The sequence below is a fragment of the Streptomyces guryensis genome, assembly GCF_021261325.1.
Lineage (GTDB): Bacteria > Actinomycetota > Actinomycetes > Streptomycetales > Streptomycetaceae > Streptomyces > Streptomyces guryensis.
Window position 1 is genome coordinate 279,347 of the sequence record NZ_JAJSBI010000006.1, and the last position, 115,343, is coordinate 394,689.

94 protein-coding genes and 4 pseudogenes (1 of these 98 cut by a window edge) are annotated in these 115,343 nt (G+C 70.0%); 40 read left to right on the forward strand and 58 right to left on the reverse strand.

Features of this window, described 5'->3' with window-relative positions; all coding sequences use genetic code 11:
* The 10 genes from LJ657_RS15220 to LJ657_RS15260 all read right to left on the reverse strand — a co-directional run.
* A protein-coding gene (locus LJ657_RS15220; RefSeq protein WP_232649125.1) for an SGNH/GDSL hydrolase family protein crosses the window boundary here: on the reverse strand, positions 1-645 show its 5' portion. It extends 1,311 nt beyond the left edge of the window; 645 of the gene's 1,956 nt are visible here — the first part of the coding sequence; it begins with the start codon at positions 643-645; its stop codon lies off the left edge, out of view.
* Between the two features lie 62 nt (positions 646-707).
* On the reverse strand, positions 708-1,430 hold the full coding sequence (gene pcp / locus LJ657_RS15225) for a pyroglutamyl-peptidase I (protein ID WP_232649126.1): 723 nt from the start codon (positions 1,428-1,430) through the stop codon (positions 708-710).
* A gap of 85 nt (positions 1,431-1,515) precedes the next feature.
* The gene (locus tag LJ657_RS15230) at positions 1,516-2,763 is read right to left on the reverse strand and encodes an MFS transporter (protein ID WP_232649127.1); all 1,248 of its coding nucleotides are present in this window, start codon (positions 2,761-2,763) and stop codon (positions 1,516-1,518) included.
* 406 nt (positions 2,764-3,169) lie between these two features.
* Positions 3,170-4,354 (reverse strand): cytochrome P450, encoded by a 1,185-nt coding sequence (locus LJ657_RS15235; protein WP_232649128.1) that lies wholly within the window; start codon positions 4,352-4,354, stop codon positions 3,170-3,172.
* Positions 4,351-5,586, reverse strand: coding sequence for an ATP-grasp domain-containing protein (locus LJ657_RS15240; RefSeq protein ID WP_232649129.1), 1,236 nt, complete (start codon positions 5,584-5,586; stop codon positions 4,351-4,353). The genes LJ657_RS15235 and LJ657_RS15240 overlap by 4 nt, the downstream gene beginning before the upstream one ends.
* Positions 5,587-5,613: 27 nt before the next feature.
* Positions 5,614-7,425 carry a hypothetical protein gene (locus LJ657_RS15245; RefSeq protein WP_232649130.1) on the reverse strand — a complete coding sequence of 604 codons (1,812 nt, stop codon included), beginning with the start codon at positions 7,423-7,425 and terminating at the stop codon, positions 5,614-5,616.
* Positions 7,426-7,461: 36 nt separating this feature from the next.
* Complete coding sequence (locus tag LJ657_RS48100; protein ID WP_269786476.1) at positions 7,462-7,593, reverse strand: hypothetical protein; 132 nt, start codon at positions 7,591-7,593, stop codon at positions 7,462-7,464.
* Between the two features lie 38 nt (positions 7,594-7,631).
* Positions 7,632-9,467, reverse strand: a complete 1,836-nt coding sequence (locus LJ657_RS15250; protein WP_232649239.1) for a carbamoyltransferase family protein — start codon at positions 9,465-9,467, stop codon at positions 7,632-7,634.
* A 305-nt stretch (positions 9,468-9,772) separates the two neighbouring features.
* Complete coding sequence (locus tag LJ657_RS15255; RefSeq protein WP_232649131.1) at positions 9,773-10,732, reverse strand: ParB/RepB/Spo0J family partition protein; 960 nt, start codon at positions 10,730-10,732, stop codon at positions 9,773-9,775.
* Positions 10,733-11,279: 547 nt separating this feature from the next.
* The gene (locus LJ657_RS15260) at positions 11,280-12,290 is read right to left on the reverse strand and encodes a hypothetical protein (RefSeq protein WP_232649132.1); all 1,011 of its coding nucleotides are present in this window, start codon (positions 12,288-12,290) and stop codon (positions 11,280-11,282) included.
* A 363-nt stretch (positions 12,291-12,653) separates the two neighbouring features.
* Here LJ657_RS15260 and LJ657_RS15265 point away from each other — a divergent pair, with 363 nt between their 5' ends.
* The 4 genes from LJ657_RS15265 (at position 12,654) to LJ657_RS15280 (ending at position 16,489) form a co-directional block, all read left to right on the forward strand.
* Positions 12,654-13,154, forward strand: a complete 501-nt coding sequence (locus LJ657_RS15265) for a hypothetical protein (RefSeq protein ID WP_232649133.1) — start codon at positions 12,654-12,656, stop codon at positions 13,152-13,154.
* A 63-nt stretch (positions 13,155-13,217) separates the two neighbouring features.
* Entirely contained in the window at positions 13,218-13,742 is a 525-nt protein-coding gene (locus LJ657_RS15270; protein WP_232649134.1) for a zinc metalloprotease, read from the forward strand.
* Positions 13,739-14,899 carry an MAB_1171c family putative transporter gene (locus LJ657_RS15275; protein ID WP_232649135.1) on the forward strand — a complete coding sequence of 387 codons (1,161 nt, stop codon included), beginning with the start codon at positions 13,739-13,741 and terminating at the stop codon, positions 14,897-14,899. The genes LJ657_RS15270 and LJ657_RS15275 overlap by 4 nt, the downstream gene beginning before the upstream one ends.
* A gap of 204 nt (positions 14,900-15,103) precedes the next feature.
* Positions 15,104-16,489, forward strand: coding sequence for an MFS transporter (locus LJ657_RS15280; RefSeq protein ID WP_232649136.1), 1,386 nt, complete (start codon positions 15,104-15,106; stop codon positions 16,487-16,489).
* A gap of 40 nt (positions 16,490-16,529) precedes the next feature.
* On the opposite strand, the gene LJ657_RS15285 is transcribed toward LJ657_RS15280, so the two are convergent.
* The 4 genes from LJ657_RS15285 to lnt all read right to left on the reverse strand — a co-directional run bounded on the left by LJ657_RS15285 (position 16,530) and on the right by lnt (position 21,569).
* Positions 16,530-18,479: a helix-turn-helix domain-containing protein gene (locus LJ657_RS15285; RefSeq protein WP_232649137.1), complete on the reverse strand. Its 1,950-nt coding sequence runs from the start codon at positions 18,477-18,479 to the stop codon at positions 16,530-16,532.
* Positions 18,480-18,555: 76 nt separating this feature from the next.
* A complete protein-coding gene (locus tag LJ657_RS15290; RefSeq protein WP_232649138.1) occupies positions 18,556-19,356 on the reverse strand; it encodes a 3-hydroxybutyrate dehydrogenase in 801 nt (266 codons plus the stop codon).
* Between the two features lie 54 nt (positions 19,357-19,410).
* A complete protein-coding gene (locus LJ657_RS15295) occupies positions 19,411-19,890 on the reverse strand; it encodes an NUDIX hydrolase (RefSeq protein WP_232649139.1) in 480 nt (159 codons plus the stop codon).
* A 68-nt stretch (positions 19,891-19,958) separates the two neighbouring features.
* Positions 19,959-21,569, reverse strand: coding sequence for an apolipoprotein N-acyltransferase (gene lnt / locus LJ657_RS15300; RefSeq protein ID WP_232649140.1), 1,611 nt, complete (start codon positions 21,567-21,569; stop codon positions 19,959-19,961).
* Positions 21,570-21,814: 245 nt separating this feature from the next.
* Between lnt and LJ657_RS15305 the strand changes: the two genes are divergently transcribed.
* Complete coding sequence (locus LJ657_RS15305) at positions 21,815-22,882, forward strand: O-antigen ligase family protein (RefSeq protein ID WP_232649141.1); 1,068 nt, start codon at positions 21,815-21,817, stop codon at positions 22,880-22,882.
* Between the two features lie 9 nt (positions 22,883-22,891).
* Here the strand turns inward: LJ657_RS15305 and LJ657_RS15310 are convergent, their stop codons facing one another.
* Together LJ657_RS15310 and LJ657_RS15315 are read right to left on the reverse strand one after the other, a co-directional pair.
* The gene (locus tag LJ657_RS15310) at positions 22,892-23,437 is read right to left on the reverse strand and encodes a hypothetical protein (protein ID WP_232649142.1); all 546 of its coding nucleotides are present in this window, start codon (positions 23,435-23,437) and stop codon (positions 22,892-22,894) included.
* Between the two features lie 89 nt (positions 23,438-23,526).
* Entirely contained in the window at positions 23,527-24,312 is a 786-nt protein-coding gene (locus LJ657_RS15315) for a glutamate racemase (protein ID WP_232649143.1), read from the reverse strand.
* 39 nt (positions 24,313-24,351) lie between these two features.
* On the opposite strand from LJ657_RS15315, the gene LJ657_RS15320 reads away from it, so the two are divergent.
* Positions 24,352-25,551 (forward strand): glycosyltransferase, encoded by a 1,200-nt coding sequence (locus LJ657_RS15320; RefSeq protein WP_232649144.1) that lies wholly within the window; start codon positions 24,352-24,354, stop codon positions 25,549-25,551.
* A 5-nt stretch (positions 25,552-25,556) separates the two neighbouring features.
* Here LJ657_RS15320 and LJ657_RS15325 read toward each other — a convergent pair whose 3' ends face one another.
* Positions 25,557-26,876, reverse strand: coding sequence for a TerD family protein (locus LJ657_RS15325; RefSeq protein ID WP_232649240.1), 1,320 nt, complete (start codon positions 26,874-26,876; stop codon positions 25,557-25,559).
* A gap of 299 nt (positions 26,877-27,175) precedes the next feature.
* Here LJ657_RS15325 and LJ657_RS15330 point away from each other — a divergent pair, with 299 nt between their 5' ends.
* The 4 genes from LJ657_RS15330 to LJ657_RS15345 all read left to right on the forward strand — a co-directional run bounded on the left by LJ657_RS15330 (position 27,176) and on the right by LJ657_RS15345 (position 31,891).
* A complete protein-coding gene (locus LJ657_RS15330; RefSeq protein WP_232649145.1) occupies positions 27,176-27,607 on the forward strand; it encodes a DUF6643 family protein in 432 nt (143 codons plus the stop codon).
* Positions 27,608-27,649: 42 nt separating this feature from the next.
* The gene (locus LJ657_RS15335; protein ID WP_232649146.1) at positions 27,650-28,477 is read left to right on the forward strand and encodes an MOSC domain-containing protein; all 828 of its coding nucleotides are present in this window, start codon (positions 27,650-27,652) and stop codon (positions 28,475-28,477) included.
* 255 nt (positions 28,478-28,732) lie between these two features.
* Complete coding sequence (locus LJ657_RS15340; protein WP_232649147.1) at positions 28,733-29,338, forward strand: Rv1733c family protein; 606 nt, start codon at positions 28,733-28,735, stop codon at positions 29,336-29,338.
* Between the two features lie 108 nt (positions 29,339-29,446).
* Positions 29,447-31,891 carry a right-handed parallel beta-helix repeat-containing protein gene (locus LJ657_RS15345; protein ID WP_232649148.1) on the forward strand — a complete coding sequence of 815 codons (2,445 nt, stop codon included), beginning with the start codon at positions 29,447-29,449 and terminating at the stop codon, positions 31,889-31,891.
* On the opposite strand, the gene LJ657_RS15350 is transcribed toward LJ657_RS15345, so the two are convergent.
* Positions 31,861-34,215: a lipase family protein gene (locus LJ657_RS15350; protein WP_232649149.1), complete on the reverse strand. Its 2,355-nt coding sequence runs from the start codon at positions 34,213-34,215 to the stop codon at positions 31,861-31,863. The genes LJ657_RS15345 and LJ657_RS15350 overlap by 31 nt on opposite strands.
* Positions 34,216-34,501: 286 nt before the next feature.
* On the opposite strand from LJ657_RS15350, the gene LJ657_RS15355 reads away from it, so the two are divergent.
* Both LJ657_RS15355 and LJ657_RS15360 read left to right on the forward strand, forming a co-directional pair.
* Positions 34,502-35,320: a DeoR/GlpR family DNA-binding transcription regulator gene (locus LJ657_RS15355; RefSeq protein WP_232649150.1), complete on the forward strand. Its 819-nt coding sequence runs from the start codon at positions 34,502-34,504 to the stop codon at positions 35,318-35,320.
* 94 nt (positions 35,321-35,414) lie between these two features.
* Positions 35,415-35,885: an SRPBCC family protein gene (locus LJ657_RS15360; RefSeq protein ID WP_232649151.1), complete on the forward strand. Its 471-nt coding sequence runs from the start codon at positions 35,415-35,417 to the stop codon at positions 35,883-35,885.
* A gap of 122 nt (positions 35,886-36,007) precedes the next feature.
* Here the strand turns inward: LJ657_RS15360 and cds1 are convergent, their stop codons facing one another.
* On the reverse strand, positions 36,008-37,132 hold the full coding sequence (cds1, locus tag LJ657_RS15365; protein WP_232649152.1) for an L-cysteine desulfhydrase Cds1: 1,125 nt from the start codon (positions 37,130-37,132) through the stop codon (positions 36,008-36,010).
* 329 nt (positions 37,133-37,461) lie between these two features.
* On the opposite strand from cds1, the gene LJ657_RS15370 reads away from it, so the two are divergent.
* Together LJ657_RS15370 and LJ657_RS15375 are read left to right on the forward strand one after the other, a co-directional pair.
* Positions 37,462-37,785 (forward strand): hypothetical protein, encoded by a 324-nt coding sequence (locus LJ657_RS15370; RefSeq protein WP_232649153.1) that lies wholly within the window; start codon positions 37,462-37,464, stop codon positions 37,783-37,785.
* Positions 37,786-38,018: 233 nt separating this feature from the next.
* Positions 38,019-38,549 carry an ATP-binding protein gene (locus LJ657_RS15375; protein ID WP_232649154.1) on the forward strand — a complete coding sequence of 177 codons (531 nt, stop codon included), beginning with the start codon at positions 38,019-38,021 and terminating at the stop codon, positions 38,547-38,549.
* Between the two features lie 193 nt (positions 38,550-38,742).
* On the opposite strand, the gene LJ657_RS15380 is transcribed toward LJ657_RS15375, so the two are convergent.
* The 3 genes from LJ657_RS15380 to LJ657_RS15390 are packed head-to-tail and all read right to left on the reverse strand — an operon-like array spanning position 38,743 to position 42,334.
* Complete coding sequence (locus tag LJ657_RS15380; RefSeq protein WP_232649155.1) at positions 38,743-41,304, reverse strand: ABC transporter permease; 2,562 nt, start codon at positions 41,302-41,304, stop codon at positions 38,743-38,745.
* A complete protein-coding gene (locus tag LJ657_RS15385) occupies positions 41,301-42,050 on the reverse strand; it encodes an ABC transporter ATP-binding protein (protein WP_232649156.1) in 750 nt (249 codons plus the stop codon). Before LJ657_RS15385 ends, LJ657_RS15380 begins: the two co-directional genes overlap by 4 nt.
* Entirely contained in the window at positions 42,047-42,334 is a 288-nt protein-coding gene (locus tag LJ657_RS15390; RefSeq protein WP_232649157.1) for an SHOCT domain-containing protein, read from the reverse strand. Before LJ657_RS15390 ends, LJ657_RS15385 begins: the two co-directional genes overlap by 4 nt.
* 172 nt (positions 42,335-42,506) lie before the next feature.
* On the opposite strand from LJ657_RS15390, the gene LJ657_RS15395 reads away from it, so the two are divergent.
* From LJ657_RS15395 to LJ657_RS15415, 5 genes are read left to right on the forward strand one after another with little or no spacing between them, the layout of a single operon-like run.
* Positions 42,507-43,091, forward strand: a complete 585-nt coding sequence (locus LJ657_RS15395) for a TetR/AcrR family transcriptional regulator (RefSeq protein ID WP_232649158.1) — start codon at positions 42,507-42,509, stop codon at positions 43,089-43,091.
* A 12-nt stretch (positions 43,092-43,103) separates the two neighbouring features.
* Positions 43,104-43,499 (forward strand): (R)-mandelonitrile lyase, encoded by a 396-nt coding sequence (locus tag LJ657_RS15400; RefSeq protein WP_232649159.1) that lies wholly within the window; start codon positions 43,104-43,106, stop codon positions 43,497-43,499.
* A gap of 11 nt (positions 43,500-43,510) precedes the next feature.
* Positions 43,511-44,095, forward strand: a complete 585-nt coding sequence (locus LJ657_RS15405; protein WP_232649160.1) for a DUF4865 family protein — start codon at positions 43,511-43,513, stop codon at positions 44,093-44,095.
* On the forward strand, positions 44,089-45,000 hold the full coding sequence (locus tag LJ657_RS15410) for a phosphotriesterase family protein (protein ID WP_232649161.1): 912 nt from the start codon (positions 44,089-44,091) through the stop codon (positions 44,998-45,000). Before LJ657_RS15405 ends, LJ657_RS15410 begins: the two co-directional genes overlap by 7 nt.
* Positions 45,001-45,022: 22 nt before the next feature.
* Complete coding sequence (locus tag LJ657_RS15415; RefSeq protein ID WP_232649162.1) at positions 45,023-45,418, forward strand: tautomerase family protein; 396 nt, start codon at positions 45,023-45,025, stop codon at positions 45,416-45,418.
* A gap of 9 nt (positions 45,419-45,427) precedes the next feature.
* Here LJ657_RS15415 and LJ657_RS15420 read toward each other — a convergent pair whose 3' ends face one another.
* Positions 45,428-45,955, reverse strand: coding sequence for an SMI1/KNR4 family protein (locus LJ657_RS15420; protein WP_232649163.1), 528 nt, complete (start codon positions 45,953-45,955; stop codon positions 45,428-45,430).
* Between the two features lie 34 nt (positions 45,956-45,989).
* Positions 45,990-47,459: a ketol-acid reductoisomerase gene (locus tag LJ657_RS15425; RefSeq protein WP_232649164.1), complete on the reverse strand. Its 1,470-nt coding sequence runs from the start codon at positions 47,457-47,459 to the stop codon at positions 45,990-45,992.
* 88 nt (positions 47,460-47,547) lie between these two features.
* Here LJ657_RS15425 and ilvY point away from each other — a divergent pair, with 88 nt between their 5' ends.
* Positions 47,548-48,390 (forward strand): HTH-type transcriptional activator IlvY, encoded by an 843-nt coding sequence (gene ilvY / locus LJ657_RS15430; protein ID WP_232649165.1) that lies wholly within the window; start codon positions 47,548-47,550, stop codon positions 48,388-48,390.
* A 14-nt stretch (positions 48,391-48,404) separates the two neighbouring features.
* Here the strand turns inward: ilvY and LJ657_RS15435 are convergent, their stop codons facing one another.
* The 3 genes from LJ657_RS15435 to LJ657_RS15445 all read right to left on the reverse strand — a co-directional run bounded on the left by LJ657_RS15435 (position 48,405) and on the right by LJ657_RS15445 (position 51,040).
* Positions 48,405-49,361 (reverse strand): pseudouridine-5'-phosphate glycosidase, encoded by a 957-nt coding sequence (locus LJ657_RS15435; RefSeq protein ID WP_232649166.1) that lies wholly within the window; start codon positions 49,359-49,361, stop codon positions 48,405-48,407.
* On the reverse strand, positions 49,358-50,509 hold the full coding sequence (locus LJ657_RS15440) for a carbohydrate kinase (RefSeq protein WP_232649167.1): 1,152 nt from the start codon (positions 50,507-50,509) through the stop codon (positions 49,358-49,360). The genes LJ657_RS15435 and LJ657_RS15440 overlap by 4 nt, the downstream gene beginning before the upstream one ends.
* Before the next feature lie 75 nt (positions 50,510-50,584).
* Positions 50,585-51,040 carry an RpiB/LacA/LacB family sugar-phosphate isomerase gene (locus tag LJ657_RS15445; RefSeq protein ID WP_232649168.1) on the reverse strand — a complete coding sequence of 152 codons (456 nt, stop codon included), beginning with the start codon at positions 51,038-51,040 and terminating at the stop codon, positions 50,585-50,587.
* Positions 51,041-51,531: 491 nt separating this feature from the next.
* On the opposite strand from LJ657_RS15445, the pseudogene LJ657_RS15450 reads away from it, so the two are divergent.
* A pseudogene (locus LJ657_RS15450) lies at positions 51,532-52,090 on the forward strand (class II aldolase/adducin family protein); the annotation flags it as partial.
* A 64-nt stretch (positions 52,091-52,154) separates the two neighbouring features.
* Here the strand turns inward: LJ657_RS15450 and LJ657_RS15455 are convergent.
* From LJ657_RS15455 to LJ657_RS15465, 3 genes are all read right to left on the reverse strand, one after another.
* On the reverse strand, positions 52,155-52,775 hold the full coding sequence (locus tag LJ657_RS15455) for an HAD family hydrolase (protein WP_232649169.1): 621 nt from the start codon (positions 52,773-52,775) through the stop codon (positions 52,155-52,157).
* A gap of 31 nt (positions 52,776-52,806) precedes the next feature.
* Positions 52,807-53,799 carry an LLM class flavin-dependent oxidoreductase gene (locus LJ657_RS15460; protein WP_232649170.1) on the reverse strand — a complete coding sequence of 331 codons (993 nt, stop codon included), beginning with the start codon at positions 53,797-53,799 and terminating at the stop codon, positions 52,807-52,809.
* Positions 53,800-53,973: 174 nt separating this feature from the next.
* Positions 53,974-55,200 carry an MFS transporter gene (locus LJ657_RS15465; RefSeq protein ID WP_232649171.1) on the reverse strand — a complete coding sequence of 409 codons (1,227 nt, stop codon included), beginning with the start codon at positions 55,198-55,200 and terminating at the stop codon, positions 53,974-53,976.
* A gap of 90 nt (positions 55,201-55,290) precedes the next feature.
* Here LJ657_RS15465 and LJ657_RS15470 point away from each other — a divergent pair, with 90 nt between their 5' ends.
* Positions 55,291-56,052, forward strand: a complete 762-nt coding sequence (locus LJ657_RS15470) for a DeoR/GlpR family DNA-binding transcription regulator (protein ID WP_232649172.1) — start codon at positions 55,291-55,293, stop codon at positions 56,050-56,052.
* Between the two features lie 16 nt (positions 56,053-56,068).
* On the opposite strand, the gene LJ657_RS15475 is transcribed toward LJ657_RS15470, so the two are convergent.
* Positions 56,069-57,649, reverse strand: coding sequence for a GMC family oxidoreductase (locus tag LJ657_RS15475; protein ID WP_232649173.1), 1,581 nt, complete (start codon positions 57,647-57,649; stop codon positions 56,069-56,071).
* A gap of 172 nt (positions 57,650-57,821) precedes the next feature.
* Between LJ657_RS15475 and LJ657_RS15480 the strand changes: the two genes are divergently transcribed.
* The gene (locus tag LJ657_RS15480; RefSeq protein ID WP_232649174.1) at positions 57,822-59,408 is read left to right on the forward strand and encodes a GMC oxidoreductase; all 1,587 of its coding nucleotides are present in this window, start codon (positions 57,822-57,824) and stop codon (positions 59,406-59,408) included.
* A 3-nt stretch (positions 59,409-59,411) separates the two neighbouring features.
* On the opposite strand, the gene LJ657_RS15485 is transcribed toward LJ657_RS15480, so the two are convergent.
* Entirely contained in the window at positions 59,412-61,019 is a 1,608-nt protein-coding gene (locus tag LJ657_RS15485; protein ID WP_232649175.1) for a PucR family transcriptional regulator, read from the reverse strand.
* Between the two features lie 126 nt (positions 61,020-61,145).
* On the opposite strand from LJ657_RS15485, the gene hisD reads away from it, so the two are divergent.
* From hisD to LJ657_RS15525, 8 genes and pseudogenes are all read left to right on the forward strand, one after another.
* Positions 61,146-62,471: a histidinol dehydrogenase gene (gene hisD, locus LJ657_RS15490; RefSeq protein ID WP_232649176.1), complete on the forward strand. Its 1,326-nt coding sequence runs from the start codon at positions 61,146-61,148 to the stop codon at positions 62,469-62,471.
* Positions 62,472-62,575: 104 nt separating this feature from the next.
* Complete coding sequence (locus LJ657_RS15495) at positions 62,576-64,186, forward strand: APC family permease (protein ID WP_232649177.1); 1,611 nt, start codon at positions 62,576-62,578, stop codon at positions 64,184-64,186.
* Positions 64,183-64,851, forward strand: coding sequence for a ThuA domain-containing protein (locus LJ657_RS15500; protein ID WP_232649178.1), 669 nt, complete (start codon positions 64,183-64,185; stop codon positions 64,849-64,851). The genes LJ657_RS15495 and LJ657_RS15500 overlap by 4 nt, the downstream gene beginning before the upstream one ends.
* Positions 64,852-64,888: 37 nt before the next feature.
* Positions 64,889-66,676 carry a thiamine pyrophosphate-binding protein gene (locus LJ657_RS15505; protein ID WP_232649179.1) on the forward strand — a complete coding sequence of 596 codons (1,788 nt, stop codon included), beginning with the start codon at positions 64,889-64,891 and terminating at the stop codon, positions 66,674-66,676.
* 88 nt (positions 66,677-66,764) lie between these two features.
* Positions 66,765-66,920 carry a hypothetical protein gene (locus LJ657_RS15510; protein ID WP_232649180.1) on the forward strand — a complete coding sequence of 52 codons (156 nt, stop codon included), beginning with the start codon at positions 66,765-66,767 and terminating at the stop codon, positions 66,918-66,920.
* Between the two features lie 50 nt (positions 66,921-66,970).
* On the forward strand, positions 66,971-67,363 hold the full coding sequence (locus LJ657_RS15515; protein ID WP_232649181.1) for a hypothetical protein: 393 nt from the start codon (positions 66,971-66,973) through the stop codon (positions 67,361-67,363).
* Between the two features lie 211 nt (positions 67,364-67,574).
* Positions 67,575-68,236 (forward strand): annotated as a pseudogene (locus tag LJ657_RS15520) (FAD-dependent oxidoreductase); the annotation flags it as partial.
* Between the two features lie 12 nt (positions 68,237-68,248).
* Positions 68,249-68,963: pseudogene (locus LJ657_RS15525) on the forward strand (DUF1365 domain-containing protein); the annotation flags it as partial.
* Positions 68,964-69,174: 211 nt separating this feature from the next.
* On the opposite strand, the gene LJ657_RS15530 reads toward LJ657_RS15525, so the two are convergent.
* The 4 genes from LJ657_RS15530 to LJ657_RS15545 form a co-directional block, all read right to left on the reverse strand.
* Positions 69,175-70,599 carry a cellulose binding domain-containing protein gene (locus LJ657_RS15530; protein ID WP_232649182.1) on the reverse strand — a complete coding sequence of 475 codons (1,425 nt, stop codon included), beginning with the start codon at positions 70,597-70,599 and terminating at the stop codon, positions 69,175-69,177.
* A gap of 139 nt (positions 70,600-70,738) precedes the next feature.
* On the reverse strand, positions 70,739-71,638 hold the full coding sequence (locus LJ657_RS15535) for a glycoside hydrolase family 16 protein (protein ID WP_372487918.1): 900 nt from the start codon (positions 71,636-71,638) through the stop codon (positions 70,739-70,741).
* A 503-nt stretch (positions 71,639-72,141) separates the two neighbouring features.
* Positions 72,142-72,909, reverse strand: a complete 768-nt coding sequence (locus LJ657_RS15540) for an RNA polymerase sigma factor (RefSeq protein ID WP_232649183.1) — start codon at positions 72,907-72,909, stop codon at positions 72,142-72,144.
* Positions 72,910-73,147: 238 nt separating this feature from the next.
* The gene (locus LJ657_RS15545; protein WP_308117037.1) at positions 73,148-74,155 is read right to left on the reverse strand and encodes a glycoside hydrolase family 16 protein; all 1,008 of its coding nucleotides are present in this window, start codon (positions 74,153-74,155) and stop codon (positions 73,148-73,150) included.
* Positions 74,156-74,544: 389 nt separating this feature from the next.
* Between LJ657_RS15545 and LJ657_RS15550 the strand changes: the two genes are divergently transcribed.
* Positions 74,545-75,975, forward strand: a complete 1,431-nt coding sequence (locus LJ657_RS15550) for a Tat pathway signal sequence domain protein (protein ID WP_232649184.1) — start codon at positions 74,545-74,547, stop codon at positions 75,973-75,975.
* Between the two features lie 110 nt (positions 75,976-76,085).
* Positions 76,086-76,346: a hypothetical protein gene (locus LJ657_RS15555; protein ID WP_232649185.1), complete on the forward strand. Its 261-nt coding sequence runs from the start codon at positions 76,086-76,088 to the stop codon at positions 76,344-76,346.
* Positions 76,347-76,485: 139 nt separating this feature from the next.
* Here LJ657_RS15555 and LJ657_RS15560 read toward each other — a convergent pair whose 3' ends face one another.
* From LJ657_RS15560 to LJ657_RS15585, 6 genes are all read right to left on the reverse strand, one after another.
* Positions 76,486-77,535, reverse strand: a complete 1,050-nt coding sequence (locus LJ657_RS15560) for a LacI family DNA-binding transcriptional regulator (RefSeq protein ID WP_232649186.1) — start codon at positions 77,533-77,535, stop codon at positions 76,486-76,488.
* 156 nt (positions 77,536-77,691) lie between these two features.
* Positions 77,692-79,095, reverse strand: coding sequence for a GH1 family beta-glucosidase (locus tag LJ657_RS15565; RefSeq protein WP_232649187.1), 1,404 nt, complete (start codon positions 79,093-79,095; stop codon positions 77,692-77,694).
* Positions 79,096-79,366: 271 nt separating this feature from the next.
* On the reverse strand, positions 79,367-80,272 hold the full coding sequence (locus tag LJ657_RS15570) for a carbohydrate ABC transporter permease (protein WP_232649188.1): 906 nt from the start codon (positions 80,270-80,272) through the stop codon (positions 79,367-79,369).
* The gene (locus tag LJ657_RS15575; RefSeq protein ID WP_232649189.1) at positions 80,269-81,216 is read right to left on the reverse strand and encodes a carbohydrate ABC transporter permease; all 948 of its coding nucleotides are present in this window, start codon (positions 81,214-81,216) and stop codon (positions 80,269-80,271) included. Before LJ657_RS15575 ends, LJ657_RS15570 begins: the two co-directional genes overlap by 4 nt.
* Positions 81,217-81,379: 163 nt before the next feature.
* Positions 81,380-82,684 (reverse strand): ABC transporter substrate-binding protein, encoded by a 1,305-nt coding sequence (locus LJ657_RS15580; RefSeq protein WP_232649190.1) that lies wholly within the window; start codon positions 82,682-82,684, stop codon positions 81,380-81,382.
* 918 nt (positions 82,685-83,602) lie between these two features.
* On the reverse strand, positions 83,603-83,773 hold the full coding sequence (locus LJ657_RS15585; RefSeq protein WP_232649191.1) for a hypothetical protein: 171 nt from the start codon (positions 83,771-83,773) through the stop codon (positions 83,603-83,605).
* 2 nt (positions 83,774-83,775) lie between these two features.
* Between LJ657_RS15585 and LJ657_RS15590 the strand changes: the two genes are divergently transcribed.
* A complete protein-coding gene (locus LJ657_RS15590; protein WP_232649192.1) occupies positions 83,776-84,186 on the forward strand; it encodes a hypothetical protein in 411 nt (136 codons plus the stop codon).
* A gap of 224 nt (positions 84,187-84,410) precedes the next feature.
* Here the strand turns inward: LJ657_RS15590 and LJ657_RS15595 are convergent, their stop codons facing one another.
* The 14 genes and pseudogenes from LJ657_RS15595 to LJ657_RS15660 all read right to left on the reverse strand — a co-directional run bounded on the left by LJ657_RS15595 (position 84,411) and on the right by LJ657_RS15660 (position 107,038).
* Positions 84,411-84,890, reverse strand: a complete 480-nt coding sequence (locus LJ657_RS15595; RefSeq protein WP_232649193.1) for a transposase family protein — start codon at positions 84,888-84,890, stop codon at positions 84,411-84,413.
* 27 nt (positions 84,891-84,917) lie between these two features.
* The gene (locus LJ657_RS15600) at positions 84,918-85,103 is read right to left on the reverse strand and encodes a hypothetical protein (protein ID WP_232649194.1); all 186 of its coding nucleotides are present in this window, start codon (positions 85,101-85,103) and stop codon (positions 84,918-84,920) included.
* A gap of 162 nt (positions 85,104-85,265) precedes the next feature.
* A complete protein-coding gene (locus LJ657_RS15605; RefSeq protein ID WP_232649195.1) occupies positions 85,266-86,603 on the reverse strand; it encodes an RICIN domain-containing protein in 1,338 nt (445 codons plus the stop codon).
* Between the two features lie 57 nt (positions 86,604-86,660).
* The gene (locus tag LJ657_RS15610; RefSeq protein WP_232649196.1) at positions 86,661-88,643 is read right to left on the reverse strand and encodes an alpha-L-fucosidase; all 1,983 of its coding nucleotides are present in this window, start codon (positions 88,641-88,643) and stop codon (positions 86,661-86,663) included.
* Between the two features lie 52 nt (positions 88,644-88,695).
* Positions 88,696-91,104 carry a ricin-type beta-trefoil lectin domain protein gene (locus LJ657_RS15615; protein ID WP_232649197.1) on the reverse strand — a complete coding sequence of 803 codons (2,409 nt, stop codon included), beginning with the start codon at positions 91,102-91,104 and terminating at the stop codon, positions 88,696-88,698.
* A 46-nt stretch (positions 91,105-91,150) separates the two neighbouring features.
* On the reverse strand, positions 91,151-92,989 hold the full coding sequence (locus tag LJ657_RS15620; protein ID WP_232649198.1) for an RICIN domain-containing protein: 1,839 nt from the start codon (positions 92,987-92,989) through the stop codon (positions 91,151-91,153).
* Between the two features lie 101 nt (positions 92,990-93,090).
* Positions 93,091-94,581 carry an arabinofuranosidase catalytic domain-containing protein gene (locus LJ657_RS15625; protein ID WP_232649199.1) on the reverse strand — a complete coding sequence of 497 codons (1,491 nt, stop codon included), beginning with the start codon at positions 94,579-94,581 and terminating at the stop codon, positions 93,091-93,093.
* 116 nt (positions 94,582-94,697) lie between these two features.
* Entirely contained in the window at positions 94,698-96,350 is a 1,653-nt protein-coding gene (locus LJ657_RS15630; RefSeq protein WP_232649200.1) for a glycoside hydrolase family 27 protein, read from the reverse strand.
* A 43-nt stretch (positions 96,351-96,393) separates the two neighbouring features.
* On the reverse strand, positions 96,394-97,824 hold the full coding sequence (locus LJ657_RS15635) for an arabinofuranosidase catalytic domain-containing protein (protein ID WP_232649201.1): 1,431 nt from the start codon (positions 97,822-97,824) through the stop codon (positions 96,394-96,396).
* Positions 97,825-98,226: 402 nt separating this feature from the next.
* Positions 98,227-99,696, reverse strand: a pseudogene (locus LJ657_RS15640) (glycoside hydrolase family 10 protein); the annotation flags it as partial.
* A gap of 70 nt (positions 99,697-99,766) precedes the next feature.
* A complete protein-coding gene (locus LJ657_RS15645) occupies positions 99,767-100,912 on the reverse strand; it encodes an SGNH/GDSL hydrolase family protein (RefSeq protein WP_232649202.1) in 1,146 nt (381 codons plus the stop codon).
* 57 nt (positions 100,913-100,969) lie between these two features.
* Entirely contained in the window at positions 100,970-103,426 is a 2,457-nt protein-coding gene (locus tag LJ657_RS15650) for an RICIN domain-containing protein (protein ID WP_232649203.1), read from the reverse strand.
* 75 nt (positions 103,427-103,501) lie between these two features.
* Complete coding sequence (locus LJ657_RS15655) at positions 103,502-105,094, reverse strand: arabinofuranosidase catalytic domain-containing protein (protein ID WP_372487919.1); 1,593 nt, start codon at positions 105,092-105,094, stop codon at positions 103,502-103,504.
* Between the two features lie 702 nt (positions 105,095-105,796).
* Entirely contained in the window at positions 105,797-107,038 is a 1,242-nt protein-coding gene (locus LJ657_RS15660; RefSeq protein ID WP_232649204.1) for an ROK family protein, read from the reverse strand.
* A 208-nt stretch (positions 107,039-107,246) separates the two neighbouring features.
* Between LJ657_RS15660 and LJ657_RS15665 the strand changes: the two genes are divergently transcribed.
* Entirely contained in the window at positions 107,247-108,380 is a 1,134-nt protein-coding gene (locus tag LJ657_RS15665; protein WP_232649205.1) for a methyltransferase, read from the forward strand.
* Here LJ657_RS15665 and LJ657_RS15670 read toward each other — a convergent pair whose 3' ends face one another.
* Both LJ657_RS15670 and LJ657_RS15675 read right to left on the reverse strand, forming a co-directional pair.
* Positions 108,381-109,241, reverse strand: a complete 861-nt coding sequence (locus LJ657_RS15670; protein ID WP_232649206.1) for a class II fructose-bisphosphate aldolase — start codon at positions 109,239-109,241, stop codon at positions 108,381-108,383.
* 30 nt (positions 109,242-109,271) lie between these two features.
* The gene (locus tag LJ657_RS15675) at positions 109,272-110,153 is read right to left on the reverse strand and encodes an SIS domain-containing protein (RefSeq protein WP_232649207.1); all 882 of its coding nucleotides are present in this window, start codon (positions 110,151-110,153) and stop codon (positions 109,272-109,274) included.
* A gap of 158 nt (positions 110,154-110,311) precedes the next feature.
* On the opposite strand from LJ657_RS15675, the gene LJ657_RS15680 reads away from it, so the two are divergent.
* The 5 genes from LJ657_RS15680 to LJ657_RS15700 all read left to right on the forward strand — a co-directional run bounded on the left by LJ657_RS15680 (position 110,312) and on the right by LJ657_RS15700 (position 115,305).
* Positions 110,312-111,091 (forward strand): DeoR/GlpR family DNA-binding transcription regulator, encoded by a 780-nt coding sequence (locus tag LJ657_RS15680; protein ID WP_232649208.1) that lies wholly within the window; start codon positions 110,312-110,314, stop codon positions 111,089-111,091.
* A 99-nt stretch (positions 111,092-111,190) separates the two neighbouring features.
* Positions 111,191-113,032 (forward strand): glycoside hydrolase family 15 protein, encoded by a 1,842-nt coding sequence (locus LJ657_RS15685; protein WP_232649209.1) that lies wholly within the window; start codon positions 111,191-111,193, stop codon positions 113,030-113,032.
* Positions 113,033-113,161: 129 nt separating this feature from the next.
* Entirely contained in the window at positions 113,162-113,815 is a 654-nt protein-coding gene (locus LJ657_RS15690) for a hypothetical protein (RefSeq protein ID WP_232649210.1), read from the forward strand.
* Between the two features lie 225 nt (positions 113,816-114,040).
* Entirely contained in the window at positions 114,041-114,595 is a 555-nt protein-coding gene (locus LJ657_RS15695) for an amidohydrolase family protein (protein ID WP_372487920.1), read from the forward strand.
* A 113-nt stretch (positions 114,596-114,708) separates the two neighbouring features.
* On the forward strand, positions 114,709-115,305 hold the full coding sequence (locus tag LJ657_RS15700) for an AMIN-like domain-containing (lipo)protein (protein ID WP_443735557.1): 597 nt from the start codon (positions 114,709-114,711) through the stop codon (positions 115,303-115,305).
* The last annotated feature ends 38 nt before the right edge of the window (positions 115,306-115,343 follow it).

Here is a 115,343-nt window from a genome sequence, read left to right on the forward strand (position 1 = left end):
GGCCAGCTGCCGGTACAGTGCGGCGGCCTTCTCCGAGTCTCCCTCCTCATGCCGGCGCACCGCATCGATCAGAGTGCGGGCCGAGGCGGAGCGCGCGGTCAATTCGTCGGCAAGCCGGGCCGGCAGTCCCACGATCTTGTAGTAGGGGGCATGGGGCCCCATCATGGCCGCCGGGAAACGCGTATTGGCAATCGGGTTGATGAGGACGACACGGCTACCACGACGGTGCGCCTCCCTCGCGATCGACTCCAGGTTCCGCCGGAAGTCCTGCGGCGTGGTCGCCACTGTGCGGCGCTCGTCACGCTCGTCGAACTCTCCGGTGTTCTTCTGGCGGATGCGGACGACCGGCCGGCTGCTCGGAGAGTGCGACACCAACCGGTCCCGATCGCGCCAAGCCTGGTAGGCCCCCTTGTAGCGCGACTGGGCACCATCGGAATTGCCGAGGTAGACGATGACCAGATCCCAGCCCCGCCGTGACACTTTCCGCCGGAAGTACCGTGCCGCGTCAGCGCTCGTGAAGCCCGGAACGGCGTGGTTCTCGATCCGGTGGGCTTCATCGAGCCGCGCGTGCAGGACGGACGGATACACCGCCTGCGGAGCACCGATACCTGCACTGCACGAATCACCGAGGACAAGAATGCGCACGGGAATCTCCCTCCAGCTCACGAAGGTGAGGACGGGCGTCGGGCGAGGGCCGCACAGCCGGACTACTTCCGCGACCGCCGGGAGAACCAGCGCACAGGGCCTGATCGCGTGGCACGGGAGGCCCGGGAGTGGTCCTCGGAGGTACTCAGGGCAGTGGCGATCACGACGCGCAGGGCGTCGGCTGCGGTGGTACTGGCCATGGACGGGCGCCGCTGCCGGTCGGCTGCCTGCGCCGGAGTGAACGGTATGTGCACGAACCCGCCCCGGATATCAGGGAACTCGGTGGCGATGAGGTGGGCCAGCCCGAAGGCGATGTGGTTGCAGAGGAACGTGCCGGCCGTGTGGGAGACAGATGCGGGTATTCCGGCTTTCAGCAACGCTTCGGTGCAGGTCTTGACCGGTATCGAGGAGAAGTATGCTGCGGGCCCGTCGGCGACGATGGGTTCATCGATGGGCTGATTGCCGTTGTTGTCCGCACCCTCGGCATCGTTGAGGTTGATCGCCACACGCTCGATGGTGATGTCGGGGCGGCTGCCGCCCTGCCCCGTGGAGATGACCAACTCCGGCTCCACCCGCAGGATTTGCTTACGGAGTTCTTCTATGGAATCCCCGAATGCGCACGGCAGTAGGGCAACCTCCAACTGCGTGTTCTCCGGCGGGGATTCGGCTACGAGCCGGCATGCCTCCCAAGCGGAGTTCAGATAGTTTCGTCCGAAAGGTTCGACGCCGGTCAGCAGGACGCGTGAAACGGTGGCCTCCGAGGGTGAGGACAGCGAATTCGTCACACGCTGTCGGCCTGTTGAGGGGAACGGACAGGATTGCACTGTGCGGGAGCGGCCGACCGGAACGGAACCCGTCCGGATGCTTCTCTCAAGTCGCGTGACGAAGTCCCCGCACCGAAGGAACGGCGAGCGGACTCAGCGTGAGAGCAATCCACAGAAATCCGCCGATGAGTGCGACGCGAGGCGCCCCGAAAGCACTCGCCAAGGGGGCGGCTGACAACTGCCCCGCCGGAACGCCGATGAAGGACCCCAGATTGTCGTACGACGAGATCCGAGACAGCATGTTCTGGGGAATATTTTCCTGCAGCGTGGTCTCCCAGGCAATGCTGTAAAGTCCGAAACTCAGCCCGGCCAGGAACGCGGTGGCTGCCAGCCAGTACGCGTTCGCGACAAGTCCCAGGGCGATCAGCGGGAGACCCACCAGGCTCGCGCACAGCTGCGCCACGGGCAGGAGCCGCCTGAGGGTGATGCGGTACATCACCACCGCGATGAGCAGGATGCCGATTGCCCTGACACTGAGCACCATGCCCCAGGAGGTCTCGCCGATCCGCTCTTTCGCGATCAGCGGTCCCAGCACCGTCCAGATGCCCACCTGAATGTAGTTGGCCACGCCGAACGAGGCGACGATCGTCCAGACCCAGGTCCGGGACCGGAATTCCGTCCAGCCTTCGCGGAGTGCGACGAAGGTGCTGGCCTTCCGGGGCGGTGTCTTGCCCGTCATCTTGAGCCGGAACATGCAGACCGCGGCGACGAAGTACGTGGCGGCGTCGACGGAGATCGCCCAGCCGCCGTTCGTGGTCGCCACGAGGGTGGCCGCAACGGTGGGGCCCAGTACCTTCGCGGCGTTCTTGGCCGATCCCAGCACTGAATTCGCGCGCTGGATCTGCGGCTTGGGCACGATGTCCGGGACGATGCCTCGCAGCGCCGGGTTGGTGAAGGCCGCCAGAGTTCCGTTGAGGGCTTCCAGCAGAATCAGCGCACCGAGATGGTAGTTCCCGGTGATCAGGATGAAAGCGACAACAGCCTGCGTCAGACCTGCGCCGAGATTCGACAACAGAAGTACGAGTCGCCGCGAGAACCGGTCGCCGACCACTCCGCCGGCCAGCGTGAAGACAATGAGAGGAATGGTGTTGGCGGTGAGCACCGCCCCCATGTCGCCTGCGCTGTTCGACGCGTTCAGAACCGCGAGGGAAAGCGCCACCGGGGTCATTGAGCTGCCGAGCAGCGAGACGAGTCGTCCCGTGAAGAACCACCGGAATGCCGGCAGATGGAAGGGGCTGGTGACAACCACCCCCTGGTCTGGATCGTCTGCTGTGGCTTCGGTTTTCAGACTCATTCTCACACCCTGCTTTGACACGTAAGGAGCCCAGCGAATCGACGTCAGAGACTACAACATCAATACCCCGTGCCTGCCGTGCAGTTGATGGTCCCGGCCACCCATGACCAGGAGCTCCTTGCCTCCTGGCTTTCCTGAACATTCGTCCGGCCTGGGTTGCGCGCCCGACGTGCATTCGATTTGCCGCCCTTGATTCCCCGGCGTGGACGGGCCCGGCTGCTGCCGGGCCCGTCGACCGACTCATTCTCAGTGGTCGTAGCTCATGGGACACCTCCTCCCGGGTCGGTGAGCGGATTCATCACGGACACGACGTCCCTCCCGCGGCTCGACCGGGCTGAGGGAAGGCCGCGACGCGCACACGGCAGGGTCTGCGGGGCCGCGCCCATGAAGACTGAGTGGCGTGCCATCAATGACGGAAGGTGACTGGCAGGTTGTCCAGGCTCCGCACCGTTGCCGTGCGCCGACGCTCGGGAGTGCCGGCCAGCCGCAGCGGTGTACCGGCGTCCAGGAGCCCGATCACCAACTGCTTCACCGCCAGCTGGCCAAATATCGTTCCCAGGCAGGCGTGCGGCCCCCAGCCGAAGCCCAGATGCGGGTTGGGAGACCGGTCCAGAACCAGTTCGTCCGGGCGCGGAAACTGTTCCGGGTCCCGGTTTGCGGCCGCCATCAGGGTCAGCACCGTCTGGCCGGGCTCGATGACCGTGCCCCGGATGGTGGTCCGCCTGGTCGCCACGCGGCTGGTGCCCTGCGCCGGTCCGTCGAAGCGGATCAGTTCGTCCACACCGGTGTCGAGCAGACGCTCGTCGCGCAACCGGGACAGCGCTTCGGGATGTTGCAGAAGGGTGAGTGCCACATTGCCCGCAGTGGCGTACACGGTGCCGAAGCTCGCGTTGAACGTGACACTGGTGGTGTTCCGGATGTAGTGCTCCGGGACCCGCGCCTTCGCCGCGTTCTTCCGGACGTCGTGCAGGGTTCCCGGCCGGTCGTTGGTCTCGAACCAGGAGTCGACCAGCGCGTTGAACTTCTTCCGGGCCCGGTCCCCGGTCTCGACGACCCCGGGCAGCAGTCCGTAGTCCATCCGGCGCGCGAGCGCGTCCGATATCTGCACATATGGCTCCAACTCCGGCTCCTCGACACCCAGAAGCTCCGCGGTGATCGACAGCGAGACAGGAGCGGCAACCTCCGTCATCCAGTTGAACTCCGCCCGGCTGGACATGCGGTCAAAGATGTCCGCAACCTGCCGGCGCGCACGTCGGCCGATGCCGTCGAGGTCCTGTGCCCGCAGGGAGTTGATGAACAGGCCCCGCAACGAGGTCTGGTCCGGCGGGTCCAGGGACTGCACGCTCTGCCGGAATTCCGGTACGTCCTCCCCCACCCGGCGGCGGTCCCTGGCGAAGAGTCCGTGGTCACGCAGGACGTCGCGGCAATCGCGGTAGCGGGTCAGCACCCATGACGCCAACTGCTCATGCCAGAAAACGGGAGTCTCCTCCCGCAGACGGGTGTACAGGGCGTAGGGGGACGCAAGTGTGTCGGGATCGAGTGGGTCGTAGCGCAGCGGGGAGACGGCGGCAGCGTCGCGGGAGATGTTCATGACCGCGCAGCTTCCAGGGGGGCATGGTCATGTATCCGTTCCACGGCCGCCACCACCGCATCGATCATGCGCTGGCACTCGTCGACGGATCGTGCCTTCACCGCCGCGCAGCCGACCCCCAGGGTCGAGGCGTCCGCCATGTCGCGCATGGTGCTGCCGCGTTCGAGCCGCATGATCACTTTGTCCACTCCCGGAATCTTCATTATTTCCCCGGCTTCGACGCGGTTCAGCTTTCCCGGGGCTGTGGGGAGAATAGTCCAGCCATGGATCCATTCTTTTTCCTCGGCCCACCGCGGTATGTGATCCCCGGTGATGACCCTCGCGCTCGCCTCATAGATGTCCACACCGATCACCCGCTCCGTCATCTCGCCCACGATCCCCCCACCCGGGCGGCAGGCCAGTTCACTGGCGACGAACGTTCCCGGTTCACCGAACACTTCGAGATGGAACACCCCGGTGGTGAGCCCCAGTGCGTCGAGAGCGCGCGAAGCGAGGTCGGCGGCCGAATCGTAGACGTCCGAATGGAGTGCCGGTGTCATGGCTATCGAGCGAATGGGCTTGCCGTATTTCGTGCAGAGCAGCGGTTCACTGTATCGGGAGACCATGAAGGCCGACAGCTTTCCGTCCTGCACAATGCCATCGAAATGCCACTCCCGGCCCTCGACAAACTGCTCGACCATGGCCCGCCCGCCATCGATGGAATTAGCCGCCGTGGCGAACTCGCCCAAGGAGCGTGCCACCTTCACCGACTTGCTCGCACCCTCGGCCAGCGGCTTCACGACGAGCGGGAACCGGAGACCGCTCTCGGCGAGCCAGCGTTCCGCTTCGGCTTCCGACTCAAGACTGTTGCAAAGGACGCGCCATGCGGTCGTGGGCACCCCGGCAGCATTCCATCTCTTCTTCTGCACCCCTTTGTCGCGGCAGGCGAGCGCCTGCACCGGAGAAATGGATCGGGCCCCGGTCAGCTGGCCCAGGACCGCCGTGGCGACAACGGCCCACTCGGTCGTCGTGACGACCGCGCCGATCGGGTTCATCGGTTCCAGGTGGTGGACGGCGGACCAGAGGGACTCGACCTTGCGATAGGAATCCACTGCGCAGACGCGGTCCACCTGGTCGCGGAGGGCGGCCACCCGCTCCCGGTGGCCCGGCTCATACAGCAGGGTGATCTCATGTCCGTCGGCACGCAGCCCACGGACGATCTCTGCGCGCGGCCCCACGAGTACGACGTGCATGGTTGTCCTCCGATACACATTCTGGACTCAGTTCGTACTGGTAGCGGGAATGTCGACGGCGACGAGCAGTTCGTCACGCAAGCGGATCCATTCGCCCTGCTCGCTGGCATACAGCTCTTCCCGGTACCACGCCTCGACCCTTGAGATGTGGCCTTTCGATCTCCGATAGCGCGGAAGATCTCCCCAGTAATACAGATGCCCTCCCGGCGCCTTCAGCCAACGCAAAGCCCGGGGCAGCGGGCTTTTGGGTCTCCCGCTGTTCACCGCGGCCAGGAGTTTGCAGATGTAGTCAATGTGCCGCTCTGCTCGACGCTCGTCCCGCACCGTCGTCCCAAACAAAATCTTGGCCTGGTCGATGTCTTCGTCACATGGCCGCGCACCGACCAGGACATCTCGTATGTCGGAGTCTTCCACACCACCGAGCGGAAAAGTCACCAGCGGTTCGCGGATCAGTGCGTTCCCGGCGGCCCGAGCATATTCACGATCATGAGGGCTCATGAAGTCGTTGTAAAGCCCGTAGGTCTCACCGTCACTGGTCTGCACCGACCACAGGACCTTGGCGGAAAGCGGCGTGTCCCACCAGCCGAGGATATTGGGGCGCCAGGCCCATCCTGCCAGCACCAGAGCCATGAGGACCACACTGAGAAGCCAGGGCCACATACCGAAATGGATCGGATCGCCGTGCGAGACGAAGACCGACGAGGTGGCCAGTACGACGCCGATGACGATGTTCTCCCAGAACAGCAGGCCGGAGGTCAGCGCGACCACGCAATTGAACAGGACGGCGCCGAGGACGGCGAAAAGGAAGAGCCAGATATGGGCGAATGCCAGCAGCCCCGCGAGTTCGATGAACATCGTCGCGCTGTTGAGTAGCGCCGCGGCCGGACGTAGTCGTCTGACGACCCGTGAGGCGGTCCGAGCCGGCACGAATCGCGCCCACCCCCAGGAGTAGGAGGTGGCCACCAGCAGGTCGGTCCGGTTGTCCAGCATCCACGACCATGGAAAGCGCCCCAGCTTCGCCTTGCTCCAGGCCGCCGTCACATAGTGGCTCAGGTACACACTGCCCAGGAGAATCGCCAGGGCTGTATTGCGCGGAGCCGCCGGTGCCTCCCCGAGTGCGTGCGTCACACCGACGGCGAGCGAGTGACAGAAGGCGGCTTTCACCATCCGGATGCAGACGTTCGAGTGGTGCGTCCAGCCGCCCAGCCTGCCGCACAGCAGCACCACGGCGACCAGGGCCAGGCACGGCCAGCGGAGCGCGGCCGCACCGGCGACGAGGACCGCCAGCCTGTCGGCGCGCTGCCAGCCGATGCCCAGGGCCGCGTCGTAGTCCAGGGTGAGGTACTTCCAGAGGACGAGTGCCAGCGCCACGGTCGGCACCCACGCCAGGCCCGCGCGGGCCGTGCCCCCGCAGACTGCCGCGACCGCACTGAGGACTGCGACGACGGCACCCGCCGCAAGCAGCTTCCGCGGCCTGAACGCCCCCTCCGGATAAGCCCCGTTGAGCGCCTCGGCGGGATAGCGGCCCGTGCCGAGCCGCACTGCGCACCACGCGGTCACCGGCGAGACCACCCAGCGGTACAGGGCCAGGGTCAGCGCGAGTTCGGCGGCAACCCGCGCCGCATCAGACGCCGGCATGGCGGTCCGGGCGTCCGGGACCATCGTGTCGCGGCCCGCACCGGCCGGTTGAACCGCCCGGCTTCTTCCACCGTGGCGCGCAGGGGTGCGATCCGGGCGGACCGGCATCTGGCACCCGGCATTCGGTCGTGGGACGTGCCATGGTCTCTTCTCCACGCTGTCGGTGCATTCGCCGTGGAATGCGATGAGGAAGGACGCCACGTGTGCCGTGTGCCGGGCAGCGGATGCCGGGCGGTATCACCGCCGGACCAGGTAGCTGCTCGCTCGGGGCCGGACGCCCCGGTGCAGCGGATCGCGCACCGTGCGGCACAGCAGGCCGACCGGCGTCAGGACGAGGTAGTAGAGGAGAAACAGGGCGGCTCTGCGCATGCGCGCGCCTCCGGGGGCCTGATCGGCAGCTGGTGGAATCAGTCGAGTGGGATGTCGCTGCGCCAGTCGCCGCCCTCACGCCATGCGGGCTGTTCCTCCTTGCGCAGGATGAAGCCACCGAGGACGAGCATGTCGATGTCGGTCCGCATGAAGCAGGTGACGGCCTCGGCCGGCGTGTTCACGATCGGTTCGCCGCGCACGTTGAAGGAGGTGTTGACCAGCACCGGACAGCCGGTGCGTTCCTTGAAAGCGGCCAAGAGGCGGTAGTACAGGGGGTTGTCCTCTTCGGCGACCGTCTGAATTCTCGCCGACCCGTCGACATGGGTGACGGCAGGCAGCAGAGATCGCTGCACCTTCAGCAGGTCCAGGCCGGAGATTCCCTCGGGTTGGGGCCCCGCCAGCCTCTTGTCGGGCGCGATGTCGGCCACCAGCAGCATGTAGGGACTGTCCTGGTTGAGCCTGAAGTAGTCGCGTGCGTCGGGCGCGAGGACGGACGGTGCAAAGGGCCGGAAGGACTCCCTGAACTTGATCTTGAGGTTCATCGTCGACTGCATGGCGGAATCGCGCGGATCACCCAGGATCGACCGGTTGCCCAGCGCACGGGGCCCGAACTCCATCCGCCCCTGGAACCACCCGACGACCTTTCCGCCGTCGAGCGCTGCCACCGCCTCCCGGATCAGCGCGTCCGGCTCCGGTCTCGAATAGGGCAGCCCGTGCTCGTCGAGGTAGGCCCGGATCGCAGCGTCGTTGTAGGCGGGCCCGAGAAGAGCTCCCGCCATCCCGTCGCGTCCGGTGCCCAGATGGGCACGCGAGGCGCCGCGCTCCATCGCGACGGAAAGGGCCGCGCCCAATGCGCCGCCCGCGTCCCCCGCGGCGGGCTGCACCCAGATCTCGTCGAAGATCTTCCGGTCGGCAAGCTTTCCGTTGGCGACGCAGTTCAGGGCAACTCCGCCGGCCAGACACAGCCTTCGCTCCCCGGTGAGGCTGCGCGCTGTCCGGGCCAGCCGGATGACGATCTCCTCGGTAACCTGCTGCACCGATGCGGCCAGATCGAACTCCCGCTCGGTAAGAGGGCCTTCGGGACTGCGTCGCGGTCCTCCGAAGAGCGTCTCGAAGCGGCGGCCTGTCATCACGTGATCGTGCAGATAGGCGAAGTAGCGCATGTTCAGGCGGAAGGAGCCGTCCGGCTTGATGTGGATGAGCTTGCGGCGGATCACCTCCGCGAAGCGGGGCCGGCCGTAGGGCGCAAGCCCCATCAACTTGTACTCGCCCGAATCGACTTTGAAGCCGCAGAAGTACGTGAAGGCCGAGTACAGGAGGCCGAGCGAATGCGGGAATCTGATTTCGGCCAGCTGCCGGAGGTTCGAACGCCGACCGTGCCAGAGCGTGGTGGTCGCCCACTCCCCCACACCGTCGATGCACAGCACCGCGGCAGACTCGTACGGGCTCGGGAAGAAAGCGGACGCGGCATGCGAGGCGTGATGGCGTCGGCAGACGACGGGGGGAACCTGTCCGAGGCCGAGCCCGGCCAGCTCGTCACGCACGGTGTCGTTCGCACGTCGCTTCCATGCGAGCCAGTCGGGCAAGGCCTCCCGGAAGGGAGCGAAACCGTACGGGACGGCCGCGGCGAAAGTCGTCAGGACTCTTCCGAACTTCAGCCCCGGGTCCTCGTAGTAGACGACGGCTGACACGTCATCGAGTTTGGCTCCGCTCTCCTGGAGGCAGTACTGGACCGCCTGGGCGGGAAACGAGGGGTCGTGCCGGCGGCGGCTGAACCGCTCCTCCTGCGCGGCCGCGCGAGGGGCGCCGTCCTCGACAAGTGCCGCAGCGCTGTCGTGGTAGTAGCAGGAAATCCCGAGCACCAGGTCAGGCATCCAACGTCCCCTCGGGTGCAGCGAAACCATGGCCGGGATCAGTACAGCGGATACATCGTGGTGTCGCTGTCTTCCTTCTTTTTCCGGCGGAACGACAGTTTCCTGAGAAGGCCGCCAATGAGAGGTATTTTCCGGAGCACCTTGGACATGACCAACCTTTCCGTGGACTACGTGGAAACCCATTTCGGTGAGGCCGCCGACAATCGCATCAGGAGAATGACACCGGTCCAGGGGAATGGGCAAATCGTTCCCTGTCGACGACCGTCAACACCCGGTCGGTGAATTATTGCACCCCGGTGCCGCGATTACGCCCGAACTCCCGGGTGTGTGGCCCTCTCTGCGAAGTCGAGCCAGGCCCTGGCACATTCCCGCGCCAGGTCCGCCACCGAATCAGCCTGGTGCGGCGGCACGTTGGCGATCAAACGATCCCATTCCCCCACCCGGACAATATGGAGCTCCAACAAGCGCAGCAGGAAACGACCGGTCTCAGTCATCCGGAAAGAGGGGTCCTGGCAGAGTGCCTGGTACCTCGCTATACGGTCCGCGGTACCGTCCCGGCACGACACTGCGGCCGGGCCCCAGCGCAGGGCCGGCTCCGCCGTACGCGGGGCGCGCTGCGGGAATGGAACGGACGGCGGTCCGGGGCGGGTCACGGAGACCGGTGAACCGTCGCCCGCCGACGCGCATTCCTCGGGAACGTCCCGGATACCGGGGCTCGCCTTCCGCCTCGGAAGATGCCTCACCCTGCCGTCCCGGCCGACCCGCACCGTCGACTGAGGAATTTCCTCAGTCGACCGCGCCCGTACGGCGCCGACGGTCTTGGGCGACAGGCCGGCGAGGCCGGCGACTCTGCGGTCCGACCAGTCGGGGTGGGTGCGCACGATGCGGGTGGCGGCTGCCGTGCGCTCCGCGAGGGTCAGGGGCAGTCCGTGCCCGACGTTCGCCTGGACCGCCCGGACGAACGCCTCGTCCTCGTCGCCCTCGAAGAACCGGACGTTGATCGTCTCACGACGCTTCAGTTCCGCCGCCCGTAGCCGGTGAACCCCGTCGATCACCCTCATCGTCTGACGGTGCACCAGAATCGGCGGGAGTGTGCCCTCGGATTCGGCCAGCAAACGGACGTGGGAATCGTCGACTCCCTTCTGCCGCAGCGAATCACCCACGTGAAGTGAGGATATCGGCACGGAACACACCGTTCTCCGGTCGTCGGATTCCGCTGTCGGGTCTGCTTGCCCTCCGAGCACCCTGCCGTTCGAGACGTCCATGAGCCCCCTTCTCCATCGAGCCACGCCCGACCTACGGAGTACACACCCTGAGAACGGCCCACGATTTCCGTGCCGTTCCGTGGTCTTCGACGGCAGGTGAATCGGACATCACGACGCTCCGCAAGCACCGCCGAGGCATCTGAGGCAGGGGTCGGCCCGGCAACCGGCACGACTCAGTCTTCCGGCACATGCACGGCCGCATCCTGGATGGCTGACACACTCGGGCGCTCAATTTTCGTGCCCCCGTCGAATGGTGCAAAGTGTCCACTGCTCGGTCCAGCGAGGGAATAGGAATGGATCACTTTCCATGCTGCATCGACAGACCCGGGTAAGCAATCTTTTTCAACCCTCGCATCAGCCCCTGACCCCGCTCCTGACACACATGGCGGGGATGGGAATTCGCACACCCTCCAGCCTCGTGGACCGCGAGGGGAAAAGCGTCTGAACCACATGCCGGGCGCTCGTTGGATCCAGGGCACCGGGCCTGCCCGCACGCGCCGAGTGCATGGTCGCCCAGCAGGCGCAAGCCGATGCGTTCACTGGTCCGTCAGGTACGGCCTTCCAGTAACTCCGCGAAATCCAGCCACAGCCGGGCACACCCGCGGGCTGCCTGGGCCACCGAAGACACACGGTGGCCGGGTACGGCCTCCAGTAAGGGCGTTGTCCTGTCACCCTGGAGAACGAGCGGAACGCTCAACATCTGCAGCAGCGTCCTGCCGCCGTCCGTCAGCCGCAGCGACGGGTCCTTGCAGAGCCGCGCCACCAGGGAACCCACATCCGCATCCCCGGTGCAGGACGACATACCCCCGGCCGCCCTCGAAGCGGTACTGCCCGAGTCGGTTCCGGCATCGGATTCACGAAACCTGAGCGGGACGGGGTCCTCACCACGGCGCACCCGCTCCCTCACGTCACGAGCAGTGGCAAGGGCGACTCCGGCTTCTGCGGCGATCTGCCGCAGCGAGGCATCGGGCCGCTCGGTCAGCAGCAGACCGGCCCTTCTGCGTCCCTCCGCCGGGTCCACCGGCCGTAGTCTTCCGTCTTTGCCCTCACGCGCGTTCAACTGCACGCCCTCGACAGTTGAACACCTCCGTACGGCCGCCACAGTGCCCGCGGTCACTCCTGAGGCCGAGGCGATCAGACGGTCCGACCACTGAGGATGTGTGCCCAGGATCCGCAGGACGGCAGCCGTGCGATCGGCCTGCGTCAACGGCAGCCCCCGCGACGAGTTCAACCGCACCGCCTCGACGAACACGTCCTCCACCGGCCCCTCGAAATAGCAGACGCCGATGCGGTCCTCCCGGCGGAGCCGGGCCGCATGGACGCGGTGAACCCCGTCGACGACGCGCAAGGTCGGCTTGTGTACGACGATAGGGGGCAACGGCCCGGTGATGCGGGCGAGTTTCTGCACATGCGCTTCGTCCACGCCCGCGGTCCGCGGCGAGTCGGTGCATCCCAGCGCGTCGAGCGGCAGAGTCGCGGCCAGGGTGTGACCGTCAGGAGTGGCTCGTTCCTGGTCCGCGGTCTGCCCTGCGTCGTTCGTGCCTCGAGCGGAATTCACGCGACACGACGCTAGACAGCGGACGATTGAGCGTCAATGCATCCGCTGGAGCAGACGGTCCTGTTCCAGCCGCGGCGGGCGGACACCTCGCGACTGCCCGGGAGAACCATTCGGCCTGTGCCTCTCGGCTCCTGTTTCCAGGTCATCACTCTCCTCGGCCGCCTGCGCACCCGGCGTCGCACCCGTCACGGACGAGGCATGCGCCCACTCAACTCCCGGAAGGTTGACCGGATCGCACTCACTCCGCGTCCCGAAAGGGTCCACACTGATCAGAGGTGGCGCTGTCCACTGGAGCGGACGTGTGAAAGGTGGCGTATGGACAGGGGTGGGGCAGATCGTCGCGACGCGAGTCGGCCTCTGCTGATGGACCTCGACGAACGGCTCAGCAGCCTGATCGCGGCCTTCTACCCGGACGAACGCAAACGCCCGGGATACGCGCGGCTCGCCCAGCTGATCCGGGAGAGCACCGGCAGAACGATCTCCGGGACCTATCTGTGGGAGCTCACCACCGGCCGGAAACGCAATGTGACGCTGGAGCAGCTTGCCGTACTAGCGGAGTTCTTCGGCGTCCCGCTCGAGTACTTCGTCAACGACGAGGTATCGCGTCAGGTCGATGCACAGCTGAAACTCGCGGTCGCACTCCGCGACACGAAGGTGCGCAGCCTCGCGCTCAGAGCCGAGGGCCTGTCGTCCGCGAGCTTGGATGCCCTCCTCACCATCGTCAACGAAGTCCGCCGCGTGGAGAATCTGGAGCAGGTCAGCGAAAAGGGGGAGCCGCCGCCCACCCGGCCCCAAGACAATCCGCCCCACGACGACCCCCACGCCGAGGACCGGCCGGACCGCCCCGGAGCGCGAAGAAGCTGACCTGTGCCCCCCCCTCGGTCCCGGTATCCCCCACGTACAGAAAGGGCCCCGACGCGGACACTCATGTCGAACGGATCCTTCAGGCTGCGACGTCGCTGCCAAACGGTGATCGACCGGCTGGAACTCCCCGCCACCCTGTCCATCGAGATCCTGTGCCGCCACATCTCAGCGCGGCGCGGGCGGCCGTTGCGTCTTCATCCGCTGCCGCGTGAGGCGGCCACCGCCGGCGCCTGCGGCATGTGGTTGGCCACCGATGCCGAAGACCACATCTTCTACGAACAGCGCACTGCGCCCCTCCACCAGGAGCACATCGTCCTGCACGAGATCGGACACGTGCTGTTCGACCACTGGGCGTCGCACGAGGACGGCGGCATCGGCTGGGGCTCGTTCCTGCCCGACCTCGACGTGAACGCGGTGCAGCGTCTCCTGGCCCGCACGAACTACGCCACCAGCCAGGAACAGGAGGCTGAGTTGTTCGCCAGTCTTCTCGGGCCCCTCATGAGCGAGACCTCCCGTGGGCACGCCGATGGCGCACTCGGCCGCCTGGAGGCGGCCCTGGGAGTGAACCCACCACACGACACGGCATGACCCGCGACGCAGCCACGCTCGGCGCCGAGTTGGAACTGCCCAGTGTGCTGCTGTTATGGGCCGCGGTGCTGCTGCGGGTGCCCTCCGGCCTGCGTTCGGCGGCCCAGCGGGGCGTGCTGCTGGCCGTGGTCACCGCGGCTGCGTCCATGACGCTCGATCTGCCGTCCGTCCTGCACGAGGCCGCCCGTCACAGTGAGGCCAACGTCGTGGCCGTGGCCAGGAACGCCCTCGGTGTTCTGTCCGCGGGAGCCGTGCTCTCCTTCGTGGCCCAGGTCACCACGGAGGGCCGCCGCTTCCAGACGGCCATTGTCCTGGCCTCCGGCTCCATGGTGACCCTCCTGCTCGTCCTGGATCTCGCGGCCGAGCCGCACCTGAAGATCGGCATCCCGGTCAGCGGGTCGCCGAACCCCTCCCTCGTCTACTGGCTCATGCTCATGAGCACGCACCTGGCGGCCAACGCCCTGTGTGCGTTGATGTGCCTGCGCTACAGCGCGACGCCCGCGCACCGGTCCCTGACCCTGAGCCTGCGCCTGTTCGGTCTGGGTACGGCTCTGGCGGGGGTCTACTGGCTGGGGTATCTCCTGCGAGTCACCACCGATGCCCGCTGGCCCCTGCCCTGGCTTCCCCTGCTCATGGACCTGCACGGCGTGCTGCGCGCCCTGGCCATCCTGGTGCCGACGTACACCGTGTTCCGGCGCGCCGTCTCCGACATCGCCACCGCCTGGCGGCTGTGGCCGATGTGGCATGAGCTCGTCACCGCTGTTCCGCACGTCGCCCTGGCCTCTCCGCGCCACCGGATCTGGGACGTCGTGTGGCCCCGGATGCCCTATCACGTGCTCGCATACCGCAGGATCATCGAGACCAGGGACGCCATTCTGGCACTTACGGACCATGGTCTTCCTCCCCAAGCGCCGCCGCCCCGCAGGCGGACCCGTGCCGAAGCGAGCCGGGACATCGCCGCCCTGGCCGCCGCGGTCAAGAGCGCCCGGGACGCGAAACTGCAGGGACTTGATCCAGCGCCCCGCACACCGGGCTTCATCTCGACGGGTGGCACGGACTTCGCCGGCGAACGGGCCTTCCTGCTCCGCATGGTCAAGGCCTACCAATCCGCACCGGCGCACGTCGGTGCAGAACCATCGTCGGCGGCGAAGGACTGAGCCCACCCTGAACTACGCGTCCCGGACGGCAGCCGTTTCGACCACCATCGATCCCCTGAACCGCCTTTTCATGTGCCGGCATGGTGCCCACACGCATAGCCGACCCCCGAACTATGTTGCCCCGCCCCATGTGCGCCTGACCTGCGGTTTCCTACGGTGTGGCGACACGCAAACGTCCCCGTCACACCCCAGGAAGTGGTGCCGATGTCGTCGCCCGCAACCGCTCCACCGGCCCCGAACAACCTCAAGCGCATCGTCGCCGCCAGCCTCATCGGCACCACCATCGAGTGGTACGACTTCTTCCTCTACGGTTCCGCCGCCGCGCTCGTCTTCAACAAGCTGTTCTTCCCGGACTCGGACCCCCTGGTCGGCACGCTGCTCTCCTTCCTGACGTACGCCGTCGGATTTGCCGCCCGTCCGCTGGGCGCACTCGTCTTCGGGCACTACGGCGACCGGATCGGGCGCAAGAAGCTGCTGGTGCTGAGTCTGCTGCTCATGGGCGGGGCGACTTTCGCGATCGGGTTGCTGCCGACGCACGCGACGGTCGGAGCAGCCGCGCCCGTGCTGCTGACCACCCTGCGCCTGATCCAGGGCTTCGCGCTGGGCGGCGAGTGGGGCGGCGCCGTGCTGCTGGTGTCCGAGCACGGGGATGCCCGGCGGCGCGGCTTCTGGGCCTCGTGGCCGCAGACCGGCGCGCCCGCCGGACAGTTGCTCGCCACAGGTGTGCTCTCCGTGCTGACGGCCACGCTCTCGGACGACTCCTTCGGCTCCTGGGGCTGGCGGATCCCGTTCCTGCTCTCCGGTGTGCTGGTGGTCGTCGGTTTGTGGATTCGTCTGTCTGTCGATGAATCGCCCGTGTTCCAGCAGGCGTTGGCGCAGAGCGAGGCCCGCAAGGCCGACCGGGGTGCGGAGGCCGAGAAGCCGCCGCTGGTGTCCGTGCTTCGGCACCACTGGCGGGATGTGCTCATCGCCATGGGCGCCCGCATGGCGGAGAACATCAGCTACTACGTCATCACCGCGTTCATCCTCGTCTACGCCACCACGTCGGCCGGCGTCTCCAAGCAGACCGCGCTCAACGCGGTGCTGATCGCCTCGGCCGTGCACTTCGCGGTCATCCCGGCCTGGGGCGCACTGTCGGACCGGGTCGGACGCCGTCCGGTGTACCTGCTGGGCGCGGTCGGCGTCGGGCTGTGGATGTTCCCGTTCTTCTCGCTCATCGACACCGGCGGCTTCGGCAACCTGATCCTCGCGGTCACCGTGGGCCTGGTGCTGCACGGCGCGATGTACGCGCCTCAAGCCGCCTTCTTCTCCGAGATGTTCGCGACCCGGATGCGCTACTCGGGTGCCTCCATGGGTGCCCAGTTCGCCTCGGTCGCGGCGGGTGCGCCGGCACCCCTGATCGCCACCGCGCTGCTGGAGGACTACGGCAGCTCCACCCCGATCGCCCTGTACGTCATCGGCGCGGCCGTGCTGACGGTCCTCGCGGTGGGAGTCGCCAAGGAGACCCGTCACCGGGACCTGGCCGATGTCGAACCGCCCGTGAGCACGGGGCCTGCGACTGCCGCCGCGGCGGACGCGCACACCGTGTGATCTCCGGGAGCCCGCCCCCCGTACGCGTCGCGTGCGGGGGTCAGCGCTGTGCGCGGGCCGACAACCGGTGCAGCCGCAGGGCGAGTTGGATCTCCAGGGCGCGGGCGGGGTCCTGCCAGTCGTCGCCCAGGAGGCGGGCGACGCGCTCCAGGCGCTGCGCCACGGTGTTGACGTGGACGTGCAGTTCGTCCTTGGTGCGGGCCGGGCTCATGCCGCAGGTGAAGTAGGCGTCGAGGGTGTGCACCAGGTCGGTGCCGCGTCGTTCGTCGTAGGCGACGACCTGGCCGATGGTGCGGTCCACGAAACCCGCGATGTCCCGGTCGCCGGCGAGCAGCAGGCCGAGGAAGCCGAAGTCCTCGGCTGCGGCCCCGTCGCCGGGGCGGCCGAGGAGGTACAGGGCGTCCAGGCAGCGTCGGCCCTCCGCGTAGGCTGCGGCCGCGGTGCCGGGGTGGGCGGCGAGGTCCTGGACGGGCGCGGAGGCACCGACGGTGACCGCCTCATGGACTGCCGCGCCCAGCTGGCGGGCGGTGCGGCGGGCCACCTCGGTGGCGGTGTCGCCGTCGGCCAGCGGCAGCAGCAGGACGGTGCCGCCGTCGCGGGCGGCGGCCAGGCCGTGCCGGGTCGCGGCGAGGTGGGAGGCGGCGGACCACAGGCGTCGGCGGGCGGCTGCCTCCTGGTCGGCGTCGGGTGCTGGGCCGTCGAGCCGGGCGGCGAGCACGACGTGGGTGGCGTCGAGGTCGGCGTGCAGCCGGGACGCGCGCTCGCGCAGTAGCCGCGGGTCGCGGTCGCGGGCGTCGAGGAGGTCGTCCAACAGCTCGCCGCGGACGCGCTGTTCGGCCTCGGCGGCCGAACGTCTGGCGAGCAGCAGCAACGAGGTGACCATCGCCGCCCGTTCCAGGGTGAGCTGGTCGACGAGGTCGAGGCCGGGGTGGCCGCGCAGGACGAGCGCGCCGAGCAGTTCGCCGCCTGCGGCCACGGCGGCGATCCAGTCGTCCTCGTGCCGGACGGCGTGCCCTTCGGCCCTGGACGCCTCCAGGGGGGCCGCCGGTGCGTCGACGGCCTCGGTGAACTCGACTGTCCCGTCGAGGACTTGGGAGACCGCCGCAGCCACGTCGTGCACTCCGCCGCCGCGCAGCACCAGCTCCGCGAGCCGGTCATGGACGTCGGAGGCGCGCTCGATGACGCCGCTGCGGTCGCGGATGATCTCGTTGGCGCGCTCCAGGCCGGCCAGGGCCGAGCGGGTCTCGGTGAGGAGGTTGGCGGTGTCGATGGCGGCCGCGGCCAGTGCGGCGAACGAGCCGAGCAGCGCGATCTGCTCGCGTTCGAAGACCCGGGCGCGCCGGTCGGCCGCGAAGAGGACGCCGATGACGTGGTGGCCCAGCATCAGCGGCACGCCGAGGATGGCGACCAGGCCCTCGTCCCGCACACCGGCGTCGATCGTGTTCGTGTGCTGGAAGCGGTCGTCCTTGAAGTAGTCGTCGGTGACGTACGGGCGGGCGGTCTGGGCCACCAGGCCGCCGAGCCCTTCCCCCATGCCGAGCCGCAGCTGCTGGAAGCGGGCCGCGACCGAGCCCTCGGTCACCCGCATGTAGGTGTCGCCGCGGTCCGGGTCGTTCAGGCTGAGGTAGGCGATGTCGGTGCCGAGCAGGGAGCGGGCGCGCTGCACGATCGCTCGCAGTACGGCGTCCAGGTCCCGCAGGCCCGCGAGGTCGTGGGCGGTCTCGAAGAGCGCGGAGAGCTCGGCCTCCCGGCGGCGGCGCCCCTCCAGTTCCGCGCGCACGCGCAGCGCGAGCAGTTTGGCCTGCTCCAGCGCGGCGATCGCCGCTGCGGGCCGTCCCTCGGCGCGGGCCAGCAGCACGGGCTGCTCGTAGGCGTCGGCGGACGCACCCCTGGCCAGCAGCTGAAGGTACGGCGTCTCGGCGCCGGTGGGCGCCGGAGCCGCGGCTTCGGCGTCGGTGCGCTCGGCGGACTGCACGTGATCGCGGGACATGCTCACAGGATTCCTCATCCCACTGTCACCGGGTCGGCCCTGTGGACAACTCGATCCTGGCCGGGCCCGGGCCTGGTCAGTGCGCGGTCCAGCCGCCGTCGAGGACGAGCGAGGTGCCGGTCACGAAGGATGCCTGCGGGCCGCACAGATAGGCCACGGCCTCGGCGACCTCCTCCGGTTCGATGAGCCGTTTGACGGCGCTGTCCTGCAGCAGCACCTCCGCCAGGACGCGCTCTGCGGGGATGCCGTGCGCCTGCGCCTGGTCGGCGAGCTGCTTCTCGACCAGGGGGGTGCGCACATAGGCCGGGTTCACACAGTTCGAGGTGACGCCGTGGGGTGCGCCTTCGAGGGCGGCGGTCTTGGACAGGCCCTCCAGACCGTGCTTGGCGGCCACATACGCCGACTTGTAGGCCGAGGCGCGCAGTCCGTGGACGGAGGACACATTGACGATGCGGCCCCACCCCTGACCATACATGTGGGGCAGCGCTCCGCGGATGAGGCGGAAGGGTGCCTCCAGCATCACGGTGAGCACCGTGCGGAAGACCTCGGGCGGAAACTCCTCGATGGGGCGCACCAGCTGCAGCCCGGCGTTGTTGACCAGGACGTCGGTGCCCGCGGCGGCGAGTTCGGCGGCGTCGAGGTCGGTGAGGTCGAGGACGTGCGGTTCGACCGTGCCCGCGAGGCCCAGGGCCTGCTCGGCCAGCGTGTCCAGGCCGTCGGCGTCCCGGTCGACCGCTCTCACCTTGGCCCCGGCGGCCGCGAGGCGCAGCGCGCAGGCGCGGCCGATGCCACCGGCGGCGCCGGTGACGAGGGCGGTGCGGCCGCCGAGGTCGAGGGAGGGGTCCTGGCGGGCCGGGAGGGCGCTGGGCGGGGTCATGTCTCGACCCTAGGCAGCTCCCCCGCCTCCCCACATGTGGTCACGGCCCATAGTTCACTCGGAACTCATAGGCTCGAACCATGTGGGTTCGTCGGACAGGGCTTGCTTGATCCGGAAGTAGTGGTAGTCGGTCATCTCCGGCAGCTCGTCCAGCGTGAACCAGCCGACCGCCAGGGACTCGTCGTCGTTCACCCGGGCCTCGCCGTCGATGACGTGACAGCGGAAGCAGAGGTCCATGAACTGGCAGGTGTCGCCGTTCGGGTAGGTGACCTGCCGACCGGACCGCACCGTGATCAGCCGCTCGACGGCGACCCGGACGCCCGTCTCCTCCTGTACCTCGCGTACGAGGGCTGCGGCGGGTTGTTCACCGGGGTCCGGGATGCCGGAGATCAGCGCCCACCGGTGGTTGTCGGCACGCTGCCCGAGCAGGACTCTGCCCTCGTCGTCGAAGACGACGGCGCTCACGCCGGGGAGCCAGAGCAACTGGTGGCCTGCGGAGGCCCGGATCTCGCGGATGAAGTCAGGGGTTGGCATGACACCGACCCTAAAGGGCCGGTGTCCCGGTCCCGGCGCATTTCGCGGGGCGTGCGCTGGGCGTACGGCTACACGCTCCGGGCGCGCCGCCCACGCACTCCGGCGCCGATCGCCCAGCCGAGTCCGCCCGCGGCGACCAGCACCAGGGCGATCTCCGGCAGGATGCCCACCCGGGTCGCGGGCGTCTCCGAGGAGCGCAGGGGCACCTTCTGCACCAGGTGGGCGTGGACGAACATGCCGGTCTTCTGGGTGATCTTCCCGTCCGGCATGATGACCGCGCTGACGCCGCTGGTGACCGGCACGGTGACGGTCCGGCTGTGCTCGACGGCACGGACACGGGACATGGCGAGCTGCTGGTAGGTCATCTCGCTGCGGTCGAAGGTCGCGTTGTTGCTCGGCACGGAGATCAGCTGCGCCCCGTCGGTGACCTCGGAACGCACGGCCCAGTCGAAGGCGGCCTCGTAGCAGGTGACCAGGCCGACCTTGGCGTGGTCCATGCTGAACACGCCCGGCTTGGTGCCCCGGCTGAAGTCCTGACGTTGCATCGAGGTCCAGTTGCTGTTGATCGCGCCGATGAGCGAGCGCATCGGCAGGTACTCGCCGAACGGCTGGATCTGCCGCTTGTCATAGGTGTCGAGCGGGCCCTTCTTGGGGTCCCACAGGATCTGCTCGTTGTACCACTTGCCGTCCCGCTCGACGACGCTGCCGACCGAGATGGGCACGCCGATCGCCTTGGCCGCGCTGTCGATGACGGCGTACGCGTCGGCGTTGTCGAAGGGGTCGACGTCGGAGGAGTTCTCCGGCCACAGCACGAAGTCGGGCCGCGGGGTCTTGCCGGCCTTGACCTCGGCGGCCAGGCGCATCGTCTCGCGCGCGTGGTAGTCGAGCACGGCCCGCCGCTGGGCGTTGAACTCCAGCCCGGAGCGCGGCACGTTGCCCTGGATGAGAGCGACGGTCGCATAGCCGTCCTCGGCCTTGTCGCTGACCAGTGAACGGGCGGCGACCGCGCCGACCACCGGGACGGCCACGCTCAGCAGGGCGACGGCCGCGGCCGACCGCTGGAGGGCCCGGGTGCGCCGCGCGTCCAGGACGAGGCGTACGACCTCGTAGAGGCCGAAGCCGCACAGGACGACCGCGAAGCCGAGGACCGGGGTGCCGCCCACCGCGGCCAGCGGCAGGAAGACGCCGTCGGCCTGTCCGAACGCGATCTTGCCCCAGGGGAAGCCGTTGAACGGCACACGCGCGCGTGCCGCCTCACCCGCTATCCACACCGCTGCCGCCCACACCGGCCACGCGGGCAGCTTCGACACCGCTGCGACACCCGCGCCTACCAGCGCGATGAAGATCGCCTCGATCGCCACCAGGGCCAGCCAGGGCACGGAGCCGACCTCCACGCCGGTCCACACCAGCAGCGGCAGCAGGAACCCGAGGCCGAAGAGGTAGCCGAGGCCGAGGCCCGCCTTCCAGCTGCGGCCGCGCAGCACCCAGCCGAAGACGGCGAAGGCCGGAACGGCCAGCCACCACAGGGTGCGGGGCGGGAAACTGACGTAGAGCAGCACTCCGGAGAGCGCGGCGGCGAGGGCCGGAACGAAGCGTACGAGGCGCGCCGCGCGCGATGAGGGCGCGGTCTGCGGCTGCAACTGGTCCGACTCGTCCACGGAGGTTGCGGTGACGGTCACTCCGGGAGTGTACGGCGCGTGACCTTGACACGGACAGCGCGGTCCGCAGAGCAGCACCGGGCCCTGCGTGGCGCTGGGGGCGCGCCGTTTCTGCGTAACTAGGCCCAGCTCATCCACAAAACGTCCATCAGCCGTTACGGTGTGCCCAGCCACAGTCGCGCGGCCGGTCACGGCCTCGGCGGCCTGGGTCGTGCGAGGTCGGGGGGCTTCGGTCCGGTTCGGGGGGCGGGGTGGGTTCCACAAGGATGACGTCTGAGGCCGGTCCTGGGGAGGTCGGCGAGAGACGAATCGTTTCTGACGCGGTGGGCGTGGTGGTGCTGGGGGCGTGTGCCACCTGGTCGCTGGTCACGGCGACCGTGCATGACGGCCGCCCCGAGGGCGTGCTGCTCGCGGTGCTGGCCGTGGCGGCCGGTTATGCCGCGGGGCGGATCTGCGGGGCACTGCTGCCGGTGGCCGCCCCATGTGCCGGAGCGCTGGCCGGGCCGGCCCTGGCGGTGGCCGTGCCACACCTCGCGCCCGGGCCGCAGATCGTGACACCCCTCGGCCACGCCGGTGCCACTGCCGCGCTGCTGACCCTGTGCGTGGGCGCGGCGTGCTGCGCGGCCTGGGCCGCCGAGTCGCCGGCCGTGCGGTTCGCCATGGGCGCCCTGGCGGCCGGCATCACCGTGACCGCGGCCGTACTGGGTTCGACCAGCGGTTTCGTCATCTGTACCGCCGTATTGCTGTGCTCGCTGGCCGCCGGCCGTACGCACAGCCGCGCAGCGGGCATTGCCGGTCTCGCCCTGACCGCGGCCCTGGTGGCCGGTCTGACCTTGGGCATCGCCGGAAATGCCCTGCCCGACGGACTGACCACATCCTTGGAGGGCCCACTCAGCCGGCACCGGGTCCAGCTGTGGCAGGACGCCCTGCATATGGCGCACCGCAACGCGGCCCTGGGCGTGGGCCCGGAGCGATTCGGTGATCTGAGCACGACGGCGGCCCGGACGCTCCTCTCGGACGGCAAGCCGCACTCGGCGCTGCTGCAGCAGGCCTCGGAACAGGGCGTCGTCGGCGTGGCCCTGCTGGGGGCGTCCTTCTGCTGGGTGCTGCATGCGCTGTGGCGCTCCCCACGGCCCACGCCGGTGGTGCTGACTGCGGGGGCGGCCCTGACGGCGCTCGCGGCGATCGCCGCGGTCGGCAATGCGCTGAGCTTCACCGCCGTGTCGGTCGGTGCGGGCCTTCTCGCCGGCCTGGCCACTGCTCGTCCGCTCGCCGAGGAGTCACCGCAGCAGGAGGTACGCGTACGCCCGCGCGGTGACCGGCTCACGCCATGACGGAACCGCTCAGTGCAGTGCGCCGGTCGTGCCCGGCCGCAGGCGGTCGCTGATGACCCGGACCGCGGCCTCGGCGTTGTCCACGGTCACCGTGAACGTGTGACCGTCCCACAGGCGCAGGATGACGCCCTCGCCGCGCCGCACGACGACCGCCGTGCCCTTCTCGGGCCGCCAGCGGTAGCCCCAGCCGCCCCAGTGACGCGGATTGACGTGCGCGGCGAATTCGGCGCCGGCGACATGGGAGAGAGGGATGCGGCGGCGCGGCACACCGATGTGGCCGCAGCGCACCTCGAGGCATTCCGTGTCGAGCTTCAGATCGACGTGCAGGAAGGCGAGCGTGCCGAAGAGGACCAGCAGCCCGGCGGCGATGCAGCCGACGACGGCCATGACGAGCGGGGCGATGCCCGACGTCCAGGCGGAGTCGACGGCCAGCTCGATGCCGAGCGCCATGACGGCCGCGCCGGCCAGCGCCGGCAGCCACTGGACCCGCTTGCTGGCGTGTCCGGTCCAGACGTCGGAGTGCTTGGCTGTCTCGCCGTGGGGGTGGTCCCTCATGGCTACGAGGTTACTCAGGTTTCGCTGAGCGGGCACAGAGTCGCGGAGTGTGACTGTGCCGACCAGGGCCGTCAGTGGCGTCCCCCGGGTCACCGGGCGGGACTGACCGCCTTGAGGAAACGTCCCTCCTCATACGTCAGCGCGGTGTCTGGCAGCTCGGCCTCTCGGCCGCTGAGCAGCACCGTGAGGGAGCCGACGGCGGGGGCCTCGGGGGCGGGCTGCTCGCCGATCCGGCGCAGGCCCTGGGCGACCACCGCGCCGGCGGTGCCGTGCAGGATGAGCGGCGGCCGGTCGGGCTGCTGCACGGCGGCGCGAATGCGCTCGGCGACCAGTTCGTAGTTGGTGCAGCCGAGGACGAGGGTCGTGATCTCGTCGGGGGTGCGTGCGGCGGCCGCGGCGACGGCGGCCTCGACCGCTGCCTCGTCAGCGTGGTGCACCGCGTCCGCAAGCCCGGGGCAGGGCACTTCGGTGACGTCCACACCCGCAGCGAACTCGGCGATGAGACCGCGCTGGTAGGGGCTGCCTGTGGTGGCGGGGGTCGCCCAGATGGCGACGGGGCCGCCGCCCGCGGCGGCGGGCTTGATCGCGGGCACGGTGCCGATGATCGGCAGCTCCGGCTCGAAACGGGCGCGCAGCGCAGGAAGAGAGTGCACTGACGCGGTGTTGCAGGCGACGATCAGAACGTCGGGCTTGTGCGCCGCGGCAGCCCCGGCGACGTCCAGGGCGCGCTCCGTGATGTCCTCCGGGGTGCGCGGTCCCCAGGGCATTCCGTCCGGGTCCCACGACAGGACGAGATCCGCGTCGGGCCGCAGACGGCGCGCCACGGCGGCGGCGGGAAGCAGACCGATTCCGGAGTCCATGAGCGCGATCTTCACCCGGCCACGATAGACGATGGGCCCTTGAGGGCAGGCCGGGTGGGGCAGACTGCGCGAGTGAGCGCCATTGCGTGGATTGCCGCCGTATCACTCGCCGCCTGGCTGTGGCTGCTGCTCTGTCAGGGCTTCTTCTGGCGCACGGATGTCAGGCTGCCGCCGCGCCGGGATCCTGACGAGTGGCCGTCGGTGTGCGTGGTCGTCCCCGCGCGTGACGAGGCCGCAGTGCTGCCCGCGAGCCTGCCTTCGCTGCTCGCCCAGGAGTATCCGGGCCGGGCGGAGATCTTCCTGATCGACGACGGCAGCTCGGACCGCACCGGAGTGCTGGCCCGCGAACTGGCGGAGACACACGGCGGACTGCCCCTGACCGTCACCTCTCCCGGCGAACCGCCCACCGGCTGGACGGGCAAGCTGTGGGCCGTGCGGCACGGCATCGGGCTGGCACGCGCGCGCAGGCCCGAATATCTGCTGCTGACGGACGCGGACATCGCACACGCGCCGGACAGCCTGCGGGAGCTGGTCGCCGCCGCGCGCACCGGCGGTTTCGACGTCGTCTCGCAGATGGCCCGGTTGCGGGTGGAGAGCCTGTGGGAGCGCCTCGTGGTGCCGGCCTTCGTCTACTTCTTCGCCCAGCTGTACCCGTTCCGCCGGATCGGCGGGAAGGGGACGCGGACGGCGGCCGCCGCGGGCGGCTGCGTGCTGCTGCGCGCCGAGGCGGCCGAGCGGGCGCGGATCCCGGACGCGATCCGGCACGCGGTCATCGACGACGTGGCGCTGGCGCGCGCGGTCAAGGGCAGCGGCGGACGCGTCTGGCTGGGGCTGGCCGAGCGGGTGGACAGTGTGCGGCCCTATCCGCGGTTGCACGACCTGTGGCGGATGGTGTCACGAAGCGCGTACGCGCAGTTGCGCCACAACCCGCTGTTGCTGCTCGGGACGGTCGCCGGACTGGTCCTGGTGTATCTGGTGCCGCCCGCGGCGCTGGTCGCAGGTCTCGCCACCGGGAGTGGGGCAGCCGGGGTCCTCGGGGGTGCCGCGTGGCTGCTGATGACGGGGACGTACATCCCGATGCTCCGCTACTACGGCCAGCCGCTGTGGCTCGCGCCGCTGCTGCCGTTCACCGCGTTCCTCTATCTCCTCATGACGGTCGATTCCGCGGTGCAGCACTACAGGGGACGTGGCGCGGCCTGGAAAGGCCGCACCTACACGCGCCCGGACGCCGTCGCGGACGAGCACCCCCTCTAGGGCGCTCACTTCCTGCCGGGAGTCCAGTTCATACCCCATCCGTAGGCGTAGTCGACGGTGCGCTGGGGGCTCACCCCACGCTCGGGGACGAGGTAGCGGGCCTCGCGCTGGACGACCAGATCGCTGCCCGTGTTGGTGATCAGAGCGAGGGCACACACCGTCGAGGGGACCGTGCACTCGTCGAGTGAGAAGTCGATCGCGGCGCCGTACTGCGGCTGAAGCGTGACCGCGGCGTGCAGGTCGGCGAAGGACCGCGCGCCTTCGTAGATGGTCACGAAGACGAGGATCCGCCTGAAGTCCTGCTTGTGGTCGAGGTTGATCGTGAGGTTCTCGCCGCTCGCGACGGCGCCGGTGCGGTCGTCGCCGTCAAGGTGGATGTACGGCGGCCGCTGCACGGCCCCGAAGGCGTTGCCGAGGGCCTGTACGACGCCCTTGCTGCCGTCGGTGAGTTCGTACAGGGCGCACAGGTCGAGGTCGAGGTCCGCGTGCATGGCGACCGCGCGGCCGCGTTTGCTGCCCCATCCCGAGAACTGCTTGCGCACCTGCCAGTTGAGGTTCACGCGCATGGCGCCAGAGGTGCCACCCTGTTTGGCCAGCGACACCGCGGGGGCCGCCTTGGTGAGCGTCACCTTGCTCAGACGGACCGGTGGGGCAGGGGGCGCGGGTGGCGGGGGCGGCTGCACGCCGGCCGGCGGGGGCATGTGGACCGGTGGTGCGGTGGGCGGGGGCGTGGTCATCGGCGGCGCGGCTGGGGGCGGGGGCTGGGGCATCGGCGGCGCGGCCGACGGTGCGGGTGCGGTGTGCTGCGGTTCGTCCACCGTGATCCCGAAGTCCGCCGCCAGGCCCTCGAGTCCGGTGCTGTAGCCCTGGCCGACGGCGCGGAACTTCCAGGCGCCCTGGCGGCGGTAGAACTCACCTAGCACGAAAGCGGTTTCCACACTTGCGCCCGTGCTGTCGAAGCGGGCCACCACACCACCCTGGGCGGCGTCGCGGACCTCGATATAGAGGTCGGGGACCTGTCCGAACGTGCCGCCGTCCGCGGAGGCGGCGAGGACGACGGTCTCGATCGCGGGCTCCACGCGCGCGAGATCGACAAGGAGGGTGTCGACGATGCGGCCGCCGCCGTCGCGCTTGCCCTCGTGCCGGACCGCTCCGGAGGTGTGCGCGGGCTGGTTGTAGAAGACGAAGTCGCCGTCGGAGCGGACCTTGCCGCCCACGAGCAGAAGTGCCGACGCATCCGCGTCCGGCACACCGGGCCCGGAACTCCAGCCCAATTCCACCCGCAGTGCCGCCGTGGGCACCGGGGTATTCGATCCTTTCGGCATTGACATGTCCGCCCCCATCACGTGTCACCGCGCCAGTCCGGGTCCCGGCGGCTCTTCCGGTTCTCTACCCGCACAACCTATTCCCCGGGACGGCGAACTCCCACGAGGAGCACAGGAAGACCGGTGACCAACCCGCCGGTAACCGGTCCCGAGCTTGGCCTTTACACGACCGGTACCTCGTTCGACGCCCTTTTTTGCCAAGTTCGCTCGCATTGGGGATCCCGCGTCACTGCGAACACTCAAAACAACCCTCTTATCGGTCTCCCCAACTAGCACATCGAGGGCTTAACTTATGAGCCATGACCTCCCCCCGCTCCACCTTCGGCGGCGGTTACTACTCCGCCTTCCCGGACACCCCGATCTACGACAGGCTCGTCGCTGAGCGGGGCACCCCGCAGATCGCTCCGATCCGGGTCCCCGCCGCGTACGACGCGCCGGGCAGCTACCTGCCGGCTCTGCCGTCGGCCCTCCCCGCCCTTCCGGCGGGTCCCTCCCAGCCCTCCTACGGCTATCCGCAGGCGCAGCAGCCGGCTCCGCTGCAGCAGGCGCCCGCGGCCTACATCCCTCAGCAGGCCACGGCGCGTGGCTATCCCGGCCCGCAGCAGCCACAGCCACAACGGCCGATGGCGGCCGGCACCGGCTACGAGGCGATGCGCCCCGCGGCTGCCCGGCCCGCCCCGGCTCCCTACCAGGACCAGTACAACAACCAGCAGCAGTACCGCGGCTACTGAGCCTCCTCCCTGGTTGTCACTGCCACCTGGCACGATGGCCTGATGGGGAACGCGCTGCTGCAGTCGATTCACGTCCATCCGGTGAAGGCGTTCCGGGGCCTTGCGCCCCGGGAAGCCGTCGTGGAGCCCTGGGGGCTGGCCGGAGACCGGCGCTGGGTGCTGATCGACGACGGGGGAAAGGTCGTCACACAACGTCAGCAGCCGCGCCTTGCGCTGGCCTCCGCCGAGCTCGTGCCCGGCGGAGGCGTTCGTCTGTCCGCGCCGGGCATGGACCCGCTGACCGTGCCGGTGCCGCGGCCGGTCGGCACGGTGCCGGTGGAGATCTTCGGCGAAAAGGCCGAAGGGGTCCCCGCCGCGGACTCGGCGGCGCACGCCTGGTGCAGCGACTATCTCGGCACCGATGTGCGCCTCGTGCACATGGACGACCCGGCCACGCGCCGCCCTCTGGACCCGGAGTACGCACGACCGGGCGAGACCGTCAGCTTCGCCGACGGCTACCCGCTGCTACTCACCACGGTCGCCTCCCTCGACGCTCTCAACTCTCTGATCGCCCAAGGCGCTCACCCGGCCGAGGGGCCGCTGCCGATGAACCGCTTCCGGCCGAACGTGGTCGTGGCCGGCACCGCCGCCTGGGCGGAGGACGACTGGTCCCGCATCGTCATCGGCGAGGTCACATTCCGCATCGCCAAGCCGTGCGGGCGGTGCGTGGTGACCACCACCGACCAGGGCACCGCCGTACGGGGCAAGGAACCGCTGGCCACGCTGGGACGCCACCGCCGCATCGGCGGCATGCTGGCGTTCGGCCAGAACCTGGTACCCCTCTCCCCCGGCACGGTCCGGGTCGGCGATCCGGTGACGGTTCTCGTATGACGGGCTCGCGGCCGGCGCTCCAGGACGGCTGCGGGGCCGCCCGCGCAGAAGGATCGCCCCGCACCGAGGGGCCGGGGGAAAGATCCGGACAAGGACCGGTGGGCGGGAACCAGGGTCGGGGGCCTGGGCGTTGGGTTTTCGTGAGAAGTTCATGAGAGGCCCCGGAAACAGGTGATTTCGATCTCTCTTTGACCGGGCCCGCGGGTGAACGGCTCCGCCGGGGGTTATCACGGAGCGGGAAGGGGGTGCGGGACAGTGCGAGCAATCGGCGGACTCTGGCGCTGGCGGCACAATCCGCTGCGGCGCACGAGCGATCTGGTCGAGGCCTGGGTCGCGCTGCTGGCGCTGCTGCTGATCCTGGTCGTCGCGCCCGTGATCGGTTCGCTTGTCAGCGGCGTCGCCGAGGACGCCCTGCAGCAGTCCGTCCGCGACCAGCGCGCAGCCCGCCACCCGGTGACGGCCACCGTGGTGCGCAAACTGGACCGTTCCCCGCTGGACACCGACCCCGAGACGTCCTCGTCGCGGGACCTGCGCAGCCGCGTGATCGCCGACTGGACCGCACCGGACGGCTCCGGCCACCACGGCGCGACCCTCGCGGAGCTCAAGTCCCCGCACCGCGGCGACCACTTCAAGATATGGACGGACCTGCACGGCCGCATAGTGGCCCGTCCACTGGACTCCACGACGGCGACGACGCACGCGGTGCTCGCCGGGTTCGGTGCCGCCATGCTCACCGCGGGTGCCGTCGAGGGCTGCCGGCGGCTGATCGTCTGGCGCATGGACCGTCGCCGGTACGCCCGTTGGGACCAGGCCTGGGACCGGGCGGGCCCGGACTGGGGCAGGACCGGTACCGGCAGCTGACGGCCTTACCGCTCTGGTCAACCCACCGCCCGCGCGCACGCTACGGTGGACCGGCCGAACGCAATCGGCATCAACCCGCGTATCACGAGGTGGGGGCACAGCAACGCCATGGCACAGGGCACGGTCCAGGTGACGCACACCGGCACATCGAGGTGGCGACGCCGCACGGGTGAGTACGCATCGCTCGCCGCCGCCCTGGAGGCCGCCGCCGACGGTGACGTCCTCACCGTCGCACCAGGCACCTACCGGGAAAACCTCGTCGTCCAGCGGTCGGTGACACTGCGCGGGCCGGAAGGCTCTCCCGGTTCGGTGCGGATCGCACCCGTGGACGGGGTACCGCTGACCGTGCGTGCCTCGGCGGTGGTCCAGGACCTGCACGTGGAGGGACAGGACGCGGCGGCGCCCGCCCTGCTGGTCGAGGAGGGCACGCCGGAGCTGCTGGACGTGCGGATCATCACCCGGTCCGCGGCGGGCATCGAGGTGCGCTCGGGCGCGCGCCCCACCGTGCGGCGCTGCACCGTCGACAATCCGGCCGGCATCGGTATCGCCGTACTCGACGGCGGGGGCGGGTTGTTCGAGGAGTGCGAGGTCGTGGCCGCCGGTCAGTCGGGGGTCGCGGTCCGCGGGGGTGCGCACCCGCGCTTCGAACGGTGCCGGATCCATCACGCCTCGGGGGCGGGGCTGTCGGCGACCGGGGAGAACTCCGCGCTGGAGGCGGTGGGTTGCGAGGTGTACGAGGTCCGGGGCAGCGGCGTCCAGATCACCGGCCGGGCCACCGCGCACCTCACGGACTGCGATGTGCACCGCACCACCGCGGACGGTGTCACGCTCGACACGGACGCGGTGCTCACCCTGGCCGACTGCCGCATCCACGACATCCCGGAGAACGCGGTCGATCTGCGCTCGCGTTCGGTGCTCACCCTGACCCGGACGACGGTGCGTCAGTTCGGGCGCAACGGCCTGTCGGTGTGGGATCCGGGCACGCGCGTGGACGCCAACCAGTGCGAGATCTTCGACAGCACGGGCGACTACCCGGCGGTGTGGGTCAGCGACGGCGCCACCGCGGTGCTGGAGTCCTGCCGGGTGCACGACGTGCCGGACGCCCTGTTCGTCCTGGACCGCGGTTCGCGCGCGGACGTCGTCGACAGCGACCTGTCCCAGGTCCGCAACACGGCCGTGTCGGTGAGCGACGGCGCCACCGCACAGCTCGACGACTGCCGCATCCGGGACGCCGCGACGGGCGCCTGGTTCCGCGACCACGGCAGCGGCGGCACCCTGAACAGCTGCACCATCGACGCCACCCAGACCGGTGTGATCGTCACCAAGGGTGCCGACCCCACCATCGAGCGCTGCACGGTGGACTCCCCCGCCGAGGCGGGCTTCTACGTGTCGGCGGGCGGCCGCGGCAGCTTCCTGGGCTGCCGGGTGACGGGCAGCGGCGGCTACGGCTTCCATGTGATCGACGGCAGCCGTACGACGCTGAAGAAGTGCCGTACGGAGCGGTGTGCGCGCGGTGGGTACGAGTTCGCGGAGGGCGGCGACCCGGCCCCCGGTTCGGGCCCGGTCGTCGAGGACTGCACCAGCGACGAGAGCGCGGGCCTCAGGCCGCCCGCGGCCCGCGAGACCGCCATACAGACAGCCGGCCAGTCGCCCGGCCTGCTGGGCGCGATCCCGGGGCAGCGCAGCACCGAACAGGAGCCGCTGCTCGCCGCCGCGCAACCGCAGGAGCCCGAGCCGTCGACGCGGACGTCGAAGGCCGTGCTCGGTGAACTCGACGCGCTCGTGGGCCTGGACAGCGTCAAGCGCGAGGTCCGCGCGCTGACCGACATGATCGAGGTGGGCCGGCGCCGGCAGCAGGCCGGCCTCAAGGCGGCCTCGGTCAAGCGGCATCTGGTCTTCACCGGCTCGCCCGGCACCGGCAAGACGACCGTGGCCCGGCTCTACGGCGAGATCCTCGCCTCGCTCGGCGTACTGGAGAAGGGACATCTCGTCGAGGTGTCCCGGGTCGACCTGGTGGGCGAGCACATCGGATCAACGGCGATCCGCACCCAGGAAGCCTTCGACAGGGCGCGCGGCGGTGTGCTGTTCATCGACGAGGCGTACGCGCTGTCGCCGGAGGACTCGGGCCGGGACTTCGGCAAGGAAGCCATCGACACCCTGGTGAAGCTGATGGAGGACCACCGGGACGCCGTCGTGGTGATCGTCGCCGGCTACACCGCCGAGATGGAGCGGTTCCTTTCGGTCAACCCCGGTGTGGCGTCCCGTTTCTCACGGACCATCACCTTCAGCGACTACGAGCCCGACGAACTGCTGCGGATCGTCGAGCAGCAGGCCGACGAGCACGAGTACCGGCTGGCGCCGGGCACCGCGGAGGCGCTGCTGAAGTACTTCACGGCACTCCCGAAGGGCCCGGCGTTCGGCAACGGCCGGACCGCCCGCCAGACCTTCGAGGCGATGGTGGAGCGGCACGCGGGCCGGGTCGCCCAGGTCGACGAGCCGAGCACGGACGTGCTGACCCTGCTCTACCCCGAGGACCTGCCCGAGTCGCCCTGAGGCCCTGTCTCCGGGCGGGGAGCGGGTACCTCCGCACGCAGGCGGGCCAGCAGCCGTTCTCGCTCCTCGGCGAAGGCCGGATCGGCCTGGTAGTCACCGTGGCCCAGGATCGGGGCGGGCAGCGGGTGCTGCGCGGTGCGGCCGTAGGCGAGAGGATCCTTCAAGGGTGCGCGGTCGACCTCCGGGCCGCAGTCGCCGGGCAGTCGGACCGGGCCGCCGATGGGGTCGGTGAGCCGGTAGAGATTGCGCCAGCAGTCGACGTCGTGGTGCAGGGAGCGGAGGGCGGCGGGACCGAAATGGGCCGGGAACCAGCGGCCGTAGAGGCGCTCGATCGGGGAGCCGTAGGTCAGCAGGGCGACCCGGCTGCGCACGGACGGCTTCAGCTGCCAGGCCGCGGCGGCCGCGAGCACGCTGCCCTGGGAGTGGCCGGAGATCACCAGGCGGCCGCCGGTGGCACTCGTCCAGGTCGCCATCCGCCAGGTCAGGTCGGGCACCGCACGCTCGGCGTAGCAGGGCGGGGCGAAGGGGTGGGCGGCGCGCGGCCAGAAGGTGCCGACGTCCCACAGGACGCCGATGGTGCGCCGGGCCGAGGCGTCCTTGTAGGCGCGCCTGCCCCAGGTGACGAACAGTATTGAGCCCAGGCCGATCAGCCATGAGCCCAGGGCCTGGGCGGTCTGTGCGGCACCGTGCACGAAGGCGAACGCGTGCTGCGCGGCCTGGCCCGGCGCCTCTTCGGTGATCTTCGCGCCGAGGAGGGCTCCGGCGCCCAGCAGCAGGGTCGAGACGGAGGTGACGGCGACGACGAGCGGGCCGCGGTCGGTGAGCGTGGCCAGCGCGCGCGTGGTGGCGATGCGGCGGGTGCGGGCCGCGTCCTTGGGCTCGCCGGGGTAGTCGAGCTCGACGGTGCCCAGTTCGGCGCGGCGCAGCAGCCAGGCCCGTCGGCCGAGTCCGGCGCAGAACACCAGCAGGACGAGGAGGAGCACCGGGATCACGGACGCCTGCCAGGTCAGCAGGACCGGCGGGCCGTCGATGGAGGTGCCGGTGCCGTCCAGCCAGTCGGACACCCGCTGGGAGACGCCTCCGGACATCACTCCGCCCAGGGCGCAGGCCAGCATCGCGACGGCGGGTCCGCCCTGGCCGTGCAGCACGGCGCGCGGATCGGGGTGGCTGCGGTACAGCAGGTGGGCGACCACCGCGAGGGCGATCACCAGTAAGCCCTGGAGCAGGGCGAGGGTGCCGAAGGTGGTGCCGCCGCCGGGCAGCAGGCCGGCCGAATGCCAGCCCGGGCGCTCCCAGCCCGCGTACACCGCGGAAAGCAGCAGCAGGACGAGGGCGGTCAGCGGGAGGCGTCGTACGAGGTGCTCGTCGAGTTCCCGGTCGAGACGGTTCTCGGTGCGGCCTCGGCGGCAGACCACCCACACCACGACCGCGGCGGTGGCGACGAGCGCCACTTCCAGGAGCCCGCCCACGGTGTCGAGCGCCGCGGGACCGCCGGGTCGGCGGTCGAAGCGTGCCGCGGAGGACACAACCGCTGCGGCGACCGTCAGCAGGCCCGCGGCGGTGTGGGCTGCGCGCAGCCGGGCGACCAGGCGGCGGCCGTACCAGAAACCCGGCCGCCCCAGGGCGGTGCGGCCGGTGTCCTCGTCGGGTTCGGGCCGGCGGTCGATCGGCTGCTGGGACTCGTACGCGCTCCAGGTGCGGTGGGAGAGGTACCACAGCAGGGCGGTCAGCGCGACGGGCACCAGCGCCGCTACGGCGAGCCGACGGCCTGGCCTGCTCCACCAGCCGTTGTGCGACATGGCGGGCGACAGGAAGCCCAGCCAGGAGTGCCGCTCGGCGCACGCGCGCGTGCCCGCGCACTGCCAGGCCGCCAGGTCCAGGGCGACCTCGCAGGCGGCCGCGACCAGCAGCACCGTCAAGGTGAGGCCCGCCAGCCGCACCAGCAGCCCGAAGAGGCGGATCGTCCGCCGGTGGCCGTGGGCGGTGGGCCGCATCCAGTGGGCGAGGTTGACCACCATGAACGGAAGGAGCAGCAGCCACAGGGCCCGCGCACTGTTGCCGGAGGTGAGATTGCACCAGACGTAGGCCTCCGGGACCGGTCTGCCGCGGTAGTCCTCGGGTCTGCTCTCCGCGTCGACGTCCTCGGCGCGCCGGAAGACGGCCGCCGTGTCGTCGCCGGTGATCCGCACCGTGCGCGGATCATTGAGCATCTCCTGGGGTGTGGTGCCGCCCACGCCGTGGACCAGGAGTTCCAGGGCGGTTGCGGATCCCTCGGGCCCCGGGACGGGGCCGCCGATCGAAACACGTTCCTGCGCACGTTCCACTGTTCGCACTTCCCCCGTGCCGCGCCGTCTTCTTGTGTCCGTGCGGGCACAAGGATCTCCGCTCGGACGGTGGCGTACACCCGTGAACACGGAATCTCCCCGATCCGGGTGATCTGCGGGGAACAGAAGGGGCATTGGTGGCATGCGCGCGTCGGGCAGGTGGCGTCGTGGGGGCCCACCCGTGCAAGGATGGGACGTCCGCGCACCGGGACAGGGGAGAATGCCCTTGTCGGAGCAGGTGTGCAGGGCAAGTCGGACGGCTTGAGACGAAAGGACCGGAGCGTACGTGAGTGAGAATCAGAACCTCCTCGCGGAGCAGCGGCGCGCCCTGATCCTGGACGAGGTCCGGCGCCGGGGCGGGGTCCGCGTGAACGAGCTGACCCGCAAGCTCGGCGTGTCGGACATGACGGTGCGCCGCGACCTGGACGCGCTGGCCCGCCAGGGCGTGCTGGAGAAGGTCCACGGCGGCGCGGTGCCGGTCGTGGAGGCGAGCACGCACGAGCCGGGCTTCGAGGCCAAGTCGGGCCTGGAGCTGACGGCCAAGGAGGACATCGCGCGCTCGGCGGCCCAGCTGGTCGCGCCGGGTACCGCGATCGCGCTGTCGGGCGGTACGACGACGTATGCGCTGGCCCACCATCTGCTGGAGGTGCCGGACCTGACCGTCGTGACGAACTCGGTGCGGGTGGCCGACGTCTTCCATGCGGCGCAGCGCACCTCCGGCCCCCGGCAGGGTGCGGCCACGGTGGTGCTGACCGGCGGGGTGCGCACGCCCTCCGACTCGCTGGTGGGCCCGGTGGCCGACCAGGCGATCGCGGCGCTCCACTTCGACGTGCTGTTCCTCGGCGTGCACGGCATATCGGTCGAGGCCGGCCTGTCGACGCCGAACCTCGCGGAGGCCGAGACCAACCGTCGCCTGGTGCAGTCGGCTCGGCGGGTCGTGGTGGTCGCCGACCACACCAAGTGGGGTGTGGTGGGTCTGAGTTCGTTCGCGGCGCTGGAGCAGGTCGACACGCTGGTCACCGACTCGGGGCTGGCGGGCGACGCGCGCGAGGAGATCTCCGAGCATCTGCGTCGGCTGGTCGTGGTGGGCGAGCCCGAGAGCTGATCCGTCCGGGGCACTGCTGACACCTGACGGGTCGTCAGCTATCGTGGACGTCGCCCCGGTCAACCACCCTTCTCCGTCAAGGGGGTTCGCGTTCATGGCCCACCGTCTGCGTCCCGTCGGGCTCGACTTCGTCGACATCGCGCCCGTGCGTCTGGTCTTCGCGCAGGAGATCTCCGCGACCCCCGAGGCGGTCTTCCACGCCCTCAACGACGATGTGCCGGGGTGGGCGGAATGGTTCGCGGCCGTGACGCACGCGCGGTCGCTCGACGGCGGTGCCGGGCGCGACATCCGGCTCAAGGGCGGCGGGCGCTTCCGGGAGACGGTCATCGCGGCGAAGGAGGCGGAGGTGTACGCCTACCGGGTCGACGTCACCAACGCGCCGGGCGCACGCGCTCTCGCCGAGGAGTGGCGGCTGGTACCGGCCGGGACCGGCACGCGGGTGCAGTGGATCTTCGCGGCGGACGGGACGGCACCGTTCCGGCTCGTCGTGAAGGCGGCACGGGCGGGGCTCGGGCGCGCCTTCCGGGACGCCGTGACGTCACTGGACCGGCGGCTCGCACGCTAGGTGCTTCCCTGGAGGTGTCACGACGGGCCGTCGATCTTCCGCCACTGCGTCGTGACTGGTCGCGCCCACGCGGCGGAGCCGCAAGTCGATACAGCCCCGCGCCCCTTCAGGGCGCGCAGCGTTCAGCAGGGCCAGACACCGGTCTCCAGCAGCGCGTCGATCGCCGCCGAGTACGGCTCGATGTCCAGTCCCTGGGCGGCGAGCCACGCGTCCGAGTAGTACTTGTCGAGGTAGCGGTCGCCCGGATCGCACAGCAGCGTCACCACGCTCCCCTGCCGCCCCTCCGCCACCATCTCGGCGACGATCTTCAGCGCGCTCCACAGTCCGGTGCCCGTCGAGCCGCCCGCCTTGCGGCCGATGGCCCGCTCCAGGGCCCGTACGGCGGCGACGCTGGCCGCGTCGGGGACCTTCATCATCCGGTCGATGGCACCGGGTACGAAGCTCGGCTCCATACGGGGGCGGCCGATGCCCTCGATGCGTGAGCCGCAGTCGCTGGTGACGTCCGGATCGCCGGTGGTCCAGCCGTCGAAGAAACAGGAGTTCTCCGGATCGGCCACACAGATGCGGGTGTCGCGCTGGGTGTAGTGGACGTAGCGCGCGAGGGTCGCCGAGGTACCGCCGGTGCCGGCTGTCGCCACGATCCAGGCGGGCTCCGGGAACCGCTCCAACTCCAGCTGGCGGAAGATGGATTCGGCGATGTTGTTGTTGCCGCGCCAGTCCGTGGCCCGTTCGGCGTAGGTGAACTGGTCCATGTAGTGGCCGCCGGTCTCCACCGCGAGGCCCGCCGACTCCTCGTACATTTTGCGGGAGTCGTCCACGAAGTGGCACTGCCCACCGTGGAACTCGATCAGGCGGCACTTCTCCGCGCTCGTCGTGCGCGGCATGACGGCGATGAAGGGCACGCCGATCAGCTTGGCGAAGTACGCCTCGGAGACGGCCGTCGAGCCGCTCGACGCCTCGATCACCGGGCGGCCCGGCCGGATCCAGCCGTTGCACAGTCCGTAGAGGAAGAGCGAGCGGGCGAGCCGGTGCTTGAGGCTGCCGGTCGGGTGGGTCGACTCGTCCTTCAGGTACAGGTCGATCCCCCACTTCTCGGGCAGCGGGAAGCGGAGCAGATGTGTGTCGGCCGAGCGGTTGGCATCGGCCTGGACCTTGCGGACGGCCTCTTTCAGCCAGTCTCGATAGGCGGCGTCGCTGTGGTCGACGTCGAGGGTTTTGCCGGTCCGGGTCTGCTGGGAGGTGCTCACGACGGGTGCTCCTTAGGCTGTGCGCCGGCGGCGCGTCGCGCGGCCGACGCATCGATCATAAACACCTTTCGCACGCTTCTCACCTGCATAAACGCACCTTTGAGCACCCCAAAGAGCACCCTGGGGCCGGGAGGCGGGCAAAGGCGGGGGCGCATTCGCGCGAGTGCTCCGGGCGCTCGGTCCGACGTTCCGTGCGTACTGGTGCTCGACGTCGGGTGCGGGCAGACTGCACCGAACGGGGGCGCACACTGGATCACGACACGAGCTGGATCACGGCCCACGCGGGGACACGGTCCAGCGCACCGGACGGCCACAAGGGGGCGGGCGGCATGACGGAGCCGGACTTCACGGCGACGGGCGTGCGGATCGGGAAACGGCTGCGTTCACTCACCCGGGCCGGGCAGGTCCGGATCAGCGACGGCAGACTTGCGTTGCTCACCAGTTACGGCACCGAGATCGACAGCGCGCCGGTGCAGGCGGTGCGTGCCTCCAAGCCCTGGTTCTCCGCGGAGGACCGGGCACTCGCGGACCTCAACGGCAAGCGGTACCTGCTGACCCTGGGCGATCACGACCCGGCCCCGGGCGAGCCGGGGCCGCCCGCGGCACGCCGCTTCATCGAGGCCGTACGGAAAGCGGCGGGGCGCGGCGGCTGACAGAGCCCACAGGACGAGGCGTCGGGCTGGTACCCGTGCGGTCGGCCGAGCCGGTCGCGAGTTGCGGTCCCACGCCCCCTGGGTCACGCTGTTCTCACGTCACTCTGGGTTTACCGGCGATAACGCTGCGAACCAGCCCGCCGGGCACGACGGCAGGTGGCCATTTCTCTCAGGCACCTGCTGGATCCGTACTCCGTGTTCTTCCGGACCTCTTAAGTCGGGGAGTCGCAGCCGTGATCAGTCACCCAAGCAGGCACTGCACGGTAGAGCTGCAAGCCCTGCCGTCGCGGATCGGCCAGGTCCGCAGAATCGTCTCTGCGCAGTTGCGCTACTGGCATCTGGACCCCCTCATCGACCGGGCCGCGCTCGGTGTGACGGAGCTTTTGACCAACGTCCACCTGCATGCCCAGCCCGACAAGCTGTGCACCGTGGAGATAGAGCTGGTGCTGGACCGGCTCATGGTCTCCGTACGCGATCACGACCCCCGTCTGCCCGAGGTGCGGGACGTGGCGGCCTCCGCCACCACCGGGCGCGGGCTGGCCATGGTGGCCGCGGTGAGCGAGAGCTGGGGGGCACGTCCGGACGGCGAGTCGGGCAAGGTCGTCTGGTTCGCGCTGCCCACCACACCGGCTCCGGTGGCGGCGCCGGCACGTTCTCCGCGCCGTACGGCCGACACGCCGGCCCGCCGGCTCGTGGAGGTCGAGCACGCGGCCGACGGCCACAGGTCCACGCACGCTCCCGCCCGGTCCGCCGTTGCCGGCTGACCGGGCGGTGACTGTATTGGATGGGTCGGTCACCTGCGGCGCGCCTCAGTCGGTGTCGAGACGCGCCCCTACGGTTACCTCCCGGCCGGTGTCCGGTGGTGCAGTGGGCGTGGACGGGCCCATGCCGTTGAGCTGGTCGGCCGTCGGGGTGCCGCTGAGTCCGGCCGCTTGACAGCCTTGTTGCCGGCCTTGGTCACTCGGTGGCGATGGCCCGCAGGACATCCAGGCGTGCCGCCCGTCGGGCCGGGCGCAGGCCCGCGAGGGCGCCTGCCGTGAGGCCCACCAGGGCCACGACGGCGAGCTGCACGGGTGGGATCGCGAAGGCGAAGGCGCTGTCGCCGGCGCCGTCCGAGGCCTTGACCAGCACCCAGCCGAGGAAGGCGCCCAGGCCCAGGCCGCCGATGGTGCCGAAGGCGGCGACCAGGACCGACTCCCAGCGGACCATGGCCCGCAGTTGGGGGCGGGTCTGGCCGACGGCCCTGAGCAGGCCCAGTTCGCGGGTGCGTTCGTGGATCGCCAGGGTGAGGGTGTTGGCGATGCCGAGCAGCGCGATCAGGACCGCCAGGGCGAGCAGGGCGTAGACGAGGGTCAGCATCATGTCGATGCCTCCGGCCGACGACTGCGCGTACTCGCTGCGGGTCTGGACCTCGGGGCTGCCGTAGCGGTCGGCGACCTTCTGTACGGCGGCCTTGCCCGCGTCCGTGCTCACGCCGTGCTTGAAGGTGACGGCGAGGAGGGTGTCGGCGTCCTGGGTGCGGTGCGGGGCCCAGGCGGCGCGGGTGATGACGTAGTCGCCGGCGAGTTCGGACCGGCCGTAGACCGCGCGGACGGTGAAGGTGCGCTTCTGGCCGTCGGTGAAGGTGAGTTGGGCCGAGTCGCCGGTGGTGAGGTGCTGCTTGCCGGCCTCCGCCCTGGTGAGGGCGAGTCCGTCGGTGCCCAGGTCGCGCAGGGAGCCGTCGACTTTGCCTAGGTCGAAGGTGCGCTGCAGGGCGACGGGGTCGGTGACGGTCAGTGCGCGTCCCCTGCCGTCGACTTTCGCGACTCCGCGGCCCAGGCCCACGGCCGTGTCGACCTCCGGGAGTTGTTGGACCGCCCCGGCGAGCCGGGGGCTCAGGCCACTGCCGCCCGCGCCGAAGGACGGCGTGCTGACGGCGACGTCGCCGGCGAAGGACCGGGACACGGTCTGGTCCATGGTCGCCTTCAGGGAGGCGCCGAAGACGGTGAAGAGGGAGACCACCGCGACGCCGATCATCAGGGCACTGGCGGTGGCGGCCGTGCGCTTGGGGCTGCGCAGGGCGTTGCGCCGGGCGAGGCCGCCGGTCACACCACGGAATTTGTGCAGCGGGCCGCCGAGGATGCGTACGGCCGTGGTCGCGGCGACCGGGCCGAGGACGACGAACGCCACCAGGGCGAGGACGGTGCCAAGTGCCGCCATTCCGATGGACGGCGAGACCAGAACCCCGCTGAGCGTGGTGGCGACGGCGAGGGCGGCGACGCCCAGGCCGGTGACGGCACGGGCGCGGGAGGCGCCGGAGGTGTCGACGGCCGTCTCGCGCAGAGCGGCCAGCGGGGCGGTGCGGCCGGCGCGCGCGGCGGGCATCAGCGCGGAGCCCAGGCAGACCACGATGCCGACCGCGAGTGGAAGCGCCATCGACAGGGCGCTGATGACCAGGTTGCCGTCGGGGAAGGGGAATCCGATCGCCGGGAACAGCGCCTGCAGGCCCGCGGCGATGCCGATGCCGCCCGCGAGACCGGCCGAGGAGGCGGTCACGGCGACGGCGGTGGCCTCGACCAGGGTCGTGGCGGTGACCTGGCGGCGAGAGGCGCCGAGGGCCCGCAACAGGGCGTTCTCGCGGGTGCGCTGGGCGACCACGATCGCGAAGGTGTTGTGGATGGAGAAGGTCGCGACGAGGAGGGCGATGCCGGAGAAGACGAGGAGGAAGGTGGTGAAGATGGTCAGGAACTGGCTGGAGATCATGTCGGTGTTCTCCTGGGCCGTCGCCTGACCGGTGATGGCCTCGACTCCCTTGGGGAGTACGGGGGTCAGCCTGCCGACGAGTTCCTTCTCGCTGACGCCGGGGCCGGCCCGCACCTTGATGCTCGACGCCTCGCCGGGGCGGGCGGTGAGGTACTTCTCGGCGTCGGCGCGGGTCATGCCGGTGAACGTCACCTGCGCCATGCCGTCCTCGCCGCCGAAGGTCGCGAGACCGACGATCGTCACCTTGACCGGGTCGGGGGTTCGGAGGGTGGTGGTGTCGCCGATCTTCAGGTTGCCCTTCTCGGCGGCGCCTCGGTTGACGACGACCTCGCCGGACTTCTGCGGGGCGCGGCCCTCGGCGAGCTGGTACGGGTTGAGCTTGGCGTCGGTGATCCAGTTGCCGGCGAGGGTGGGCGGTCCCTTGCCGCCGATGGGCTTGCCGTTCTTGCCGACGAGTTGACCGGCGCCTTCGATGTCGGGTGCGGCGGCCGCGACTCCGGGCACCTGCTGGAGGGTGTTCACCAGGGCCGTGTCGACCGGTTGGCGCACGCCTTGGCTCTCGCCGGGTGTGGTGATGGCGTCGGCGCCGCGCACCACGGCGCCGGTGCCGCTGGTGGCGTTGCCGAACATCGAGTCGAAACTGGCGCGCAGTGTGTCGCCCATGACGAGGGTGCCGGTCAGGAAGGCGACCCCGAGGAACACGGCGAGAAACGTGCCGGCGAAGCGCCGCTTGTGGGCACGCAGGGAGGACACGCTCAGGCGTACGGCGGCGTTCATGAGGACACCTCGAAGGCTTTCATGCGGTCCAGGACCTTGTCGGCGGTCGGGGACTCCATGCGGTCGACCAGGCGTCCGTCGGCGAGGAAGACGACCTCGTCGGCGTGGGCGGCGGCGACCGGGTCGTGGGTGACCATGACGACGGTGCGGGAGGTCTGGCGCACGGCACGGCCCAGCAGGCCGAGGACCTCCTCACCGGAGCGCGAGTCGAGGTTGCCGGTCGGCTCGTCGGCGAAGACGACGTCCGGGCGCCCCGCGAACGCCCTTGCCACGGCGACGCGTTGCTGCTGACCGCCGGAGAGTTCGGAGGGCCGGTGATGGAGGCGGTCGCGCAGGCCGACGACGTCGATCAGGGCGTCGAGCCACTCCGGGTCCCCGTTGCCGCCGGCGAGGTCCAGCGGCAGCGTGATGTTCTCCGCGACGCTCAGCGTCGGCACCAGGTTGAACGCCTGGAAGACGAACCCGACGCGGTCGCGGCGCAGGAGGGTCAGACGGCGGTCGTCGAGGCCGTCCAGGGCGGTGTCGCCGATGTACGCGGCCCCCGAGGTGAGTGTGTCGAGGCCGGCCGCGCAGTGCAGCAGGGTGGACTTGCCGGAGCCCGAGGGCCCCATGATCGCGGTGAGGCGGCCGGCCGGGAAGCCGACGCTCACCCCGTCCAGGGCCCTCACCTCGGTGTCGCCGCGGCCGTACACCTTCACGGCGTCGACGACCCGGGCGGCGGTACGGACGGCGGTCGTGGTGGTCACGCCGCACCGCCCTTGGTGCGGCCGAACTGCTCGTCCAGCACGGACAGTCGGCGCCAGTACTCGTCCTCGTCGATCTCACCGGAGGCGAAGCGGCGGCCGAGCACCGCCAGGGGTGAGTCGCCGGCGGGACGGGTGTCCCCCATGGCCCGCCACGGGCCGCCGCGGCCGCGCCACACGGTGCGGCGCAGGACGGTCACGACGCCTGTCACGACGGCCGCCCAGATCAGCGGGAAGAACAGGATCCACGGGCCGGGGCCGCCGTGCCAGTCTGCGAGGGTCTGCATCTCGGGTCATCTCCTGAGTGGGTCTGCGGTGCTGCTTGCGGTGATGCGTCGAGACTCGCGCCGAGGAGGGGTCCGGGTCGTCGTACGGCCAGCGGCAGTGCGTGTACCTCCCGGGGAGTACGCCGGGTCGTGGCCGCTGCTCCCCAAAGGCTCGACTTCTGTAACTACTAGTATGTACAGTCAGTGCATGAGCACCTCGGAGACCACTTCGGACCGGCTGATCGAGTCCACTCGTGAGCTGCTGTGGGAGCGCGGTTACGTGGGCACCAGCCCCAAGGCGATCCTGGAGCGCTCGGGCGCCGGACAGGGCAGCATGTACCACCACTTCAAGGGCAAGCCCGATCTCGCACTGGCGGCGATCCGGCGGACGGCCGAGGAGTTGCGGGCTACCGCCGAGGGAGTACTCGGCGGTCCGGGGACGCCGTACGAGCGGATCGAGGCGTATCTGCTGCGCGAGCGTGACGTGCTGCGCGGCTGCCCCGTCGGGCGTCTGACGATGGATCCGGACGTCATCGCCAGCGACGAACTGCGCGCACCGGTCGACGAGACGCTGGACGCGATCCGCGAGCTGATCGCCAAAATCGTCGAAGAAGGCAAGGAGCAGGGCGGGTTCGCGCCCTCGCTGGACGGCGAGGAGATCGCCGCGACCGTGCTCGCGACGGTCCAGGGCGGCTACGTCCTCGCGCGCGCCTCCGGCTCCCCCGCCGCCTTCGACGCCGGCGTCCGAGGGCTGCTCTCCCTTCTCGCCCCGCGTTAGGAGTTCAGGTCCGTGCACATCACAAGGAAGCGCCCCGACACCCGGCAGGGCCCGGCGGAGAACTTCACCGGCTCGGTGTGGCTCGACGAGATAGCCGCGCCCACGGCCCCGTCCCGGCTGCGCATGTTCAACGTCCACTTCACACCCGGCGCCCACACCGCCTGGCACCGCCATCCGCACGGCCAGGTGCTGCACGTCCTGGAGGGCGAGGGGCTGGTGCAACGCAAGGGCGGCACACCGGAGTTGATCCGCGCGGGTGACACCGTGTGGATCGAGCCCGACGAGTGGCACTGGCACGGCGCCGGGCCGCGCACCTTCATGACGCATCTCGCGGTCGTCGAGGCCGCCGACGACGGCACCACCACGGAGTGGGACGCGCACGTCGGCCCGGAGGACTACCCCGCCTGAGGAGGCATCCGATGCACGCCATGCAGTACGAGCTGACCCTGCCCGCCGACTACGACACGAGCATCATCCGGGGCCGTGTCGCCCGTATCGGGCATCTGCTGGACGACTGGGAGGGCCTCGGCTTCAAGACGTACCTCCTGCGGGAGCGCGGGGTGCACGGCTCGCCGGTCAACCAATACGCGCCGTTCTACCTGTGGAACACCACGGAGGGCATGAACGCCTTCCTGTGGGGCGGCGCCTTCCAGGGGCTCAGCAACGACTTCGGGCGGCCGTCGGTCCGGCAGTGGACAGGCCTGGCGTACGAGGAGGGCGGCGTCCCGGGCTCACCGGCGCGGTTCGCGGTGCGGCGACGTCAACCGGTGCCTGAGGGCGTGGTGTTGGCCGACGTGATGGCGGACACGGCGCGGGAGACCGCGCGGCTGGCCGGCGAGGACGGTGCGGTGCTTGCGGCGGCAGCCGTGGACCCGAGCCGTTGGGAGCTGGTCCACTTCTCGTTGTGGGAGCACGACACGCCGAAGGCCGAGGGCGATGTGTTCGAGGTGCTGCACATGTCGGCACCGGGGCGGGACCGGTTGCCGCGCGGGCGGCAGTGGTGAGCAGCGTCCGCACGGTGCTGGGGGACGTGCGGCCCGAGGATCTGGGCGTGTGCGACGCGCACGACCATCTCTTCCTCAGCAGCCCGCAGCTGCCCGGCCGGGAGCTGGGCGACGCCACCGCCGCGCGGGCCGAGTTGGAGGCGTTCCGTGCGGCGGGCGGGTCGAGCGTCGTCCAGTGGACGCCTTGGGGGATGGGACGGCGGGCCGCCGACCTGCCCCTGCTGTCCCGAGCGGCCGGCGTGCACGTGGTCTGCGCGACCGGACTGCACCAAGCCGCCCACTACACAACGCAGTTGCTCGACGAGCTGCGCGGCAGGCTCGCCGACGTGTTCGTCTCCGAACTCACCGAAGGAATCGGCACATCCGGCGTCCGCGCCGGGATCGTGAAGGTTGCGGGCGGCTTCCACGCCCTCGACACGCACGCCCGATGGACCATGATCGCGGCGGCCGAGGCGCACCATGCCACGGGGGCGCCGATCGCCGTCCACCTGGAGATGGGGACGGGCGCGCTCGACGTGTTTGACCTGCTGTGCAGCGAGCTGGGCGTCCCACCGCACCGCGTGATCCTCGGTCACCTCAACCGCTCCCCCGACCTCGTGGTCCAGCGTCAGGCCGCGGAGGCGGGCTGCTGGCTCGCCTTCGACGGCCCGTCCCGCGCCCACCACACCACCGACTGGCGCATGCCGCGCGCCGTACAGGCCCTCGCCGAGGCGGGCTTCGGGCACCGGCTGCTGCTCGGCGGGGACACCGTGGTCGCCGGGGCGCGGTCGGTCGACGGCGGGCCGGGGATGCCGTATCTACTGCGCAGGGTGCGGCCGCGGCTCGCGCTGGAGCTGGGCGAGGAACTGACGAACCGCGTCCTCACGGAGAACCCCGGCCGGGCGTTCGCCGTCGAGTGGCGCTGAGCGGAAAGGAGGACCACCCCCCATGCCCTTGGTCCGTATCGACGCGCTGGGAGCCGGCCCGACACGCCTCGACGCGCTCGGCAGAGCCGTGCACGAGGCGTTGGTGGAGACGCTCGGCATCCCCGCCGACGACAACTTCCAGATCCTGGTCGGACACGACGGCACCAACGGCACGCTCCGGTACGGCGGTTACCTCGGCGTGCAGCGCGACCACGGCATCGTCTATGTCGCGATCACCATGCGCTGCGGCCGCACGGCTGCCCAGAAACAGGCGTTGTACCGGCGCATCGCCGAACTCGCCCAGGCCTACGCGGGGACCGAGCCGCGGAACGTCTTCGTCACCGTGACCGAGAACGAGTCGGCCGACTGGTCGCTGGGTCACGGGGCTGCGCAGTACCTCGATGCCGCCGGCGCATGACCCCCCGTATCAACGGCAGAGCTCGTCCAAGTCCTCGGCGAAGGCCGGGAACTCGGCCTGCGCCTCGGCGATGATCTCCCGGGCGGTGCGGCGCGGGGTGGTGGCGTGCCGCTCGGCGAGTTCGGACAGCGCCGCGGCCGGTCGGGTTTCGCGCTGCTCGTACTCGATGACCTCCATCGGGCCCAGGCCGTCGGCCAGCACCCACAGGAAGTCGGAGAGGTTTGCGGCGATGACGCCCCGCTCCCCCTCCGACCCGAGGAACACCACGGGCTGTTCGGTGAGGGGCCGGCCGGGTCGCACGCACCAGAGGGCGGCGAGGCCTCCGGTCCCGTCCTGTCCGAAGACCCGGTAGGCGTCGCCGTCCAGCTCGTGGTTGCCGGTCCAGTGCCGGATCCAGTCGGTGGTCTCCTCGGCGGAGTCGAAGGCGCCGTACGGCTCGAAGTCGATGCCCTCGCCGTCGTCGTAGTCGAACTCCACCTCGGCCACGGCGGCCAGGGCGGGCGGGAAGCGGCGGTCGTCGCCGGTCGTCTCGATCATGCCCGCAGGCTAGCCGCCGCCACTGACAACGACCTCAGGAGACGGAGATGTCCACGGACGGCCGCAGTTTCGCCGCCGCGGCCAGCGCCTCGTGCACAGGGTGGGTTTCGAAAGCCGTCAACAGGGCCTCGTCCGCGGGATGTTCGGCGGCCGGGAAGGCGATCTGCCCGTAGGCCGACTGGAAGCGGGGGCCCCAGCGGCGGGCGCCGAGACGGGCCGTGCGGGAGCAGTTGTCGACCATGTGAGCGACGTCGCGGGCGTGCATGTAGGGCAGCAGGGAGTCGACGGCCTCGATGACGGACTCGTTGACGATCTCCGACCAGGGGTGGCCGCGTTCGGCGAACTCGTCGATCTGGGCCGTCATCGTGGCGACGAACACACCCGCGGTGAACGGCTCCACCGGCAGGTCCCGTTCGCCGCGCCGGGCGTGCACCTCGTCGCCGACCGACCACATCGGCGAGCCGCCGATCTCGCTCATCGGTCGGCTGCCGAGCCGCCGTTCGGCGAGGATCACGCTGCGCAGCTCGGTGCCGTCGGCAACCTCGTCGTAGATCTCGGCCACGATCTCGCGGGCGGACGCGTACGTCGCGGTGTACGCACGGTCGAAGACGTCCCGTCCGGTCGCGTCGAGGCCCTCGCGCACGGCGCGCATCCCGCTGTGCGAGATGGTGCGGGCGATCGGTCCGGTGATGTTCTCGCAGGTCTTCTCGTACGCGGCGACGGGGTCGTCGCCGACGAGGCGGGCGCGGGTGTAGAGGCTCTCGACGATGCCGTGCACGGCGCCGAGCAGGATGGCGCGTTCCCCGACGATGTCGGAGAGGTACTCGCTGTCGAGCGTGGTGCGGAAGGTGTACGGCGATCCGAGCGCCACCGACCAGCCGAGCGCGAGGTCGGTGGCACGGCCGTCGGGGTCGGCGTGGACGGCGTAACTGCTGTTGATTCCGGCGCCGTTGATGTCCTCGCCCTGCCGGTACAGGCGGCGCACGGAGTCACCCATTCCCTTGGGGCACACGGCGATCACTCCGTGCCCGGGCGGGAACCCCCCGCCGGTTTCCCGGAGATGGCCGAGCAGGAAGCCGTGCGAGAGGCCGATGACGGCACTGGGCTTGAGAGCCGCGAAGATCTCCTGGTGGTGGGCGGCGAGAGCGGCGTCCGCGATCAGGAGGATCACGAGGTCGCTGTCGGCGGTGACGGCGAGCCAGTCGCCGAGTGTGCCGTTCTCCTCCGTGAAGCCGTGGGCCCGGGCATCGGCGGCCGAGGCGGAGCCCGGGCGCAGTCCGACGGCCACCCGGATGTCGGCGCCGGCCAGCGAGTCGCGCAGGTTGAGGGCCTGGGCGCGACCCTGTGGACCCCAGCCGATCACACCGATGCGGCGGACGCCGGCGAAGGCCTGCGGCAGCAGCGGGAAGAGGTGGCGGCCGCCGCGCAGGATGGTCTCGGTGCCGCCGGGCACGTCCATCGTTTCGAGGGAGAAGACACGGGAGGTGTACGTCGTCGAGGTCATGGTCGAGTTGTAGGCTCCGGGAGAGCGTTGCAGCAAGCGCAACATACGCAGCTGGGTGTTGCGTGAAGCGAAAGAGTGAGGTCACGGCGTGCGGGACGACCATAGGGAGCTGCGTCTTTTCCTGCATCTGGCGCAGACGCTGAACTTCGGGCGGACGAGCCTCGACTGTCACGTCAGCCCGGCGACGCTGACGCGCACCGTGCAGCGGCTGGAGGCCGACCTGGGGCACCGGCTGTTCGAGCGCGGCCCGCGCGGGGTCTCGCTGACGGCGGAGGGAGCCCGCTTCCGTGAATACGCCGTGCAGGCACTGGAGTTGTGGCGCTCCTACCGAGAGGAGCATCCGGACCCGGCACGGCTCACCGGCCGTCTCGCGGTGTTCGCCACGGTGACCGCCTGCCAGGCACTGCTGCCGGGCCTGTTGGCCCCGTTCCGCGCCGCCCACCCCCAGGTCCTGCTGGACCTGCGCACCGGGGACGCGGCCGCCGCGCTGGCCCGGCTCGACGAGGGCGAGGTCGACGTGGCCGTGGCGGGGATCCCGGCGCGGCTGCCGGAGGGGCTGGTGAGCCGCACGGTGGCGGTCACCGAGCTGGTTCTGGTCACCGCACGGGACCGGCCGGCCCCCGGTCTCGACGGCCCGTTCGTCCTCCCTCACCGCGGGCTGGTCCGTGAGGCCGCCGACCGCTGGTTCCGCACGCGCGGCGCCCGACCCGAGGTGGCCTGTGAACCGGACGGTCACGAGGGGCTGTTGACGCTGGTCGCGCTGGGCTGCGGCACCGGCGTGGTCCCCCGTCTCGTTCTGGAGCACAGTGCGGTGCGGGACCGGTTGGCGGTGGTTCCCGCGGATCCGCCACCGGAGCCCTTCCCGATCGGGCTGTGCGTGCGGCGGGCGGATCTGCGGCGGCCGCTGGTGGCGGCGCTGTGGAGCCTGTGAGCTCTACAGGGGTGTCAGCCGAGCTTGGCGTACTCGACGGCGATCCGTGCGCCGAGCCGGGCGTTGTTCTTGACCAGTGCGATGTTGGTGCGCAGACTCTCGCCCCCGGTGAGCTCGACGATCCGGCCGAGGAGGTAGGGGGTGGTGTCCTTGCCGGTGATGCCCGCCTCGTCCATCTCGGCGAGGGCTTGGGCGATGACGCCGTCCATGCGTTCGGCGGGGACCTCCTCGTCCTCGGGGACGGGGTTGGCGATGCTGAGGCCCCCGGGAATGCCGAGGTCCCAGCGCGCGTGCATCACGGCGGCGATCTCGGCGGGCGAGTCCACGCGCATGGGCGAGGTGAAGCCGCTGCGGCGCGAGTAGAACGCCGGGAACTCGTCCGTGCCGTAGGTCAGGACCGGGACACCGAGGGTCTCCAGCGTCTCCAGGGTCAGGCCGATGTCGAGGATGCTCTTGACGCCCGCGCTGATCACCGCGACGCCGGTCGCGGCCAGTTCCGTCAGGTCGGCGCTGATGTCGAACGTCGTCGGCGCGCCGCGGTGCACCCCGCCGATGCCTCCGGTGACAAAGGTACGGATGCCTGCGAGTGCGGCCAGCCGCATGGTCGCGGCGACCGTCGTCGCGCCGTGGGTGCCGCGCGCGATGACATACGCGAGGTCGCGGACGCTGGCCTTGGTGACGTCCGGTGCGGTGGCGAGGAGTTCCAGATCCGCCTGGGTCAGCCCGATGTGGGGCCTGCCATGCAGGACTGCGATCGTCGCGGGGACGGCGCCGCCGTCCCGGATGATCTGCTCGACCTCCACGGCCATCTGCACGTTCTGCGGGTACGGCATGCCGTGGCTGATGATCGTCGACTCAAGCGCCACGACGGGCCGCCCGTCGCGCAGCGCCTCGCGGACCTCGTCGGTCAGTACGAGACGCGGATGCGGGACGGGGGTCGCGGGAGTCGGGGCGTGGTTGGGCGTGGTCATCTCTGGCTCCGCATCGGGTCGTTCAGGTCGTTCGGTTCGGTCGGGTCGGTCAGCGCGTCCTCGATCAGACGCGGCGTCAGGTCGGGGCGCACCGTCGCCGGGCTCTGCACCGTCAGGGCCGCGGCCGCGTGGCCGTAGCGGGCGGCGTCCACCGGGTCGCCGCCCGCCAGCAGGGCGTGGACGAAGGCGGCGAGCATCGCGTCCCCGGCGCCGGTGACGTCGGCGACTTCGGCGGGCGGCGCGGTCAGAAACGTCGCTTCCTCACCCGCGGTGCTCAGCACGCTGCCGCGCGCCCCGAGCCGTACCCACACATGGCGCACTCCGCGCGCGTGCAGTGCGTCGGCGGCGGCCGTCACCTCGGCCTCGCCGTCTCCGACGGGGAGCGCGAGCAGGGCGCGCAGTTCGTCGAGGTTCGGTGTCAGGGCGAAGACCGGGCGGCGGGCGGTGAGCAGCGGTGCGAGCAGTGCCGCCTTGGGGGCGCTGACCGGGTCGATCACCACCGGTACGGCGGCGGGCTGCGCGACGTCCATCGCGTGGGCCAGTACCTCGGCGGGCAGATTGCCGTCCAGGACGAGCATGTCGGCGTGGGCGATCAGCTCGCGGGCCGGGTGCAGATCCTCGGGCCCCAGAGCCTCGGTGGCCGCCATGTCCGCGACCGCCACCACCAGGTCGCCGTCGGCGTCGAGGACCGCCGTGTACGTCCCCGTCGGGTGCGCGCTGCGGTGCACGTGGTCGAGGCGCACCCCGGCCGCCGCGGTCTCGGCGAGGAGCCGCTCGCCCGCAGCGTCCCGGCCGACGGCGGCGATCAGATGGGTCGGGGTGCCCAGCCGCGCCAGGTTCTCCGCGATGTTGCGGCCCACGCCGCCCGCGGTGGTGCCGGCCCGCCCCGGATTGCTCGTCCGCTGGCGTACGGGCGCCAGGCTGCGCACCTTCACGTCGACGTTGGCCCCGCCGACGACCACGACGGCGTTCTCCTCGCGGAGGATGTAGCCGCGGCCGAGAATGGCGCCCTTCTTGCCCAGGTTGGACAGGTGCACGTTCACCGCGGCCCGGGTGCTGCCGAGGGCGTCGGCGATCGCCTGCGGTCCGGCCAGCGGGTCGCGGCGCAGCAGCGCGATGATCTCGCGCTCCCGCCGGGTCAACATCATGCTGACAAAACTAAAGGGCCTTTATGGAAGTAAGCAAGGGGTGGCGGTCTGGGTCTTCGGCAGCGGCGTGTGTCGTCAGTCGACGGCCCTGCCGGCGTCGAGCCGTCCCACACGCTCCACGTTCGCCCGGTCCTCGGCGTCCTGGCTGGCCTCCGCCGCGAACCAGGCGTCGAGGATCTCCTTGAGCTGCGGCTCTGAGGTCAGGCGCAGGCTGAGCGCCAGCACGTTGGCGTCGTTCCAGCGGCGGGCGCCGTCCGCCGTGTACGCGTCGGTGCACAGGGCGGCCCGTACGCCGGGCACCTTGTTCGCAGCGATGGAGGCGCCCGTGCCGGTCCAGCAGCACACGACCGCCTGGTCCGCGGTCCCCGCGGCGACCTCGCGGGCCGCGGCCTCCGAGCACGCGGCCCACTGGGAGTCGTCCCCGGGGCTCAGCGCCCCGTGGAGCACGGCCTCGTGGCCGCGCCTGCCCAGTTCCGCGACGAGCGAGCGCGCCACGGGTTCGTCCATGTCCGACGAAACGGAGATCTTCATGCGCGGCTGTGTCCTCCCCAGGTCAGCGGCCTCGAACGGCTCGGTGACATCGATTTTGGACATCGGTTCCGTCGGCTCGCAGTGGCGACCCGACCCTCTCCAACGCCTCGCGCTGCGCCTGGAGGGCGGCATGAGCGTAGACCGACATCGCCGTGTCGAAATGGCTGTGCCCCAAGGTAGCGTGTTCGGAGATCTACCGATCACTGGCCGGACAACGCTGCCCACCTCGTCGAACTGGACCCGAGCAGGGAGATACGACGTAGGAGAGCAGACGGTGGCGGTGCGCTGATCTTGACGATCGCCGCCGCCCACGCGGCGCTGCGGCAGGTGGTCGACACCCGGGCTGTCGCCCCTCCACAGTTCCGTTTCCCGTCACCCTGCGAAATCACCATGAGCAGCCTCCGCGGGCCACCGCCGGACCAGTTGCTACGTAAAGCCACGGGGCCGAGGCGACTACCGGTTCCCGTCCTCGCAGGAGCAGACGATGTGCCTCGGGAGTGCCGTACGAGGACCTGACCATCGACCACCGGGTGACGGTACGGCTGTCCGACGGAGAGGTCGTCGACGGCGACCTGCGCCCCTCCACGGACACCGAGACCCACCGCTGCCTGTACCTGGCGTTCCCGCCGGTGGGCGGTGTGACCCACACCCATCCGCCCACGCCTTCGCCCAGGCCCGCCGGGACATACCGGTGCCCGGCACCACCCACGCCGACACCTTCAACGGGCCGATGCCCGTCACCCCGGACCTGACCGCGGAGCAGTGCGCGAAGGACTACGAGTACAACACCGGGCGCGTCATCGTGGACTTCCTGGAGGAGAACGACCAGAGGGCGGTCGAGGTCCCGGCCGCGCTGGTGGCGAACCACGGTCCCGTCGCCTGGGGGCCACCGCCCGCAAGCCCCTGGAGCACGCGATCATCTGCGAGGCCGTCGCCGACATCGCCCTGCACACCCTCAGCCTGGGCGTGAGCGCATCCCCGCCCCCGCACCTCCTCGCCCGCCACTGCACCCGCAAGCACGGCCCGGACGCCCACTGCGGCAACCCATGAGCCAAACGGGCCGCCGGGTGCGTGACGGTTCGTCACGCACCCGGCGGCCCCGCGGTACCCGTCCTCAGCGGGTCGGCAGCCACGTGTCGACGACCTCCGCGAGTTCTTCCTGGGTGCGGAAGACGTGCCCGTTCAGGCCGACCGCCTGCGCCGCGCGGACGTTCTCCTCGCGGTCGTCGACGAGGAGGAAGTCGGCCGGCGCGGACTGCATGGCGACGACGCAGTACTGGAAGGCGGCCGGGTCGGGCTTGGCCGCGCCGATCTTGCCGGAGAAGGCCACGTGGTCGAGGTCGTTCAGCCAGGGCTGGGCGGCGAGGAAGGCGTCCGCGTGGTCCGCGGGGATGTTGGACAGCAGCGCGACCCGGGCGCGCTCCCGCAGGCCGCGCACGTAGGTGACCATGCTCTCGTCGACGCGGGCCCAGCTGTCGATGTCCGTGAGCCGCAGCTCCTCGATCGTGTCGGCGTCGGCTGGGCGGGACAGTGCGTGCAGTACGTCGGTCCAGTACGCGGACGCGGTGTGCCGGCCGGCGTCGTAGGGCGGGCGGTGGGTCCAGTAGGCCGTGGCGAAGGCGTCGGCGGAGGTGTGGCAGCGGGCGGCCATCTTCTCCAGGGCGCCCGGGCGCTGGTGGCGGGCTATGACACCGAAGAGGTCGAAGAGCACGATGCTGCGGCGGTCGGTGGACATGCGGATCCCTTGGGGTCTCGGAGTGTTCGGGTCAGGGCCGGTGGGGCAGCGCGCGGGCGAGCGCGTCCAGGGCGGCCAGGCGGTCGGGGCCCGCCGGGGCGAGAACGACGCTCGTCGCGCCGGCCGCGTGGCGGGCGTCGATCGCCGCACGGGCCCGGTCGGGGGTGCCCGCGATGCTCAGCGCTCGGACCCACTCGGCGGGCATCGTCCGCGCGAAGTGCCGGGCGTCGGGGCTGGCGGCGCGGTGTGCGCGCAGTTCCTCGGCGAACGGCAGCGGGTCGATGTGCGCGGCCCACTGCGGCTCGCCGACCGGTTCCAGCGCCGCGCGGACACGGGTGAGGGCGGCCTCCTCGTCGTCGTCCACGGCGGCGGCGTCGTAGACGACGATCTCCGGAGGGTTCGCGGCGGCGTCGGCGCCGAGGTTGCGCAGGGAAGCGGTGATGTACCCGGGGGCGGCCGGCTCGGCCAGGAGGAGTCCGTCGGCGACCTCACCCGCGACCGCCTGCGACTTGGGGCCGCGGACGCCCAGGATCACCGGCGGGACGATGTCCGGGATCTCGGTGAGGACGACGCCCTCGCAGCGTACGTACCGGCCGTTGGCGGGGCCGGGCTCACCGGCGACGAGCAGACGCAGCGCCCTCGCGTACTCCTTGATCAGCGTCAGGGGGCTGGCGGGCCAGGAGCCGACCTGGCGCATCCAGGCGGGCATGCCGTGGCCGATGCCCGCGATGACCCGGCCCGGGTGCAGCTGGGCGAGGGTGGCCAGTTCCATCGCGGCGAAGGCCACGTTGCGGGCCCCGGCGGGCATGATGCCGATGCCGACGGTGAGGTTCGCGGTGGAGGCGAGGACGGTGGCGGCCTGGGCGACGCCTCCGCGCCAGCCGAGGTCCTCCACCACCCAGACCTGGTCGAACCCGAGCTCCTCGGCACGCCGGACGTAGGGCAGCACCTCGCCGACGGGCAGATCGAGCGGAAGCATGACACCGACGCTGCCGCGGGCGGGCGCTACGGGGGACTCGGACATCGGGGGCTCCTTCGGTCGGCCGAGGTCTGCGGAGGTCTGCGGAGGTCGGCTGAGATCTGTTGAGATCGGCTGAGATCGGCCGAGGTCCGCGGAGATCTTCCCTCCCGGTCAGTGAAGACCGGGGAGGTCAGGGCTTGTGCGGCACGGTTGTCAGGGACCGTGCCGCACAAGCGGTCAGTGGGTGTTGGCCGCCATCTCGTGCTCGCGGGTGCCGTCGGCCGTCGCCCTCCCGCCCCTGCGGACGAGGACCGGGTCGGTGCGCAGGACGCGGGCGCCCACGGCGGTGGTCACGCACAGCAGCGCCAGCAGGACGAAGGCGTGGTCGAGGGAGACGAGGTGGGTCAGCCAGCCGATCACGGCGGGGCCGGCGAGCATGCCGACGTAGCCGAGCCCCGCCACGCGCGAAACGTTGGCCCCGGCGGCGGAGGGGTCGGCGTGCCCGGCCGCGCTGAACAGCTGCGGGATGCAGCCGGACAGGCCCAGGCCGAACAGCGCCCAGCCGGTGAAGACGACCCACATCCATGGGGCGACGGTCACCAGGGTGATGCCGACGGCGGCCACGCTCGCGCCGTACCGCAGGATCGCCACCGCACCGAGCCGCAGGACGAGACGGTCGGCGAGCAGCCGGCCGAGGGTCATGGCCGCGGCGAAGGTGCCGTACGCGAAGGCCGCCGTGGTGGCGGGCGCACCCATGACGTCCTTCAGGTGCAGGGCGCTCCAGTCGTTGGCGGCGCCTTCGCACAGCATGACCATCAGCGCCAGGCCGGCCAGCAGCCGGACCCGGCCCCGGGTGCCGCGGCGCCCGCCGGTCTCCGCCTTGAGGCCGGGCTTCCGGGCGGCGGGAGCGGCAGGCAGCAGGGCGCGGGCCGAGGCAAGGGCGACGACGACGCCCGCGGCTCCCATGGCAGCCATGCTCGCGGCCGGGTTCAGGTCGACGCTCGCCGCGCCCGCGCCGGCGAGCGCGGCGAGGACTCCGCCGACGGAGAACGTGGCGTGGAAGCCGGACATGACAGGGCGGCCGTATGCCTTCTCCACGTGCACGGCGTGGGCGTTCATGCTCACGTCCAGGCAGCCGTTGCAGAACCCGAAGACCAGCAGCGCGGCGGCGAGCGTCCACGGGTCCTGGGCCAGACCGGGCAGGAACAGGGTCACACCGCAGAGGACACCGCCCGCGGGCACCACGGTGCGGGTGCCGAGGCGGTCGGTCAGGGGACCGGCCACCTGCATACCTGCGAAGGCCCCGATCCCGAGCACCACCAGCAGGCCGCCGAGCGCGGCGTGGCTGATGCCGACGCGCTCCTCGATCGCGGGTATGTGCACCACCCAGGTGCCCATCAAGGTGCCGCACAGGACGAAGTAGACGTAGGTCGCCACACGGGCGGCTCGCAGGGAACGTTCCATAGGGTCCACCGTAACGAACATTTTTCATGTTTGAAAGTCGAGCTAATGAACACATTAGATGTTCGCTGCATGGTGGTGTTCAATCGCCGTATGAGCAACGCAGACCGGCACGGGCTGATCGCGAAGGTCGTCCGGGACGCCGGAGGCGCCACGGTCCAGGAACTGGCGGAACTGACCGGCGCCTCGGAGATGACCATCCGGCGGGACCTCGACACCCTCGCCGCCCAGGGCGTCCTCGAACGCGTCCGAGGCGGGGCCCGCACCCTGCTGCTGCGGGGCGAGGAGCCCCCCTTCGCGCTGCGCGCCCACGAGGCGGTGGAGGCCAAGCGCCGGATCGCCGCCGAGATCTGCGCACTCGTCACCGACGGCGAGAGCGTCCTGCTGGACAGCGGCACCACCTGTCTGGAGGTCGCCCGCCTGCTGCGGGAGCGGCCCGTCACCCTGATGCCCCTGTCCCTGCAGGCCATCCACCTGGTCGCCGAGACACCCGGCCCGGCGACCCTGGTCGTGCCCGGCGGACAGCCCCGCGCCTCCGAGGGAGCCCTCGCGGGCCCCCTCACCCTCGCCTCTCTGGCCGCCCTGCGCTTCGACACCGCGGTCATCGGCTGCTGCGGGCTGACCGCGGCCGACGGTCTGACCGCCTACGACCTCGACGACGCCGCGGTGAAGAAGGCGGGCATAGCCTCCGCCCGCCGCGTCGTCGCCGCCGCCGACGGCAGCAAACTCGGCCACACCGCCTACGCCTGGGTCGGTCCCGCCGCCCTCGTGCAGACCCTCGTCACGGACACCGACGCGGCTGCCGAGGAGGTCACCGCGCTCGAAGCCGGCGGAACCGTCGTCCGGACCGTCTGACCTCGCGTCCTCGGCGTCAGCCCGCGGACGTGCGGATGAAGGCGGCGGCCCTCTCGCCGATCATGATGGCGGGGGCGTTGGTGTTCCCGGTGACCAGGGTCGGCATGATCGACGTGTCCGCCACACGGACGTTCTCCAGCCCGTGCACCCGCAGTTCGTGGTCGACGACCTTGCCCATCATGCAGGTGCCCGACGGGTGGTAGAAGGAGAACGACTGCGTGCGGATGAAGTCGTCGATGTCCTGGTCGCTGTCCGACACGGGGGCGAGCCCGGCGTCGGCGGCCCCGCGCAGGTCCGACTGCAGCAGGGACGTCAGCCGCTGCTCACGGGCGATGCGCATGCACAGCCGGACGCCCTCGCGCAGCCTTCGGCGGTCGTCGGGGTCGTCGAGGTAGTTGTGGAAGATGCGCGGCTTGGCGTAGGGGTGGGAGTGCCGCAGCCGCACCGAGCCGCGGCTCGCGGGCCGCGCCACGTAGGGGCCGAACGACATTCCCGGCTCCAGTGGCGCGGCCAGGCCCTCGTCGCGGACGATGCCCAGCGCGGCGTGCACCTGGATGTCCGGGGCGGGCACGTCGTCGCCGGAGCTGAAGAAGCCGCCGGTCTCGTTCCACGCCATCGGTCCGGCGCCCTGCCGGCGCAGCTGCTGCTCCTCCGCGGAGGTGTCCGGCCCCAGGAGCGGCTCGGTGTCGCTGAAGAAGCTGATGAAGCACCCTGTGTGGTCCTGCATGTTCCTGCCGACGTCCGGCAGGTCGTGCAGCGGGGTGATACCTCCCGCGGTCAGTTCGTCGGCCGGCCCGACGCCGGACTGGAGGAGCAGATGGGGCGAGTTGTAGGCCCCGAGGGACAGCACGACCTCGCGGTCGACATGGATCGTCCGGACGGTTCCGAGGTGGTCGACCTCCAGGCCGGCGGCGCGCGAGCCGTCGAAGCTCAGACGCAGAGCGGTCGTCGACGGAAGCACGGTGAGGTTCGGACGTCCCACGGCCGGCTCCAGGAACGCGATCGCGCTGCTGCACCGCAGCCCGTTCCGCTGCGTGACCTGGTGGTAGCCCACGCCCTCCTGCTCGGCCCCGTTGAAGTCCGCGTTGTGCTTGTGGCCCGCGTCCTGAGCGGCCTCCACCCACGCCGTCAGCAGCGGGTGGACGGAGTTCGGGTTGCTGACGGTGAGGGGACCACCGACGCCGTGGAAGTCGTCGGCCCCGCGCTCGTTGTCCTCGGACTTCCTGAAGAACGGCAGGACGTCGTCGTACCCCCAGCCCGGATTGCCGAGCCGCTCCCACGTGTCGTAGTCGTAGCGGTGCCCGCGGACGTACAGCATCGTGTTCATCGAGCTGGTGCCGCCGATCGCCCGGCCGCGCGGCAGGTAGGCGCGGCGCCCGCCGAGCCGCGGCTCGGGTTCCGTCTCGAAGTCCCAGTCGAACGCGGTCTTGAGCTGCTGCGAGAACAGGGCGGGGATCTCGAAGAGGCGGCCCCTGGCCGGCGGCCCCGCCTCGATCAGCGCGACCGTGACCTCCGGATCCTCGGACAGCCGGGCCGCGACCGCACAGCCCGCCGATCCGGCCCCGACGACAACATAGTCGTACGATTCCCTAGCCATTTCGCCTCCAAGTAGCTCGTTTCTGGAGAGGCTAGGGAGGTCGGGCATGCTCAGCCCATGCACGAAGTGAGCAACCCGGACGGCGGTCGTTACCCATTCCGTGCATGTGCCACATCCGTGCCGCTGCTTAGGCTCTCTTCGAAATACCGCGGCGAAGAGGGGACCCCGTCTCATGTCCGAACTGGTCCGTAAGGATTACACGCCCCCGGAGCTTCGGCCCGAGGCCCTCGTATCAGTCGGCACCGCCGAGGAGATCAGCACCGACGTCCTGATCATCGGCTCCGGCATGGGCGGTTCCGCGCTGGCCTGGGCGCTGAAGGACTCCGGTCTTGACGTGCTCGTGGCCGAGCGGGGCCATTTCCTTCCGCGCGAACCCGAGAACTCGCAGCCCGCCGAGATGTATCTCAAAGGCCGGTACAAGAACGCCGGCTATTGGTACGACGGCAGCAACGGCAAGCCGTTCGCGCCGGGCGTGTATTACTGGGTGGGCGGAAACACCCGTTTCTACGGGGCGATGCTGCCCCGATTCCGGCGCAGCGACTTCACCGAGGTGGAACACCACGAGGGTGTCTCGCACGCCTGGCCTTTCGGTTACGACGACCTGGAGCCCTTCTACACCGCCATGGAGGAGCTGCTCCAGGTGCACGGGCAGACCGGCGAGGACCCGACCGAGCCGTCCCGCTCCAAGCCCTACCCCTACCCGGCGCTCCAGCACGAACCGGAGATCGAGCGGTTCTCCCGGTCGCTGCGCAGGCAGGGCCTGCACCCGTTCCACACCCCGAACGCCCTGAACATCAGCACGCAGGCCGACCGCGCCGCCGTGACGACCGCCGACGGCTGTCCGGACGACACGGGCATGAAGTCCGACGCCGAGAACCGGCTCCTGCTGCCCGCGCTGAGCGACGGCGTGAAGATCCTCACGGGTGCGGAGATCACCCGCCTGATCACCTCGTCCGACGGCCGGAAGGTCGTCGCCGCCGAGGCACGGCACGCGGGCCGGATCATCCGCATCAACGCCAAGTCCTTCGCCCTCGCCGGAGGAGCCGTCAACTCGGCCGCGCTGCTGCTGCGTTCGGCCGGCGACGCGCACCCCCAGGGGCTCGCCAACTCGTCCGGACTGCTGGGCCGCAACTACATGGTCCACAACAGCACGTTCTTCGTCGGGGTCAACCCGCTGCGGACGAACCCCACCAAGTGGCAGAAGACGCTCGGCCTGAACGACTTCTACGAAGCCGGACCGGGGACGCGCTTCCCGCTCGGGAACCTCCAGATGCTGGGCAAGCTGCAGGCGCCCATGCTCAAGCCCGCGCGTCCGTGGGCCCCGACCTGGGCCCTGAAGCTCATGGCGGCCAGGAGCCTCGACATCTACCTGACGACCGAGGACCTCCCGTCCCGGGACAACCGGGTGCGCGTGGACGGCGACCGCGTCCTCATCGACTGGACACCGACCAACCTCGCACCCCACCACGAACTGGTGCGCCGGGTGACCCGGGCGGTCCGCAAGGCCGGCTATCCGCTGATCTTCACCCAGCGGATGGGCATCGAGACCAACTCCCACATGTGCGGAACGGCCGTGGCCGGTCACGACCCGACGCGGAGCGTGCTCGATCCCCTGTGCCGCAGCCATGACGTCGAGAACCTCTGGCTGGCCGACTCGTCGTTCTTCCCGTCCTCAGCGGCACTCAACCCGGCTCTGACGATCGGGGCGAACGCACTGCGCATCGCCCCGTCCCTCGCGCGGGCGACGAAGGCCTCGTAGCGGTCAGGTCCGCCGCAGCGTCGGCTTGCGCAGCAGGTCGTGTCCGCGCACGGCCAGCTGCAGCCGCTGCTGGTTGCTGACCTGGGTGAGGTCGAGACCGAGGATCTCGGAGAGCTTGTCGAGCCGGTGGTAGAGGGTGCGCCGCTGGATGAAGAGTTCCTCCGCCGCGCGTGCCTTGTTGCCGCCGCAGTCGAGGAACGTGCGCAGGGTGGGCAGCAGAGGATTCTTCGCCAGCGCGTCGTGTTCGAGGAGCGGACCGAGTTCGTCCTCGACGTACCGCCTCAGCTCGGGCCCCTCCGAGAGGGCGACGAGCAGGCGCAGTGCTCCCAGGTCGTCGAAATGACGCACCTCCGCGGTCGAGGCCGCCGCGGCGACGGACGCCGCGCTGCGGCTCTGGCGCAGCGCCAGCGGAAGGGCCGCCGGCTCCACGATCCGGCTGACGCCGGCCCGTACCCCGTGATCGGCGAGCAGCGTCCGGACATGGTCGGCGTCCTTGCGTGCGGGCAGGCCCACGACCGCCACGTCGAAGTCCCCGGTGTCGCCCACGACGGCGGGCCAACCGGTGTCCTGCAGAAGGCGGGCAAGGAGGTGATCCTTGGTGGGCTCCTCGTCCCCCGCCCATGCCGTGACGACGATCAGATCCCGGCCCCGCAGGTCCTGACCGAGCGCCAGGCCGAGGATCACGAACCGCTCTCCGGTGATGTCGCCGAGCAGCAGCCGGTTGAGCAGTGCCGTCTGGCGCTGGGAGGCGCGGGCGCCGCTCTCCCGCTCGCTCAGCAGCGAGATCGCGATGGCCGCGGCGGCCCGCTCCAGCGTGCGCAGTTCGGGCGGGCTCGGCCGCTGCCCGCCGTGCAGAAGGTGCAGCCAGCCCCATGACTCGCCCCGGAGCACCACGGGCTGGCGGGCGCAGGGCGCGACCTCGCGGAACGAGGCCGCCGGGGCGGTGGGGACCCCGGGATCCTGCGTCGCGAGCGAGGTGTGGCGTTCGTGGATCGCCCGGGAGTGCGCACTCCACTCGTCCACGACCCGGTCGGCCTCCGGCGTCGCGCCGCCGTACGCCAGCATCTGGTGGGCGACGTCCTCCAGCACCACGGGGTGCCCGGTGCGCCGGGCCAACTCCCTGACCACGCCGACGTAGTCCTCGTCCGCCAGGAGCAGGTCCATGAACGCCTGGCTGGTGGCCTCCTCGGCGATCAGCTGTTTCACGCGCATCCCGACGAGCACCTCGTGGACCTGCGCGGAGGTCTCGACGAAGGGAATCTCGTCGGCGAGTCCCACCAGGGGCAGGCCGACCGCTTCCGCCTCCTCGATCACCGCCTCCGGCATGGCGTCGAACATGCGCCCGGCCAGTTCGACGACGAGCACGGCCGCGTGGGCGTCCGCGAGCCGCCGGATGAAGGCACGCTGCTCCAGCGACGTCGCCCCCATGCCGAGGCCGGCCGTCAGCAGCATCTCCTGACCCGTGAGAAAGCGGTGGATGTCCGGGATCTCACCGGTGTGCACCCAGCGCACGGGACGGCCGAGATTTCTCTCCCCGGCGTACACACGCACGGTCGTGCGCGTGAACACCTCGAGCTCCAGCGCGGCGCGAACAGTCAGGACTTCAGCCATGAACCACTACCTCGGTGTGTGCAGGACGCGCGGCCAATATTGCACACACTGTGCCTGTCCTCACACCCCCCGTTTCCCCAGACTTCAGGGCAAGCCCGCAGGCACGACCCGTGCAAGGAGTGCAGAGTGTCAGCCCAACACCAGACCATCAAGGCTCCTGTCGCCGTGAAGACGTCCCGGACCAGCCGTCCGGAAATCATCGAGACCGTCGCGGACGTGATCGCCGACGTACGGGCCAACGGCGACGCCGCCGTGCGCCGCTGGTCGCAGAAGTTCGACGACTGGAGCCCGGAGTCCCACCGGCTCGGTCCCAACCAGATCGCCTCCGTCGTCTCCTCCGTCCCCGAGACCGTCCTCGACGACCTGCGGTTCGTGCAGAAGCAGGTCCGCGGCTTCGCCCAGGCGCAGCGGGACTCCCTCACCGCCTTCGAGGTGGAGACCCTGCCCGGCGTGTTCCTGGGGCAGCGCAACATCCCCATCGGAGCGGCCGGCGCCTATGTACCCGGCGGCCGCTACCCCCTCACCGCCTCGGCCCACATGACCGTCCTGACGGCCAAGGTCGCCGGTGTCGAACGGGTCGCCGCGACGACTCCGCCGGACCGGGGCGCCCCGCCGCCCGTCAGCATCGCCGCGATGCATCTGGCCGGGGCCGACGAGATCTACGTCATGGGCGGCGTCCAGGCCGTGGCAGCCCTGGCGCTGGGCACCGAGACGATCGACGCCGTCGACATGCTCGCGGGGCCCGGCAACGCCTTCGTGGCGGAGGCCAAGCGCCAGCTGTTCGGCGAGGTCGGCATCGACCTCTTCGCCGGACCGACCGAGGTGCTGATCGTCGCCGACGACACCGCGGACCCGTTCGTGGTGGCGACGGACCTGCTGTCCCAGGCCGAGCACGGACCCGACTCCCCGGCCGTCCTCATCACGACCTCCGAGGAGGTGGGCAGGCAGACCATCGCCTGGGTGGACAAGCTCCTGCCCGACCTGCCCACCGGCGGGGTCGCCGGCCCTGCCTGGCGCGACCACGGCGAGGTGATCGTGGTCCCCACCCTGGACGCCGCCTACGCCCTCGCCGACGAGTACGCCAGCGAGCACGTCCAGATCCTCACCGCCAAGCCCCGCGAGGCGCTCCACCGAATGCGCAACTACGGCGCCCTGTTCCTCGGGGAGAAGACCTGCGTCGCGTACGGCGACAAGGTCATCGGCACCAACCATGTGCTGCCCACCCTGGGCGCGGCCCGCTACACCGGCGGCCTCTGGATCGGCAAGTACCTCAAGACCGTGACCTACCAGGAGGTCCGGGACCCCGCGTCCAGTGCCCGGCTCGGCGAGATCTGCGGCAGGGCCTCGCGCATCGAGAACTTCGAGGGACACGCGCGCTCGGGAGACGTCCGCGCCGCGCGCTACGGATCGGCCCGTCTGGACTGGACCGACCACACCTTCGAGCAGAGCTGATCCGCGATGACGGATCGCGACTTATGCCGGCGCGCTGAAGCAGTCCGGCAGCCGTTCGACAAGGAGCACCTCCAGCACCTCCCCCTAGACCCACGGAGATCGTCATGTCAGCCACCGACCACGAGGCGCATTCAGCGCCCGCATCCACCCCCGTAGGCCGCTCGGACGGGGCACCGAGCCCTGTCTCCTCGGCCGCGGACGCGGAAATGCTCGCCGTACTCGGCTACGAGCAGAAGTTCGACCGCAAGGTCAGCCTGTGGGGGAACTTCGCCCTGGGCTTCGTGTACCTCTCGCCCCTCGTGGGTGTCGTGTCCCTCTTCGCGGTCGGTCTGGCGACGGCCGGCGGACCGTCCATCTTCTGGATAGGCATTGTCGGGGCCGGGCAGTTCCTGGTCGCGCTGGTCTTCGGTGAGGTCGTCTCGCAGTTCCCGCTCGCCGGCGGGCTGTACCAATGGGTGAGACGGCTGTGGAACGGGCGCTACGCGTGGTTCAACGCGTGGATCTACATCTGCACCATCACCATCGGTATCACCAGCACCGCACTCTTCAGCTCGGACTTCCTGGCCAGCCTCTTCGCGGGAACCGCCGACGCACCCGGCATCAGCTCCACCCCCGCCCAGCGTCTGTGGATCGCGATCGGTATGACCGTCGTCTGTCTGATCTGCAACTGTTTCGGCACCAGGACCCTGGCCCTGATCTCGAAGATCGGACTCGCCGCGGAACTGATCGGCATCGTTCTCGTGGGCCTCTACCTGCTGATCTTCGAACGGCACAACTCCGTCTCGATCTTCTTCCAGACCAGCAGCTCCAACCACGACAGCTACCTCGTGGCCTTCATTGCCGCCTCGCTCGTCGGACTCTTCCTCTTCTACGGCTTCGAGGCGTGCGGCGAGATCGCGGAGGAAGTCCCCAATCCCTCCCGCAGCATCCCGCGGGCCATGCAGTTGACCGTGGCCGTCGGTGGAGTGGCCGCGCTCCTCGCGTTCGTCGGTTACGCGCTCGCTGCTCCGGACCTCGCCTCGATCCTCTCGGGCAAGGACACCAACCCGATCCCCTCGATCCTGCAGAGCTCGCTCGGCATCGTGGGCACGAAGGTGGTGCTCGCGGTCACCATCACGTCCTTCATCGCCGGTGTGATGAGCCAGCAGGCCGCCGCCAGCCGGATCGTCTTCTCCTTCGCCCGCGACGACATGTTCCCGGGATCCCGCGTCTTCTCGAAGATCTCCCGCAAGCACCGCGTCCCCATGAACGCGTTGCTGGCCGTGAACGTCGTGCCGCTGTTGATCTACGTGTTCGTCTACTTCTCGCCCGGCTCCCTCACCAAGATCGTGTCGTTCCAGGTGCTGGCCGGATACGCGGCGTTCATGATGGTCGTGCTGGCCGCGCTGCGGATGCGTCTGAAGGGCTGGCGTCCCGCCGGAGCCTGGACCCTCGGCCGCTGGGGCTTCGTGGTGAACGTGGCGGCCCTGGTCTACGGCGTGCTCGGGATGATCCTGCTCGCCCTGCCCACCGGCGGTGCGGGGACCTCGTTCGTGGACCAGTGGATCGCACTCGTGGGCTTCCTCGTGGTCTCGGCGGTGGGTCTGGTGTACCTGCTGACCATGAAGCCGGACCGCAAGTCCACCGCGCCGGAAGGTGACGCGATGGAGGTGGCCGAGCGCCTGCGCAGCCGCGCCGCTGCCCTGGAGAGCACGACCGGAGGGAACCCCGCATGACACGCGTCCTGTATCTGTACGGAGGCTGGCCCGGCCACAAGCCCTACCAGGTGGCCGAGGAATGGGCCCTGCCGATCTTCAGGAACCTCGGCTTCGACGTCGACGAGACCAACGACATCTTCTCCCTCGACGCCGACCTCACCGGCTACGACCTCATCGCCCTCAACTGGAACAACGCCCTGCTGTCCGAGGGGCTGACCGCAGCCCAGGAGTCGAACCTGCTGGGGGCGGTGGAGAACGGCACCGGGATCGCCGCCTGGCACGGCGCGGCCGCCGCGTTCCGCACCAGCCTCAAGTACCACTGGCTCCTCGGCGGCAGCTTCCTCGAACACCCCGCCGGCGAAGGCGTGAAGTACCCCTACGAGGTCACCGTCACGGACACCGGCCATCCCGTCACCGCCGGGGTGAAGGACTTCGGGGTCGCCTCCGAGCAGTACTACATGTCGGTCGACCCCAACAACCACGTCCTCGCCGAGACCGCCTTCACCGGCGAACACCTGCCCTGGCTGGAGGGAAAGACGATCCCCCAGGCATGGACCCGCACCTGGGGCGAGGGCCGCGTCTTCTACAGCGCGGTCGGACACGACCTCGACGACCTCCAGAACCCGGACGTCACCCGCCTGTGCACCCAGGGCTTCGCCTGGGCCGCCCGTCAGAACGCCTGACCCCCACCGTCCGACCCGAGCTGATTGGGAACACACCATGCCCGTCCTCACCGGAGGCCAGATCGTCGCGCGGACCCTGCGCAACTACGGGGTCGACGTCGTAGCCGGAATCCCCGGCCACGGCATCTGGTCACTGACCGACGCCTTCCTCGACGACGAGTCCAGGATCCCCTTCATCCAGACCTTCCACGAGCAGAGCGCCGTCCACCTCGCCGACGGCTACTACCGCGTCACCGGCCGCCCGCAGGCCGCGGTGACCTCCATCGGCGCCGGCGCGAGCAACACCGTCATCGGCATGGGCACAGCGTTCACGGACTCCACCAGTGTTCTCGTCGTCACGGGCGGCCCGCCGACCCACATGCGCGGCCACGGACTGCTCCAGGAACTCGACCGCTACACGGCGAACGACTTCCCCAAGGTGGCCGAGGCCGTCAGCAAGCGGCACTGGGTCGTCACCCGGGTCGAGGAGCTCCCCTTCGTCCTGCACCGCTGTTTCAACTCCATGCTGACCGGCCGCCCGGGCCCGGTGCACCTCGAAGTCCCCATGGACGTACAGGCCGAGGCGGCGAACGTCGAACTCCACGACCTGGAGCGGCGCATCCCCGTCGGCCGCCAGCACCCCGACCCGGAAGCCGTGGAACGCGCGGTGGACGTGCTGCTCGCGGCGACCCGGCCGGTCATCGTGGTCGGCGGCGGTGCGATCACCTCCGAGGCCTCCGACCAGGTGCTCGCGCTCGCCGAGCGGTGGCAGATCCCGGTGGTCACCACGTGGAACGGCAAGAGCGCCTTCCCCGAGGACCACGAGCTGTTCGCCGGTAGCGTCGGCCAGACCGGCACGATGACCGGCAACGCGATCGCGAGCTCCGCCGACGTCGTGATCTCGGTCGGCTGCCGCTTCACCGACTGGTCCGCCTCCAGCTACGCCAAGGGCATCAGCTTCTCCATCCCGCCCGCGAAGCTCATCCACATCGACATCGACCCGCACGAGATCGGCAAGAACTACCCCGCCGAGGTGGGCATCGTCGCCGACGCCCAGCGGGCCGTGGCCGCGATCGTCGACTCCCTGCCCTCCCAGGGCGTCGACCGCTCCGAGTACCTCGCCGAACTCGCCCGGCTCAAGCAGGACTGGGAGGAGAAGCTCGCAGGCCGCCGCGACAGCGACCGCTTCCCGTTCACCTCCCAGCGCCCGCTCGGCGCCCTGCGCAACGTGCTCCCGCGTGACGCGATCATCGTCGCGGGCTCGGGCAACACCCAGGGAGCGGTCAAGCAGACCTTCCCGGTCTACTCGCCGCGCACCCACCTCACCTCCGGCGGCTTCTCCTCCATGGGCTGGGCGATCCCGGCCGCCGTCGGCGCCAAGCTGGCCCGGCCGGACAGCCCGGTCGTGTGCGTCCTCGGCGACGGCGACTTCCTCATGACCTCCCAGGAGATCGCCCTGAGCGTCACCGCCGGCGCACCGGTGATCTTCGTGGTCCAGAACAACGCGGGCTACATGTCGATCCGCGGCGGCCAGCGCAAGCAGACCTCGCGCCACATCGGCACCGAGTTCTCCCACCCCGACGGCTCGCCGTACAGCCCCGACTTCGCGGCCATGGGCCGGGCCTTCGGGATCGAGTCGTGGAAGGTGAACGACGCCGCCTCCCTGGAGCCGACGCTGCGCAAGGCCGTCCAGTCCGGGGCCCCCGCCGTGATCGAGGTCCCCACGGACCGCGACGCCGCGGGCCCCTGGGTCCCCGGCTGGTGGGACTTCCCGATCCCGGCGTACATCAAGGACGAGCGCCAGGACGAGTACGACCGCATCAGGGCCACGGAGCAACACCTCTGACCCGCCCCACACCTGGCACCACCGCCCGCCCGCGCAGCCGAGACCCGGCGGCACGGGCGGTCGTCTTTCCCGCAAGGACTCGGCAACCATGAGTGTGCGGGAGCACGCCGACAACACGGGTCCTCACAACGTGATCGTGCAGCAGGCGACGCGCGGGGTGCTCGGTACGGACGGCCAGGACATCAATCCCTCCAGATCGTCGAGGCGATCAGGGGAAATCCGCATCACCAGGGCGGATGTGTGAGACTCCTGGTCTGTCATTCCGGTGTATCAGGTGCGGGGCGGGATGTAGCCATGCTGAGAGTCGGGTTTGTCCGGGAGTTCTTCGCGGATCCCGTCGATCTTCCCGGAATCCACGAGCTCACGCGCTCGGACTCCAGGGAATGGCAAGAGACCGCGGCTTTCGCCGTCGCCTATCTCGCGGCCTCCCCGGTGGTCGCCGAATTCACCGAGACCGAGCAGTGCCTGCTGGGTTGCGGCGAGAACCTCGTGGGCTGTTCGTCATTGTTCACCGACGGCTCCTGGGTCTGGCGCGGTGACCTCAGGCACTACGTGGGACGCCATGGCGTGACACTGCCGACCGAGTTCGTCGGGCGGATGGGCGAGTGCGACGGGGGGCCGCCGATCGGTGACGTCGACGCGTCGGTGGCGCGCCTGGCCTTGCAGACAGCGTGGCAGGTCGCCTGACGGACGCACGGTCGTTGTTGAGGATGGACACGACGCAGTGACAGGCCCAAGGACGGAACGCCGGTCCGCCGGCACCGGGCCCTGCCGGACACGCTGTGCGCTGGACGGGAATCCGGCGCCGGGCGTCCGCGCGGGACATCGCCGACCTCGACGGCGGGCAGCCGCTGAGGGGCGTCGGGTTCACGCAGGGCATCGGCGGGGGAGGTCGAGGCACCACGGAATGCTGTCGGTCGGCGGTTCGCCGGTGTGGCGTACGGTCACCGGCGGTTCGCGGGAGTACGTCGACCTGATCGCCGAGCAGATCGGCGAGATCCGCACCGGCACCCCGGTACGAGCCGTGCGCCGGTACGCCGCCGGTGCCGAGGTGACCGCGGCCGACGGCACCACCGAGTCGTACGACTCCGTGGTCGTCGCGGTCCATCCGGACCAGGCGCTGCGCCTGCTCGCCGATCCGGCCGACCGGGAGCGGGAGGTGCTCGGCGCGTTCCGCCACTCGCGCAACACCACGCTCCTGCACACCGGCACCCGGCTGCTGCCCCGCGCCCGGGGCGCCCGCGCCTCCTGGAACTACCTCATGCCGTCCTGCACGGCGGGCGCGGACCGGGTGCGGGTCAGCTACGGCATGAACCGGCTGCAACCCCTCGACGCCACCGAGACGTTCGTCGTCACCCTCGGCGGCGAGGAGCGGGTCGACCCCGCCCGGGTGCCGGCCCGCATGCTCTATGAACACCCCGTCTGCACCCCGGAATCGGTGGCCGCCCAGCGACGGCTGCACGAACTGGCCGGTGACGTCTGCGTGTTCGCGGGCGCGCCTGCCACGGCTGGGGGTTCCACGAGGACGGCTGCCGCTCGGGAGTCAAGGCCCGCGGCGCTGGGAGCGCGCCGGTGAACGCCGTACCGGCCCGCTACGCCTGCACGATCCGGCATGTGCGGACCACCCCTTGGCGGTGCCTGCTGACGCCACCGCACGTACATGTGCCTCGTCGACCCCGACCGCCCTCCTCGACTGCCGGTGCCGCTGCGGCCGTTGGCCCGCTTCGCCCGCGGCCACTTCACCGGCGACCAGCCGTCCCTCCGCGCAGGTCTCGACGCCTACCTCGCCGGGCACGGCATCGACCTGGAGGGCAGGCCAGTGGTGATGCTCCCCCACGCCCGGGTGCTCGGGTACGTGTTCAACCCGATCACCCTCTACTGGTGCCACGGCCCCGACGGTGACCGGCGCTGCGTGGTCGCCGAGGTCCACAACACCTACGGCGGCCGGCACGCCTACCTCCTGGACCCGGACGAGACCGGGACGGCTCACGCCGACAAGGAGTTCTACGTCTCACCCTTCCTTCCCGTGGACGGCCGTTACCGCATGCGGCTGCCGAGGCCGGGACCCCGGCTCGACCTGACCGTGCACCTGGACCGCGAGGACGGCCGCACCCTGACGGCCACCGTCCACGGCACCCGTCGCGCGGTGACCGTCCCGAACCTGCTGCGCCTGACGCTGCCCCACCCGTGGTCCACCCTCGCCGGGTCGGCGGCGATCCGCTTCCACGGCATCCGCCTCCACCTGCGGGGCCTGGCCGCCCAGCCTCGACCCGAGCAGCACACCCCGGGAGAACCTGACATGATCACAGCGGACTCGGTATCGATGAGAGCGCTCTCGCGATGCAAGGTAGAGCACAGAGAGCCGCGTCGCGCCCCCCTCCCGGCTCCGCCCGGCGCGAAAACCAGTACCGGAGAGCGCCCTGGATCACGCCGGTACTGCCACCGTCCGGCGTCCGGCGTCCGGCGTGCGCTCGGTGCGGCCACACTGTCGTCGCCGTTCAGGTCTGACAGCGGTGACCATCGACGGTGATGTACTTGGGCGCCGAGTTGTTTGTGGTCGAGGCCCCCAGGTAACCCAGCGACTGCGTGTCGCCGGCCGCAACCATGCGGTCGTAGTCAGCGGGGGTGATCATGACCATATCTCCGTCTTGTGTGAATTCTCCGTTCCACATCTGCGTCACGCGCTGGCCGTCCTCGTACGTCCACTGGACCGTCCAGTCGACGATCGTTGCCCGCGGTGTGATCCGCACTTCGGCCTGGAAGCCGCCGGGCCACTGTTTCACCAACGTGTAACTCGCCGTGCAGTAGACGTCCGGTTCCTCCGTCGAGCCGGCCGAAAGCGACGGCGACACGCCGCTGGTGACGGGCATGGACGCGCGATGAGCGGACGAGGCGGAGGGAGGGGGGGCATCGGTGGGTGAAAGGGAAGTGCCGTGTCCCGCCGACGCCCCAGGGGGCGCTGTGGTCGCCCCCTGGTCCGACGCGGGCGTCGACTCCCATGGCGTGCCGGTGAGAACGATGATCATGCCGACCGCGGCCAGCAGGACGACAGCGCCCGCCCAGGCCGGCCGTCCCCGCAGGGACGCCTGCCACCCCGCCGCCCTGTGCCGCCGTGTCCTGTACGCCGATCCGCTTCGGTGCGGCCTCGCCGCGATCTTGCGCCGGTCCAGGTACGCTTCCCCGCCCCAACCCAGGACAGCCGTGACAAGCACTCGGGGCAGGTCGTCATACACCCTCAGGCACGCAGCGGTCTCACCGCACCGCGCACACCCCTCCAGATGCTGTTGCAGGTCGTCCGGCGCCCGCTCCTGCGGCGACCGCGTCGTCGCCTCCAGCAGCCCCAGGTAGCCATGGCACTCCCCATGCGAGTCCGCCACGTCGACCGCGCGCACCCACAGACAGCGCCGGCGGAATGCACCTGTGACCCGGGCGACCTCCCGTTCCGTGCTTGGCGCCCACATCCCGGCGTCGGCGTCGTTGCGGGCGGGCAGGCCCTCGACCTGGGCCGCCCAGAGCAGCTCCGCGTCCGCGGGCGCCATACGCTGCAACGCCCGCAGCGCCAGCGGCTGCAGTTCCGGGCCGCGGGACCGCTGCGCCGACCGCTCGTACAACCAGCCGCTCAGCTCCCCGTTGAGCCACTTGCCCTGCCCCTGCGTCTGCCACACGTCCGCCATCTCGAGTACCGCCATCAGCAGCAGCGGCAGCCACGGCAGTCGCTCGCCCTCACGCCGCCACTCGACCGCCAGCGTGAACGCCTCGTCCGTCAACTGCTCGGCCACCGCGAGACCCTTCGTGCACAGCTCGGCGTAGCACAGGACCGCTTCCCGGTAATCCTCCAGAGATGCTTCTTCAAACCCCGCCTCGGGCGCGGACATCTGCGGCGGTGCTGGAGGCAAGGACTGGTCGGCCATGAAAGTACTCATTCCGAAATCTCCCCAGGGAGTTACGGGGATGACGCTCTTACGGGTTGAGGGATGACGCCGGAGAGGAACATCCCTCAACGGCTGCAGGCATGGGCCTGGCCCCGGGGAGGGGGGCCGCCCGCGAGGTGACCAGCCGGTGTCAGCCGGTGGCGCTCGAGACAGACACGTAGTCCACCTTCATGGGGGCGCCCGAGACGGTGCCGGAGGCGGGAGTGGCAGCCAGGCCGTTGGAAAGCTGGTTGGGGAAGCTGCCGCCCATGGCGAGGTTCAGCAGGATGAAGTCGCCGTGGTTGGTTGCCGCGTTCCAGGTGGCGGCATCCAGCTGGTCGGAGGTGACGGTGTGGTAAAGCACGCCGTCGACGTACCAGCGCAGTTGCTGGGGGCCGGTGGAGCGGTCCCACTCGAAGCTGTAGGTGTGGAAGTTGCCGGCGCAGGCCGAGTTCGGGCAGGCCTGGCTCGCGCCGAGGCCGCTGGTCTCGTTGCACGGGCCGCCGGGGTCGATGCCGCAGTGCAGGGTGCCGAACACCTTGTTCAGGCCGTTGACGTTCTCCATCACGTCGAACTCACCCCCGCTCGGCCAGTTCCGGGGGTTGTCGCGCACTGAGGCGCCCAGAGCCCAGAAGGCGGGCCAGTAGCCCTGGGCGGCCTCGCCCGTGACGTCCGGCTGTTGGATGCGGGCTTCTATGCGCAGCTTGCCACCGGCAGGCGGCTGGAAGTCGCTGCGGCGGGTCTCTATGCGGGCGGACGTCCACCGGCCGTCCCAGAGCTTGATCGGGGTGATGACCAGGTTGCCCTGGCCGTCCTGCTGGAGGTTGCCGGTGTTCCAGGTGTATGTCTCGACCTCGCCGGTGCCCCAGTGGGCGGGGCCGCCGGGGTAGCTGGTGCCGCTATCGATGATCCAGTCGCTGCTGGAGGGCGGTGTGCCGGCCGGACCGGAGAAGTCGTCGCTCCACACCCGGTGCCAGCCGCCGGACAGATCCGGCTCGGAGGCGTTGGCGGAGCCGTACAGCCCGAAGCCGAGCAAGGCCAGACCGGTCATGGCTCCGATCACGGCCGCACATCTGCCACGGGTTTTCCTGCTGTGTTTGTTAGGCATGGACGGGTGGCCTCCGTGCGGGAAGGAACGTGGAAATAGGCGAGATTCGGCCACTCGCGGACTGGCGAAAATTCGCCCCCGTCACTGTGACCCTCGCCGACCGGGTGGTCAAGACTTGGGTTTGAAAACGCTCTCACATTGCTGGCTCCGGCCAGGATCGACCGTGGGCCAGAGGTGTACGGACAGAAGAAACAGGCGCCTTCCGGCACTGCCGCCTGACCTCCGCCCGCGGCACCGCGTCCCTGTAGAAGGCACGCCAACACCTGCGACTTCGGTTTCGCCGCTCGGGGTGCCTGCCACTTCCGCTGCTTGGCCGCGTTGTTGACCGCCACCGCACCGGTTGGCCGGCATCCGAAGTGAGAGTGAAGCGGCGGCTGCCGCAGAAGACGTGGGCAGGGTCCCCCTGCCAGGGCGAGCGCGGACAGCTGACGGCCTCGATGACGGACCTAGGCGACATCAGTCGTCCGGCGGGCCGGACGCCAGGCGAAATATGACCGAGCGCCCCAGGTGAGAACCGCCTCGGCGATCAGTACACCAAGGCGGTCCCCCGAGTGATCGAACTGCTCGGCGGCGTACCGGCAGTGCTGACAGCCTGCGATGTGGTGCTGGAGATCGGGCACCAGATGGGTGCCTCCGCGCTGGACGGAGACTTCCAGCAGCCGGCTGAAAGGCAGACACATCTCGTCCGGAGCCAGGTCGCGGTGCGCCGCAACGCATGCATGCCGGAAGAGGGCACGCGAGGACTCCAGCCTGTCCGCAGCCGTCTCGGGGGCGATTCCGAGGAGGACGGCCTGCGCCTCCACCTTTTCCGCGTCGACCTCGACATGCCACAGCAGGCAGCGAGCGGGCTCCGGCAGCCGCTGGAAGGCCTGGTGGACCAGTCGGCGGTTCTCCGGGGTGGACGGGTGAGCGCCCGCCTGCCCGTAACGGAATTGAAGATCTGGGTGAAGCCAGGCGCCGCGCCTCGGGTCCTGAGCCCAGTCCGCGGCGACGCGGTGCACGGTGGCCAGCAGTTCGGAGCGCCAGGCGGCCTTGGGCCCGGCCATCCGTTGTGTGTTGAGGAAGACCCGGGTGAATGCGGACGCAGTGAGGACGCCTGCGGCGGCGCCCTGCGCCGTGCACAACTCGGCGTACTCGAACACCGGTCGCCAGTGGCGGGCCAGCAGTTCCTCGTAGGGCCATTGGGCCGGCTTCTTCCCCGGAGCATTTCTCAACTGACCCGCCAGGCCCTCGTCCGAGTGGTCGATACGATGGAGGAATGGGGAGGTGTTCCCTATTGGCGCATCCCACACCGTGGGTTCCTTTCACGTGGTGTCATGCGTGGTGGCCTGGCGAGAGTCGCTCCGCTCCGGCTGCCCCAGGACCTTTCCGAAGTCCCCTCGGTCCGTGGCGGTTTCAGCCCCGGCCAGGGCCATGACCAGTCCTGGCCGGGCTGCGATTCGTGTCTCGTGCTCAGCCCGCCGGGCTGCTGCTGGACGTGGTGCTCGTGGTGCTGCCGTCCGAGCGGTAGACGGACACGTAGTCGACGAGCATGGACAGGCCGGACTTGGTGGTCGAGCTGGGGGTGGCGTGTCCGGCCACGGGGTCGGGGAAGGCTCCGCCCATGGCCACGTTCAGCAGCAGGTAGTGGCCGTGACCGGTCGCCGCGTCCCAAGTGGCCTCGTCGACCTGGGATTCGTTCACGGAGTGGTACTGCACCCCGTCAACGTACCAGCGCAGTTCCTGCGGGGAGGCGCTGCGGTCCCACTCGAAGGCGTAGGTGTGGAAGTTGCCCGCGCAGGCCGAGTCAGGGCAGGAGCGGCTTTCACCCACGCCGAGGGTCTCGTTGCAGGGGCCTCCGGGATCCGTGCCGCAATGCAGGGTGCCGGACACCTTGTCGGCTCCGTTGGCGTTCTCCATGATGTCGAACTCCCCGATGCCCGGCCAGTTGGTGAAGTTCCCGCGGAAGGCGCCACCCAGAGTCCAGAACGCCGGCCAGTACCCGTCGGCCGCATCGCCTGTGACGTCGGGAACCTGGATCCGGCTCTCGATGCGCAGCTTGCCCCCGGCCGGTGGTTCGAAGTCGCTGCGCTGGGTCTCGATCCGGCCGGAGGTCCAGTTGCCCTCCGCGTCCTCGATCGGGGTGATCTTGAGGTTTCCGTTGCCGTCCTGCTGGAGGTTGGCGGTGTCTGAGGTGTATGTCTCAACCTCGCCGGTGCCCCAATGAGCCGCACCGCCCGGGTAGCTGGTGCCCGTGTCGATGATCCAATTGTCGCTCGACGGCAAGGTGCCGGCCGCACCGGAGAAACCGTCGCTCCAGATGAGGTGGAACCCGTCGGGGGCTGAGGGCTCGTCGGCGCTGGCAAAGCCGTACAGGCCGCCGCCGAGCAGGACCAGGCCGCTCAGTGCCCCGAGCGCAACCCTGAGCGGCTGGCGGGAGCGGCGGACGTGTCGACGATGGGTGAAGTGCTTGCGGTGCATCAAGAGATGACCTCCACGAGAGGAGAAACGGGAGGTGCGGCTCCGGGACCAGGAGACAACTGACTCCCACGAAAGGGTGCTCGCGTCGCTGTGGTGCGCCACTCTGACCCTCCTTGATTGAAGGCGTCAATAGTTAATCCTGAGAGCGCTCCCAAAAACACAAAATGTTCAATTCGTGAAGACAAGTGGAGCAACTCTCACCATTGACCCCGCTCCACCACCCTGACTCCAGAGGCAATCTCGAAGCCAGCAACCCGGAGTGCCGGTGGAATGTCGGCCGGTCAACGCAGACCCGAGCGAACCTTGACCTGCCCTGCACGGGACAGCACAATGTGGCCACTCTTGAGAGCGTTCTCAGGTTGCACCGTATACAGGACGAGGAGGCCCGCATGGCTGACGTGCAAGGCCACGACGAGGACCGCACAACTGCGAACCGCCGTGTTTCGAACATCACCCGTCGGACACTCATCGGGACCAGCACCGCCGTCGCGGCGCTGTCCGTCCTGGGCTCCGGCGCGGCACGTGCGGCCACCGCCACCCCGGAAGCCACAACACGCGGAGGCGCCCGGGAGCGCGGCTACGCCTTCCTCGACGCGGCCATGGACGGCTACCCGGACTCGGGCAAGACACGTCTGGCGCAGAGCTACACCGACCAGGCGGGTCTGTTCAGCACGGCGTTCACCTGCGACAACGCGCTCACGATCCTCGCCTACCTGGCCCGCCCCGGCGCCGTCTCGCGCACCAGAGCCGTGGCCCTGGGTGACGCGCTGCTGTACGCGCAGGCCCACGACCCCCAGTACGACGACGGCAGGCTCCGTCAGGCGTACAACGCGGGTCCGTACGTCTTCTACGACGGCTCCTCCCAGCCTGACGGCTTCGTCCACGCGGACGGCACCGTGAACGTCGGCACCCAGTTCGGGTTCACCGGTACGGCCGTCGGGGACATGGCGTGGGCGGGCATCGCTCTGGCCGCACTCGCCGAACGCACACATCAGCACCGGTTCCTGGCGGGTGCCGTGCGGATCGGCACCTGGGTGGAGACCAACGCTCGCACCGGCCAGCCGCTCGGCGGCTACACCTTCGGCGTCGACGGCGGCAACAACAAGCTCCCCTACTCAGGCACCGAGCACAACATCGACCTGGTCTGCCTCTTCGGGCGGCTCGCCCGCCTGACCGGCAACAGCGTCTGGCTCAAGCGGCGGGCCCGCGCCGCCGAGTTCGTCGGCAGGATGTGGGAACGCTCCGGCGGGTTCTTCTACACCGGCACCAACGACGGCACCACCATCAACACCTCCCCGATCCCGGAGGACACCCAGACCTGGAGCTATCTGGCACTTCGCGACCGCTACCACGGCCGGTCCCTGGACTGGGCGGCGTCCCATCTGAAGGTGCTGGACACCACCGGCCGGCCCAACAGCACGGTCCCCGCCGGGCAGTCGTACGAAGGCGTCACCTTCAGCTCGGCGTCCCTCACGGCGAACGAGGACGCCCCCATCGCTCAGTTCCAGCCCAAGCCCGACCAGAACGGCGTCTGGTTCGAGGGCACCGCCCACCTGGCCCTGGCCCTGAGGGAACGCCAAGCGCCCGGCGACACGCAGCTCGCCGCCCGCCTCATCACCTCCATCGAGCAGGCGCAGGACCGGCTCGGCCAAGGCCAGACCGTGGGCGGCAAGGCGGTTGCGGAACAGTCGGGCGTGGTGTCGGCCAGCAGCCCCCTCGACACTGGTTTCGGCTTCGGCTACTACCCCTACAAGCACATCGGTGCCACAGCCTGGTACCTGCTCGCCGCGGCCCGCACCAACCCGCTCCGCGGGATCTGAACCACTGCCGGAACCCGGTGTTGGCTCGGAAGCGTGCCGTCACCCTCCCAGTGTTTCTCAGACCACTCCCCCAACCATGCACATGTGCACATGCCAAGAAACGGTTCTCCATGTCCATAGCGAGACGTGTCACCGTGCGCCGCCTGCTGGGGACGGGCGCCGTGTCGCTCGCCCTCAGCGCCGCCTCCCTCGCCTCGTACGTCGCCCACGGTCCGTCCTTCGGCACCTCCGGCAAGGCTCCAGCGCACGGGCATCAAGTCCGCGCCGGGCGCGACCTGAACCGGCACCGCAAGGCGGGTCGTCCGCAGGAAGCCCTCAACCGTGCACACGGGTATGGGCGGGCGTGTCCGTGCCCTCCTGGAAGGAAGTGACGTCTATCGCGCGCTGCTGTTACGGGTGCTGACAACCCGCAGTCCGACCCCCACGGCACGAACCCGGGAAACCATGAAACGAGCCGAAATCCTCACCGGACATGTCCGCTTGGAACAGCAGCGAGGTTGAGCATCAAGGTCAGGCGGTGGCTCGCCGGATCAGGCGGGTCGGGGTGACCACGGAGGACGACGGACGGCCTGCGTTCTCCCCCTTCGTCCGCCTCTCCAGGTCGCGCAGCAGCAGTCGGACCATCAGCCGGCCCATCTCCTCGATCTCCTGACGGACCGTCGTCAGCGGCGGGTCGGTCAGCTCGGCCACCGAGGCGATGTCGTCGAAGCCGACGACCGCGACGTCCTCCGGCACCCGGCGCCCGGCTTCGCGCAGGACACGCAGTGCGCCGCCGGCCATGACATCCGAGGCGACGAAGACGGCGTCCACCTCGGGAACCCTCTCCAACAGCTCCGCCATGGCGCGTGCACCGCCGGCCTCGGTGTAGTCCCCCTCGACGACAAGCCGGGGATCGGCGTCCATCAGGATGTCGTGGTAGCCGTCGAGCCGGTCCACGGAGGCCGTCTGGTCGAGGGGCCCGGTGATCGTCGCGATGTGCCGGCGTCCCAGTGACAGCAGATGGCGGACGGCCTCGCGAGCACCGCCGCGGTTGTCCGAGTCGACATAGAGGAGACTGCGGTCGCCCTCCGACCCCGGCCAGCCGGGACGGCCGCCGAAGACAGTGGGCAGTCCCACCCGGCGGGTGATGGCGGGCAGCGGGTCCTCGGCGTGCAGGGAGAACAGCAGGGCGGCGTCCACATGCGCCCCGGCGAGGTACCGGCCGATACGGTCGTAGTCGGCCGCGCCCTCCACCAGCAGCAGGACGAGCTGGGTGTCGTGGGCGGTCAGCTCCCGGCTGATGCCGAGCAGCTGCTGCGCGAAGAAGGGATTGGCGAAGACCTTGGTCTCCGGCTCCGCGACGATGACCGCGACCGCCCCCGTGCGCCGCGTGACCAGGGACCGGGCCGCCTGATTCGGCACGTACCCCAGCTCATCCACGGCCCGGCGGACCTTCTCCACCAGGGCTTCGCGCACCCCGCTGCCCCCATTGACGACACGCGAGACGGTGGCCCGGGACACGCCCGCCCGTTCGGCGACAGCCTCCAAGGTGGGACGGTGCGCGGAGATCTGATCGGACAAGGAACGCTCCTCTCGGGACAGCAACAGCGTAGCTGCCCGTGCAGGAACCCGAGCACCACCTGCCAGAGAGCGCTCTCCTCATCCTAATGGGACCACCCCGAGTCGGCCCGTTCAGGTGAGCGTGAAGCGGTGGACGTTACGGGGGCACCGAGCCGCTCAGGCATACGGCAGCCCGCCGTGCTCCACGACGTCCGCGTACCAGCGGGCACTGTCCTTGAGTGTGCGGCGCTGGGTGGCGAAGTCGACGTGCACCATGCCGAAGCGCTTGCTGTAGCCGTACGCCCACTCGAAGTTGTCCAGCAGGGACCACAGGAAGTAGCCGCGGACGTCCGCGCCGGCCGCCATCGCCTGGTGCACCGCCTTGAGGTGCGAGCGCAGATAGGCGATCCGGTCCGGGTCGTGGACCTGTCCCTCGGGGTCGGCGTAGTCGTCGTAGGCGGCGCCGTTCTCTGTGATGATCAGCGGGGTGTCCGGCAGCTCGTCGCGTAGCCGGGTGAGCAGCTCGTAGAGGCCGTCGGCGTCCACCGGCCAGTCCATGGCGGTGCGCGGGCCCGGTGCGGGCACGAAGCGTGCATGTGCCGGTGCGGCGGGCCAGGGCGAGGGTGCGGGGTGGGAACCGGCGGCGACCACGGTCGGGGTGTAGTAGTTGATGCCGAGGCTGTCGATGGGGCGGGAGATGGCGGCCAGATCGCCGTCCTGGACGAAGGACCAGTCAGTGAACATCGCAGTGTCGGCGCGCAGGTCCTGCGCGTAGTGGCCGTGGAAGACCGGGTCCAGGAAGATCCGGTTGGCGAGTGCGTCGATCCGGCGCGCCGCGTCCGCGTCGGCCGGGCTGTCGGTCAGTGGGCGGATGGCCGCGAGGTTCAGCGTCAGCGACACCTCGGCCGAAGGGTGCACCAGCTCGCGCAGCACGCCGACGCCCAGGCCATGGGCCAGGTTGAGGTGGTGTGCCGCCCGCAGCGCGGCGCCGGGCTCGGTGCGGCCCGGTGCGTGGACTCCTTCCGCGTAGCCGAGGAACGCCGCGCACCATGGCTCGTTCAGCGTCGTCCAGGTCTGTACACGGTCGCCGAGCGCTTCCGCCACCAGCGCGGTGTAGTCCGCGAACCGCTGGGCCGTGTCGCGTTCGGGCCAGCCGCCGGCGTCCTCGAGTTCCTGCGGAAGGTCCCAGTGGTAGAGGGTCACCACGGGGCGAATGTCGTGGGCGAGGAGTTCGTCGACCAGGGCGCGGTAGAAGTCGAGCCCCTTCTGGAGGGCCGGGCCGCGTCCCGTCGGCTGCACACGTGGCCAGGACACGGAGAATCGGTAGTCGGTCAGGCCCAGCTCGGCCATGAGCGCGACGTCCTCGCGCATGCGGTGGTAGTGGTCGGCGGCGATGTCTCCGGTGTCGCCGTTGTGGACCTTCCCCGGTGCTCTGCTGAAGGTGTCCCAGATCGACACCGTGCGGCCGTCCTCGTTCGCGGCCCCTTCGATCTGGTAGGCGGCGGTGGCCGCGCCCCAGCGGAACGTCGGCGGGAAGGTCAGCGCGGAGTCGGTAGCCGGGTGGGGGACGAGGGTCGTCATCGGGTCTCCGTCGGGGTCATAGAGGATGCCTGTCATGCACCGTGCGGCGAGGTGTGTGGCCGTCGTGATTCCGCACCCGTCGCCGTGTGACGTGTGCTGATGCCGGTGGCGTAAGCAGGTGGATCGGCCCCCGCCCAACGGCTGTGTGGTCCGAGCGCGGCGGGGCGGGGCGGGATGGAGCGCGCAGGGACAGGGCTCGAAGAGCGGGGGCCGGCTTCAGGGGGTGCTGCGCGCCCGGGATGTCGGCGCAGTAGGGGGCGTGGGGATCGCGCTATCCCTTGACGGCGCCTTGCATGATGCCGCCCACGATCTGCCGGCCCAGGAGGCCGAAGACGAGCAGCACCGGCAGCGTGCCGAGCAGGGTGCCGGCCATGATGACGGACTGGTCGTGGACGTATCCCCCGCCGAGCTGCCGCAGGGCGACCTGCACGGTCGGCTCCTGCGAGGTGAGGGCGATGACCGGCCAGAAGAAGTCGTTCCACGAGGCCATGAAGGTGAGCATGCCCAGTACGGCCATGCCGGGCCGCGCGACGGGGATGACGATGCTCCAGAAGATCCGCGCCGTGGACGCGCCGTCGACGCGGCCGGCCTCGATCAGCTCGTCGGGCAACGCCTGCACGAGGTACTGGCGCATGAAGAACACGCCGAACGCCGACACGAGCCCGGGAAGGATGACGGCCTGGAGCTGGTCGATCCAGTGCAGTTTGGCGATGAGCATGAACAGCGGGATCACCCCCAGCTGCGGCGGGATCATCATGGTGCCGATGGTGAGCGCGAGCAGCGCGCTGCGCCCTTTGAACTTCAGTTTGGCGAAGGCGAAGCCGGCGAGCGTCGAGCACAGCACGGTGCCCACCGTCACCGACCCCGAGACGATCAGCGAGTTGAGCAGGGCCTTGCCGATGTCGGCCTGGTCCAGTACCTGCCGGAAGTTGTGGATCAGGTTGCCGCCGGGCAGGAGCGCCGGCGGGGTGCTCGCCAGTTCCGCGTTGGAGCGGGTGGCCGCCACGATCGTCCAGTAGAAGGGGAACGCTGAGACGAGCGCGGCGACGATGAGGATCGCGTACGCCAGGCGACCGCCGTGCTGATGGCCCGCCGCCCGCCCCCCGCGCGGGCGGCGGGCCGGACGGGCTTCAGAGGATGCCTGCTCGGTGTGACGCGGCGTGGCCAGTGTGGTCATCGCTGGGCCTCCTTGCGGGTGCGGCGACGCGCGATCGCGGTGTTGACCAGCACCAGCAGGACGATGAGGACGAACATCACCCACGCGGTGGCGGCGGCCCGCCCTAGGTGGAAGAAGCCCCAGCCCTCTTGGTACATGTACAAACCGAGGGTCTGGTACTGGTGCGAGATGCCGCCGGACATGTTGCCCTCGAACAGCAGGGGCTCACCGAACAGCTGGGTGGCTCCGATCGTGGACACCACGACGGTGAACAGGATGGTCGGCCGCAGTCCGGGCAGGGTGACGTGCAGGAACTGCCGCCAGCGGGAGGCGCCGTCCAGCTCAGCGGCCTCGTACAGGTCGGCGGGGATGGACTGCATGCCGGCGAGGTAGATCAGCGCGTTGTATCCGGTCCAGCGCCAGATGACGATGCTGGAGACGGCGATCTGCGAGGCGAGCGTGCCGGACTGCCAGTCCACCGGCTGGACGCCGGCCAGGCCGAGCAGGTAGTTGATCAGCCCGAAGTCGCGGCCGAAGAGCTGGGCGAAGACCAGGGTGGCGGCGGCCACCGACGTGGCGTACGGCAGCAGCATGGTGACCCGGAAGAGAGTGCGGCCGCGCAGCTTGTAGTTGAGCAGGTGGGCCAGTCCCAGCGCCATCAGCAGCTGCGGGACGGTGGAGATCACACCGATGGTGAAGGTGTTGCGCAGCGCGGTCCAGAAGTACTCGTCGCCGAAGAGCGCGGTGTAGTTGCCCAGGCCCCGCCACTGCATCTCGCCCGGGGCCTGGAGCTCGACGCGGTAGAGGGAGACGTACGCGGTGTAGAGCAGGGGGAACAGCCCGAAGGCGGCGAACAGCGCGAAGAACGGGGTGACGTAGGCGTAGGGCGACAGCTTGGCCAGGCACCGCCGCAGGGGGGCCGGCGGCCGCGCAGCCCGCGCCGGGGCGGTGGCGGTCAGGGTCATCATGAGACTTTCGGTCGGGAGCGAGATCGGGAAAACGTGGGCGGACCCCTCAGGGGACGGGCGCGAAGGACCGTTGGGGGACGGCCTTCGCGCCCGGGAGACAGTCGGCCGACCGGGTGCGAAGGACTGGCCGGGGCGGGCGCCCTTCACACCCGAGGAGGCGTCAGCCAACCGCGTTGTCGACGCCCTTTTGGGCGTGGCCCCAGGCGGTGGAGGAGCTGGTGCCCTTGCGCTCGACCTCGCCGAGGGCGTTGGTGATCTGCGTGGTCACGTCCTGGTCGTGCACGCCCAGCACCTGGACGGGAGAGGTCTCGGCCGCCTTGCCGAAGAGCTCGCCGATCGGGGCGTTGCTGAAGTAGGGGTCCTTGACGTCCTTGACCCCCGCGATGGCGCCGAGGTTGGAGGGGAAGCCGCCCTGCTTCTTGAAGAGCTTTTCCTGCTGCGGCGCCGCCGTCAGCCACTTGACGAGGTCGTACGCCTGCTTCGCGTGCGACGAGCCCTTGGGGATGGCCAGGTAGGAGCCGCCCCAGTTGCCCGCGACACCGCCCGGGAGCGGGGCGACGTCCCACGTGCCCGTGGCCTTGGCGCCGGCCTGGCCCTTGATGTAGCCGAGCATCCAGGCCGGGCAGCCGATGGTGGCGAACGACCCGCTGCTGAACGCCTGGTTCCAGGCGGGGCTCCACTGGGCAAGCTTGGCGCTGAGGCCGTCCTTGGCGGCCTTGACCGAGGTGTCCCAGGCCGACTTGACGGCAGCGTTCTTGTCATAGATCAGCTTGCCGGAGGCGTCGTAGTAACGCTCCTTCTGCTGCCCGACGATCAGCTGGTAGAGGCTGCCCACGCTGTCCATCCAGCGGCTCTTGGCGCCGGCCTTGGCCTGGTACTGCTCGCCCAGTTTCAGGTAGTCGTCCCAGGTGGCCCACTTCTTGGCCAGCTCGGCGCGGTCGGTGGGCAGCCCGGCCTTCTTGAACAGATCGCTGCGGTAACAGATCGCCTCCGGGCCGACGTCGGTGCCCAGGCCCATGACGCGGCCGTCGGAGGTCGTGGCCGCAGCCCACTTGGCCGCGGAGTAGTCGCTCTTGAGGCTCTTGGCGCCGAACGCGCTCAGGTCCTCGAACTTGTCGGACTGCTGCTGGGTGACCGCGGCGATGCGGCCCACCTCGATGCCCTGGATGTCCGCCAGACCGCCGCCGCCGGACAGCCGGGTCTGCAGCGCGGGCCAGTAGTCGGCCTCGTTCTCGGTGCTGGACTCCTTGATGGTGACGTTCGGGTGGAGCCTCTCGTACTCCTTGTACAGGCCGGCTTCCTTGAAGCCGAAAGTGCCGAAGAGGCCGATGGTGATCGTGACCTTGCCGTTCTTGTCGGCGGTCGATCCGGACGACCCGGATCCGCAGGCGGCGAGCAGAGCACCGGCGAGTGCGACCGCCCCGAGTCTGCGGGTGGCGCGGCGTGCGGCTCGGGAGATGGGCATGGAAGCCTCCCATGGCTTCGGGACGGGACGCGAGGCGCATTGCAAGAGCGCGGAATGAGAGCGCCGGATGAGAGCGCTCTCAAGCTGTTTCCAGGAGGCTGCCGCAGCGGCCCTGGCTGCGTCAAGAGTTGAATGGGTAACGGATTGGATCCAGCCAACCCTTCGAAAGCCCACCGGGACACCCCTGACCAGGCGAGCTGGACTTCACGACGGTCTGCCGTGGGGCCCTGAGGCGTCGACCTCGACGTCTGCGCCCATGTCGGCCCATGTCGGCCCGGATCTGGCCGGGCTCCGGTCTGGCGCAAACCAGGCAGGTCTGACAGCGGAAGTCGAAGATCTGGGCGGATCTTGTTGTCTCAGTGGAGCAGTGGAGCAGCTTCGGCGTCTGCCTCGCAGGCCCGACGAGGAGTTGGGTGCGGATTTCAGGGAGCGCTCTCAGGAGGGGGAGACAGACTCAGCTGTCTGGGCCGGCTACGAGCGGCTCAACGCCGGGGCGTGGGAGGAATGGAACGCCCCCCTGTGGGAGCAGCCGCTGGAACTTTTCGACGCCATGTTCACCCACGGGGTACGGGCTCACTACGTCACGACGGTGCTGTGCGCGCCGCTGCTCATACGCACTCCCGACAGCATGGTGGTGACCGTCTCCTTGGCCGTGCCGCCGTGCCAGAGGGCGAGCAGCACGTCTTCGGCGCCGCCTACGGCATGGCCAAAGCCGCCGACGACCGACTGGACCTCGCCACAGCCGAGCAGCTACGACCGCATGACGTCACATCGGTGGCCCTCCACCCCGGGCTGGTACACACCGAGGGGGTGATGCAGTTCAGTCGGGCACGTGTTGGTGGACGGACACCGTGTGGTGACGGGGACCACCATCGGGGAGTGCGGCAAGACGACGAAGGGCGGACTGCACGCCTTCACCTACAAGGCCGGTGACGCCAAGCCCGCCGGGCCCGCCGCTCCGGCGGCGGCCAGCTGCTCGGTGTACATCTCGGACGTCTCGTTCCACGGGGCCGGCGCCGGGGCGTGGTTCCAGTGGGAGACCTCGCAGGCGTGCAGCGGCTCGTTCGGCTCACAGAAGCGGGCAGACACAGATGTGGCGCAGCTCCTGGAGCGGACCGCGCGGCTACAACAACTGGCACGGCACGGGACTGACCTCGAACAGCTTCATCGACTACGGACGGTCGACGGACTGCAACGACGGGGGCGGCACCTACTCCTACTACCCTGTGATGCAGGGCTACGCCAGCGGGATCGGCTGGGGCCCCAAGACCCGCTCCGACAACGATCTGCGCAAAGGATGCGGGACCAGGTCTCCGAATCCGCAGGAGAGACGCATGGTCGAACAACCCCCCACTCGGTACTCGCCTGAAGGTACGCCCCTGGGGCGTGGCGCGAAGGACATCAGCTTCACCACCAGCTACTCCACTGAGACCCCACGGGCCCGCAAGCTGCGGTGGCTGATCAGGGACGTGCTTCGTTGGCCGGTGAAGAACAGCAGGTGAACCACTGTCTGCGAGCGCCGAACGTGACTGGGCCCGCTCCGCCGGAACACCACGTGGGGAGGGCCCACTCCCGTCGGGAGAGGTTCGTCGGCTCCGGTAGCAGCGGAGAAGGCCACGAGGCGCAAGGGGGAGCACAGGCGTCCAGAGCGATCGTCGTACGGCTCGATGCGCTCGCCCATGGCCCTCATTCGCCCCCGGTGGATTCCTGCCGGGGCCGAGTGGGCTCAGCGGTTGACTTCGAGGTTCGTCAGGACGAGCAGGACGCGCAGGAGTCCGGTCGCACGGGCGGGGTCGCTGCGGAGTTTGGTGAGGATCCGCCAGTTCTTGAGGTGGGTGAAGCCGTGTTCGACGGGGGCGCGTCCGGCGGCCGGCACACGGTTCGCCTCCTTCTGTCCGGCGGTCGGCTTGCGGTAGCGGGTGGCCTTGAAGCCGGCGACGATGCCCAGGTCGTCGGGGGCGTCGGGCTTGTCCACGCCGAGGAAGCCCAGGTCGGCGAGCGCGCCGAGACCGGCCGCCTCCAGGTGTTCGACGAGATGGTCGTGGCGGGCGACGGTGGCGTCGTGGGTGCGGCCGGGCCGGGCGGCGCAGATCCGGATCAGCCATCCCTTGTCGTCGGTCAGGGCGAGGAAGTGCAGGCCGTGGCGGTGGTGCTTGCGACAAGGGACACGGTGTCCCCGCAGTGCTCTTTGTTCTTCTTCGCACAAGCTCAACGAGCCCTGGGGACACCCCCGTTACGGAGCATCCAGGTCGGCGATCTCGTCCGGGTCGGAGCCGAAGCGCCCGTGCTCGGGCCGCGCGCTCGCAGGCGACACGTACTTCGGCAGTGAAGGCAGCTGAACCTCCTGCTGGACCCGTTCGACGAGTCGAAGCCCGGCGGGTCGGAGCAAGTCACCGACTTCGGTGTCGGTCAGAATCACGGCAGCACAGTAACCCCAGGTCATACCGCCCACACCGGATATTTCTTGTTCCACGAGCCCAGGCGGCTACGACCCGCTGGTCACGAGTTCCCCCGAAACGAGCCGCACCCATCGAGGTCTGCGGGGCCAGGCCCGCGTGGTGCCGTGCCTGGCCCCGGTGGGTCAGTTCTGCAGGCGCCAGTGCTGGTTCGCACCGCCTGTGCAAGTCCACAGCTGCACTTTCGTCCCGTTGGCGGTCGCCTGGCCGCTGGCGTCCAGGCAGAGCCCCGACTGCACGGCTGTGATCGTGCCGTCGGGATTGATGTTCCACTGCTGGTCTGCCTGCCCACTGCAGTCCCAGATCGCCGCCGCGGTGCCGTTACCCGCGGACTGGCCGACGCCCAGGCACTTGTTGCCGTAGACGACCAGCTGCTTTCCGGCGGAGTACGTCCACCGTTGGTTGGAGCCGCCGTTGCAGTCCCACAGCTGTGCCTGCGTGCCGTTGGCCGTGGTGGAGTTGTTGATGTCGAGGCAGCGCCCCGACTGCTGGCCGACGATCTCCTGGTTGCCGGACGGCGGTGGCGGGGGCTGGTTCGAGCCGAACTGGGTGAAGAACTGCCACACCGCCCCCGACGTCCAGGTGCGCCAGCCGTCACCGGTGGAACCGTCTATCGGACCGGGGTCGTGGCCCGCTCCGTCGAACGCGGCCCAGACGACGGGGTATCCGGACCTGCATCCGGAGTAGGTGGTGATGATGTGCGTCAGGCTTCCGTAGGCCGGCTCGGGCGGATTCTGCGGGGTGCAGCCGTTGTTCCGGACGAAGGTGTCGCGCAGGTCCCGTCCCGACTGGATGGGCAGCACGTTGTCCCTGAGGCCGTGCAGTCCCATGTAGGCGATGGGCTGATTGCCACCGTCGCACCCGCTGAGGTTCGCGCCGGAGTAGACCGCGACCGCGCGGAAGACAGTGGCCCGGGAGCAGGCGAGGGCGTAGGACATCGCGCCGCCGTAGCTGAAGCCGGCGGAGAACAACTGGGTGGTGTCGACGCACAGACCTGCTTCGATCTGGCTGACCATGGCGTCGACGAAGGCCACGTCCTGGCCGCCGGGGTTGGCCCAGCCGTTGCCGTTCCCCTGGGGGGCGACGAAGATCGTGCCGTTGTTCGCGTTGTCCGCAAGGCGCCGCAGGCCGTAGTAGGACCAGTTGTACCCGTCCGTTCCGCCCGAGTCGACGTCGCCTGCCGTGCCGCCCCGCCAGTGGAATCCGAAGATCAGCCGGTAGGGGTGGTTGCTGTCGTAGCCGGCGGGGACCCGCAGGATGTAACTGCGCGTCTGGCCGCCGCTCTGGATCGTGTGGGTACCACTCGTCAGCGTCGGAGCCTTCCCACAGCCGGCGGTCGCCCCGACGGCGCTGGTGGTGGCCGACGAGGGTGCGCCGAGGCCTCTGCTGAAGGAGGTGCCCGCGGCTGACAGGACGAGAAGTAGCGCCGCCGCGATGGACAGTAAGAGCGGTTTGGGTTTCATGCAGACCTGCTTCCTTGGGTCGAGGGGTGGACAGGGAGCGTCGGTCGCCGGGGTGGTTCAGACGGCGGTGATGGTCCACTCGTTGTTGGTGCTGGAGTTCGGCGTCCACAGCACCGTGGTCGAGCCGACCGTGGTGCTGCCGCTGCCGTCGAGGGCGGTGCCGGTGCCCCGGTTGACGATCTGGTAGCGGCTGTCGCCGAGGCTGGTGAGCGACCACTGCTGGTTGTTGCCGCCGTTCCAGGTCTCCTGCCGGGCCGGAGCGCCGTTCGCGGAGTTGCCCCAGCTGTCGGCGGCCATGCCGTTGGTGCGGTTCATGATGCGGTGGTAGCCGTTGCCCAGGTCGATCAGCTGCCACTGCAGGTTGGTGCTGCCGTCGTAGTTCCACTGCTTGAGGTTGGAGCCGGCGGCGACGTTGCCTCCGCTGTCGAGCACCAGTCCGCTGGTCGCGTTGGCGATCTTCACCCAGGTCGTGGAGCCGCCCGGTGCGCCCAGGACGGGGATCTCCCCGGAGAAGGTCAGCTTGACCGTGTACGCCAGGGCGCTGAACGGCGGGTTCGACGAGGGCATGGCCAGGTGCAGGCCGGAGGCGTCCTGGGTCGGCGCGGGCAGGTCGACGTAGGTGCCCGCGGCGTTGTTGAGCAGTTGGGCGCCGGTCAGGCTGCCGAGGTTGATCTGGTTCGAGTTCAGGGTGGTGATGGTCATCGTCCCGCCCTGCCAGCCCAGCGCGGTGGCATAGAGGACCTTGTTGTCCTGGGTGCGGGTGAACCGGATGTCCTGCGGTTTGCCGGCCACCGGTCCGCTGAAGGAGCCCCCGCCCATCTTGGTGGGGCCCTCGCCGTAACTGGTCCAGGAGCGGGTGCCGTAGACGGCCTCCCCGAAACGGCCGAGCCAGTCGCCCATCGCGAGCAGGATGGTCTGCTGCCCGGAGGGAATGGTGCCGTCGGCCATGGGGGCGATGTTCAGCAGCATGGTGCCGCCCTTGCTGACCCGGTCGACCAGCGAGTGCAGCAGTGCCTGCGTCGAGTAGTAGCCGATGCCGACCGTGTAGCACCAGCTGGAGGAGGAGATGCTGTCGTCGGTCAGCCAGTACGGAGTGAGCAGCCCGGCCGGGCCGCCGCGCTCGAAGTCGTAGACCTCGCCCTTGTTGTCGAGGCCGTCCTTGTAGGTCGCGACGACGTCCTTGTTCCAGGCGACGGCGCGGTTGTAGTAGTACGCGAGGAACTGGAGCCGGTCCGATTCCTGCACCAGGTTGAGGTCGAAGTCCTGCCAGAGCAGGTCGGGTTGGTAGCCGTCGACGACCTCGACCAGCTTGTCGTACCAGAGTTGGTTCTCGGCGGCCGAACCCTGCTGGCCGAAGAGGATGCGCAGGGCCGGGTCGGACTGGTTCGGCACGTGGTCGTAGAAGCCGTTGAAGTGGTAGGCGTGGTGGAGGGAGGCCATGAACTTCAGGCCCTGCCCGCGGATGGCTTGCGCGTGCAGCCCGACGAGGTCGAGCCTCGGGCCGTGCCGGACCGAGTTCCATGGGTTGGCGCGGCTGTTCCACATGGAGAAGCCGTCGTGGTGCTCGGCGACCGGGCCGGCGAATCTGGCGCCCGCGGACTTGAACAGCCGGGCCCAGGCGTCCGGGTCCCAATTACCGCCCTGGGAAGCCAATTTGGGGGCGAACTGCACGAAGTTGCCTGCCTTGTCGCGGGCTCCGTCGATGAAGTTGTTGTACGGCCATACCGAGGGGTCGCCATAGGTGGCGATGTGATGCTTGTTCTCGTTCGAGCCGCCGATGTACATGTTGCGCGGATACCACTCGTTGCCGAACGCCGGGACGCTGAAGACGCCCCAGTGGTAGTAGATGCCGAACTTGGCGTCCTGGAACCAGGCCGGGGCCGGGGGGTGCTGGTCGACGGAGGACCAGCTCGCGGTGTAGCTCGACGGGCCATCGGTCGCGGCGGCCTCGGGGGCGAACCGCAGCAGGCCGAAGGCCGTGGCCGCGCCGGTCGCTGCCAGCAGTCTGCGCCGGCTGATCGGGAGGGGGGACGAAGTCATGCGGAGCCTCTCAGCGTCATTGACGGGGTGGGTGGTCTCGGCCGTCACCGGATCAGTTGCGCGTCCACTTCTGGTTGCCGGCGCCGCTGCAGGTCCACAGCTCCAGCAGGGTGCCGTTGGCCGTTCCCGCGCCGGTGGCGTCCAGGCACAGGCCGGACTGGACGCCGGTGATGGTGCCGTCGGCGTTGAGCGTCCACTTCTGGTTGCCGCCGCCGTCGCAGGTCCAGATGTCGACCTTGGTGCCGGGGCTGGTGCCGCTCCCCGAGGCGTCCAGGCATGCGCTGCCGTAGACCCTCAGCTCACCGGTCGAGGTGCTCGTCCACTGCTGGTTGCTGCCGCCGTTGCAGTCCCACAGCTCCACCTGGGTGCCGGACGTCTGCGACTGGTTCGGCACGTCCACGCACCGGCCGGAGGAAGTCCCGACGATCGTGGCGGTGGTGCCGCCGCCGGTTCCGCCGCTGCCGGGGGTGAGGGACAGGTTGTCGAACTGTGCCGTCTCGCCCTGACTGGTCGCGTAACCGACCTGTCCGCCGGCCCAGGTGGGGTCGTTGACGGAACCGACCGTGGAACCGTCGATGACGGCGGTGACGGTGGTGCCGGAGAAGGCCAGCGCCAGCCTGTGCCACCGGTTGGTGCCCAGCGCCGTGGTCGTGCCGCGGGCGAGGGTGGAAACGGTGCCGTTGGTGCTGGAGCTCAGGATCGACCAGGCTCCGGTGTCGCTCACCCGCAGGTGGTAGGCGTTCAGTTGGCCGGTGCTGCCGTAGTCCTGCCCGTTCGCGCGGCCGATCAGCTCGGCGTATCCCGGCTGTTCGAGCAGCACGTCGGACGAGACGGTGTAGTTGCTCCAGCCCACGTCACCGAGCAGGGCGTGCGGATCGGACAGCGCGTCCCAGGTGATCGGTTTCTGCGGGCTCATCTGGCGCACACACCTGCCGCTGCGGCCGCCGCCGCAGCCCGCCACCTCGAAGGCGCCCTGCCAGTCCATGAGGTACTTCGCCTCGGTGCCGGTGGCGTAGCCGTCGAAGGAGTCGCTGTACGGCAGGCTCATCGCGCCCGGGGCGGGGCCGGTGGCGGTGCCCTTGCCCTGGCCGGTCGTGGTGGTCAGGGTGTAGACGCGATGGGGCTGCACGGTCAGGCTGAAGCCGCCGCCGGACGGAGTGATGTCCGTGGTGTGCACGAAGTAGTCGGCGGGGTTGCCGGAGTCGACGTCGGTCGACCAGACGTGGACGGTTCCGGTGGACAGCCCGCCGGTGACGTTGAAGTTCAGGGTCTGGGCGCTGCCGGCGTCCATCGTCTCGATGACCGTGGAGTAGTCGGACTTGTCGGTGGACTTCAGCGAGACGTAGCTGCCGTTGTTCCGGTTGCCGCCGATGTAGCCGCTGGAGGCGTCGAGGTACTGCCAGCCCGGGGCGGTGAACTGGCTGGTGTGCGCCATCACCCAGGCGTTCTTGCCGATCGCGTAGTGCCCGGACCACGGCTGTGAGGCCAGGGCGAGACCCATGGTGGGATACGGCAGGTTCGGCGTGATCGCCGCGACCACCGGCCAGTTGAGATACGCGGTCATCCGGCCGTCGATGTAGCCGCGGTTGATGCCACGCGCCACGGCCGGGGCTCCCCCGTTGTAGTCGTCCGAGCCGTTCTCGCTCGCCCACAGGGTCTTGCCGGTCGATGTGGCGGCCGACGGCACCGAGCAGTTGGACTGGGCGGAGCGGTAGCCGCAGGGGTAGTGCGTGCCGATGACGCTCACCGAGGAGGCGAACGCCGGGTTGGAGTTGATGTCACCTGCCACGGACCAGTCCGAGTCGGCCGCGACGATCTTGACGCTGCCGTAGCCGTTGCTGTTGAGCGCGCTGCGCAGTTGCTCGTACCAGGAGACGTTGTAGCCGCGCTCGTTCCACCCGCCCAGGTAGTCGATGCTCAGCCCGTGCTGTTTGGCGCAGCCCAGCCACGAGATCAGGTAGTTGGTCATGTCGGCGGACCAGAAGTTCCCTCCGCCGATCCAGCCGGGCGCGCCCCAGGCGAGTCCGTACAGCTTGATGTCCGGGTTGCGGGCTTTGGCCTGCTCCATCAGCCACCATTCGTAGCCTCGGTCGCAGTTGAGGTCGGAGCGGGTGTGCTGGTGGCTGGGCTCGGCTCCCGAGGTGGAGTTGGTGTCCCCGCCGATCTCTGCCTTGAGGATCTGCAGGGAGGCGCCGTAGCCGGGCCGGAAAAGGTAGTCGAGGATCTGGCCGCGTTGGGGCTCGGGATAGTCGATCAGGAGTCTGCTGTTGCCGCCTCCGCCGCTGATCGCGCCGACGCCGTCGAAGGTTCGTCCGCCGGACGCGCCGTTGATGGTGAGGGAAGTGGCGGCTTGGGCGGGAGCGGCGGTAGTGCCCACGAGGCCGCCGACGGTCAGAATGAGGCCCGTGAGCACGGCCGTCGAGGCGCGCAGGCGCCGCAGCAGCCGTCTGAATGCTGACACGGTGGGTTCCTTTCGCAGGTAGGAGGTGTCCGCGTCGGGTGCGGTGTCAGCGGACGACGAAGTCCTGGTTGGTGCCCGGCGCGTTCTTGCACTGCCACTGGTCCAGTTGCTGTCCCGCGTTGCTGCCGGCGCCGTAGACGTCCAGGCACAGGCCGCTGTTGCGGTTCTGGAAGGCGTACGAGCCGTCGGACTGGCGCACCGGCAGCCACAGGCCGTTGGCCGCTGTGCCGGGGGCCTGTTGGACGATGTCCGGGGTGCCCGCCGCCGTGGAGCCGCCGGCGACCGCCACGTCCTGGCCGGAGCTCTGGGCCCGCAGTTCGCCGTAGCCGTCCGAGGCCGGCACGAACTGGAACTCCTGGTTGCCCTGCCCGTTGCAGGTCCACTGGTCGATCGCGGCGCCCGCGCTGCCGGAGTTGCCGTACACGTCCAGGCACAGGCTGTTGTTGGCCACGACGAGTTGGTGATCGCCGTCCGGGAACGCCCCTCCTCCGCCGCCGGACGAGGCCGGTGTCAGGTAGACGGCGAACGCGTCGTGGGAGCCCTGGAATGTGAACGGCACGGTGATCGAGTTGCCCGAGGCGCTCACGTTCTGGTCGTACACGGTCTGTGGCGCGCCGAGGGGTGCCTGGTCCGGGATGCGGTGGACGGTGACGTGGACGCTGCCGGCGTTCGTCAGCCAGGGCACGGACGACAGCCCGTTGAACGTCACGGACACGGCGCCGGTGTAGCCGTTCGAGTCGCCGATGACGGCCACCGCGCGTCTGGCGGCGGAGTCCTCGGAGGCGGAGATCGCCGTAGAGCCGACCTGGCCGGAGGTGTCGACGAGGGTGCCGGTCATGTCGGCGTAGTCCCTGAGCGCCCACCAGTTGCCCGTCGGCTGCCAGCCGCCCCCGCTCTGGGTGAGGACTCCTGTCAGGTTGGGGGTGACACAGCACACCCAGTTGCCGCGCATCGCGTTGGCGTACCCGGACTGGGCGAACCGCGCCAGGTACCAGGCCGTCACCCCGGCGGTCTGCCGGTCGGCCGGCTGGTACTCGTTCGAGGACAGCGGCAACGGGCCGATGCCCGCCGCGGTCAGGTCGCTGTCGAGGGTCTGCGAGACGGTGACCGGGTCGTCGACATCGCCCTCGTTGTGGTTGGTGATCATGTCCGGCACCGTCCCGGCCGCCTTCACATGCGCGAGCCAGGTCTGCCATTCACCCGGGCTGTGCTGCGGGTTGAACGCGAGTGACGGTCCCACGATCTGTGCCCCGGGCGCGATGCGCCGGATCTCCCGGTAGGCGGTGTCCCACATCTGGAAGTACTGGGTGCTGTTCACACCGCGGGTCCAGAAGACGGAGATGTCGGGCTCGTTCCAGATGTCGTAGGAGAACTTGAGCCCCGAAGCCTGCAGCGGTCCCACCGTGGAGTCGATGAAGCTGACCCAGTTGGAGCAGTCGCCGTTGTCGCACGGGTACCTCGTGTTCGACGGTTGGCCGCCGTTCGCGCCGTAGATGTCGCTGACCAGCACCTGGTACTGCGCGTGGTAGGGCGGCCGGGTGAGACGCTTCGCCTGCGCGGTGATCGAGTCGAGGTCGGCCCGGGTGGCCGAGCCGTACTGGTAGCCGTCCTTGATCCAGCCGCCGGAGAACCATCCGCCGCCGCGGAACGCGTTGATCCCCAGCGGCTGCAGGAACTGGTCCGCGGGCTGGCCGCCGTCTTCGCTGATGCCGTAGAGGAACCCCTCCCCCACACCGGTCGACGGTCCCCGGGTCGACGCCAGGTTCACGCTCAGCGACGTGCCCGAGGCGGCCTGGCTCGACACCGTCGACAGCAACGGCAGCACGAGTGCCAGGACGAAGCCGACCAGCAGTATCAGACGGCCGGGTCTCACTCTCGTTCTCATCCGATCCTCCTGCGATGGGGCGCCGCAGCGCTGCGGCGCGGCGACATGCCGGGGCGGCGTCGGGATGCCGCCCCGGAGTCGAGCGCGGGTGCCTCACCGGGTCAGTTCAGCGTCCATTGCTGATTGCTCTGGCCGTTGCAGGTCCACAGCTGCGCGGGGGTGCCGTTGGCGGTGGCGGCGCCCGTCACGTCCAGGCACAGTCCGGAGGGGGCGCTGGTGATGGTGCCGTTGGCGTTCAGCGTCCACTGCTGGTTGCTCTGGCCGTTGCAGGTCCAGGTGATGACCTTGGTGCCGGGGCTGGTGCCCTGCCCGGAGGCGTCCAGGCACAGGCGGTTGCCGCCCAGGGAGACGGTCAGCTCGTGGGAGATGCTCTGGGACCAGGTCTGGTTCGCCGCTCCGGTGCAGTCGCGGATCTGTGTCTGCGTGCCCGGTGTCGTGGACCCACCCGGCACCTCAAGGCACCTGCCCGCACCCACCGCGTGCAGCGCACCCGTCGTGCCACCGCCGCCGCTTCCCGCCCCGTAGCCGGCGGCGGTGATGCTGGTCTGGACGGCGTTCTCGGTGGCGTCGGAGGGGTAGCCCGCGGTCATCGCGCCTTCGAAGAACTCGCCCACGCCATTGGGACTGTTGTCGCCGCCGGTGCCGAGCAGGACGGAACTGTCCACCTTCATCGGCGAGTAGCCGTTCGGCAGGGGGCCGGAGAAGGTGGTGGTCAGCCCGCCCGCGGCACCGTTGCCGTACTTGAGAGTGAAGTTGCTTGTGCCGTTGTTCTTCAGCCACGCGCTGACGAACGGGGAGTGCACGCCAGGGTTGTTCGGGTCCTTGTTGGAGCCGGTGTTGGTGTGGAACATGCCGTTCTCCAGGTCGGCCTCGACCCACGGGCCGCTGCCGGTGCAGCCGTTGAACCAGCAGGCGTTGCCCCAGTAGATGGCGTTCATGGTGGCGTTGCCGGTGTCGGTGTGGGAGTTCTCACCGCTGCCGTAGTCGAAGCAGCACCACTGGTTCGTGTAGTTCGACGACGTCACCATGTAGATGCCTTCCGGCTGAGAACCGGTGGCCACGCCGCTCGCGTGGTCGATCCGGTAGCCGACACCGGGAGTGACCTTGACGCCGAAGACCTGGTGGCCGGCCGCGGTCACCGGCAGGGCCATGGCGTCCGCTCCGACGTCGGCCCCGTTGGGACCGGGACCCTTCCAGTAGCCGCCCCATGAGATCGGCAGGTCGTTGTGCCTGGTGGTCTGGTCGTAGATCTTCGTGATCGTGCACGACGTGCCCGCGCAGAACGACACCTGGGAGGCGGCGTCGGCGTACCCGCCCGCTGCGAGCACCCCGATGTCGCGGTAGCCGTGGTCGGAGGACCGCTGGATCTGGTACAGCGGCCCGTTGTACGCCGCGAAGAGCGCCCTGGTCGTCGAGTGGGCCGTCACACACGGCGTTCCGCCCGCGGCATAGATGTCGCACGGAAGCGACGTGTCGGCCGTGGAGGCGTTCGCCGCCGGGTGGACCGCGGCGGGCGGGCCGGTCCGCGGGGGTGTGGCGAAAGCCGGTGAGCCCAACGCGGCCAGGGCCATCGCCAGGGCGATCAGGAGCACGGCCGGGAATCGCCTTCCTCGGCGATCGCTTGCTGATCCGGGCAAGGTGACCTCCTCTGTGGCGCTGCCGCTGTACGGCGGCACCGAAGCTGCCGGTGGCCTGGGCGAGGGACGGGTCATCCCAGCGTCCACCGCTGGCCGCTGCTGCCGTTGCAGGTCCACAGCTCGGCGAGGGTTCCGTCAGCCGTGGCCCCTCCCGTGACGTCCAGGCACAGGCCGGACTGGACGCCGGTGATGGTGCCGTTGGAGTTCAGCGACCACTGCTGGTTTGTCTGGCCGTTGCACTGCCAGATCTCCACCTTCGTCCCTGGCGTGGTCTGGTTGTTGTAGGCGTCCAGGCACATCTGGCCGCTGCCGGAGTAGACGGTGAGCTGGTTGGAGGTGGAGTGCGTCCACGTCTGGTTGGAGCCGCCGTTGCAGCTCCAGATCTCCACCTGGGTACCGGCGGTCGTGGCGGAGTTCGGTACGTCCAGGCACTTGCCCGCGCCGACCGCGTGCAGCGCACCGGTCACGCCGGTGCCTCCGCCACCGCTGGTGCCGCCCGCGACCCGGTACATGACAGTGCCGTGGGCCGGTACCGAGGCGCTGATGGTGCCGGAGGTGGTCGCGGACGCGCCCGACCACAGGTCGGTGAGGGTGTAGGCGGACGCCCCGGTCTTCCCGACCGCGGCCGCGGTGGTGGAGATGGTCGCCGTCGAGCCCGTCTCGTTGAACAGCGCCACCGAGACGTCCCCGCCCGCCAGCGGCTTGGCCAGCACGTCCAGGCCGCCCGAGGACGACACCATGGTGCCCTGTTTGCCGAGCGGGTCCTGGTCGACCGCGATCACCCGGGAGTTGGTCAGGACGGACAGGGTGTCGGAACTGGCCGAGGGGATGTTGGTCCCAGCGATGAGCGGCGCGGCCATCTCCGCCCACAGACTGAACTCACTGCGGCTCTCGGTGGCCGTCATCGAGCCGTTGCCGACCTCCAGCATGTCCGGGTCGTTCCAGTGGCCGGGTCCGGCGTAGGAGGCCAGGCCGACGTTGCTGTGGAAGATCGACAGCATGCTGGAGAAGGTCGGGCTGATGTCTCCGGTGGTGCGCCAGCTGTTGCCCACGTCCGCGCCCCAGGTCCACACGTTCTCCTGGCCCCAGTTGCACAGGCTGTACAGGATGGGCCTGCCGGTGGCCGCCAGGGCGTCCCGCATCGCGGTGTAGCGGGTACGCGCCGGCGCTCCGGTGTTGTTGCAGTTGTCGTACTTCAGGTAGTCCACGCCCCACGACGCGAACGACTGCGCGTCCGTGGTCTCGTGCCCCAGGCTGCCCGGGTATCCGGCGCAGGTCGCGGTGCCCGCGTCCTCGTAGATCCCCAGCTTCAGCCCCAGCGAGTGCACGTAGTCCGCGGTGCCCTTGATGCCGTCGGGGAACTTGGCCGGGTCCGGTACCAGGTGGCCGCCGGAGTCGCGGCTCTGGGTCATCCAGCAGTCGTCGATGTTGACGTACGAATAGCCCGCCGCCTGCATGCCGTTGGTGTGCATCGCCTGGGCGGTGGACTTGATCAGTGCCTCGGAGACGTTGCAGCCGTACGCGTTCCAGTCGTTGAAGCCCATCTGCGGGGTCGGCGCGAGCCCGTTGCCGAGCGCGGCGGCGGGCTGCGCCGTGCCGAGCGAGAGGAGGGGGGCGGCCGCGGTGAGCAGTACGGCCGAGAAGGTGAGCGCCAGGGTTCTGCGCAGGGAGCGCAGTGGGGGCAGCGGCCGAAGGCGCCTGGCTCTCGCGGTGATCGTGGGCATAAGTCATCGGCTCCTGGGTGGAGTTGGGGAAGCTGACAGGCGTTCAGCGGTAGCCGGCGGCGGTGATGTTGGCTTGCACCGCGTTGTCGGTGGCGTCGGAGGGGTAGCCCGCGACCATGGCTCCCTCGTAGAAGGTGCCGGCGCTCTGGTTCGCGCCGCCGCCGGGCTTGCAGCAGTCGCCGCCGCTGCCCAGGACGATGGCCCCTTGTTTCTTCATGGGGCTGTATCCGCCGGGAAGCCCGCCGTCCCACAAGGTGGTCAGGCCGCCGGACTGCGCGTTGCCGCCCTTGAGGGCGAACCTCGATGTGCCGTTGTTCTTCAGCATCGCGGTGACGAACTTGCCCGGAAACGCACGCTGGTCGGTGTTCCAGGACTGGCTGCCGCCGGAGTACAGGCCCCATTCCAGATCGGCCTGCACCCAGGGACCGCTTCCCGAGCAGCCGCCGAACCAGCACTCGGTTCCGAAGTTGATCGCGTCCATCGCTCCGGCGGCATCGGCCTTCCTGGTCGTCTCGCTGTTGCCGTAGTCGAAGCAGCAGCCGCCGTTGACGTGGGTGCCGCTGGTCACCATGTAGGCGCCTTCGGGCGCGGCGCCGGTCGGCACGCCCGTCAGGTGGCCGTCCCGCCAGTAGCTGTTGCCGGGGTTGACGTAGAGCGAGTACGCCTTGCTGCCGCCGGCCGTCAGCGACTCGGACGTCGCCTTCGCGGGGCTGCTCTGACTCGATCCCGGGACCTGGGCCGAGCCCTGGTACCACAGGTCGTTGCCGTGTCCCGACTGGTCGCGGACGACGGTGATCACGCAGGTGGTGCCCGCGCAGAACGAGTCCTGCGCCGAGGCGTCGGCGAAGCCGCCGGGCGCCAGCACGCCGATGTCCCTGGTCGCGCTGTCCGAGGCGCGCCTGACCTGGTACAGCGGGCCGTTGTACGAGCCGTAGAGCGCCCGCACCGTGCTGTGCGCGGCCACGCACGGGGTACCGCCCGCGGCGTAGAGGTCGCACGGGCCCGACCCGCTGGGCGGCGGAGGCGGTGGTGTCGACGTGGTCCACTTCTGGTTGCTCTGGCCGTTGCAGGTCCACAGGATGACCGCGGTGCCGTTGGCCGTGCCCGCCCCGCTCACGTCCAGGCAGAATCCGGAGGCGACACCGGTGACGGACCCGTCGGAGTTCTGCCGCCACACCTGGGTCGGCCGCCCGTCGCACGGACGGATGACCACGGGGGCTCCGGGTGCCGTGCGGGCGTCGTAGGCGTCCACGCACCGGGTGCCGTTCATCGTCCTCAGCTCACCCGCCGACGTGAACTCGAACGCCTGGTTGGCCTGGTCGTTGCAGTCCCAGATCTTCAGCACCGTGCCCGAGGTGTCGACGTTGCCCTTGACGTCCAGGCACCGCCCCGACGCCGAGCTCACCAGGGCGGCCGCCGACGCCGACGCCCCCCAGGTCGGCGCGGACGCCAGCAGCATGGCCAGCAGAGCCATCACGCATACGGCGGCCGACGTCGGTAAGCGTGGTGGACGAGCCGCGCGGCCGCAGGGCGGGGCGGATGAAGGCTGCATTCTGTGTCCTCGGATATGTGGGGGAAGCGGACGGAGAGCGCCATGCCTGTCCAAAGAGTTCGGAAGGGGTGTCGACCGCTCCCGTCAGCGTGCAGGTGAGCACTCACAGGGAACACTCAGACATCCCATGTCGCATAGTGATCCCACAGGCCCAACACCCTGTCAATAGACCTGACTTGGAGATTCCGAATCAGATCCATCCCATGTTTCCTCCTGGTCAGGCCGATCTGGGGGCAGGCCGAAACCCGCGTCCGGCGACGGCCGCCGTACCGGGCGCGGGTGTTCGTCAGAGGAGCAGGAAGGCGCGGGGCGCCGATCAGCTCACCTGAAGCTCCAGTGCTGGTTGGCGCCGCCGTTGGAGTCCCAGACCTGGACGGGGCTCCCGTTGGCGCTCTGCCCGGCCGGAACCTCCAGCGCCCGGCCGGAGGCCGCGTTCGTCAAGGTGTACGAACCGTCGCCGTTCCGGCTCGCCCGCCAGTGCTGGTTCGCGCCGCCGTTGGCGTCCCAGATCTCCATCCGCGTTCCGTTGCCCGTCTGGCCACCCGGCTCGTCCAGAACCCGCCCGCTGCCGACGTTGGTCAGGGTGTAGGAGCCATCGCCGTTCTGGCTCGCCCGCCACTGCTGGTTCGCGCCGCCGTTGGCATCCCAGACCTGCAGAGGCGTGCCGTTCGCGGTCTGGCCGCCCGGGACGTCCAACGCCCGGCCCGCGGCGGCGCCGGTCAGCGAGTAGACCGTCCCGGAGACGATGTCACCCGAGTTCCCCGTACCGCCGCCGCCCAGCGCGGACAGGACCGCGTCGTAGGCGGGCTTCTTGTTCCCGCTGTTGTCGAACAGCAGCGGGTTCTCCCCCGTGCGCCACGAGTCGCTGTCCCTGATCCCCCACACCGTGATACCGGTGCAGCGGGCGACGTTCATGCACGCCTTCACGGTGTTCGCGTACGCCGTCGCCGGTGCCTGCGCGATGTCCAGCTCGGTGATCTGTACGTCCACGCCGAGCGCGGCGAAGTTCGACAGTGTCGTCTGGAAGCTCGCCGGCGGCCCCCCGGTGCCGAAGTGGGACTGGAAGCCGACGCAGTCGATGGGCACACCGCGGGACTTGAAGTCGCGCACCATGTTGTAGACACCCTGGGTCTTGGCGTCCGACCAGTTCTCGATGTTGTAGTCGTTGTAGCAGAGCTTGGCCGAGGAGTCGGTGGCGCGGGCGGTGCGGAACGCCTCCTCGATGAAGCCGTTGCCCAGCACGTTCTGGAACACCGAACTGCGGTGCTGGCCGCTGCCGCCGTCGGCGAAGGCCTCGTTGACCACGTCCCAGGCGTAGATCTTGCCCTTGAAGTGGTTCATCTCAGTGGTGATGTGGTTGTTCATCACACTGCGCAGGGTGTTCGCGTCGGTGATGGAACTGACCCAACTGGGCAGTTGGGAGTGCCAGACCAGGGTGTGGCCCCGCATCCGCTGCCCGTGCGCGGTGGCGTGGTTGACGATCTGGTCGGCGGGGCCGAAGTTGAAGTTGCCGCGGGACGGTTCGGTGGTGTCCCACTTCATCTCGTTCTCCGGGGTGATCATGTTGAATTCCCGGTCGAGAATCGTGGCATACGTCGAGTCGCCGAGCTTGCCCGCGGCCACGGCCGTGCCGAAATAGCGGCCGCTGTCGGCAGCTGCCGCACCCAGCGTGCCCGAGGCCGCATGGGCGGCAAGGTTCGCCGGGCCGGCCAGAGCCAGGACCGTACCGGCTGCCAGTCCGGTGGCAAGGGAGAGAGCCCTACGCAGACGGGGCTCTTCATTGAGCCATGACATGAAGGATCGATCTCCTTGTGTGTGGGGGGATGAGACACCGACCACCAGTCGGTGCCGCGGTCGATTCGGATCACGGAGCCGAGGTGACCGGCAGCGCGGTCCACTGCTGGTTGGCTCCGCCGTTGCAGTCCCACAGGATCAGTTGCGTACCGTCGGTGGCGGACGCACCGGGGTCGTCGAGGCAGCGGCCGGAGACCGGGTTGCGGTAACCGCCGTTGTACGCCTGCCATTGCTGGTTGCTGCCGCCGTTGCAGTCCCAGATCTCGATCTTGGTCCCGTTGGCGGTACCACCGCCCGTGGCGTCGAGGCACTTCCCGAGCGCCCGCAAGGTGCCGTCCGAGCGCGCGGACCACGACTGCGCGTCGGCGCCGTTGCAGGACCAGATCTGCACGGCGGTCCCGTTGGCGCTGTTGCCGCCGTTGACGTCCAGGCACTTCCCCGCGACCCCGGAGTGCACCGGCCCGCCCACGGAGACCGGCGGCTTGATCCAGCCTGCCGCGTCGGCGGCCTGCACACCGGCGTGGAAGGCGTCCGCCATCTTGCGGAAGCCGTTGTCGTTGGGGTGGAGGGCGTCGGAGAGGTCCGCGCTGGTCAGCGCGCTCATGTCCACCAGGCGTACGTGTTTGCCGGCGGCCTGTTCGGCCTGGACGATGCCGGGGATCTTGGCGTTGAACGCGGGCCGGCTGGCCTCCTCGGTACCGCTGGTGGAGACGATCACCGTGCCGACCAGGACGGTCGCGTCTGGGGCGTCGCGGGTGATCTGGTCGATGAGCGCGTGCAGCCGGTCGGGGGCGGTCGGCACCTGGTAGTTGCCGTTCAGGTCGTTGGTGCCGATCTCCAGGGTGACCACGTTGGGGCGGTAACGGGCCAGCACGTCGTCCGCGATGCCGGCGATCTGGTCGATCCGCCAGCCGGAGTGCCCTTCGTTGTCCGGGTCGGACATGGTGCCGTTGCGACCCGAACCAACGAAGTCCAAGGCGTGCCCCTCGGCCGCCAGTTGGTTCCCCAGGAAGTCGCGGTAGCTGTTCCCGGACGGGCTGCCGACGCCCCAGGTGATCGAGTCGCCCAACGGCATCAGCCGCAGGGCGGTGGGCGCGGCGGCCCGTACGGCGGAGGCCGGTGACCCGGTGCCGGTGGCCGCCGCCGCGGGCACCGCGGTGCCGGTGCCGACCGCGGCCGCCAGCGCGACGGCCAGGAGCGGCGAGTACTTCTTCATATGCGTTCCTCACTGGGTGCGGGACAGTGGGTGGGGGTGAAGGAGCGGGTGAGCCGGTCAGCGGGGGGTGAAGTCCTGGTTGCTGCCCGCCGTGTTCTTGCAGGGCCATTGGTCGAACTGCTGACCGGGGTTGCCGGCGCCGCCGTAGACGTCCAGGCACAGGCCGCTGTTCTGGTTCTGGAAGGAGTACGAGCCGTCGGGCTGCTGTACCGGCAGCCACAGACCGCCGGCCGCTGCGCTCGGGGCCTGCTGCACGATGTCGGGCGTGCCGGCGGCCGTGGAAGCGCCGGACACCGCCACGACCAGCCCGGAGTTCTGCGCCTGCAACCGGCCGTAGCCGCCCGAGGCCGGCACGAACTGGAACTGCTGGTTGCCCTGTCCGTTGCAGGTCCACTGGTCGATCGCGGCGCCGGCGCTGCTGGATCTGCCGTACACGTCCAGGCACAGGCTGTCGCTGCCGATCACCAGCTGGTGGTAGCCGCTGGGGAAGCCGCCGCCACCGCCGCCACCCGAGGACTGGACGCCCGCCTGCTGGATGACCTGCTGCGCGCCCTGCGGCCAGTTGGTGCCGCTGACCTGGACGTTGCCGGTGAGGACGTTGTTGTGCGGAGGACCGGTGGCCACGTAGGTGTTGCCGCCGTTGTACCAGTTGCCGGAGAACGTGCTGTCGTCGGTGTGGTTGTTCGCGTTGGCGTTGGTGAGCGCCCAGTTGCCGGCGTCCTGCACCACGTTGTGCGACAGCGTCAGATACCGGGAGCCCTCGTCGAGGTACAGCGCGGTGGTGTGGTTGTTGTCGTACATGTAGTTGTCGGAGATCACCGATCCGGGGCTCGCGGACAGGCTGTAGATGCTGCCGCCGTCGAACATCGCGTTCTTGGTGTCGAAGACCAGGTTGTGGGAGACGGTGTTGTTCTTCAGCGTCGTGGCGGTGCTGTAGATGGGCTGGTAGTTGTACGTGCCCCGGTTGACGTAGTCCTGGCTGCCGCCCGGGTCGTTCATGCCCCAGCCCCAGCCGATGTCGATCCCGTCGTAGGGGAGGTGGTCGCACTGGTTGTGGGTGATCGTCGCGTTGGTGACGTACGTGGACAGGATTCCCGCGGTCTCCTTGTAGTCGGTGCCCACCCCGCTGACCTTGTTGTTGCCGATGGTGATGTTCTGGTTGGTCATCTGCGGGTTGCCGGGGTGGTGTGCGTCCGGCTGGATCCCGCCGACCTGGATGCCGCTGCCGGCGATGTCGGTGAACGTGCTGCCGGTGATGGTCACGCCGTCCGCGCCGAGTCCGGTGCCGGAGGCCGTGGCGACGCCGTCGTTGCCCATGCCCAGTCCGGCCTGCCCGAGTTCGGAGAACGTGTCGCCGGAGAAGGTGATGCCGGTGGCGGCGGAGACCTGGACGGCCGCGGGCATCTGCGCCCAGTGGTTGCGGGTGGCCTCGAACTGCGTGCACCCCGACTTGCAGGTGCTCAGCCAGTCGGCGGGCATCGCGTAGGCACCGGTGATGTGCGCGCCGCTCTGCTGGTCCGCGTAGCCGTCGGGTCCGCTCGGGCCGAGCCAGGAGGTTCCCGTGAACCGGATGCCGGCGAAGCTCAGTCCGGCCGCCGGTGAGCCGTAGCTGCCGCTTATGCCGAGCAGGCTCTGCAGGCGGGGCAGTTCGACGTCGAGGCTGTTCGGGCTCTGCCCGGACTGGGCCCGGTAGTACAGGTCGCCGGTGGACGCGTCGAGATACCACTGTCCGGCCTGCTGCAGGAACGCATAGTTGTTCTCCAGGTACATCGTCCCGCCGGCGAACGGCGCGTTGATGGTGTCGTAGCCCCAGGAGTTGTTGTTCCAGGCGGGCTGCTGCATGGCGATGGTCCTGCCGCTGATCGACTGGACCGGCGCGTAGCGGTCGGTGAAGGAGTTGATGCTCTCGACTTCCATGTGGTTCTGGTCCGAGAGTCCGGCCAGGTAGTCGAGGGAGGAGTCGGTGACGGTCAGGCCGGTCTGGGTGAAGGTGAAGCCGGAGCGGGGCACCTGGATCGCCGCCCGTGCCGCCTCCCTGCCGTTCACGTACAACTGGCGTGTGTTCACACCGGTGCCGACGTGGGCAGACCAGATGCTCTTTCCCTGATCATGCACCTGCCAACCCGTGACTTGCTGGGCACCGGACACGACCGGCTGCTGCCCGGACACGGCCTGGTACGTGATGGTGTGGCCGTTCTGGCCGCCGTCGCCGGAGCCGAAGCTCAGTGGCTTGGACAGCCGGTAGGTGCCACCGGCCAGATGGACGACGACGTTCGAGTCGGCCGAGAGCCGGTGCGCCGGCTGCTGCGCCTGGTCGATCGTGGCGAACGGCCGCCCGGCGGTGCCGTCCCCACCGGGAGCCGCGTCCGGCGCCACATACAGCTCGGCGGCAGCCGCTTCACGTTCTACCGGTACGGCGTACGCGGCCCCCGCGGTGGCCGGGCTGCCGGCCAGACAAGCGAGCAGAGCTACGGGGGCGGCCCACAGGCCGCGGAGCCCTCTGGCTCTGGACATGGTCATCCTCCGGTGCTGACGCGTGTGTCGGTCCGCGGCCGGTGGCGAGCCGGCCACGGACCCGTGCCGTTCAGATCAGTTGAGATTCCACTGCTGGTTGGATCCGCCGTTGCACGGCCACAGTTCCGCCAGGGCACCGTCGGCGGTGGAGGCGGCGGTGACGTCGAGGCAGAGCCCGGACTGGACGCCCGTGACGGTGCCGTCGGAGTTCACCTGCCACTGCTGGTTGGCACCGCCGTTGCACGGCCACGTCACCACCTTGGTGCCGGCGGACGTCTGGTTGTTGTAGGCGTCCAGGCACATCTGGCTGCTGCCGCTGTAGACGGTCAGCTGGCCCGAGGACGTTCGGGTCCAGGTCTGGTTGGCGGCGCCGCTGCAGTCCCAGATCTGCAGCTGCGTACCGGCCGTGGTGGACGAGTTGGGCACGTCCAGGCACTTGCCCGCGCCCACCGCATGCAGCGCGCCGGTGCTCGGCCCGCCCCCGGAGGAATTGCTGTATCCGGCCGCGGTGATGTTTGCCTGGACGGCGTTCTCGGTGGCGTCCGACGGGTAGCCGGAGGTCATCACGCCCTCGTAGAACGTGCCTTGGGCGCCCTTGCTGTTGTCACCGCCGGTGCCCAGGATGATGGCCCCCTGCTTGCGCATCGGGTTGTAGCCCGAGACGTTGGGGCGCGCACCGTCGTAGAAGGTGGACAGGCCACCGGACTGCGCGTTGCCGCCGCGGATCGCCCAGTGGTTCGCCCCGCCCTTGATGATGGCGGTCGTGTACCGGTAGTTGATCGTCGGGTCGCCCGCGTTGTAGTGCTGGTTGACTCCGGAGAACAGGCCGTTCTCCAGGTCGGCCATGATCCATGGGCCGTTGCCCGAACCGTAGCCCCACACCTTGATGTTGCCGAAGTAGATGGCCTCCATGGTGCCGTTGCCGTCGTCGTTGCTGTCCGTCTCGGCGTTGCCGTAGTCGAAGCAGCAGCCGCCGTTGTAGTGCGTGCCGTCGAAGATCGCGTACATGCCCTCGGGGCTGTCCCCGGTCGCGATGCCGTTCGTGTGGTTGTTGCGGTAACCCGTGCCGGGCGCCACGAAGACTCCGTAGGCCTTGTGGCCTGCCACCGTGGTGGGCGCGGCGGTCGCGTTCGCCAGGTTGTCGGGGCCGCCCGCGGCACCGCCGCCGGGCGCCTGGGTGAGGTTGTTGCCGCGGCCGGACTGGTCGTAGATGACCGTGATGAGGCAGGTCGTCCCCGAGCAGAACGAGTCCTGGGCGGCGGCGTCGGCGTACCCGCCCGCACTCAGGACGCCGATGTTCCTGGTGGTGTTGTCCGAGGCGCGCCGCACCTGGTAGAGCGGCCCGTTGTACGAGGCGTACAACGCTCGCGTCGTGCTGTGCGCCGCCACGCAGGGTGTACCGCCTGCCGCGTAGATGTCGCACGGACCGGACGTGGCGGCCCGTGCCGTGCCGGCCGTGGCGCCGGCCAGAGCTCCGGCGACGAGCGCGGTCGCGGCCGCTGCCCGGGCGACCGTCTTCCAACGAGTGCGGTCCGAGCGGGCCGGCGAAGGCACCTCTGCCCGAGGCGGCATGTCGTCCGGCATGCCACGCTGCCGTACCGCTGCGCACAAGCGCTGGACGCCACCGCGCCCGAACAGCGGGTGGCGTCTTGTACGTGTGGTTCCCATCGGATCTCCCTACCGTGCCGGCGCCACCCGGTCGGGTCGTGGCGCTGACGGATGCCGAAGCGCTCGAACGTGCCGCATTGCAGTGGGATTGCAGAGAGGTTTCGCGGTGAGACGGGGCTCCCGGTGCCGTGGGGCTGTCAAGGGCACTGGGCTCCCTGCTGTGAACGTTGTTGCGGAATCGATTCGACTGCTGATTCGCGTGGTGCGCAAGCCGTCTGCGCCCTCGAAAAGTTGCGGTGCCGCGGCAGGCGGAGAACGGCGCGACCCCCTGCCGCACGGACGCTGAGGGGAGGCTAGTGTGAGGCCCGGGTCCTCCGTAGATTCCACGATCATGCCGGTGGCCAGCAATGCAGCTGGCAGACCGGGCCGCGGAGAGCCGGTTCACAGGGCAGCGGCCGAAGCTGCCGGGCTTCGATCCGCGCGTCGGTGACGCGGTCGCCTCGCGGCAGTTTCTTGAGCACACACACAGCCCGTCGCAGCTTCCCGTCGAAGCGCTTGCGTCGAACCGATTCGCTTGACGCCTCCGGTGCTGCGTACGCCCCGGACGTATGCCGATGCCAGCAGTTGGGCGCCGAACCAGCGGACTGATGCCACGGCATTCGACTGGCCGACGACGTTCGGCGGCGCCTGCAGGAATGTCTGCCGACCGACCGGCACCCGGTGCTCGGGGCCGGACGTCGCAGCGGTTCCGCAGTGCACCCCCTACCGGCTGAGCGCCCCCAGCGGATCGTCCAGCACCGGCTGCCAGGCCAACTCGGCGGCGCCGACGAGGCTGTTGTGGTCGAGGGTGCAGGCGAGGATGGGAACGCCGCCGCTCTGGCCCCACAGGCTGCGGTCGGCGACGACGGCGCGGAGGCGCTCGGGGTCGGCGTCGAGGAGGGTGCGGTGCAGGCCGCCGAGGATGATGCGGTCGGGGTTGAGGATGTTGACGAGGCCCGCGAGTCCGAGGCCGAGACGGTCGATGAGTGCCTCGGCGGCCATGCGGATGGCGGGGTCGTGGTAGTGGTGGCGGATCAGCTCGTTGGCCTGCCGGAGGAGGTTGACCTCGGGGCCGGGGCCCCGGCCCGCGGCGGTGAGGAGGGCCAGCGGGTCGGCCTCGACGTCGAGGCAGCCGCGGCTGCCGCAGTGGCAGGGGCGGCCCTCGGGGTTGACGGTGAGGTGGCCGACTTCCAGGGCCAGGCCCGAACTGCCGGTGTGCAGGCGCCCGTCCAGGACCAGCGCACCGCCGACGCCCCGGTGCCCGGTGGCCACGCACAGCAGGTCCCGGGCGCCGCGGCCCGCGCCGTGCCGGTGCTCCGCGAGGGCGGCGAGGTTGACGTCGTTGCCGGCGAAGGCGGGTCCGGTGATGCCTGCCGCGCGGACGCACTCCGCGAAGATCCGGCGGACCGGCGCGCCGACGGGCCAGGCCAGGTGCAGGGGGTTGAGGGCGAGCCCGTCCGGTTCGGCGACCGCGGAGGGTACGGCGAGTCCGGCGCCGACGCAGCGCCGCCCCGTCGAGCGCAGCAGTTCGGCGCCCGCCTCCACGACGGAGCCGAGGACCTTCGCGGGGTCGGCGTCGACGGTCTCACAGCCCGGCGCGGTGGCGACGATGCGGCCGCCCAGGCCGACCAGCGCCGCCCGGAACCCGTCGGCGTGCACCTGTGCCGCGAGGACGACCGGGCCGTCCTCGGCGACCGCGAGCCGGTGCGAGGGCCTGCCCTGCGAGCCGGCCTCCGCGCCGGGCCGGGCGTCGACCCGGATCAGCCCGAGCGCCTCCAGTTCGGTGGCGACCGCTCCGGCCGTGGCCCGGGTGACGCCGAGCTCGGCGGTGAGCACCGCCCTCGTGGGCGCTCGCCCTGTGTGCACGAGCTCCAACGCGGGTCCGAGCGCACCGCGCCCCCGGTCCAACCGCGTTCTCGAGGTGGTCCCTTCCCCCGTCGGCCGGGGGTCCGCCTTGCCGCTCATGAGGGCGAGTCTCCCATGATCCGCAGTGACGCCGGGCTACCGGCCGCTGGCCCGAAGCGTGATGTTCAGCCGTCCTGTCAGCCTCGAACCCTGGAGGCCCGGTGCCCGCGGACGGCTCGGCGTCCACGGCCCCCATCCCGCCCGAAGCGCCCGCCCGACCAGCTCTGAGCTGCGGCTCGGCTAGCCTTGACGCACGATGAACGACCGTATGACGACGCCGTGGGGCGAGCTCGCGCTGGCCCGTTTCCCCGAGGACCCGCGCGAGAGGCTGCGTGCCTGGGACGCCTCTGACGAGTACCTGCTCAGGCACCTGGCGGCAGAGAAGGTCCCGCTGTCCGGCACGGTCGTGGTCCTCGGTGACCGCTGGGGCGCCCTGGTCAGCGCGCTCGCGGCGCACCGGCCCGTGCAGATCACCGACTCGTTCCTGGCCCAGGAGGCCACCCGGGCGAACCTGGCCCGGGCGGGCGTCGGGACCGGTGCCGTACGGCTGCTGACCACGCAGGATCCGCCGCCCGACCGGGTCGACGTCCTCCTGGTCAGGGTGCCCAAGAGCCTTGCGCTCCTGGAGGACCAGTTGCTGCGGCTGGCGCCCGCGGTGCACGCGGGAACAATCGTCGTCGGCACCGGGATGGTGAAGGAGATCCACACCTCGACGCTGCAGCTGTTCGAGCGGATCCTGGGGCCGACCCGCACCTCGCTGGCCGAGCGGAAGGCGCGGTTGATCTTCTGCACGCCCGACTCCGCACTGCAGCGACCCGCGAACCCCTGGCCGTACAGCTACGCGCTGCCCGACGGTATCGGCCCGGTCTCGGGGCGGACCGTGGTCAACCACGCGGGCGTGTTCTGCGCGGACCGCCTCGACATCGGCACCCGGTTCTTCCTGCAGCACCTGCCGGCCGCGCTCGGCGGCCTGCGGGTGATGGACCTGGGCTGCGGCAACGGCGTGGTGGGTACGGCGGTGGCCTTGGCCGGTCCATCGGCCGAGGTGTTGTTCGTGGACGAGTCGTTCCAGGCCGTGGCCTCGGCGGAGGCGACGTACAAGGCCAACGGGGTGCCGGGGCACGCGGAGTTCCGGGTCGGTGACGGGCTGACGGGGGTGCCGGACGGGAGTGTCGATCTCGTCCTCAGCAATCCGCCGTTCCACTCGCACCAGGCGACGACCGACACGACGGCGTGGCGGATGTTCAGCGGGGCGCGGCGCGTGCTGCGTCCCGGCGGCGAGATGTGGGTGGTCGGCAACCGGCACCTGGGCTACCACGTGAAGTTGCGCAAGGTGTTCGGCAACAGTCAACTGGTCGCCAGTGACCCGAAGTTCGTGGTGCTGAAGGCCGTCAGGAAGTGATCAGGCGGCGGGCCGGCCCACCGTCCGGATGATCCCGGTCACCGCCCGCATCATCGCCTCCCTCCCCACGCTCAGGTACTTGCGCGAGTCGACCGCCTCGGGATGCGCGGCGAGAAAGTCGCGGATCGCGCCTGTCATGGCGATGTTGAGGGCCGTGCCGACGTTCACCTTGGCGATGCCGCCCGCGACCGCCGCGGCGAGTTCGTGGTCCGGCACCCCGGAGGAGCCGTGCAGGACGAGCGGCACGTCCAGGGAGGCGGACAGCCGTTTGAGGAGGTCGTGGTCGAGGGTGGCGGTGCGGGTGGTCATGGCGTGGGTGCTGCCGATGGCGACGGCGAGGGCGTTCACGCCGGAGTCGCAGACGAAGGCGCGCGCCGCAGCGGGGTCGGTGCGGGCTCCGGGCGCGTGGGCGTCCAGCGGGGGCTCGCCCGACTTGCCGCCGACCTGTCCCAACTCCGCCTCGATCCACAGCCCTTGGGCGTGAGCCCAGTCGACGGCGGCTCTGGTCCCGGCGAGGTTCTGGTCGTAGGGCAGCCGGGCCGCGTCGTACATCACGGAGCTGAATCCGGCGTCCGCGGCCTGGCGCAGCAGGTCGTCGCTCTGGACGTGGTCGAGGTGCAGTGCGACGGGCACCGAGGCGCGTTCGGCGGCGACGACGGCCGCGCGGGCGAGCGGGAGCAGCCGTCCGTAGCGGAACTTCACAGCGTTCTCGCTGACTTGGAGGACGACGGGAGCCTCGGCGGACTCGGCGCCGGCGACGACGGCCTCGACGTGTTCGAGGGTGATGATGTTGAAGGCGGCGACGGCGGAGTGCTCGGCGGCGGCCTGGGTCACGAGTTCGCCGGTGGTGACGAGGGGCACGGCTTCTCCCTTCGGGCTTTTCGGGGCGCGTCAGGGGGCGAGGATCACCGAGCGGGTGAGATGGCGCGGCTGGTCCGGGTCGAGGCCGCGGGCCGCCGCGACGGCGACCGCGAGGCGCTGGGCGCGGACCAGTTCGGCGAGCGGGTCGAGGCCGCCCGCCACCCACAACCCGCCGGTGGCGCGCACCTGTTCCGGCAGGCCCTCCGGGGCTTCGCCGAGCATCCAGGTCGCCGTGCCGTGGGTGGTGATGCTGATGGGGCCGTGCCGGTACTCCATCGCCGGGTAGGCCTCGGTCCAGGCGAGTGAGGCCTCGCGCATCTTCAGCCCGGCCTCGTTGGCCAGGCCCACCGTCCAGCCCCGGCCCAGGAAGGTGAACTGCGTGCAGGCGACGAGCCCGTCGGGCAGCGCGGTGGCGAGGACGGTGCGGGCGTCGGCGACGACGGCGTCGGTGTGCAGGCCCAGCTGGGCGCGGAGCAGGGTCAGCGCGGTCGTGGCGAACCGCGTCTGCACGACGGACCGTTCGTCCGCGTAGTCGAGCACGACGAGGTCGTCGGCGGCCGCCATGACCGGCGTGTCCGGGTCGGCCGTGATCGCCGTGGTTCTCGTGCGCCCTTTCAACTCGCCCAGCAGGTCGAGGACTTCGGTGGTGGTGCCGGAGCGGGTGAGGGCCACGACACGGTCGTACGACCGGCCGTACGGAAACTCGGAGGCGGCAAAGGCGTCCGTCTCCCCCTGTCCGGCCCCCTCGCGCAGGGCGGCGGCCGCCTGCGCCATGAAGTACGAGGTACCGCACCCGACGATCGCGACCCGCTCGCCCGGCGCCGGGAGCGCCCGGCGGTACCGGTCCGCCTCCGACGCGGCCCGTATCCAGCACTCGGGCTGGCTGGTCAGCTCGTCCTCGACATGGGTCATGCCGGATCCTCCCTGATTCGATCCCTGCTCGACACGGCGATCATGATTACTTCTGCAAGATATAGCCGATTTTCGAGCAGAATCAAGCATACGAGCGTATGCGGGGTGCGCTAGGGTCGCCGGGAGATCGAGGAGCGCTCAGGAAACGGAGGGTGGGCATGTCGCGGGACGCCCGCTGGAAGGCGCTGCTGGAGCTGCTCGTCGAGCGCGGCCGGCTGGACGTCGAGGAGGCGGCCGCCGAGCTGGAGGTCTCGGCCGCGACGATCCGGCGCGACTTCGACCAGCTCGCCGAGCAGCAGATGCTCGTCCGCACCCGGGGCGGCGCGGTCGTGCACGGAGTGTCGTACGAGCTGCCGCTGCGATACAAGACGGCCCGGCACGCCTCCGAGAAGCAGCGGATCGCGAAGGCGGTGGCCGGCCTCGTCGCGCCGGGCGAGGCGGTGGGGCTGACCGGCGGCACGACCACCACCGAGGTGGCGCGTGCCCTTGCCGTGCGCGGCGATCTCACCTCCGGTTCCCCGGCACTCACCGTCGTCACCAACGCGCTCAACATCGCCAACGAGCTTGCCGTGCGCCCCCAGTTCAAGATCGTGGTGACCGGCGGGGTGGCGCGCCCGCAGTCGTACGAGCTCATCGGGCCGCTCGCGGACGGCGTACTCGGCCAGATCACCATCGATGTGTCCGTGCTCGGTGTCGTCGCCTTCGATGTCGTGCACGGCGCCGCCGCACACGACGAGGCGGAGGCCGCGATCAACCGGCTGCTGTGCGAGCGCGCCAAGCGGGTGGTCGTGGCCGCCGACTCCAGCAAGCTGGGCCGGCGGGCGTTCGCCCGGATCTGCGCGGCCGAGTCGGTGGACACCCTGGTCACCGACATGGCGGCGAGCACGGAGACGGTGCGCCGCTTCGAGGAGGCGGGGATCACGGTCGTCACGGTCTGACTCCCGACAGTGCGCCCCGGCCTCCGCGATCCCCACGCCCGGCCGGCCGATTCCGCCTAGGCTGGAAAGCGGGATGCGGGCCGGGGCAGGGAGGCTGCGATGGGCTCAGGAGCGATCGACCAGGACGTCCCGGGGGCCGCTCCCCGGTATCTGCCGATAGCCGAGCACGGTCTGATCGGCGATCTGCGCAGCGTGGCCTTGGTGGGCACCGACGGCACCGTCGACTGGTACTGCTGCCCGGCCTTCGACGCGCCGAGCGTCTTCGCGGCGATCCTGGACGCGGAGCGCGGCGGCTCCTTCGAGTTGGCGGCGTCCGTGCCGGCGAAGACGAAGCAGTTCTACTTCCCCGACACCAACGTCCTGATCACCCGGTTCTTCACCGAGGACGGCGTCGGCGAGGTGCAGGACTTCATGCCGCTCAACGGCGGGAACGTCGAGACCGAGCGGCACCGGCTGATCCGGCGGGTGGTGTGCGTGCGCGGCTCCATCCCGTTCCGCACGCGCGTTGCCCCGCGCTTCGACTACGGCACCCGGCCGCACACCCTGCGCCTGGTCGGCGAGGTCGCGGTGTTCGCATCCGAGGGGCTGTCGCTCGCGCTGACGGCGACCGTGCCACTGGAGGCCGACGGGCAGGACGCGCACGCCGACTTCAAGCTCTCCGAGGGCGAGACGGCCGTCTTCGCGCTGGACCAGGTCGGCGGCGACGTGGAGCCGCGCCGGTGCGCGAAGCTGGAGGCGGAGGAGCAGTTCGGCACCACGGTGGCGTACTGGCGGCGCTGGCTGTCGGCGTCCAAGTACCGTGGCCGCTGGCGGGAGATGGTGCACCGCTCCGCCCTCACCCTGAAGCTGCTCACCTACGCGCCCACCGGCGCGATCGTGGCCGCGCCGACCACCAGCCTGCCCGAGCAGCTGGGCGGCGAACGCAACTGGGACTACCGGTACGTCTGGGTGCGTGACGCGGCCTTCGCCGTCTACGCGCTGCTGCGGCTCGGCTTCACGGAAGAGGCCGAGGCGTTCATGAAGTTCCTGACCCGGCACGTCAGCCCGTGCTCCGACGGGGACTTGGCGCCCCTGCAGATCATGTACGGCATCGACGGCCGCACCGACCTCACCGAACTCGAACTCGACCACCTGGAAGGGCATCGGGGCTCCGCGCCGGTACGGATCGGCAACGCGGCCGCCGACCAGCTCCAGCTGGACATCTACGGTGCGCTGATCGACTCGATCTACCTCTACGACAAGTGGGCCAAGCCCATCTCCAGCGCCCAGTGGGACGACGTGTGCGCCCTGGTGGACTGGGTGTGCGAGCACTGGGACCAGCCCGACGAGGGCATCTGGGAGACCCGCGGCGGCCGCAAGAACTTCCTGTACTCGCGTCTGATGTGCTGGGTGGCGATCGAGCGGGCCATCCGCATGGCCAACCGGCGGGGCCTGCCCGCCGACCTGACCCGCTGGCGCGAGCGCCGCGACACGATCTACCGGCGCATCATGAAGCGGGGCTGGTCCGAGACCCGGCAGGCCTTCGTCCAGCACGAGGACGGCGACGACGTACTCGACGCGGCCGTCCTGATGATGCCGCTGACGAAGTTCATCGCCCCCACCGACCCCAAGTGGCTGTCCACCCTGGACGCGCTCACCCACGACCTGGTGTCCGACTCCCTCGTCTACCGCTACGACCCGATGGCCAGCCCCGACGGCCTGCGCGGCGACGAGGGCACCTTCTCCATCTGCTCGTTCTGGTACGTCGAGGCCATGGTCCACGCCGGCCGCATCGACGAGGCACGCCTGGCCTTCGAGAAGATGCTCACCTACGCCAACCATCTCGGCCTGTACGCCGAGGAGATCAGCCACACCGGCGAGCAACAGGGCAACTTCCCCCAGGCGTTCACGCATCTCGCGCTCATCAGCGCGGCCTTCAACCTGGACAAGGCCCTGGGCTGAGGGTGTTGCTGAGGACACCGTGATTCCGGTCCTCAGGCCCAGGGACGGCGGGCCTCACTACCGGAAGGATCCATCACGTCGGCAACCGGACCGGCACGGAATCCACCTCGCGGACTCGGGGGAACACCCATGACCGAAACCTTCGCCAGGCGTCTGACGGGCGTCGCCGGCATCGCCGCCGCGGCCTCGCTCATCGTCGAAATACCCCTGTACTTCATCTACTCGGGCCCGCCGCCGGACGCGAACGTGCTCGCCCGGCTGCTGCTCGGAATCGTCGCCCTCGCGTGCCTGGTGGTGTTCGTGACGGCCTTCCGTGAACTGGTCAGGCGCACGCATCCCGCCTACGAGTGGGCGGGCTCGATCGCCTCCGCCACGGGGCTGGTCTATGCGACGATCATCCTGGTCTCCATGGGACTGGAGGGCGGCGCGGTCATCGCCACCGACCATCCGATCGATCCGACCATCACGGTCAGCGGCACGTACATCCTCTACGGGTCGATCTCCCGGCTGATGCTGGGCCTCTTCCTCGCGACGGTCGGCCACGTCGTCGCACGCACCGACGTGCTGCCCCGCTGGATCGGCCGCTCGGCCCACGTCCTGGCCGCGATCAACCTGGCCTTCGTACCCTCCCTGTTCTTCGGCAACACCCCCGCGCACTTCTACGCCGCGAACGGCTGGGGCACGACCGCTCTGATGGGGGCGATCTTCAGCTACTGGCTGCTGGCCGTGGGCATCTCCACCTACCGAAGCTCCACGCGTCTGCGCAGCTCCGTCGCCGCGTAGCCTCACGAGCCGATCACCGGGACCTCACGACTGGAGCCTCGATGACGAGCCTCGACGGCATACCCGGCCCCGCTGCGGAGGAACTCGACACGCCGCCCGCACTCACGCTCTCCCGAGTGCGGTTGGGTGCCGGTGGGCCCCTCGGGAGTGTGCGCATCGCGGCCGGCCGGGTCGTCGCCGTCGAGGTGGGGGGGGGAGGGGGACCTCCGCGGCCCGGGGCTCGACATGGACGGGCGGACCGTGCTGCCGGGCCTGTGGGACGCCCATGTGCACGCGCTCGACGCGTTCGCGGACGCCGGCTGCCGGGGGCGCATCGAGCACGCCCAGTTGCTGACGGCCGCCGATGTGCCGCGCTTCGCCGAGCTGGGCGTCATCGCCGGGGTGCAGCCCACGCATGCCACCGACGACCGCGATGTGGCGGACCGGCACTGGACCGGGCGCACCGGGCGCGCCTTCGCCTACGGCGACCTGCTGGCGTCCGGCGCCCGGCTGGAGTTCGGCTCCGACGCTCCCGTCTCGCCCCTCGACCCCTGGCTGGGCATCGCGGCAGCCGTGCACCGGACGGACGACGGGCGGCCCGCCTGGCATCCGGAGCAGCGGGTCCCGGTAGCGGCGGCCCTCGCCGCGTCGGCGCGGGGGCGTGCGCAGCTCCGGGCCGGTGACGCGGCCGACCTGGTGGTCGTCGACGTTGATCCGTCGGAGGCGGATACGCGCACGCTGCAGGAGATGCCGGTGCACGCCACCATGCTGGGCGGGCGCTGGACTCACGGCCCCCACTGACGTCCGGCGCGAAGCCCTCACGTTTCCCCCGGAAAACTGGCCAGAACCGCAACCTTTCAGCCAGCCTGTATGTCTCATCAAATACCAGTACGAAACAGGCTTCGGGGGACGTGATGAGACGAAGCAGAGCAACACGCAGCAGAACCGCATGGGCAGCGCTCATGCTCCTGGGCACCGCAATGGGAGCGACCGCGATCCCGGCCGACGCCGCCACGGTCACCACCGCGCGGACCGTCACCTGCCCCACCGGCTGGGGCAGCCAGGCCAAGACACGCGCGGCATCCACGACGAAGCCGGTGCAGAACATCAGGACCGGCCGGCACGCCTGCTACGACCGGATGGTCATCGACATCCCCGGCGCGGGCCGGAGCAGCCTCGGCTACTCCGTCAGGTACGTCAGCCACCTCTACCAGGACGGATCCGGCCGGCTCATACCCGTCGGCGGCGGCGCCGTCCTCGAGGTACGGGTGCATGCGCCCAGCTACGACCCCGGCACCGGGGCACCCACCTATCCCGCACGGGCGGGCCGCCCGCTGCCGGGCGTCGACCTGACCGGGTACCGCGCCTTCAGGGACACCCGGTTCGCCGGCAGCTTCGAGGGCGACACCCAGCTCGGCCTCGGCGTCCGGGCCCGGCTGCCGTTCCGCGTGCAGCGGCTGGACGGCCACGTGGTCGTGGACGTGGCCCACACCTGGACCGGCAAACCCTGAGATCCGGTGGCCGCGGCCAGTAGAGGACTCGCAAGGAC

Bases quoted from the DNA above. Each gene is read 5' to 3' on its own strand.
- LJ657_RS15660 (WP_232649204.1), bottom strand. From the start codon at position 107,038: ATGAGCGGCAAGGCGGACCCCCGGCCGACGGGGGAAGGGACCACCTCG.
- LJ657_RS15530 (WP_232649182.1), bottom strand. From the start codon at position 70,599: ATGAGTACTTTCATGGCCGACCAGTCCTTGCCTCCAGCACCGCCGCAG.
- LJ657_RS15345 (WP_232649148.1), top strand. From the start codon at position 29,447: ATGGCACAGGGCACGGTCCAGGTGACGCACACCGGCACATCGAGGTGG.
- LJ657_RS15250 (WP_232649239.1), bottom strand. From the start codon at position 9,467: ATGCCTGACCTGGTGCTCGGGATTTCCTGCTACTACCACGACAGCGCT.
- LJ657_RS15390 (WP_232649157.1), bottom strand. From the start codon at position 42,334: ATGCAGACCCTCGCAGACTGGCACGGCGGCCCCGGCCCGTGGATCCTG.
- LJ657_RS15285 (WP_232649137.1), bottom strand. From the start codon at position 18,479: ATGTCCCGCGATCACGTGCAGTCCGCCGAGCGCACCGACGCCGAAGCC.
- LJ657_RS15255 (WP_232649131.1), bottom strand. From the start codon at position 10,732: ATGGACGTCTCGAACGGCAGGGTGCTCGGAGGGCAAGCAGACCCGACA.
- LJ657_RS15570 (WP_232649188.1), bottom strand. From the start codon at position 80,272: ATGACCACACTGGCCACGCCGCGTCACACCGAGCAGGCATCCTCTGAA.
- LJ657_RS15270 (WP_232649134.1), top strand. From the start codon at position 13,218: ATGTCGAACGGATCCTTCAGGCTGCGACGTCGCTGCCAAACGGTGATC.
- LJ657_RS15405 (WP_232649160.1), top strand. From the start codon at position 43,511: ATGCACGCCATGCAGTACGAGCTGACCCTGCCCGCCGACTACGACACG.
- LJ657_RS15500 (WP_232649178.1), top strand. From the start codon at position 64,183: ATGACACGCGTCCTGTATCTGTACGGAGGCTGGCCCGGCCACAAGCCC.
- LJ657_RS15325 (WP_232649240.1), bottom strand. From the start codon at position 26,876: ATGCCGAAAGGATCGAATACCCCGGTGCCCACGGCGGCACTGCGGGTG.
- LJ657_RS15290 (WP_232649138.1), bottom strand. From the start codon at position 19,356: ATGACCCCGCCCAGCGCCCTCCCGGCCCGCCAGGACCCCTCCCTCGAC.
- LJ657_RS15495 (WP_232649177.1), top strand. From the start codon at position 62,576: ATGTCAGCCACCGACCACGAGGCGCATTCAGCGCCCGCATCCACCCCC.
- LJ657_RS15435 (WP_232649166.1), bottom strand. From the start codon at position 49,361: ATGACCACGCCCAACCACGCCCCGACTCCCGCGACCCCCGTCCCGCAT.
- LJ657_RS15415 (WP_232649162.1), top strand. From the start codon at position 45,023: ATGCCCTTGGTCCGTATCGACGCGCTGGGAGCCGGCCCGACACGCCTC.
- LJ657_RS15370 (WP_232649153.1), top strand. From the start codon at position 37,462: ATGACGGAGCCGGACTTCACGGCGACGGGCGTGCGGATCGGGAAACGG.
- LJ657_RS15240 (WP_232649129.1), bottom strand. From the start codon at position 5,586: ATGCACGTCGTACTCGTGGGGCCGCGCGCAGAGATCGTCCGTGGGCTG.
- LJ657_RS15505 (WP_232649179.1), top strand. From the start codon at position 64,889: ATGCCCGTCCTCACCGGAGGCCAGATCGTCGCGCGGACCCTGCGCAAC.
- LJ657_RS15475 (WP_232649173.1), bottom strand. From the start codon at position 57,649: ATGGCTAGGGAATCGTACGACTATGTTGTCGTCGGGGCCGGATCGGCG.
- LJ657_RS15555 (WP_232649185.1), top strand. From the start codon at position 76,086: ATGTCCATAGCGAGACGTGTCACCGTGCGCCGCCTGCTGGGGACGGGC.
- LJ657_RS15535 (WP_372487918.1), bottom strand. From the start codon at position 71,638: ATGACCGGTCTGGCCTTGCTCGGCTTCGGGCTGTACGGCTCCGCCAAC.
- LJ657_RS15510 (WP_232649180.1), top strand. From the start codon at position 66,765: ATGAGTGTGCGGGAGCACGCCGACAACACGGGTCCTCACAACGTGATC.
- LJ657_RS15695 (WP_372487920.1), top strand. From the start codon at position 114,041: ATGGACGGGCGGACCGTGCTGCCGGGCCTGTGGGACGCCCATGTGCAC.
- LJ657_RS15645 (WP_232649202.1), bottom strand. From the start codon at position 100,912: ATGAAGAAGTACTCGCCGCTCCTGGCCGTCGCGCTGGCGGCCGCGGTC.
- LJ657_RS15635 (WP_232649201.1), bottom strand. From the start codon at position 97,824: ATGGCTCTGCTGGCCATGCTGCTGGCGTCCGCGCCGACCTGGGGGGCG.
- LJ657_RS15550 (WP_232649184.1), top strand. From the start codon at position 74,545: ATGGCTGACGTGCAAGGCCACGACGAGGACCGCACAACTGCGAACCGC.
- LJ657_RS15605 (WP_232649195.1), bottom strand. From the start codon at position 86,603: ATGAAACCCAAACCGCTCTTACTGTCCATCGCGGCGGCGCTACTTCTC.
- LJ657_RS15275 (WP_232649135.1), top strand. From the start codon at position 13,739: ATGACCCGCGACGCAGCCACGCTCGGCGCCGAGTTGGAACTGCCCAGT.
- LJ657_RS15610 (WP_232649196.1), bottom strand. From the start codon at position 88,643: ATGACTTCGTCCCCCCTCCCGATCAGCCGGCGCAGACTGCTGGCAGCG.
- LJ657_RS15545 (WP_308117037.1), bottom strand. From the start codon at position 74,155: ATGCACCGCAAGCACTTCACCCATCGTCGACACGTCCGCCGCTCCCGC.
- LJ657_RS15425 (WP_232649164.1), bottom strand. From the start codon at position 47,459: ATGACCTCGACGACGTACACCTCCCGTGTCTTCTCCCTCGAAACGATG.
- LJ657_RS15650 (WP_232649203.1), bottom strand. From the start codon at position 103,426: ATGTCCAGAGCCAGAGGGCTCCGCGGCCTGTGGGCCGCCCCCGTAGCT.
- LJ657_RS15460 (WP_232649170.1), bottom strand. From the start codon at position 53,799: ATGTCCGAGTCCCCCGTAGCGCCCGCCCGCGGCAGCGTCGGTGTCATG.
- LJ657_RS15580 (WP_232649190.1), bottom strand. From the start codon at position 82,684: ATGCCCATCTCCCGAGCCGCACGCCGCGCCACCCGCAGACTCGGGGCG.
- LJ657_RS15360 (WP_232649151.1), top strand. From the start codon at position 35,415: ATGGCCCACCGTCTGCGTCCCGTCGGGCTCGACTTCGTCGACATCGCG.
- LJ657_RS15265 (WP_232649133.1), top strand. From the start codon at position 12,654: ATGGACCTCGACGAACGGCTCAGCAGCCTGATCGCGGCCTTCTACCCG.
- LJ657_RS15310 (WP_232649142.1), bottom strand. From the start codon at position 23,437: ATGAGGGACCACCCCCACGGCGAGACAGCCAAGCACTCCGACGTCTGG.
- LJ657_RS15575 (WP_232649189.1), bottom strand. From the start codon at position 81,216: ATGACCCTGACCGCCACCGCCCCGGCGCGGGCTGCGCGGCCGCCGGCC.
- LJ657_RS15515 (WP_232649181.1), top strand. From the start codon at position 66,971: ATGCTGAGAGTCGGGTTTGTCCGGGAGTTCTTCGCGGATCCCGTCGAT.
- LJ657_RS15330 (WP_232649145.1), top strand. From the start codon at position 27,176: ATGACCTCCCCCCGCTCCACCTTCGGCGGCGGTTACTACTCCGCCTTC.
- LJ657_RS15485 (WP_232649175.1), bottom strand. From the start codon at position 61,019: ATGGCTGAAGTCCTGACTGTTCGCGCCGCGCTGGAGCTCGAGGTGTTC.
- LJ657_RS48100 (WP_269786476.1), bottom strand. From the start codon at position 7,593: ATGCGCAGAGCCGCCCTGTTTCTCCTCTACTACCTCGTCCTGACGCCG.
- LJ657_RS15280 (WP_232649136.1), top strand. From the start codon at position 15,104: ATGTCGTCGCCCGCAACCGCTCCACCGGCCCCGAACAACCTCAAGCGC.
- LJ657_RS15235 (WP_232649128.1), bottom strand. From the start codon at position 4,354: ATGAACATCTCCCGCGACGCTGCCGCCGTCTCCCCGCTGCGCTACGAC.
- LJ657_RS15630 (WP_232649200.1), bottom strand. From the start codon at position 96,350: ATGCCCACGATCACCGCGAGAGCCAGGCGCCTTCGGCCGCTGCCCCCA.
- LJ657_RS15565 (WP_232649187.1), bottom strand. From the start codon at position 79,095: ATGACGACCCTCGTCCCCCACCCGGCTACCGACTCCGCGCTGACCTTC.
- LJ657_RS15700 (WP_443735557.1), top strand. From the start codon at position 114,709: ATGAGACGAAGCAGAGCAACACGCAGCAGAACCGCATGGGCAGCGCTC.
- LJ657_RS15590 (WP_232649192.1), top strand. From the start codon at position 83,776: ATGTGGCGCAGCTCCTGGAGCGGACCGCGCGGCTACAACAACTGGCAC.
- LJ657_RS15230 (WP_232649127.1), bottom strand. From the start codon at position 2,763: ATGAGTCTGAAAACCGAAGCCACAGCAGACGATCCAGACCAGGGGGTG.
- LJ657_RS15680 (WP_232649208.1), top strand. From the start codon at position 110,312: ATGTCGCGGGACGCCCGCTGGAAGGCGCTGCTGGAGCTGCTCGTCGAG.
- LJ657_RS15440 (WP_232649167.1), bottom strand. From the start codon at position 50,509: ATGATGTTGACCCGGCGGGAGCGCGAGATCATCGCGCTGCTGCGCCGC.
- LJ657_RS15335 (WP_232649146.1), top strand. From the start codon at position 27,650: ATGGGGAACGCGCTGCTGCAGTCGATTCACGTCCATCCGGTGAAGGCG.
- LJ657_RS15690 (WP_232649210.1), top strand. From the start codon at position 113,162: ATGACCGAAACCTTCGCCAGGCGTCTGACGGGCGTCGCCGGCATCGCC.
- LJ657_RS15445 (WP_232649168.1), bottom strand. From the start codon at position 51,040: ATGAAGATCTCCGTTTCGTCGGACATGGACGAACCCGTGGCGCGCTCG.
- LJ657_RS15295 (WP_232649139.1), bottom strand. From the start codon at position 19,890: ATGCCAACCCCTGACTTCATCCGCGAGATCCGGGCCTCCGCAGGCCAC.
- LJ657_RS15455 (WP_232649169.1), bottom strand. From the start codon at position 52,775: ATGTCCACCGACCGCCGCAGCATCGTGCTCTTCGACCTCTTCGGTGTC.
- LJ657_RS15420 (WP_232649163.1), bottom strand. From the start codon at position 45,955: ATGATCGAGACGACCGGCGACGACCGCCGCTTCCCGCCCGCCCTGGCC.
- LJ657_RS15465 (WP_232649171.1), bottom strand. From the start codon at position 55,200: ATGGAACGTTCCCTGCGAGCCGCCCGTGTGGCGACCTACGTCTACTTC.
- LJ657_RS15380 (WP_232649155.1), bottom strand. From the start codon at position 41,304: ATGAACGCCGCCGTACGCCTGAGCGTGTCCTCCCTGCGTGCCCACAAG.
- LJ657_RS15395 (WP_232649158.1), top strand. From the start codon at position 42,507: ATGTACAGTCAGTGCATGAGCACCTCGGAGACCACTTCGGACCGGCTG.
- LJ657_RS15305 (WP_232649141.1), top strand. From the start codon at position 21,815: ATGACGTCTGAGGCCGGTCCTGGGGAGGTCGGCGAGAGACGAATCGTT.
- LJ657_RS15480 (WP_232649174.1), top strand. From the start codon at position 57,822: ATGTCCGAACTGGTCCGTAAGGATTACACGCCCCCGGAGCTTCGGCCC.
- LJ657_RS15685 (WP_232649209.1), top strand. From the start codon at position 111,191: ATGGGCTCAGGAGCGATCGACCAGGACGTCCCGGGGGCCGCTCCCCGG.
- LJ657_RS15655 (WP_372487919.1), bottom strand. From the start codon at position 105,094: ATGGGAACCACACGTACAAGACGCCACCCGCTGTTCGGGCGCGGTGGC.
- LJ657_RS15665 (WP_232649205.1), top strand. From the start codon at position 107,247: ATGACGACGCCGTGGGGCGAGCTCGCGCTGGCCCGTTTCCCCGAGGAC.
- LJ657_RS15470 (WP_232649172.1), top strand. From the start codon at position 55,291: ATGAGCAACGCAGACCGGCACGGGCTGATCGCGAAGGTCGTCCGGGAC.
- LJ657_RS15620 (WP_232649198.1), bottom strand. From the start codon at position 92,989: ATGAGAACGAGAGTGAGACCCGGCCGTCTGATACTGCTGGTCGGCTTC.
- LJ657_RS15675 (WP_232649207.1), bottom strand. From the start codon at position 110,153: ATGACCCATGTCGAGGACGAGCTGACCAGCCAGCCCGAGTGCTGGATA.